The organism is Thiobacillus sp., from assembly GCF_030696885.1.
In the GTDB taxonomy this organism is placed as follows: Bacteria; Pseudomonadota; Gammaproteobacteria; order Burkholderiales; family Thiobacillaceae; genus Thiobacillus.
In genome coordinates this window covers 1-105818 of record NZ_JAUYRI010000012.1, presented here as the reverse complement: position 1 = coordinate 105818, position 105818 = coordinate 1, and the positions used below count along the sequence as shown (strand labels likewise).

At 64.2% G+C, this 105818-nt stretch carries 96 protein-coding genes, 1 tRNA gene and 1 pseudogene; 57 read left to right on the top strand and 41 right to left on the bottom strand.

Translation table 11 applies throughout. From position 1 onward, the window contains the following. The 3 genes from Q8R61_RS05775 to Q8R61_RS05765 form a co-directional block, all read right to left on the bottom strand. Positions 1-140, bottom strand: a 140-nt coding sequence (locus Q8R61_RS05775) for a twin-arginine translocation signal domain-containing protein (protein WP_305535150.1), incomplete at its 3' end; no start/stop codon positions are given. A gap of 41 nt (positions 141-181) precedes the next feature. Continuing rightward, on the bottom strand, positions 182-562 hold the full coding sequence (gene soxX, locus Q8R61_RS05770; protein WP_305535148.1) for a sulfur oxidation c-type cytochrome SoxX: 381 nt from the start codon (positions 560-562) through the stop codon (positions 182-184). Positions 563-764: 202 nt separating this feature from the next. Continuing rightward, positions 765-2186, bottom strand: coding sequence for a M48 family metalloprotease (locus Q8R61_RS05765; RefSeq protein ID WP_305535146.1), 1422 nt, complete (start codon positions 2184-2186; stop codon positions 765-767). Positions 2187-2279: 93 nt separating this feature from the next. On the opposite strand from Q8R61_RS05765, the gene moaC reads away from it, so the two are divergent. The 10 genes from moaC (at position 2280) to Q8R61_RS05715 (ending at position 11744) form a co-directional block, all read left to right on the top strand. Beyond that, entirely contained in the window at positions 2280-2756 is a 477-nt protein-coding gene (gene moaC / locus Q8R61_RS05760; RefSeq protein ID WP_305535144.1) for a cyclic pyranopterin monophosphate synthase MoaC, read from the top strand. A 70-nt stretch (positions 2757-2826) separates the two neighbouring features. Beyond that, a complete protein-coding gene (locus Q8R61_RS05755; RefSeq protein WP_305535142.1) occupies positions 2827-3528 on the top strand; it encodes a hypothetical protein in 702 nt (233 codons plus the stop codon). Next, the gene (locus tag Q8R61_RS05750) at positions 3525-4037 is read left to right on the top strand and encodes a TlpA disulfide reductase family protein (protein ID WP_305535140.1); all 513 of its coding nucleotides are present in this window, start codon (positions 3525-3527) and stop codon (positions 4035-4037) included. The genes Q8R61_RS05755 and Q8R61_RS05750 overlap by 4 nt, the downstream gene beginning before the upstream one ends. Before the next feature lie 259 nt (positions 4038-4296). After that, positions 4297-7170: a molybdopterin oxidoreductase family protein gene (locus Q8R61_RS05745; RefSeq protein WP_305535138.1), complete on the top strand. Its 2874-nt coding sequence runs from the start codon at positions 4297-4299 to the stop codon at positions 7168-7170. Positions 7171-7206: 36 nt separating this feature from the next. After that, positions 7207-7902: a 4Fe-4S dicluster domain-containing protein gene (locus Q8R61_RS05740; RefSeq protein WP_305535136.1), complete on the top strand. Its 696-nt coding sequence runs from the start codon at positions 7207-7209 to the stop codon at positions 7900-7902. Positions 7903-7929: 27 nt separating this feature from the next. After that, positions 7930-8868: a DmsC/YnfH family molybdoenzyme membrane anchor subunit gene (locus tag Q8R61_RS05735; RefSeq protein WP_305535134.1), complete on the top strand. Its 939-nt coding sequence runs from the start codon at positions 7930-7932 to the stop codon at positions 8866-8868. Positions 8869-8945: 77 nt separating this feature from the next. Further along, positions 8946-9275, top strand: coding sequence for a rhodanese-like domain-containing protein (locus Q8R61_RS05730; RefSeq protein ID WP_305535131.1), 330 nt, complete (start codon positions 8946-8948; stop codon positions 9273-9275). A gap of 144 nt (positions 9276-9419) precedes the next feature. Next, positions 9420-9647 (top strand): sulfurtransferase TusA family protein, encoded by a 228-nt coding sequence (locus Q8R61_RS05725; RefSeq protein ID WP_011311086.1) that lies wholly within the window; start codon positions 9420-9422, stop codon positions 9645-9647. Between the two features lie 92 nt (positions 9648-9739). Next, the gene (locus tag Q8R61_RS05720; protein ID WP_305535121.1) at positions 9740-10249 is read left to right on the top strand and encodes a DsrE/DsrF/DrsH-like family protein; all 510 of its coding nucleotides are present in this window, start codon (positions 9740-9742) and stop codon (positions 10247-10249) included. Between the two features lie 211 nt (positions 10250-10460). Further along, on the top strand, positions 10461-11744 hold the full coding sequence (locus tag Q8R61_RS05715) for an OmpP1/FadL family transporter (RefSeq protein WP_305535119.1): 1284 nt from the start codon (positions 10461-10463) through the stop codon (positions 11742-11744). A gap of 138 nt (positions 11745-11882) precedes the next feature. Here the strand turns inward: Q8R61_RS05715 and Q8R61_RS05710 are convergent, their stop codons facing one another. The 4 genes from Q8R61_RS05710 to Q8R61_RS05695 form a co-directional block, all read right to left on the bottom strand. Continuing rightward, complete coding sequence (locus Q8R61_RS05710; RefSeq protein ID WP_305535117.1) at positions 11883-14621, bottom strand: valine--tRNA ligase; 2739 nt, start codon at positions 14619-14621, stop codon at positions 11883-11885. Between the two features lie 94 nt (positions 14622-14715). After that, positions 14716-15222 (bottom strand): hypothetical protein, encoded by a 507-nt coding sequence (locus Q8R61_RS05705; RefSeq protein ID WP_305535115.1) that lies wholly within the window; start codon positions 15220-15222, stop codon positions 14716-14718. A gap of 9 nt (positions 15223-15231) precedes the next feature. Further along, a complete protein-coding gene (locus Q8R61_RS05700) occupies positions 15232-15660 on the bottom strand; it encodes a DNA polymerase III subunit chi (protein WP_305535113.1) in 429 nt (142 codons plus the stop codon). A gap of 10 nt (positions 15661-15670) precedes the next feature. Continuing rightward, positions 15671-17182 (bottom strand): leucyl aminopeptidase, encoded by a 1512-nt coding sequence (locus Q8R61_RS05695; RefSeq protein WP_305535111.1) that lies wholly within the window; start codon positions 17180-17182, stop codon positions 15671-15673. 129 nt (positions 17183-17311) lie between these two features. Between Q8R61_RS05695 and lptF the strand changes: the two genes are divergently transcribed. From lptF to Q8R61_RS05680, 3 genes are read left to right on the top strand one after another with little or no spacing between them, the layout of a single operon-like run. Beyond that, positions 17312-18391, top strand: a complete 1080-nt coding sequence (gene lptF / locus Q8R61_RS05690; protein ID WP_305535109.1) for an LPS export ABC transporter permease LptF — start codon at positions 17312-17314, stop codon at positions 18389-18391. Then, positions 18388-19464, top strand: a complete 1077-nt coding sequence (lptG, locus tag Q8R61_RS05685; RefSeq protein WP_305535107.1) for an LPS export ABC transporter permease LptG — start codon at positions 18388-18390, stop codon at positions 19462-19464. Before lptF ends, lptG begins: the two co-directional genes overlap by 4 nt. Continuing rightward, complete coding sequence (locus Q8R61_RS05680) at positions 19446-20255, top strand: ferritin-like domain-containing protein (protein WP_305535105.1); 810 nt, start codon at positions 19446-19448, stop codon at positions 20253-20255. The genes lptG and Q8R61_RS05680 overlap by 19 nt, the downstream gene beginning before the upstream one ends. A gap of 30 nt (positions 20256-20285) precedes the next feature. Here Q8R61_RS05680 and Q8R61_RS05675 read toward each other — a convergent pair whose 3' ends face one another. Together Q8R61_RS05675 and Q8R61_RS05670 are read right to left on the bottom strand one after the other, a co-directional pair. After that, the gene (locus Q8R61_RS05675; RefSeq protein ID WP_305535103.1) at positions 20286-20756 is read right to left on the bottom strand and encodes a hypothetical protein; all 471 of its coding nucleotides are present in this window, start codon (positions 20754-20756) and stop codon (positions 20286-20288) included. Continuing rightward, on the bottom strand, positions 20753-21871 hold the full coding sequence (locus Q8R61_RS05670) for a cupin domain-containing protein (RefSeq protein ID WP_305535101.1): 1119 nt from the start codon (positions 21869-21871) through the stop codon (positions 20753-20755). The genes Q8R61_RS05675 and Q8R61_RS05670 overlap by 4 nt, the downstream gene beginning before the upstream one ends. Before the next feature lie 69 nt (positions 21872-21940). Here Q8R61_RS05670 and Q8R61_RS05665 point away from each other — a divergent pair, with 69 nt between their 5' ends. From Q8R61_RS05665 to der, 13 genes are all read left to right on the top strand, one after another. After that, positions 21941-22420, top strand: coding sequence for a peroxiredoxin (locus tag Q8R61_RS05665; RefSeq protein ID WP_305535099.1), 480 nt, complete (start codon positions 21941-21943; stop codon positions 22418-22420). Next, the gene (locus Q8R61_RS05660) at positions 22417-22899 is read left to right on the top strand and encodes a peptidylprolyl isomerase (RefSeq protein WP_305535097.1); all 483 of its coding nucleotides are present in this window, start codon (positions 22417-22419) and stop codon (positions 22897-22899) included. The genes Q8R61_RS05665 and Q8R61_RS05660 overlap by 4 nt, the downstream gene beginning before the upstream one ends. Positions 22900-22965: 66 nt before the next feature. Next, positions 22966-23934, top strand: coding sequence for an acetyl-CoA carboxylase carboxyltransferase subunit alpha (locus tag Q8R61_RS05655; RefSeq protein WP_305535095.1), 969 nt, complete (start codon positions 22966-22968; stop codon positions 23932-23934). Beyond that, the gene (gene tilS, locus Q8R61_RS05650) at positions 23903-25246 is read left to right on the top strand and encodes a tRNA lysidine(34) synthetase TilS (protein WP_305535093.1); all 1344 of its coding nucleotides are present in this window, start codon (positions 23903-23905) and stop codon (positions 25244-25246) included. The genes Q8R61_RS05655 and tilS overlap by 32 nt, the downstream gene beginning before the upstream one ends. A gap of 97 nt (positions 25247-25343) precedes the next feature. Beyond that, positions 25344-25772 carry a nucleoside-diphosphate kinase gene (gene ndk / locus Q8R61_RS05645; protein ID WP_305535091.1) on the top strand — a complete coding sequence of 143 codons (429 nt, stop codon included), beginning with the start codon at positions 25344-25346 and terminating at the stop codon, positions 25770-25772. Positions 25773-25781: 9 nt separating this feature from the next. Next, a complete protein-coding gene (gene rlmN / locus Q8R61_RS05640; RefSeq protein WP_305535089.1) occupies positions 25782-26885 on the top strand; it encodes a 23S rRNA (adenine(2503)-C(2))-methyltransferase RlmN in 1104 nt (367 codons plus the stop codon). Continuing rightward, positions 26882-27649, top strand: coding sequence for a type IV pilus biogenesis/stability protein PilW (gene pilW / locus Q8R61_RS05635; protein WP_305535087.1), 768 nt, complete (start codon positions 26882-26884; stop codon positions 27647-27649). Before rlmN ends, pilW begins: the two co-directional genes overlap by 4 nt. Next, positions 27646-28506 (top strand): helix-turn-helix domain-containing protein, encoded by an 861-nt coding sequence (locus tag Q8R61_RS05630; protein WP_305535085.1) that lies wholly within the window; start codon positions 27646-27648, stop codon positions 28504-28506. The genes pilW and Q8R61_RS05630 overlap by 4 nt, the downstream gene beginning before the upstream one ends. 20 nt (positions 28507-28526) lie before the next feature. Continuing rightward, positions 28527-29750: a flavodoxin-dependent (E)-4-hydroxy-3-methylbut-2-enyl-diphosphate synthase gene (gene ispG, locus Q8R61_RS05625; protein WP_305535083.1), complete on the top strand. Its 1224-nt coding sequence runs from the start codon at positions 28527-28529 to the stop codon at positions 29748-29750. 23 nt (positions 29751-29773) lie between these two features. Further along, positions 29774-31039, top strand: coding sequence for a histidine--tRNA ligase (hisS, locus tag Q8R61_RS05620; protein ID WP_305535081.1), 1266 nt, complete (start codon positions 29774-29776; stop codon positions 31037-31039). A 16-nt stretch (positions 31040-31055) separates the two neighbouring features. Then, positions 31056-31697 (top strand): tetratricopeptide repeat protein, encoded by a 642-nt coding sequence (locus tag Q8R61_RS05615; RefSeq protein WP_305535079.1) that lies wholly within the window; start codon positions 31056-31058, stop codon positions 31695-31697. Continuing rightward, positions 31694-32854, top strand: coding sequence for an outer membrane protein assembly factor BamB (gene bamB / locus Q8R61_RS05610; protein ID WP_305535077.1), 1161 nt, complete (start codon positions 31694-31696; stop codon positions 32852-32854). The genes Q8R61_RS05615 and bamB overlap by 4 nt, the downstream gene beginning before the upstream one ends. A 38-nt stretch (positions 32855-32892) precedes the next feature. Further along, the gene (gene der, locus Q8R61_RS05605; protein WP_305535075.1) at positions 32893-34302 is read left to right on the top strand and encodes a ribosome biogenesis GTPase Der; all 1410 of its coding nucleotides are present in this window, start codon (positions 32893-32895) and stop codon (positions 34300-34302) included. 90 nt (positions 34303-34392) lie between these two features. Here the strand turns inward: der and Q8R61_RS05600 are convergent, their stop codons facing one another. Together Q8R61_RS05600 and Q8R61_RS05595 are read right to left on the bottom strand one after the other, a co-directional pair. Next, positions 34393-34647, bottom strand: a complete 255-nt coding sequence (locus Q8R61_RS05600) for a hypothetical protein (RefSeq protein ID WP_305535073.1) — start codon at positions 34645-34647, stop codon at positions 34393-34395. A gap of 1 nt (position 34648) precedes the next feature. Further along, entirely contained in the window at positions 34649-34930 is a 282-nt protein-coding gene (locus Q8R61_RS05595) for a hypothetical protein (protein ID WP_305535070.1), read from the bottom strand. A gap of 167 nt (positions 34931-35097) precedes the next feature. Here Q8R61_RS05595 and Q8R61_RS05590 point away from each other — a divergent pair, with 167 nt between their 5' ends. The 8 genes from Q8R61_RS05590 (at position 35098) to Q8R61_RS05555 (ending at position 43899) form a co-directional block, all read left to right on the top strand. Beyond that, complete coding sequence (locus Q8R61_RS05590; protein WP_305535068.1) at positions 35098-36198, top strand: galactose-1-phosphate uridylyltransferase; 1101 nt, start codon at positions 35098-35100, stop codon at positions 36196-36198. 41 nt (positions 36199-36239) lie between these two features. After that, the gene (locus tag Q8R61_RS05585; protein WP_305535066.1) at positions 36240-38048 is read left to right on the top strand and encodes a bifunctional diguanylate cyclase/phosphodiesterase; all 1809 of its coding nucleotides are present in this window, start codon (positions 36240-36242) and stop codon (positions 38046-38048) included. 152 nt (positions 38049-38200) lie between these two features. Continuing rightward, a complete protein-coding gene (hflX, locus tag Q8R61_RS05580) occupies positions 38201-39355 on the top strand; it encodes a GTPase HflX (protein ID WP_305535064.1) in 1155 nt (384 codons plus the stop codon). A gap of 4 nt (positions 39356-39359) precedes the next feature. Then, positions 39360-40556: an FtsH protease activity modulator HflK gene (gene hflK, locus Q8R61_RS05575; protein ID WP_305535062.1), complete on the top strand. Its 1197-nt coding sequence runs from the start codon at positions 39360-39362 to the stop codon at positions 40554-40556. Further along, on the top strand, positions 40553-41431 hold the full coding sequence (hflC, locus tag Q8R61_RS05570) for a protease modulator HflC (RefSeq protein WP_305535060.1): 879 nt from the start codon (positions 40553-40555) through the stop codon (positions 41429-41431). Before hflK ends, hflC begins: the two co-directional genes overlap by 4 nt. Continuing rightward, positions 41428-41616 (top strand): DUF2065 domain-containing protein, encoded by a 189-nt coding sequence (locus Q8R61_RS05565; RefSeq protein WP_305535058.1) that lies wholly within the window; start codon positions 41428-41430, stop codon positions 41614-41616. The genes hflC and Q8R61_RS05565 overlap by 4 nt, the downstream gene beginning before the upstream one ends. A gap of 1 nt (position 41617) precedes the next feature. Further along, positions 41618-42583 (top strand): ATP phosphoribosyltransferase regulatory subunit, encoded by a 966-nt coding sequence (locus Q8R61_RS05560; RefSeq protein WP_305535056.1) that lies wholly within the window; start codon positions 41618-41620, stop codon positions 42581-42583. A 17-nt stretch (positions 42584-42600) separates the two neighbouring features. Further along, positions 42601-43899 (top strand): adenylosuccinate synthase, encoded by a 1299-nt coding sequence (locus tag Q8R61_RS05555; protein ID WP_305535054.1) that lies wholly within the window; start codon positions 42601-42603, stop codon positions 43897-43899. Between the two features lie 64 nt (positions 43900-43963). Here Q8R61_RS05555 and Q8R61_RS05550 read toward each other — a convergent pair. Further along, positions 43964-44048 (bottom strand) — tRNA-Leu (locus tag Q8R61_RS05550). Between the two features lie 34 nt (positions 44049-44082). On the opposite strand from Q8R61_RS05550, the gene rnr reads away from it, so the two are divergent. The 5 genes from rnr to Q8R61_RS05525 all read left to right on the top strand — a co-directional run bounded on the left by rnr (position 44083) and on the right by Q8R61_RS05525 (position 48161). Continuing rightward, entirely contained in the window at positions 44083-46368 is a 2286-nt protein-coding gene (gene rnr / locus Q8R61_RS05545) for a ribonuclease R (protein ID WP_305535052.1), read from the top strand. Then, entirely contained in the window at positions 46365-47129 is a 765-nt protein-coding gene (gene rlmB, locus Q8R61_RS05540) for a 23S rRNA (guanosine(2251)-2'-O)-methyltransferase RlmB (RefSeq protein ID WP_305535050.1), read from the top strand. The genes rnr and rlmB overlap by 4 nt, the downstream gene beginning before the upstream one ends. Before the next feature lie 84 nt (positions 47130-47213). Next, positions 47214-47423: a hypothetical protein gene (locus Q8R61_RS05535; protein ID WP_305535048.1), complete on the top strand. Its 210-nt coding sequence runs from the start codon at positions 47214-47216 to the stop codon at positions 47421-47423. Continuing rightward, entirely contained in the window at positions 47396-47728 is a 333-nt protein-coding gene (locus Q8R61_RS05530; RefSeq protein ID WP_305535046.1) for a type II toxin-antitoxin system PemK/MazF family toxin, read from the top strand. The genes Q8R61_RS05535 and Q8R61_RS05530 overlap by 28 nt, the downstream gene beginning before the upstream one ends. A gap of 124 nt (positions 47729-47852) precedes the next feature. Then, a complete protein-coding gene (locus tag Q8R61_RS05525) occupies positions 47853-48161 on the top strand; it encodes a hypothetical protein (RefSeq protein WP_305535045.1) in 309 nt (102 codons plus the stop codon). Between the two features lie 78 nt (positions 48162-48239). Here Q8R61_RS05525 and Q8R61_RS05520 read toward each other — a convergent pair whose 3' ends face one another. The 3 genes from Q8R61_RS05520 to senB form a co-directional block, all read right to left on the bottom strand. Beyond that, on the bottom strand, positions 48240-49088 hold the full coding sequence (locus Q8R61_RS05520; RefSeq protein WP_305535044.1) for a PA4780 family RIO1-like protein kinase: 849 nt from the start codon (positions 49086-49088) through the stop codon (positions 48240-48242). 24 nt (positions 49089-49112) lie between these two features. Next, complete coding sequence (gene ycaO, locus Q8R61_RS05515; protein ID WP_305535043.1) at positions 49113-50828, bottom strand: 30S ribosomal protein S12 methylthiotransferase accessory factor YcaO; 1716 nt, start codon at positions 50826-50828, stop codon at positions 49113-49115. Positions 50829-50902: 74 nt separating this feature from the next. Beyond that, a complete protein-coding gene (gene senB / locus Q8R61_RS05510; protein WP_305535041.1) occupies positions 50903-51862 on the bottom strand; it encodes a selenoneine biosynthesis selenosugar synthase SenB in 960 nt (319 codons plus the stop codon). A gap of 45 nt (positions 51863-51907) precedes the next feature. Here senB and Q8R61_RS05505 point away from each other — a divergent pair, with 45 nt between their 5' ends. Then, positions 51908-52687 (top strand): RNA methyltransferase, encoded by a 780-nt coding sequence (locus tag Q8R61_RS05505; protein WP_305535040.1) that lies wholly within the window; start codon positions 51908-51910, stop codon positions 52685-52687. A gap of 24 nt (positions 52688-52711) precedes the next feature. On the opposite strand, the gene Q8R61_RS05500 is transcribed toward Q8R61_RS05505, so the two are convergent. From Q8R61_RS05500 to ppsR, 3 genes are all read right to left on the bottom strand, one after another. Next, positions 52712-53008, bottom strand: a complete 297-nt coding sequence (locus Q8R61_RS05500; protein ID WP_305535039.1) for a DUF3579 domain-containing protein — start codon at positions 53006-53008, stop codon at positions 52712-52714. Between the two features lie 129 nt (positions 53009-53137). Further along, positions 53138-55189, bottom strand: coding sequence for a bifunctional diguanylate cyclase/phosphodiesterase (locus Q8R61_RS05495; RefSeq protein ID WP_305535037.1), 2052 nt, complete (start codon positions 55187-55189; stop codon positions 53138-53140). A 184-nt stretch (positions 55190-55373) separates the two neighbouring features. Then, on the bottom strand, positions 55374-56153 hold the full coding sequence (gene ppsR, locus Q8R61_RS05490) for a pyruvate, phosphate dikinase/phosphoenolpyruvate synthase regulator (RefSeq protein WP_305535036.1): 780 nt from the start codon (positions 56151-56153) through the stop codon (positions 55374-55376). On the opposite strand from ppsR, the gene ppsA reads away from it, so the two are divergent. The 8 genes from ppsA to galU all read left to right on the top strand — a co-directional run bounded on the left by ppsA (position 56152) and on the right by galU (position 66835). Next, positions 56152-58506, top strand: coding sequence for a phosphoenolpyruvate synthase (gene ppsA / locus Q8R61_RS05485; protein ID WP_305535034.1), 2355 nt, complete (start codon positions 56152-56154; stop codon positions 58504-58506). The two genes, ppsR and ppsA, sit on opposite strands and share 2 nt — an antisense overlap. A gap of 68 nt (positions 58507-58574) precedes the next feature. Then, the gene (locus Q8R61_RS05480; protein WP_305535033.1) at positions 58575-60215 is read left to right on the top strand and encodes a CTP synthase; all 1641 of its coding nucleotides are present in this window, start codon (positions 58575-58577) and stop codon (positions 60213-60215) included. Further along, positions 60212-61054, top strand: a complete 843-nt coding sequence (gene kdsA / locus Q8R61_RS05475) for a 3-deoxy-8-phosphooctulonate synthase (RefSeq protein ID WP_305535032.1) — start codon at positions 60212-60214, stop codon at positions 61052-61054. Before Q8R61_RS05480 ends, kdsA begins: the two co-directional genes overlap by 4 nt. Positions 61055-61089: 35 nt before the next feature. Next, the gene (gene eno / locus Q8R61_RS05470; protein ID WP_305535030.1) at positions 61090-62373 is read left to right on the top strand and encodes a phosphopyruvate hydratase; all 1284 of its coding nucleotides are present in this window, start codon (positions 61090-61092) and stop codon (positions 62371-62373) included. After that, a complete protein-coding gene (gene ftsB / locus Q8R61_RS05465) occupies positions 62351-62695 on the top strand; it encodes a cell division protein FtsB (protein ID WP_305535028.1) in 345 nt (114 codons plus the stop codon). Before eno ends, ftsB begins: the two co-directional genes overlap by 23 nt. Further along, the gene (locus Q8R61_RS05460) at positions 62688-63863 is read left to right on the top strand and encodes a cell division protein ZipA C-terminal FtsZ-binding domain-containing protein (RefSeq protein ID WP_305535026.1); all 1176 of its coding nucleotides are present in this window, start codon (positions 62688-62690) and stop codon (positions 63861-63863) included. The genes ftsB and Q8R61_RS05460 overlap by 8 nt, the downstream gene beginning before the upstream one ends. Next, on the top strand, positions 63863-65941 hold the full coding sequence (gene ligA, locus Q8R61_RS05455) for an NAD-dependent DNA ligase LigA (RefSeq protein WP_305535024.1): 2079 nt from the start codon (positions 63863-63865) through the stop codon (positions 65939-65941). Before Q8R61_RS05460 ends, ligA begins: the two co-directional genes overlap by 1 nt. A 24-nt stretch (positions 65942-65965) precedes the next feature. Then, a complete protein-coding gene (gene galU, locus Q8R61_RS05450) occupies positions 65966-66835 on the top strand; it encodes a UTP--glucose-1-phosphate uridylyltransferase GalU (RefSeq protein ID WP_305535022.1) in 870 nt (289 codons plus the stop codon). A gap of 13 nt (positions 66836-66848) precedes the next feature. On the opposite strand, the gene Q8R61_RS05445 is transcribed toward galU, so the two are convergent. Both Q8R61_RS05445 and Q8R61_RS05440 read right to left on the bottom strand, forming a co-directional pair. Beyond that, positions 66849-68840 carry a bifunctional diguanylate cyclase/phosphodiesterase gene (locus Q8R61_RS05445; RefSeq protein ID WP_305535020.1) on the bottom strand — a complete coding sequence of 664 codons (1992 nt, stop codon included), beginning with the start codon at positions 68838-68840 and terminating at the stop codon, positions 66849-66851. An 80-nt stretch (positions 68841-68920) separates the two neighbouring features. Beyond that, entirely contained in the window at positions 68921-70387 is a 1467-nt protein-coding gene (locus Q8R61_RS05440; protein ID WP_305535018.1) for an NAD(P)H-hydrate dehydratase, read from the bottom strand. Between the two features lie 183 nt (positions 70388-70570). Here Q8R61_RS05440 and Q8R61_RS05435 point away from each other — a divergent pair, with 183 nt between their 5' ends. From Q8R61_RS05435 to Q8R61_RS05415, 5 genes are all read left to right on the top strand, one after another. Continuing rightward, on the top strand, positions 70571-71368 hold the full coding sequence (locus Q8R61_RS05435; protein ID WP_305535016.1) for a PhnD/SsuA/transferrin family substrate-binding protein: 798 nt from the start codon (positions 70571-70573) through the stop codon (positions 71366-71368). A gap of 77 nt (positions 71369-71445) precedes the next feature. Beyond that, complete coding sequence (locus tag Q8R61_RS05430) at positions 71446-71655, top strand: DUF3330 domain-containing protein (RefSeq protein WP_305535014.1); 210 nt, start codon at positions 71446-71448, stop codon at positions 71653-71655. A 60-nt stretch (positions 71656-71715) separates the two neighbouring features. Further along, positions 71716-75669, top strand: coding sequence for a phosphoribosylformylglycinamidine synthase (gene purL / locus Q8R61_RS05425; RefSeq protein ID WP_305535012.1), 3954 nt, complete (start codon positions 71716-71718; stop codon positions 75667-75669). A gap of 125 nt (positions 75670-75794) precedes the next feature. Continuing rightward, entirely contained in the window at positions 75795-78617 is a 2823-nt protein-coding gene (gene ppc / locus Q8R61_RS05420; protein ID WP_305535010.1) for a phosphoenolpyruvate carboxylase, read from the top strand. A gap of 25 nt (positions 78618-78642) precedes the next feature. Next, positions 78643-79203 carry a hypothetical protein gene (locus tag Q8R61_RS05415; protein WP_305535008.1) on the top strand — a complete coding sequence of 187 codons (561 nt, stop codon included), beginning with the start codon at positions 78643-78645 and terminating at the stop codon, positions 79201-79203. A gap of 83 nt (positions 79204-79286) precedes the next feature. Here the strand turns inward: Q8R61_RS05415 and Q8R61_RS05410 are convergent, their stop codons facing one another. Genes Q8R61_RS05410 through Q8R61_RS05400 form a run of 3 tightly spaced genes read right to left on the bottom strand, consistent with a single transcriptional unit; the run spans position 79287 to position 83852 of the window. Next, on the bottom strand, positions 79287-81581 hold the full coding sequence (locus tag Q8R61_RS05410; RefSeq protein ID WP_305535006.1) for an RND family transporter: 2295 nt from the start codon (positions 81579-81581) through the stop codon (positions 79287-79289). A gap of 13 nt (positions 81582-81594) precedes the next feature. Continuing rightward, a complete protein-coding gene (locus Q8R61_RS05405) occupies positions 81595-83046 on the bottom strand; it encodes a DUF1302 family protein (RefSeq protein ID WP_305535005.1) in 1452 nt (483 codons plus the stop codon). Beyond that, positions 83043-83852, bottom strand: coding sequence for an outer membrane lipoprotein-sorting protein (locus Q8R61_RS05400; RefSeq protein WP_305535003.1), 810 nt, complete (start codon positions 83850-83852; stop codon positions 83043-83045). The genes Q8R61_RS05405 and Q8R61_RS05400 overlap by 4 nt, the downstream gene beginning before the upstream one ends. A gap of 149 nt (positions 83853-84001) precedes the next feature. Here Q8R61_RS05400 and hemN point away from each other — a divergent pair, with 149 nt between their 5' ends. Next, on the top strand, positions 84002-85372 hold the full coding sequence (hemN, locus tag Q8R61_RS05395) for an oxygen-independent coproporphyrinogen III oxidase (protein WP_305535001.1): 1371 nt from the start codon (positions 84002-84004) through the stop codon (positions 85370-85372). 169 nt (positions 85373-85541) lie between these two features. On the opposite strand, the gene Q8R61_RS05390 is transcribed toward hemN, so the two are convergent. The 8 genes from Q8R61_RS05390 to ccoN form a co-directional block, all read right to left on the bottom strand. Then, positions 85542-85841, bottom strand: a complete 300-nt coding sequence (locus Q8R61_RS05390; protein ID WP_305534999.1) for a hypothetical protein — start codon at positions 85839-85841, stop codon at positions 85542-85544. Between the two features lie 22 nt (positions 85842-85863). Then, positions 85864-86001, bottom strand: a complete 138-nt coding sequence (locus Q8R61_RS05385) for a DUF3149 domain-containing protein (protein ID WP_305534997.1) — start codon at positions 85999-86001, stop codon at positions 85864-85866. Position 86002: 1 nt separating this feature from the next. Further along, on the bottom strand, positions 86003-86536 hold the full coding sequence (locus Q8R61_RS05380; RefSeq protein ID WP_305534995.1) for a FixH family protein: 534 nt from the start codon (positions 86534-86536) through the stop codon (positions 86003-86005). A 20-nt stretch (positions 86537-86556) separates the two neighbouring features. Then, positions 86557-87972: a cytochrome c oxidase accessory protein CcoG gene (gene ccoG / locus Q8R61_RS05375; protein ID WP_305534992.1), complete on the bottom strand. Its 1416-nt coding sequence runs from the start codon at positions 87970-87972 to the stop codon at positions 86557-86559. A 93-nt stretch (positions 87973-88065) separates the two neighbouring features. Further along, positions 88066-88989 carry a cytochrome-c oxidase, cbb3-type subunit III gene (gene ccoP / locus Q8R61_RS05370; RefSeq protein ID WP_305534990.1) on the bottom strand — a complete coding sequence of 308 codons (924 nt, stop codon included), beginning with the start codon at positions 88987-88989 and terminating at the stop codon, positions 88066-88068. After that, positions 88986-89153 (bottom strand): cbb3-type cytochrome c oxidase subunit 3, encoded by a 168-nt coding sequence (locus Q8R61_RS05365; RefSeq protein WP_305534988.1) that lies wholly within the window; start codon positions 89151-89153, stop codon positions 88986-88988. Before Q8R61_RS05365 ends, ccoP begins: the two co-directional genes overlap by 4 nt. A gap of 7 nt (positions 89154-89160) precedes the next feature. Then, entirely contained in the window at positions 89161-89763 is a 603-nt protein-coding gene (gene ccoO / locus Q8R61_RS05360) for a cytochrome-c oxidase, cbb3-type subunit II (protein ID WP_371133560.1), read from the bottom strand. Between the two features lie 14 nt (positions 89764-89777). Continuing rightward, positions 89778-91199: a cytochrome-c oxidase, cbb3-type subunit I gene (gene ccoN / locus Q8R61_RS05355; protein WP_305534983.1), complete on the bottom strand. Its 1422-nt coding sequence runs from the start codon at positions 91197-91199 to the stop codon at positions 89778-89780. 219 nt (positions 91200-91418) lie between these two features. Between ccoN and Q8R61_RS05350 the strand changes: the two genes are divergently transcribed. Continuing rightward, positions 91419-92072, top strand: coding sequence for a histidine phosphatase family protein (locus Q8R61_RS05350; RefSeq protein ID WP_305534981.1), 654 nt, complete (start codon positions 91419-91421; stop codon positions 92070-92072). Further along, positions 92069-92797, top strand: a complete 729-nt coding sequence (locus Q8R61_RS05345) for a 2,3-diphosphoglycerate-dependent phosphoglycerate mutase (protein WP_305534979.1) — start codon at positions 92069-92071, stop codon at positions 92795-92797. Before Q8R61_RS05350 ends, Q8R61_RS05345 begins: the two co-directional genes overlap by 4 nt. A 1-nt stretch (position 92798) precedes the next feature. Here Q8R61_RS05345 and ald read toward each other — a convergent pair whose 3' ends face one another. The 4 genes from ald to Q8R61_RS05325 form a co-directional block, all read right to left on the bottom strand. Further along, entirely contained in the window at positions 92799-93881 is a 1083-nt protein-coding gene (ald, locus tag Q8R61_RS05340; protein WP_305534978.1) for an alanine dehydrogenase, read from the bottom strand. 66 nt (positions 93882-93947) lie between these two features. Beyond that, positions 93948-95204 carry a TIGR03790 family protein gene (locus tag Q8R61_RS05335; RefSeq protein ID WP_305534976.1) on the bottom strand — a complete coding sequence of 419 codons (1257 nt, stop codon included), beginning with the start codon at positions 95202-95204 and terminating at the stop codon, positions 93948-93950. Beyond that, positions 95204-96214 (bottom strand): quinone-dependent dihydroorotate dehydrogenase, encoded by a 1011-nt coding sequence (locus tag Q8R61_RS05330; RefSeq protein ID WP_305534974.1) that lies wholly within the window; start codon positions 96212-96214, stop codon positions 95204-95206. Before Q8R61_RS05330 ends, Q8R61_RS05335 begins: the two co-directional genes overlap by 1 nt. A 3-nt stretch (positions 96215-96217) precedes the next feature. Continuing rightward, positions 96218-97528 (bottom strand): dicarboxylate/amino acid:cation symporter, encoded by a 1311-nt coding sequence (locus Q8R61_RS05325; protein WP_305534972.1) that lies wholly within the window; start codon positions 97526-97528, stop codon positions 96218-96220. Between the two features lie 134 nt (positions 97529-97662). On the opposite strand from Q8R61_RS05325, the gene Q8R61_RS05320 reads away from it, so the two are divergent. Continuing rightward, positions 97663-98817 carry a D-alanyl-D-alanine carboxypeptidase family protein gene (locus Q8R61_RS05320; protein WP_305534970.1) on the top strand — a complete coding sequence of 385 codons (1155 nt, stop codon included), beginning with the start codon at positions 97663-97665 and terminating at the stop codon, positions 98815-98817. Here Q8R61_RS05320 and Q8R61_RS05315 read toward each other — a convergent pair. The 6 genes and pseudogenes from Q8R61_RS05315 to Q8R61_RS05290 form a co-directional block, all read right to left on the bottom strand. Beyond that, positions 98814-100742 carry a DUF3488 and transglutaminase-like domain-containing protein gene (locus tag Q8R61_RS05315; protein ID WP_305534968.1) on the bottom strand — a complete coding sequence of 643 codons (1929 nt, stop codon included), beginning with the start codon at positions 100740-100742 and terminating at the stop codon, positions 98814-98816. The two genes, Q8R61_RS05320 and Q8R61_RS05315, sit on opposite strands and share 4 nt — an antisense overlap. Beyond that, positions 100739-101593 carry a DUF58 domain-containing protein gene (locus Q8R61_RS05310; RefSeq protein ID WP_305534966.1) on the bottom strand — a complete coding sequence of 285 codons (855 nt, stop codon included), beginning with the start codon at positions 101591-101593 and terminating at the stop codon, positions 100739-100741. The genes Q8R61_RS05315 and Q8R61_RS05310 overlap by 4 nt, the downstream gene beginning before the upstream one ends. A gap of 151 nt (positions 101594-101744) precedes the next feature. Continuing rightward, positions 101745-102662, bottom strand: a pseudogene (locus Q8R61_RS05305) (AAA family ATPase); the annotation flags it as partial. 301 nt (positions 102663-102963) lie between these two features. Then, positions 102964-104445, bottom strand: coding sequence for a P-loop NTPase fold protein (locus Q8R61_RS05300; RefSeq protein ID WP_305534964.1), 1482 nt, complete (start codon positions 104443-104445; stop codon positions 102964-102966). Positions 104446-104789: 344 nt separating this feature from the next. Continuing rightward, positions 104790-105086, bottom strand: coding sequence for a hypothetical protein (locus Q8R61_RS05295; RefSeq protein ID WP_305534962.1), 297 nt, complete (start codon positions 105084-105086; stop codon positions 104790-104792). A 237-nt stretch (positions 105087-105323) separates the two neighbouring features. Further along, on the bottom strand, positions 105324-105818 hold a 495-nt coding region (locus Q8R61_RS05290; protein WP_305534960.1), incomplete at its 5' end, for a DUF6268 family outer membrane beta-barrel protein.

Below are 105818 nucleotides of genomic sequence, written 5' to 3'. Positions count from 1 at the left end.
CCAACGTTCTTGGCCTCGAAGGCACTCTTGTTCCAGGCAGCCATCGCCTGGGTCGGCTTCAGCAGACCGGCGGCCACGGCCACGGCCACGGCGCCTGCACCGGCAGCGCCTTTCAGTACGTTTCTACGAAGTGCATTCATTCACTATCTCCTGATAAAAAATGCGATGGATTACTTATTGATTAGAGGCCGTAAACGAAGTCGGTCACTTTGTCGATTTCCGCTTCCGACAGCACGCCATGCTTGCCGTAGGGGATCATGGAACTGGCCGGGTTGGCCTTGGTGGCGTCCCAGATCTGGGCGCGCAGTTTGGCCTTGTCTGGGAAGCGTGCGCTCATGGCGATCAGGGGCGGACCATACATGCCAGGCGACTCGGCGTCAGGCAGGGTGGGCATGGCATGGCAGGCCAGGCAGTTGCCCTTGGAACGGTTGAACGCGATGTCCTTACCGGTCTCTTCTTTCTTGGGGGCAGTGGCTCCAGCCGGCGCCTGTGCCAGCACGGTGCCTGACAGCATGATGGCGCTGATCGCACAGGCTGCTGCTACTTGATGCAACTTTCGCATAGTCATCCTCCTAATTTTTAACGTGGTGGTGAAGCGCTTGCCACTTGGGCGGGCCCTGCAGTGAGCGCGCTATCCAGTGTATGGATGACACGAAGCATAGTGGAATAGGTTTTTGCGGCGCAAGGCCGGACACGATTTTTTACTGGAAAACCGCGGGGTAAATTCCTACCAGCAGCCCGTAATATGGAGGATTTCGGGCTGTTTACGGGTTTTTGCGGAGGGCTTTTTCAGCGGCCTGCCACTCGCGTTGTCGCGCTTCGGCCGCAGAAAGTTCCTGAAAATTGCCATCGCCCGCTTTGAGACCGAGGCCGATTTGCTCGATTGCGGCGATCAGATTGCCGCTCAGCGCGGCGGCTTCGGCCTGGGCGCGATGGCTCAGCAGCCGGTGGCCCAGTTGGGCGTGGGTCTGGGCGGCCAGCCGCCACAGGCGGCGGTCGAGCGGGTAGAGCGCCAGTTGCCGATCGACGCGGGCGAGCGCGTCATGAGAGCGTCCGGCCGCCAGCAGGGCGCTGATATAGCCGTATTGCAGCGGCTGATAGCCCGGATGGACTGTGCTGCCCGACTGATAGCGCTGCAGGGCGAGCGCAGGGTTGCCGGCGGCGAGCGCGCTGCGGGCAGCCAGCTGCTGGATCATCGGGTGGGGCGTCTGGCCGGCCAGCAGTTTTTTCACCTCGGTTTCGGCCTCGGCAAACTGGCGCGCGCGGACCAACGCGGTCACCAGCCCGTAGCGGGCGGCGATTTCGTTGCTGTAGCGCTTGTCCTTCAGTGCGGCGCGGGCGGCCTGCACGGCGTCCTGGGGACTGTCTGCCTGAGCGCGCAGGCGCGCACGCACCAGCTGGAAGTCGAGGCTGTCAGCCACCTGCTGGTAGGGTGTGTCCTCGCTGCGCGCCGCCATGTCGGCGATGCGGTCGGTGGTGAGCGGGTGGGTGCGCAGGTAGGCGGGCGCGCTGCTGTCGTAAAAGCGGTTGGCGCGCTCCAGGCGATTGAAAAACCCGCTCATGCCGCGCGGATCGAAACCGCCCCGGGTCAGCATGTCGTACCCCAGGCGGTCGGCTTCGCGCTCGTAGTCGCGGCTGAAATTGAGCTGGTTCTGGATCGAGTAGGCCTGGGTGGTGGCGATGGCGGCGCCCGCCACATTGGGATTGGAGCGCGCTGCCAGCAGCGCAAGCGCCAGTGCGGCCATGGTCGGCCAGTAGCTCTGGTTTTGCGAGGCGACCATGCGCGCGATATGGTCCTGGGTGACGTGGGCGATTTCGTGCGCCACCACGCTCGCCAGCTCGGACTCGTTTTGCGCGGCCAGCAGCAGTCCGGTGTGGATGCCGATGTTGCCGCCCGGCATCGCAAAGGCGTTGATGCTGGGGTCGTCGACGACGAAGAAGATGAATTCGCGCTGGTTGCGCGTGCTGACCGACACCAGCTTGTAGCCGAGCTGATTGAGATAGGTTTCGATTTCGGGATCGTCCAGATAGCGCGGATCGGCGTAGACGTCGCGCATGATGATGCGTCCCAGTGCCTGTTCCTCCTGGTCGGAAAAGTATTGCCGCGACACTTCGCCCAGATCGGGCAGGTCGGCCGCCGCAACCGACTGGAGGGCCAGACTCAGAGCAAGCAGGGTGCGCAGCATGGGACGAGCGGGAGGAAGAGACGTGTCATTTCGTTTACGATGCGCGGACTGCCGACAAGGTTCCTCCGTTTATTCATTGAGATCGAGCCCAATATGAGCGAATTCACCCATTTTGACGCGGGCGGCCGCGCAGTCATGGTCGATGTGGCCGACAAGGATGACACCCGGCGCGTCGCCGTGGCGAGCGGACGGATCCGCATGTTACCCGATACCCTGGCGCGGATTGTGGGCGGGCAGGCCGACAAGGGCGACGTGCTCGGCATCGCCCGCATCGCCGCCATCCAGGCCACCAAGCGCACCGCCGAACTGATCCCGCTGTGCCACCCGATTGCGCTGACCCGGGTGGGCGTTGAATTCAGCCCGGACGAGGGCGAATCCTCGATGAGCTGCACCGTGACCGCCGAAACCGTCGGCAAGACCGGTGTTGAAATGGAGGCGCTGACCGGCGTCAGCGTCGCGTTGCTGACCATCTACGACATGTGCAAGGCGGTCGACCGTGGCATGACGCTGAGCGACATCCGGCTGCTGGAAAAAGAGGGCGGTCGATCCGGGAACTGGCGTGCCCAGTAACAGTAATAAGTACCTCTTGCCGTACGTCTGCGCCATGGCAGGATGGCGGGTTTTCGGAGTCGGGATACGCATGCGTTTTTTGCGATGGCTGATGCTGGGCTTGGTAGTGTGTGCGTCCGCCGCGCAGGCCGACCTGCCGGATTACCAGGCCTTTCCGGCGGACGGCGAGCGGTTGCTGTTGTGGGCTGCACCCGAGCGCGGGCGCGCCGAGCCGGAATTGCAGGCGGCGCGTTTGCTGGCCGGGCGCGGGGTCTCGGTGTGGTCGCTCGATGCCGTGAGCGCCTACTTTCTGCCGCAGTTGCCGAGCAGCATGGATGCGCTGCCAGCGCAGGACATGGCGGACTGGCTGCGCGCGGCACTGGGCAGCGGAAAGCAGGTCGCCGTGTATGCGGTGTCGCGCGCCGCGGTGCCGGTGCTGCGCGGGGCCGCTCTGTTGCAACCGGCCGAGCGGCAGCGGCTGTGCATGCTGTTGATGTATCCGAATCTCTACACCGTGGCGGAAGCCTTGTCCGAGCCCGATTATCTGAACGTGGGCGACCTGTCGGGCTTGCGGGTGCGGGTGCTGCAGCCGCGCCGGTCGGCCGCCACGCCCTGGCTGCCCGGGCAGCTCGACCATCTGGCACGGCTGGGGGCGACCCCAAGCCACGTGATCCTGGAAAACCTGCGCGAAGGCTACTGGGTGCGCGAAACGCCGACCGAATTCGAAATTGCCGAAAGCCGCCGCATGGACACCATGCTGCTGCGGGAACTGGAAGCCTGGGGATGTCAATGAAACGATTGCTGATGCTGTGTGCGATGGGACTGGGGCTGGCGGGCGCCGTGCAGGCGGCCGGATTCGAGACCCGGGCGGCGACCCCGGCGCCGGCGCTGAAGGCGCTGGACCTGAAGGGCGCGACGCGCACGCTGGCCGACTATCGCGGCAAGGTGGTGGTGCTCAATTTCTGGGCGTCGTGGTGCCCGCCCTGCCTGCGCGAAATGCCGTCAATGGAACGGCTGCGGGTGAAAATGGCCAGGCGGCCGCTGGCCGTCGTTGCGCTCGACAGCGCCGAAACCCGGGAAGAGGTGGATGCCTTCCTGTCCAGAATGACGCTTGGTTTCCCGATTCTGCTTGATCCGGACGGCAGCAACACCAAACGCTGGAAAGTGTTCGCGCTGCCCACCACCTTTTTGCTGGATGCCGAGGGGCGCGTGCGCCATGTGCTGACGGGGCCGACCGAATGGGACGAGGGCGAGGCCCTGGTCCTCATCGAGTCCCTGCTGGCCGAAGTGAGCACGCGGTAAATCCAGTCCTTGCGGTGTGGTTAACCCGACCAGTTATTAGGCTATCTTATAGGTGCATCAGGCTTTTTGCTTGCCATGGGGATGGCAGCAAGTGCAAAATAACAATATATTCGGAAACATTAATATATAGCCGTCCCCCGAAGCATCCAGTCGATGCGCTGGCACTGCTTGCAGCTTGACCCAGTATGGAATATCCAGGCAGGACTATTGCGCGGTTTCACCCGAAACCGCCGGGGGCAATTTTGAACCTAGAGGCCGTATGAACGCCAAGATCAAACTCGAAAATCACGACGCACAGGAAATCAAGTACACCACCTGTTACATGTGCGCCTGCCGTTGCGGCATCAAAGTGACGATGGAGGGCAACAAGGTCCGCTTCATCCAGGGCAACCGCAACCACCCGACCAACCAGGGCGTGCTGTGCGCCAAGGGCTCGGCCGGGATCATGAAGCAGTATTCCACCGCCAAGCTGACCCAGCCCTTGATGAGGAAGCCCGGCACCGAGCGCGGCGAAGGTATTTACGAACCGATTTCCTGGGACCAGGCGCTCGACGTGCTGACCGACCGCCTGGAAGAGATCCGCGCGACCGACCCGTCGAAACTGGCCTACTTCACCGGCCGCGACCAGATGCAGGCACTGACCGGCTTGTGGGCGCAGCAGTTCGGCACCCCCAACTGGGCGGCGCACGGCGGTTTCTGTTCGGTCAACATGGCGGCAGCCGGCCTGTATTCGATCGGCTTCTCGTTCTGGGAATTTGGCGCGCCCGATTGGGATTACGCCAAGTACTTCATCATGTGGGGCGTGGCGGAAGACCACTCGTCCAACCCGATCAAGATCGGCCTTGAAAAGCTCAAGCGCAAGGGCGGCAAGTTCGTCACCGTGAACCCGGTGCGCACCGGCTATTCGGCGATTGCCGACGAATGGCTGCCGGTCAAGCCGGGCATGGACGGCCTGCTGGCGATGTCGATGGTGCACGTGCTGTTGAAGCACGAAAAGTTCGACTACGAATTCCTGGTGCGCTACACCAACGCCTCCTGGCTGGTGGTCCAAAGCCCGGGGCAGAAGGGCGATGGCCTGTTCCTGCGTGATGAAAACGACCACCCGCTGATCTGGGACATCGAAAAGGAAGCCTTCAAGAACGGCATCGACGGTGACATCGCGCCGGCGCTGTTCGGCGAATTCGTGGCGCCCGACGGCCGCCGCGTCAAGACCGTGATGTCGCTGATGGTCGAGCGCTATCTCGACCCGCGCTACGCACCGGAAAACGTCGCGCTGGAATGCGGCCTGCCGGCCGAAAGCATCGAGCGCATCGCGCTGGAAATGGCGCACGTCGCGTTCAAGGAAACAGTCGAATTGCCGATCGAATGGACCGACGTGTGGGGCCGCAAACATGACAAAGTCGTCGGCCGCCCGGTGGCGATGTACGCGATGCGGGGCATCGCGGCGCACTCCAACGGTTTCCATTCTTGCCGTGCGATCCACATGATCCAAATGCTGCTGGGCGCGCTCGACGCGCCGGGCAACTTTCGCGCCCGTGCGCCGTACCCGAAGCCGATTCCGCCGCATCAGCTGCCGGAAAACAACATCGACATCATCAATGCGCCGAACACACCGCTGTCGCGTCCGCCGCTCGGCTTCCCGACGCGTCCGGAAGACCTGGTGATCGACGAGTTCGGCAACCCGTTGCGCATCGACAAGGCCTTCTCGTGGGAGATTCCGCTGTCCTCGCACGGCATGATGCACATGGTCATCACCAATGCGGTCAACCACGACCCCTACGCGATCGACACGCTGATCCTGTTCATGGCCAACATGGCGTGGAACTCGACCATGAACACGGCCAACGTGCAGGACATGCTGCGCGCCAAGGACCCTGACGAGCCGGGCCTGTACAAGATCCCGTTCCTGGTCGTGATCGACGCGTTCCATTCGGAAATGACCAACTTTGCCGACCTTATCCTGCCGGACACGACTTACCTGGAGCGCTACGACACCATCTCGCTGCTCGATCGTCCGATTTCCGAGCCGGATGCGGCGGCTGACGCGATCCGTCATCCGCTGGTCACCCCCGACCGCGATGTGCGGCCGTGGCAGGAGGTGATGGTCGAACTGGCTTCGCGCCTGAAATTCCCCGCCTTCACCAAGCCGGACGGCACGCGTAAGTTCAGCGGCTACAAAGACTTCATCGTCAACTTCGAGCGTTCGCCCGGCATCGGTTTCCTCGCCGGCTGGCGCGGCAAGGACGGCACCAAGTCGCTGAAGGGCGAGCCGAATCCGAACCAGTGGGAAAAGTACATCGAGAACGAGAGCTTCTTTGCCCATCACTGGCCCGACAACCAGAAGTACATGCGCTACGCCAACAAGGATTACCTCGAAGTGGCGGCGGACGTCGGTTTCGTCGGCAAGGTCGAGCCCATCATCATGCAGTTCTATTCCGAGCCGCTGCAGAAATTCCGCCTCGCGGGGCAGGGCCTGTACGACGGTCCGCAGCCGAACAACCAGGTCGACCGCGAGCGGCTGGTGAAGTACTTCGATCCGCTGCCGATGTGGTACGAGCCGCTCGAGCAGCAGCGCGTCGACGCGGACGAATATCCATTTTTCGCGCTGACCCAGCGGCCGATGTTCATGTACCACTCGTGGGATTCGCAGAACGTGTGGCTGCGTCAGATCATGGCGCAGAACTACATGTATATGAACGCGCGCAAGGCGGCCGAAATGGGCATCAAGGACTTCGACTGGATCTGGGTCGAGTCGCACAACGGCAAGATCCGGTGCCAGGTCAAGACCATGGAAGGCACCCAGGAAAACACCATCTGGACCTGGAACGCGATCGGCAAGCAGAAGGGCGCCTGGGGCCTGAAGGAAAATGCCTCGGAAGCGACCAAGGGCTTCCTGCTCAACCACCTGATTTCCGAGCTGCTGCCGGAAAAGGCCGGTGAGCGTCGCGTCACCAACTCCGACCCGGTGACCGGCCAGGCGGCATGGTTCGACCTGCGCGTGAAGTTGTGGAAAGCGGCGCCGGGCGAGACCGGCTCGTGGCCGCAGTTCGATGCGCTGAAGAAGCTGCCAGGCGACGAATACGATCGCCCCGACGTGCTGCGCTACGACGCGCGTACCCACGAAAAAAACTAAAAGCAGTACCAAAGCGAATTTAAGCGAGAGAGAACTATGAGACTTGGATTGGTCATCGACCTCGATGTGTGCGTGGGCTGCCATGCCTGCGCCATCGCGTGCAAGGAGTGGAACGCATCCGGCACCATCGGCCCGTTATCCGACTACCAGCCCTACGGCGCCGAGCCGTCGGGCGTGTGGTTCAACCGGATTCGCCATTACGAAATGGACGAATACCCGAACAACAAGACCATCAACTTCCCGATGTCGTGCATGCACTGCGAGGACGCCGACTGCGTCACCGTGTGCCCGACCGGCGCCTCGTACAAACGCGCCGAAGACGGCATCGTGCTGATCGACCAGGACAAGTGCATGGGCTGCAACTACTGCTCGTGGGCCTGCCCGTACGGCGCGCGCGAGCTCGACCGCTCGTCCGGCACGATGAAGAAGTGCACCCTGTGCGTCGACCGCATCTATGACCAGAACCTGCCGGTCGAGGAACGCCAGCCCTCGTGCGTGCTGACCTGTCCGGCACACGCCCGCATGTTCGGCGACTTCGACGATCCCGATTCGGCCGTGTCGCGCACCGTGCGCGAGCGCGGCGGTTACCCGCTGATGCCCGAGCTCAACTACAACCCGACCAACCAGTACCTGCCGCCGCGCCGCAAGCCGGTGATTCCGGTCGACACCCAGCCCAAGGGTGGCCTGAAGGAAAGCATCAAGCAGTTTGCCAACAAGCTGGTGCGCCGCTAAGCACCCCCATTTGCGCCAGGAGAATCCATGCATCCCGCTTTCTCAGTCATTTTCTTCACCGTGGCATCAGGCGCCGGCTTCGGCCTGATTTCGCTGCTGTTCATTGCCGACTTCTTCAAGCTCGGCGGCGGCTTCAACCAGGACCAGCTCGTTGCGGGTGGGCTGATGGCGATGGCGCTGGTCGTGTTCGGCCTGTTGTCGTCAACTTTCCACCTCGCCAACCCGAAAAATGCCTGGCGCGCGTTCAGCCGTTTCCGCACCTCGTGGCTGTCGCGCGAAGGCGTATTCGCCGTGGTATTCATGCCGCTGGCGCTGATCTATCTCGTCAGCATCATCTTCGACGCACCACAGTGGCTGCGTGTCAGCAGCGGTTTTCTGACCGCCGTGATGGCCTGGATCACCGTGTTCTCCACCGGCATGATCTACGCTTGCCTGAAGACCATCCGCCAGTGGAACACCCCGCTGGTGCCGGCCAACTACCTTGCGCTGGGCTATGCCAGCGGCAGCCTGCTGCTGTTGCTGGGCGCGGTCGTCGCCGGGCTCGACACTACGCCCTACATCGCGATGTCAGCGTTGATCATGGCGATTGCCGCGGTATTGAAGGCGATCTATTACTTCTGGATCCGCAGCCCCGGCCTGTCGCCGACCATCAACACTGCCACCGGTCTGACCCGCGCCAAGGTCAAGCTGCTCGACACCGGCCATACCCACGGCACTTTTCTCACCCAGGAATTCGGTTTTCAGATTGCGCGCCAGCAGGCCAGCCTGCTGAAGATTGTCGTCTTCGTGCTGGGCTTCATCGTGCCGGGCCTGATGCTGGTGTGGGTGTTCAACCAGGAAAGTGTCCAGACCGCCGCCATCGTGGCGGTCTTGGCCGGCATCGTCGGCGCGGCCGTCGAACGCTGGCTGTTCTTCGCCGAAGCGCGCCATGTGGTCAACCTCTATCACGGTGCCCAGCGGTGCTGAGCGCCGGACTTGGCGGGCGCCCGGGTTTGCGGTATATTAGAAAACTCTAATTAGTCCGTGACAGGAGAATGACCGCTATGTTTGGACTGTCAGGTTTCAAAGAAGTCGATCCCGGCTACGTGGCTGAAATCGCTGCCAAGGGCGCGCATCTGATCGATGTGCGCACCGAGGCCGAAGTCGCGCAGGGCGTGATCGATGGCGCCATCCATATCCCGCTGCATTTGCTGCCGCTGCGCGCGGCCGACATTCCCCAGGACACGCCTGTGGTGATCTACTGCCGCTCGGGAGCGCGCTCTGCCCAGGCGTGCGCGTTCATGGCCTCCAAAGGCTACGACAACATGCACAACCTGGCGGGCGGGATCATGGCGTGGGCACGCTCCGGCAACCTTCTCAGCCAGCCGCGCTGACGCGAGGCCTGTACGCGCCGCAACACACTTGAAATTCCCCCGTCCCGCAGCGATTTCGATTGCAATGGGGGAACTTCTGGTTTAAGGTACCGCAGCGTTTTTTACTACATACCGATTCAACTGATTTAGTGTAAGGAGAACCCAATGAATTTCGATAAAGAACTCGACGCACGTGGCCTGAACTGTCCGCTGCCCATCCTGCGTGCCAAGAAGGCCCTGGCGGAAGTCACCAGCGGCCAGGTGCTGAAGATCCTCTCCACCGACCCGGGTTCGGTCAAGGATTTCGCGGCTTTCGCCAAGCAGACCGGTAACGAACTGCTGTCCACCGCCGAAGCGGGTGGCGAATTCACTTTCTTCATGAAGAAAAAGTAAACCCCACCCCCCAAAACCAGCGCCCTCGTTCCTGGAGCACTTAGCCAAGAACCTGCGGCGCTGTTTTTTTATTGCAAGAGGAGAGAGTAAGCATGGATACCAAAAAAATGGCCATCATCGCCACCAAGGGCACGCTGGACTGGGCTTACCCCCCGTTCATCCTGGCTTCCACCGCCGCCGCGCTGGGTTATGAAACACAGATTTTCTTCACCTTCTACGGCCTGCAGCTCGTCCGCAAGGACCTGTCCGTGCTCAAGGTCAGCCCTCTGGGCAACCCCGGCATGCCGATGAAAATGCCGTTTGGCCCCAAGTGGTTCAAGAGCATCAACTGGAACATGCCCAACGCCATCCAGGCCATCGTCCCCGGCTATGAAAGCGTAGCCACTGCCCTGATGAAGCAGACCATCGCCAACAACGGCGTGGCCACCATCCCCGACCTGCGCGGCCTGTGCCAGGAGGCCGAAGTCAAGTTCATCGCCTGCCAGATGACCGTCGAACTGTTCGGCTTCGAGCATTCCGACTTCATTGACGGCCTCGAATACGGCGGCGCCGCCACCTTCTTCGAATTCGCCGGCGAGACCGACATCTGCCTGTTCATTTAAGCGACAGCCAGCGGCGCATGACCGCACCATGAAAAACGGGCCGAATGATTTCGGCCCGTTTTTCATCTGTGTCATTTGTACCACACCCGTGCGTGATTATCCGCCTAGCAGCATGCCCCTGCTTGTCTCTGTGCCCGTCGGCGCGTAGGCTTCGGACAAGCTGACCAACAAGCTTAACAACGTGGTTATTTTGCCCCTCAGGAGGATATCAATGAAATTCACCCGTGTATTCGCATTCATGGCACTGGCCGGTCTGGCTGGCAGCGCCTTCGCCACCAACGGTTATTTTTCGCACGGCTATGGCATGAAGGCCAAGGGCATGGGCGGTGCAGCCACTGCTAGCCATGACGATGCCTTCTTTGGCGCCAATAACCCGGCAGCGGCAGCCTTCGCAGGCAACCGTATTGATCTGGGTATGGATCTGTTCAGCCCGCGTCGTGAGGCATCGCGTACAGGTCTGGGCGGTTTGGACATGAGTGTGGATAGCGACAGCAATTATTTCCTGATCCCCGAATTCGGCTACAACCGCATGCTCAACAATAATCTTGCGCTGGGCGTGACCGTGTACGGCAATGGCGGCATGAACTCTGATTACCCGGGCGGGCAGATTGCAGCAGGTAATTGTGGCGTCGGTGCGCCCGCCAGCAATATGCTTTGCGGCCAGGGAAGCCTGGGGGTGGATTTGATGCAATTGATCATTGCGCCGACCGCCGCATACAAAATCAACGCTAATCATTCCATCGGCATTTCGCCGCTGATCGGTTACCAGCGCTTCAAGGCCGAAGGGCTCCATGCTTTCACTGGTACAGGGATATCGACCGCTCCGGGCAGCATTACCAACCAAGGCTACGATGATGCCTTCGGCTATGGCGTGCGGCTGGGCTATATGGGCAAGATTGCGCCGAACGTAACTATTGGCCTTGCGTATGCCAGCAAAATGAATTTCGAGGAGTTCGACAAGTACAGGGGCCTGTTTGCTGAGCAGGGCGACTTTGATATTCCCGAAAACTACAACATTGGTGTGGCGTGGCAGGCGACCCCCGCCGTCAAGCTGGCGCTGGATTATCAGCGTATCAATTACAGTGGGGTTGCTTCGATCAATAACCCCAGCACCAATCAGGCACAACTGGGCGCAGACAATGGACCGGGCTTTGGCTGGCAAGATATCGATGTGTGGAAACTGGGTGTCGAATACAAGCACAGCAAGCAGCTGACCCTGCGTGCAGGCTATAATCACGGCGACAATCCGATCACGTCGCGTGACGTGACTTTCAACATCCTTGCCCCCGGTGTTATCGAGAACCATGCAACGCTTGGTTTCACCTACACGCTGGCATCGGGTAATGAACTGACCATGAGCTACATGCATGCCTTCAAGAATGATGTGAACGGTGCTTCCATCCTGCCGGTATTTAGTGGCGGTTCAGCAGCGGGTAATGAAAAAATCGAGATGTATCAGAACGCGGTTGGCATTCAGTACAGCTGGAAGATGTAAGATTCAACTGCATTAGGCTGACAAAAGCCGGGGCGATTGCCCCGGCTTTTTCATGCGCGACGGTAACGTCATCGCCAGCCTGTGCCCAACAAAAAGCGCGACCGAGGGCCGCGCTTTTTGTTGGGCAGAGTGAGTACGCTAATCAAGCCGGGCGTGCTGCGTCTCCAGCTTCTGCAGCATGATGCCGAAGTCGGCGAGCCGGGACTTTTCCTGCTCGACTACGGCGGCAGGCGCACGGTCGACGAAGCTGGAATTGGCGAGCTTGGCTTCGGCCTTCTGGATTTCATTCCGGACGCGGGCGATTTCCTTGGCAAGACGTGCGCGTTCGGCGTCCTTGTCGATTTCCACCACCAGCATCATCCGCAGGTCGCCGACCAGGGCGACCGGGGCGTCGGCTTCCGGCAACGCGGGCGCGGTGCTGACTTCGCTGAGTTTGCCGAGCGCGGCGATGTAGGGTGCCAGCGAGTTGATCACGCCAGCGTCGCCTTCGATTACCAGCGGCACGCGCTGGGCGGGCGACAGGCTCATCTCGCCGCGCAGGGTGCGGCAGGCGTTGACCAGTTCCTTCAGCAGTTGAATGCGGGCGACGCTGTCGGGGTGGTGTTGCGCTGCGTCGACCTGCGGGTAGGCGGCGAGCATGATGCTGTCGCCCGTCACGCTGGCGAGTGGCGCGACCTTCTGCCACAGCTCCTCGGTGATGAATGGGATGATGGGATGGGCGAGGCGCAGCGTGGCCTCGAGCACGGTGGCCAGCGCGCGGCGGGTGGCACGCTGCTGTTCCGGCGTGCCGGTGTTCAGCTGCACCTTGGCGAGTTCCAGGTACCAGTCGCAGTATTCGTCCCACACGAATTCATAGATGGCGCGCGCGGCTTGGTCGAAGCGGTAGGCGGCGAAGGCTTCGTGCACTTCGCCGACGGCCTGCTGCAGGCGCGCGGCGATCCAGCGGTCGGCGTCCGAGAAATCCATGGCCTGGCTGGCATCCTGCCCGCAGTCGTGGCCTTCCAGGTTCATCAGCGCGAAGCGGGTGGCGTTCCACAATTTATTACAAAAGTTGCGGTAGCCTTCGGCACGCTGGAGATCAAATTTGATGTCGCGGCCGTGGGTGGCCAAACTCGCGAAGGTGAACCTTAAAGCATCCGTTCCGAACGCGGCGATGCCGTCCGGGAATTCGCGGCGGGTACGTTTCTCGATGCTCGGTGCTTTCCTGGGGTCCATCAGTCCGGTGGTGCGCTTGGCGACCAGGTCGTCGACCGCGATGCCATCGATCAGATCGATCGGGTCAAGCACGTTGCCTTTGGACTTGCTCATCTTCTGACCTTCGGAGTCGCGCACGAGGCCGGTGACGTACACCTCGCGGAATGGCACCTTGCCGGTTAAGTGCAGCGACATCATCACCATGCGCGCGACCCAGAAGAAGATGATGTCGAAGCCGGTGACCAGCACCGAGGTCGGTAGGTAGCGTTCGAGCTCGGACGTCTGCTCGGGCCAGCCCAGCGTGGAGAAGGGCCACAGCGCGCTCGAGAACCAGGTGTCGAGCACGTCGTTGTCCTGCGTTAACTCGCGACCGCCGGCCTGCTTCTTCGCTTCTTCTTCCGTGTAGGCAACGTAGAAATTGCCGTCGGCGTCATACCACGCCGGGATGCGGTGGCCCCACCACAATTGTCGGGACACGCACCAGTCCTGGATGTTTTCCAGCCACTGGCGATAGGTCGTGGTCCAGTTCTCCGGAACGAATTTCAGTTCACCCGAATCGACCGCGGCGAGGCCCTGCTGGGCGAGGCCTTCCATGCTCATGAACCACTGGTCGGTGAGCATCGGCTCGATCACCGCGTGCGTGCGGTCGCCGCGCGGGATCATCAGCTTGTGCGGCTTGGCCGAAACCAGCAAGCCTTTCGCCTGCAACTCGTCGAGCAGTTTCTGCCGCGCGTCGTAGCGGTCCAGCCCCTGGTATTCGGCCGGGCACAGCTCGTTCATCTTGGCGTCGAGGGTCAGCACGCTGATCGCCACCAGCTTGTGGCGCTGGCCGACCTGCCAGTCGTTGAAGTCGTGCGCCGGGGTGATCTTGACCACGCCGGTGCCGAACTCGCGGTCGACATAGTCGTCGGCGATGATGGGGATGCTGCGCTCGGCGACCGGCAATCGGACGTGCTTGCCGATCAGGTGCTTGTAGCGCTCATCCTCGGGATGCACGGCGACGGCGCTGTCGCCGAGCAGGGTTTCCGGGCGGGTGGTGGCAACGGTCAAAAAGCCTGAGCCGTCTTCAAGCGGATAGTTGATCTCCCACATGAAGCCGTCTTCCTCGGCGCTGACGACTTCGAGGTCGGATACTGCCGTGCCGAGGACCGGGTCCCAGTTCACCAGGCGCTTGCCGCGGTAGATCAGCCCTTCGCGGTAGAGCCGCACGAACACCTCGGTGACAGCTTTCGACAGACCCTCATCCATGGTGAAGCGCTCGCGGCTCCAGTCGGGGCTGGTGCCGAGCCGGCGCATCTGGCGGGTGATGGTGGAGCCGGAGTGTTCCTTCCAGTCCCAGACTTTTTCGAGGAATTTCTCGCGGCCGAGGTCGTGGCGCGAGACGCCCTGCGCGTCGAGCTGGCGCTCCACCACGATCTGGGTGGCGATGCCGGCGTGATCGGTGCCCGGCTGCCACAGCGTGTTGTCGCCCGCCATGCGGTGATAGCGGGTTAGCGCGTCCATCAGGGTGTGCTGGAAGGCGTGCCCCATGTGCAGCGTGCCGGTGACGTTGGGCGGCGGCAGCATGATGCAGTAGGCGGGAGCGTCGGACTTGTTGCCGGCCTTGAAGTAGCCGGCGCTTTCCCACTGGGCGTACCAGCGGTTTTCGATATCAGCCGGTTCGAAGGATTTGGCGAGTTCCATGGCGTGCGCGCAAAGGGTGCATTATCCCAAAAAAGCCGGGAGCACGACCCAAAGAATCCAGGACGCGGCTCAAAAAACGCCGCCGCATGCGGTTTCAGGTCGATGGATTGCGCGGTTGCTTGAGCTTCTCTGCGACGGCGTCGCGGACGATTTCCCGCACGTTGACGTCGAGCTGGCTGAGCAGGGTGGCGACGGTCTGGTCGAGATTCTTGCGCAGTTCGGCGGCGACCTGCTTTTCCATCACTTCGGACAAGCGCGGCGCCAGCTCGCTCATCAACTGCTCGGCCAGGGTGTCGTTGACGAGGGCCGCAGCGGGATCCGTCACCGGCGCGGGCGCTGCCGTTGGTGTTGGAACGGGTTCGACGACGGGCACTGCCGCGGCCGCGGCGGTCACATGGGCGGCGCTTGCCCGGACGGGCGGCGTACCACGCTCGATCACATCCGTCAGCACCGGCAGCCAGGCGCCGGCCGGAGGCGTGGATGAATGCGTCGGCCCGGACGCGGCGGTTGTATCGGCACGCGCAGCCGGGTCGGCCTCGCTGCCGCCGCGGTGTTTTTTCAGCAGCGCATCCATCTTGCTCATCAGGGGACTGTCGCTCATCGGTGCCTCCTAGCCGGCGTGCTGCCGCAAGTCGTGCGTTTGCAGGGCGTAGCCGCGCGTCTTGTAAAAACGATAGCGCTCGCGTCCCGCCTCGACCCGGGCATCATCCAGGCCAATGATTTCGACCAGTCGCTCGAAGCGGGCAAAGGCGGGCGGCTGCTCGGTGTGCAGGTTGATCATGACGTCGGCGCTGCGCAGGGCGTCGGCATCGGTGCCGATCAGCACCGGCGTTTCGCCTGCCAGCGCATCGCTGTCGCGGCAATGCGGGACGAAGCCCAGCGCGGGCGTCGTCCACAGCAGACGGTCGATGGCGTCGGCCACTGCCGCATCCGGCGCGTAAATCATCACCTGCCGGCCCTGTCCATGCGCCTTGGCGACGACGCGGCGCGCGACATCAAGCGGGTTGTCGGCAAAGGTATAGAAGAGAATCTCGGTCACTGTGGCAAGTCTACTTCTCGGCGCGATTCAGCAGGAAGTGCACCAGCAGTGAAACCGGACGACCGGTCGACCCTTTTTCGCGGCCGCCTTTCCAGGCCGTGCCGGCGATGTCAAGGTGCGCCCAGTGATATTTCTTGGTGAAGCGCGACAGGAAGCAGGCCGCGGTGATCGAGCCGCCCGGCCGCCCACCGATGTTGGCCATGTCGGCGAGGCTGCTTTTGAGCTGATCCTGATAGTCGTCCCACAGCGGCATGCGCCAGACACGGTCCCAGGCGTGGTCGGCGGCGTGCTCGATCTCGCGCGCCAGCGGGTCATGGTTGCTGAACAGCGCGCTGGGGTGGGCGCCGAGCGCGATCACGCAGGCGCCAGTCAGCGTCGCCAGGTCGACCACGGCGTCGGGCTCGAAGCGTTCGGCATAGGTCAGCGCATCACACAGGATCAGGCGGCCTTCAGCATCGGTGTTGAGAATTTCGATGGTCTGGCCGGACATCGAGGTGACGATGTCGCCTGGCTTGTTGGCACTGGCGTCCGGCATGTTCTCGCAGGCAGGGATCAGGCCGACGACGTTGAGCTTGAGGCCCAGTTCGCCGATGGCGCGGAAGGTGGAGATGACCGCGCCGCCGCCGCTCATGTCGTAGTTCATCTCGTCCATTTCACCGGCCGGCTTCAGCGAAATGCCGCCGGCGTCGAAGGTGACCGCCTTGCCGACCAGCACCACCGGCTTGTCGCCTTTTTTGCCGCCCATGTGCTTCAGCACGATGAAGCGCGGCGGCTTGTCGCTGCCCTTGCCGACCGACAGGAAGGAGCCCATGCCGAGTTTTTCGCAGGCGGCGTAGTCCAGTACTTCGCAGCCAAAGCCGTACGCCTTCGCGACTTTCTTCGCTTCGCCCGCCAGGTATTCCGGCGTGCAGATGTTGGAGGGCGTGTTGCCCAGATCCTTGGCGAGCTGGATGCCGTGGGCGATGGCCAGGCCGCGTGCGAGGCCGACTTCGCCGAACTTGAGTTCCCCACGCCGTGTCACCGCAAAGGTGACGCGCTTGAGCGGTCGGCGTGCTTCGCTCGGTTTGCTCTTCATGCGGTCGAATCGATACAGCGCATCGTGTGCGCTGATCACCGCCTGCTCGATGTTCCAGGTGGTATCGCGCTTCTTCAACGGAATTTCGCTGAGCGTGATGGTGGCTTCCATCGAGCCGGTGTCGCGCAGCGTCTTGACCGCACAGGCGATGGCGTCGCGATAGGCTTTTTCGTGGAAGTCGCGCTCCTTGCCGAGACCGACCAGCAGCACCCGGTCTGCCAGGATGTTCGGCACCCGGTGCAGCAGCAGCGTGCTGCCGGCCTTGCCGTCCATGTCGCCGCCGCGCAGAATCTCGGACAGGTAGCCGTCGCTGGCGCGATCGATGTCCGTGGCAGGCTCCGACAGCTTGCGGCTTTCAAACACGCCGACTACCACGCAGGCGGTGCGCTGCTTTTCGGGGGCCCCGCTTTTTATGCTAAATTCAAGTTCGATTTCCTTGTTTTCCATGTCTGTGCTCAAAAAAATGCAATTTGCCGTTACGGGGAGGTTCGATGTTGCCGCCCCGACGATTATTGGCGCAGGCGTGACGGAATGTCAAAACACCGTTTTGTTCGCAATCGGTACCCGGATTGTCCCATGCTCTATCGCCGCGCGCTGACCCGCGAGATGGCCCTCACCACCGGTGCCGTGCTGACGGTGCTGGTGGCGATCGCGCTGGTGGTGCTGTTCATCCGCCTGCTCGGCGACGTGGCGCGCGGTGAGCTCGCCAACGAGGCGGTCTTCGTTTTCCTCGGCTTTTCCCTGCTGCACTTTTTGCCGGTATTGATGACGATCGCGCTGTTCGTGGGGGTCCTGCTGCCCTTGTCACGTATGTGGCGAGACAGCGAGATGGTCATCTGGTTCAATGCCGGCCTCTCGCTGCAGCAATGGCTGCGCCCGGTGCTGGCCTTTGCGGTGCCGTTTGCGCTGGTGATCCTGCTGTTGACGCTGGTGATCACCCCGTGGATGCAGGGCAAGAAAAACGAGTATCGCCAGGATCTGCACAGCCGCAGTGAAAGCACGCTGATCGCAGCCGGGCTGTTCGCCGAATCGGGCGCCAACCAGCGGGTCTACTATGTCGAATCGCTCAACCCGCTGACTGGTATCGTGCGCAACGTCTTCATGCAGTCGCGCATCGACGGCCAGCTGGGTCTGGTGGTCGCGCGCGAGGGCAGCCATACCCAGATGCCCGACGGTTCGCGCTATCTGGTGTTCAAGGACGGGCGGCGCTATGAAGGTACGCCCGGCCAGCTCGATTACCGCATCGTGCAGTTCGAACGCTACTGGATGCGTCTCGACCCGGTCGCCGTGGCGGCCGGCGATGCCGGCGTGCGTGCGGCGGACGCGGGGACCTTGCTGGCCGACCCCTCGCCGCAGGCGCGCGCCGAACTGCTGTGGCGGCTGGGCGTGCCGGTTTCCGCGCTGATTCTTGCGGTCATGGCGGTTCCGCTGAGCTACGTCAACACGCGCGCGCGCCGTTCCTACGGCTTGCTGGTCGCGCTGCTGCTGTATTTCGTCTACAACAACCTGCTGTCGCTGTCGCAGGCCTGGGTGTCGCAGGCCAAGCTCAATCCCTGGGCAGGCATGGTGTCGTCCCACTTGGTGATGCTGCTTGCGGTGGGCGTGCTGTTCTACCTGCGTGCGCATCAAAACGCGCCGCGCGGGAGATCCGCATGAGCCTGCTGGCGCGATACCTGGCCAGTCAGGTGCTGGTGGCGTCCGGGTTCATCCTGCTGGCGCTGATGGTGCTGTTCGCCTTCTTTGACGTGATGCAGGAGCTCGGCAGCCTGGGCCGCAACGATTACGGTCTGGGGCAGGCCATCGTGGTGGTGTTGCTGAACATGCCGGGGCACCTCTACGAAATCCTGCCGGTGGCGGCGCTGATCGGCACACTGTTCGCGCTGTCGCGCCTGGTGGGCAATTCGGAGTATGCAGTGATGCGCGTGTCGGGCCTGTCCAACTGGCGCGTGGCGGGCTACTTTGCAATGATCGGCGCGGTGCTGTCGATGCTGCTGCTACTACTCGGGGAATTCGTCGCGCCCTGGTCGGAGCAGGCGGCGCAACGCTACAAACTGCTGGCCACCCGCGCAGTGGTGGCGCAGCAGTTCCGTTCCGGCTTGTGGGTCAAGGATGGCAGCGCCTTCATCAATGTGCGCGAGGTGATGGCGGACAACACGCTGCGCGGCGTCGAGATCTACGGCTTCGAGGCCGACGGCCAGCTGGGCTCGATCCGGGCCGCCGAGCAGGCCGACTGGCGCGGCGGCCAGACCTGGGATCTGCAGCAGGTGATGGAAACGCATTTCGATGCGGACGGCGGCATTCGCGCGGTCCGCAGCGAACGCCAGGACTGGGAATCGGTGCTGACGCCCGACATACTCAGCGTGCTGCTGATTGCGCCAGAGAAAATGTCGGCGCGGACCCTGTGGCGCTATGTGACGCACCTGAAGGAAAACAACCAGAAGGCCACCCGCTACGAGATCGCACTGTGGTCGAAATTCATCAATCCCTTCGTCATCCCGATCATGATGTTGATTGTCATGCCGTTCGCGATCCAGGGCCCGCGCGCCGGTGGCACCAGCGCCAAGATATTCATCGGCATCCTGACCGGCCTGAGTTTCCACCTGCTGAGCCGGCTGTTCGGCCATCTGGGCCTGCTCAACGACTGGCCGGCGGCGGCGGTGGTCAGCCTGCCGCTGTTGATATTCCTTGCCATCGCGCTGGTCGGCATCCGGTGGGTGGACCGGCGCTAGCTTCGCTGCCCGGGCGGCTGGCCGATTGCCTGCGGGCGAGCGAACCCGCGGCCAAAATCGCCTGCGTGCATGGCTTGCAGGCCGACTGGCTGGCCGGCAGGGTCGAACTCGCGGCTGACATGCCGCGCGTGCCCATCGACTTGCCGGGACGCCCGGCCCGACCCGAACGGGTCTCGCCGCACCAGGTGCCGCGCCGCCGCGCCGACACCGTGGCCGGGCGGGCGGCGCTCGTGCACGCGCTGGCGCACATCGAATTCAATGCCATCAACCTGGCGCTCGACGCCGCCCACCGCTTTGCCGGCATGCCGGCGGCCTATTACGCCGACTGGCTCAGGGTGGCGGACGAAGAAGCGCTGCATTTCGATTTGCTCGACACGCATCTGACGACACTGGGACACCGCTACGGGGATTTTCCTGCGCATGACGGCCTGTGGGACATGGCGCTGAAGACCGCGCACGACCCGCTGGTGCGGATGGCGCTGGTGCCGCGCGTGCTGGAGGCACGCGGACTCGATGCCGCGCCGCTCATTGTCGACAAATTGAAAGCCGCGAACGACGGGCGCATGGTCGAGATCCTCGCCGTGATCGAGCGTGACGAGATCGGCCATGTCGCCATCGGCAGCCACTGGTTTGGCTGGCTGTGCCGCGCGCGCGGGATGGAACCCGATGCGACATTTCGCCAGTTGCTGGTCGAGTATGACGCGCCGCCGTTGAAGCCGCCCTTCAATCTGGCGGCACGCCGTGCCGCGGGCTTCAGCGAATCCGAACTGGACTGGCTGAGCGGGCTTTAAGGTTTTTCGCGGAAGAACGTCTGAATCGGCCTACAGCCCCAGTGTCGTTGCCGACACGCCGGCGGGCGAGCGCTGCCACATGCCTTCAAACTGCTGATGCAGCAACACGGCATCGCGTGCATCTTCGAGGTGCAGCGTGCCATGCACCGCAGCCTTGTCGGCACGCAGCAGCACGCTGTGAGGTTCGGCCAGCGCAAAGGCCTGATCCGGGCGTGGCGCGTCGGGATCGGCCTGGCGGATTTCGAGCACATGGCCGAAATCGCGCAGCAGTTGCATCAGCCGCGGATGGCTGCGCGCCACATGGCTGATGTCGTCGAGCAGCAGTTCGATGCGACGGCCGCCGCCGGCCACGCACAGCGCGCGCAGGCTCGCGTGACGCGGCGCATCGTCAATCTCGAACAGATCCAGGTTGCGGTCGTAGACGCGCAACTGACGGTGCGTGCCGGCGAGCAGGGCATCAAATGCGCTGCGGAATTCGCTCGGGGTTTCAAAGGTGCTCATGCGGCATTGATCTCCAGCCAGCCGGCTTCATACCAGTCATAAAAGCGCTCGCGCAGCGCGGCAGGCAGGGGCGGCACGAGCTTGCGCTGATCGGCCAGCTGTTTCAGCGCAGCAGTTTCGCCGGCAGCCCCCGTGAAGGCCTCGCCGTTGATGAAAAAGCGTCCACCTGTAAACAGCAGGCGCGACTTGGGGTTGAGCGCAACGCCGTGCCTGTTCGCCTGCTTGTTGAACGCGGCGCGCGTAAGCGGGGCTTCGGGTGGATTGAAGAACACATTCGGCTTCGGTTCGGACAGATAGCGTCCGGCAAATTCGGCAATGTCGCGCTTGTCCCATTTTATTTTTGCGATCATGTCTTCGATCTGCGCCAGCATTGCCCGGCTGATTTCACCGGGGTGGGCCTGCAGACGCAGATCGGGGTCGGCGTAGCGGCCTTCCGGTTTGAGCGTGTCCTGCAAATGCATCAGGAATCCGTGCGCCAGTTCTTCGCTGGTGGGCGCGCGGAAACCGATCGAATAGGTCGTGCAGGCGTCTTCGGCAACGCCGTAATGGGCGACGTGCGGCGGCAGGTAGAGCATGTCGCCGGGGCCGAGCAGCCATTCCTCCTCTGGCTTGAAGCGACGCAGGATTTTCAGCGGAACGTCGTCCAGGATCGCCAGGTCGGTCTGCGTACTGATCTGCCAGCGGCGGTGTCCCTGGCCCTGCAGCAGAAAAACATCGTAGGAATCGAAATGCGGTCCCACGCTGCCGCCGGGCACGGCATAACTCACCATCAAGTCGTCGAGCCGGGCATGCGGGATGAAGTTGAAGCGCGCCAGCAGCGCGTCGGCTTCGGGCAGAATGTGATTGAGCGACTGCACCAGCAGGGTCCACTCGGTCTTGGGCAGACGCTTGAAGTCGTTTTTGCCGAACGGGCCGTGATCGAGCTGCCAGTGCGTGCCGCTGCCCTGGATCAGCCGCGACTCCACATCGTCGCGGCACGCCAGCTGCTGCATCTCGCCCAGCGTCAACAGGCCGGTGAAATCCGGTACGGCGTTGCGGATCAAAAGCGGGCGCTTGTGCCATACATCGCGCAGGAAACGGGTGGGGCTCAAGCCGCCGAGCAGGGTCGCAGTCATAAAATAATTATAACGATGTGGCTGGAGTTGCCCTGCTAGAATGCGCGAAATTACGTGGCGGAGCCAAGCATGCTGAAAGCGGGAGACCGCGCGCCGGATTTCTCAAATCCGGATGCGGACATGAATATCGTCGAGTTATCCCAGTTCCGCGGCAAGACGCTCGTGCTGTATTTCTATGTGCGTGACGATACGCCGGGCTGCACGACAGAAGCCATTGAATTTTCCGAACTGGAAAACGATTTTGCCAAGCTGGGTGCCGAGGTGCTAGGGGTGTCGCGCGACGACTGCATCAAGCATGGCGAATTTCGCGACAAGCACGGCATCAGCGTGCGCCTGCTGGCAGATAAGGAACAGATCACCAACAAGGCCTATGGCGTGTTGCAGGACAAGGAGGTGGACGGCGTGGTACGCAAGAGCCCGGTTCGCTCCACCTTCATCATCGACAAACAGGGCGTCATCCGTCATGCCCTGTACGGCGTTTCCAGCCGCGGTCACGCGGCGGAAGTGCTTCAACTGGTTGCTTCAATGAGCAAAGGGGAACACAAGTGAATATCGGCAAGGACACCGTCGTCACCATCACCTACATCGTCAAGGACATGGAGGGCAAGCTGCTGGAGGAAAGCGACGAACCGGTCAGCTACCTGCACGGCGGCTACGACAACATCTTTCCGCTGGTCGAGCAGGCGCTGGAAGGCAAGGCCGTGGGCGACCAGATCGACCTCAAGCTGCAGCCGGCCGATGCTTTCGGCGAATACGAGGACGATCTGGTGCGACTGGAGCCACGCGAGGCCTTCCCGGCAGACATCGAAGTGGGTATGCAGTTCGTCGGCTCACCGGTCGACGGAACCGAGGAAATGCTCTACACCGTGACCGACATCGCCGAAGAAAAAGTGGTGGTCGACGGTAACCACCCCTATGCCGGTCAGGCAGTGCATTTCCAGTGTGTGGTGGCCGAAGTGCGTGCGGCGTCGGCGGATGAGGTCGAACACCGTCACGCACACGGCGCACACGGCCACCATCATCATTAAGTCACTGCTGGAAAATGCCGCTGGGCTGCTAAAATGCCCGGCTAACCTGTTTTCTGTGATTGTTTAATGAAAACCACCTTCCTCGATTTCGAGCAGCCGATCGCCGAGCTCGAAGCCAAGATCGAAGAACTGCGCTTTGTGCAGGACGATTCCGCTCTGGATATCTCGGAAGAAATCCGCCGCCTGCAGAAAAAAAGCCAGACCCTGACCAAGGATATCTACGCCAAGCTCAACGCCTGGCAGGTGTCGCAGGTGGCGCGGCATCCGCAACGGCCCTATACGCTCGATTACGTGCAGGGGCTGTTCACCGACTTTTCCGAACTGCATGGCGATCGCGCCTATGCCGACGATCAGGCGATCGTCGGCGGCATCGCGCGCTTCAATGGCGAGCCGGTGATGGTGATCGGGCACCAGAAGGGCCGTGATACCAAGGAAAAAATTGCCCGCAATTTCGGCATGCCGCGCCCCGAGGGCTATCGCAAGGCCTTGCGCCTGATGCACCTGGCGGAAAAATTCCGGCTGCCGATTTTCACCTTCATCGATACCCCCGGCGCCTACCCCGGCATCGGGGCCGAGGAGCGCGGGCAGTCCGAGGCGATTGCGCGCAACCTGTACGTGATGGCCGAACTGCAGACGCCGATCATCTGCACCATCGTCGGCGAAGGCGGGTCGGGCGGCGCGCTGGCGATCGGCGTCGGCGACCGCACGCTGATCCTGCAGTACTCCACCTATTCGGTCATCTCGCCCGAAGGCTGCGCGTCGATTCTGTGGAAGAGCGCCGACAAGGCCTCGGTTGCCGCCGAAACCCTCGGCATCACGGCCGATCGCCTGAAGGCCAACGGCCTGGTCGACCGCATCATTGATGAACCGCTGGGTGGCGCCCAGCGCGACTGGGATGCCATGTTCCAGAACATGCGCCGCGCGCTGACCGACACGCTGTCCGAGTTGCGCAAGCCATCGCTCGACGCGCTGCTGGCCGAGCGCTACCAGCGTCTGCGGGCGTATGGCAGCTTCAAGGAAACTCCTGCCAAGTAAGGCGCTTGCCGATGTCGTGGCGGACGTGCTGGCCCGCCATGTTGCGCCGCGCACGCGGATGGCCCTGGCCCTGTCGGGCGGACTCGATTCGGTGGTCCTGCTGCATGCGCTGGTGACGCTGCGCGATCACTATCCCTTCGAACTTGGCGCCGTGCACGTCCACCACGGGCTCTCGCCGCACGCCGATGACTGGGCCGATTTCTGCGCACGCCTGTGCGCGTCGCATGCGGTCGAATTGAAGATCCATCGCGTGGAGATCGCGCGCGACGATGCGGCGGGCATTGAAGCCGCTGCGCGGTATGCGCGCCTGCGCATTTTTGCCGCGGTCGACACCGACTTTCTACTGACCGCGCATCAGCAGGACGACCAGGCCGAGACGCTGTTGCTGCAGTTGCTGCGCGGCGCCGGGCCGAAAGGCCTGGCGGCGATGCCGGAGCTGCAGCACCGTCACGGCTGGCAGGCGGCACAGTTGCGGCCGCTGCTCGGGGTGACGCGCAACGCCATCCTGGAGGCGGCCCAGCGACACGGGTTGGTCTGGGTCGAGGACGAAAGCAACCAGGACACCCGCTACCGCCGCAACGCGCTGCGCCAGCAGGTGATGCCATTGCTGGCTGCGCATTTTCCCGGCAGCCAGGTCACGCTTGCGCGTGCGGCGGCCCTGCAGGCCGAGGCGGCGGACCTGCTGGATGATCTGGCGCGGCTGGATGCGACCGCCGCCATTGCAGGGGCACGACTCGATTGCGCAGTGCTGGCGGGCCTGACGCTGCCGCGCGCGCGCAATCTGCTGCGCTATTTCATCGCGCAGCAGGGCCAGGCGCTACCCAATGCGCGGCGGCTTGACGAAGCCGTGCATCAACTGTGCAAGGCGCAGGCCGATGCGCGGGTGCGCGTCAACCTGGGATCGGCCGAGCTGTGGCGTTTTCGCGGCGGCGCGTATCTGGTGTCGCCGCCGTCGGGGGCGGCGCCCGCCGTGCGCTGGCAGGGCGAGACGCAGGTCTGGGTGCCGGCTGCGGGCGTGGGCGTGCGGATGGAGCCGGTGATCGGGGCGGGCCTCAAGCGTGGTGTACTGGAAGCCGCTACGGTCACGCTGGGGGTGCGCCAGGGCGGCGAACGCCTGCGCCTGCAGGCCGGCGGCCCGCATCGCAGCCTGAAAAACCTGCTGCAGGAACAGGCGGTCCCGCCCTGGCAGCGTGGGCGTTTGCCCCTGCTGTGGTGCGACGGGCAGCTGGCGTGGGCCGCGGGCGTCGGATTCGACGCCGACTGGTGCGCGGCGCCGGGCGAGGCGGGGATGCTGCCGCAGGTGGTCGGCTAGCCGCCGGGCGAGACAGGGCGGGCTCGGGCGTGGTATCCTAGCAGGCTGATTTTCATGGTTTTTTGAACGTTTTTCTCATTTTCTCCGGAGCATTCACATGGCAGTTCAGCGCACCTTTTCCATCATCAAGCCCGATGCCGTCAAAAAGAACGTGATCGGCAAGATCGTCAGCCGCTTCGAAAGCAACGGCCTCAAGGTGGTGGCGTCGAGGATGAAGCACCTGTCGCGCCAGGAAGCCGAAGGCTTTTATGCCGTTCACAAGGAGCGTCCCTTTTTCAAGGATCTGGTCGACTTCATGATTTCGGGCCCGGTCGTGCTGCAAGTGCTGGAAGGCGAGGATGCCATCGCCAAGAACCGCGAACTGATGGGTGCCACCGATCCGAAGAAGGCCGATGCCGGCACCATTCGCGCCGATTTCGCCGAGAGCATCGACGCCAACGCGGTACACGGTTCCGACGCGCCTGAAACCGCAGCGATCGAAATCGCCTATTTCTTTCCGGCCAGCGAAGTCTACGCGGGCCGCTAAGCTGTACGCATGACGCAAAATCTGCTCGATCTCGACCTGGCAGGACTGACCACCTGGTTCGGTGAGCGCGGCGAAAAACCGTTCCGCGCCAGGCAGGTGTTCCACTGGCTACATCAGGCCGGGGTGGCGGATTTTGCGCAGATGACCGATATCGCCAAAAGCCTGCGCGAGAAACTGCAGCAGCAGGCGGTGGTGCAGGCGCCGGCAATCAGCTATGCGCACACGTCGACTGACGGCACCCGCAAGTGGCTGTTCGACGTCGGCGTCGCCAACGGCATCGAAACCGTATTCATTCCCGAAGACGATCGCGGCACCCTGTGCGTGTCGTCGCAGGTGGGCTGCGCGCTCGAATGCACCTTCTGCTCGACCGGGCGCCAGGGCTTCAACCGCAACCTGACGGTGGCCGAGATCATCGGCCAGCTGTGGGTGGCACAGCACAGCCTGAAGACCGAGCCCAATCGCACGACTGGCGAAATCTCCGAGCGGCCGGTGACCAATGTGGTGATGATGGGCATGGGCGAACCGCTGGCGAATTTCGAGAACGTGGTGACCGCGCTCGGCATCATGCTCGACGACCATGCCTATGGTCTGTCGCGGCGACGGGTGACGGTGTCGACCTCCGGCCTGGTGCCGGCGATGGACCGACTGGCCGAGCGCTGCCCGGTGGCGCTGGCGGTGAGCCTGCACGCACCGAACGATGCGCTGCGCGACCAGATCGTGCCGATCAACAAGAAGTATCCGCTCGCAGAATTAATGGCGGCGTGCCGGCGCTATCTGGTGCACGCGCCGCGCGACTTCATCACCTTCGAGTACGTGATGCTGGCCGGCGTGAACGATCAGCCCGAGCATGCGCGCCAGCTGATCGCGCTGACGCGCGACGTACCGTGCAAGTTCAACCTGATCCCGTTCAATCCGTTCCCGGATTCCGGCTATGAAAAACCGCGTAGCGAACCCATGCGGGTGTTCCGCGAAATCCTGCAGGACGCAGGCTACGTGGTAACGACGCGCAAGACGCGCGGCGACGACATCGACGCAGCCTGCGGGCAACTGGCGGGCAAGGTGGCCGACAAGAGCGGACGCGTGATGAAAAGAATACACAAGGAGGCGGCGTGAAAAAATGGATCGTGATGGCAGCAGTTCTGCTGACCGGCTGTGCGGCTCAGCCGGCCAGCGAAAGTGGCGTGGCCAATACGCAAGTCGACAGTGAAAGCCGTCAACGGGCGCGAGCCTTCACCGATCTGGCCGGCGCCTATTTCGTCCGCGCCCAGTACAAGACCGCGCTGGACGAACTGCGCAAGGCGATTGTCGCGGATGCTCGCTACGGACCGGCCTACAACATCTATGGCCTGATCTACATGGAGCTGGCCGAAGACAAGCTGGCCGAGGAGAATTTTCGCCGCGCCATCGAACTGGATCGCAGCGATTCCGAGGCGCGCAACAATTACGGCTGGTTTCTCTGCACCCGCGGCCGCCATGACGAAGGCCTCGAACAATTCAGCACCGCCTTGCGCAACCCGTTGTATGCGCAACCCGAGCAGGCCATGGCCAATGCCGGCCTGTGCGCGGAGCGAAAAGGCGATCTGGCGCTGGCCGAAGCCAACCTGATCAAATCGCTCAAGCTGCAGCCGGACAACCCCAGCACCGTGATCAAACTGGCAGGCTTGCATTTCCGTCAGGGCAATCTTGTCGAAGCGCAGCGCTTTCTGACTCGCCATGCCGAACTCGCACCGCCGACTGCAGAAAGCCTGTGGCTGGGTGTGCGGCTGGAACGCAAGCTGGGCGACCGGGCGCAGGAGGCGGCATACGGCCTGCAATTGCGCAAGCGTTTTCCGGATTCCAATGAGGAGCGTTTGCTGCGGGCGGGGCAATTCGAATGAGCGAGAGCGCGCAGCTTTCAATCGGGCAGACTCTGCGCGCGGCGCGCGAAGCGCACGGCATGTCACTGGATGATGTCGCGGCGCATCTGCGGCTGATGCATCGCCAGATCGAGGCGATGGAGTCGGACGATTTTGCGAGCCTTGGGCAGTCGGTGTTTGCGCGTGGCTTCGTGCGCAACTATGCGCGCCTGCTTGGACTGGTGCCTGAGGATCTGCTGGCACGCATGGGCGGCGCGCCGGCCGAGGCAGCGCCGATTACCCAGGCAGAACCGCCGCCGCCGGCCGCCTGGCTGACCTCACCCTGGCTGATTCTGATTCTGCTGGGCACGCTGATCGTGGTGGCGGTGCCGGTCGCGCTGTATCTGTGGCTGAACAGTGAAGTGGACGAGGACCTGCCCAGCCGGCAGCCATCGGCCATGCAGACGGAGTCTGTGCCTGCTGTAACGCCTGCACCGGTGGAGGCGCCGGTGGAAGCGCCTGCACCGGTCGAGGCGTCACCGGCGCCCGCTGCGGAGTCGGCTGCGGAGCCGTCTCCCACGCCCGCGGCCCCGCTTCCTGCGCCTGCGTTCCAGGACCCTGCCGAAGCAGGCGCACCCACCGTTCCGCCCGCGACAAATGGCAGCGTGCTGCGCTTCGACTTCGGCGACGAGGCCTGGGTCGAAGTCAAGGATGGCAGCGGGCGCATGGTGCACCGTCAGCTCAACCCTGCGGGAAGCCGGATCGATATTCAGGGCCAGCCGCCGTTCGATCTGGTGGTGGGCAATGCGACGCAGGTGCGCGTGCACTACAACGGCCGCCCGATTGACCTCAAACCTTTCATTGCGGTGACGGTTGCCCGTTTCACCCTCGAAGAATAACCCCCGAAGAATAGAGACGCATGATGTCCCCAATTATCCGTCGTCCCACCCGTCAGGTGCTGATCGGCCATGTGCGGGTCGGTAGCGATGCACCCGTGGTGGTGCAGTCGATGACCAACACCGATACCGTCGACATCACGGGCACGGTGCGCCAGGTGCAGGCGCTGGCCGAGGCCGGTTCGGAAGTGGTGCGCATCACCGTCAACACGCTTGAAGCCGCCGCCGCGGTGCCGCGCATCCGCGAGCGTCTCGACGTGCTGGGCTGCCGCGTGCCGCTGGTCGGCGACTTCCACTTCAACGGCCACAAGCTCTTGACCCAGGTGCCCGAATGCGCCCAGGCGCTGGCCAAGCTCAGGATCAATCCCGGCAACATCGGTCGCGGCAACAAGCGCGACGAACAGTTCGCGATACTGATCGAAGTGGCCTGCCGCTACGACAAGCCGGTGCGTATCGGCGTCAACTGGGGCAGCCTCGATCAGGCGCTGGCGGCGCGCATGATGGACGACAACGCGCGCCTCAAGCAGCCGGAAGACACCGAGGTGGTGATGCGGCGCGCGATGGTTGCCTCCGCGCTGGAGTCGGCGAAGAAGGCCGAGGAACTCGGACTCGGCGGCAACAAAATCATTCTGTCGTGCAAGATGAGCCGGGTGCAGGACCTGATTGCGGTCTATCGTGATCTGGGGTCGCAGTGCGACTATCCGCTGCATCTGGGACTGACCGAAGCCGGCATGGGCAGCAAGGGCATCGTCGCTTCCACCGCTGCCCTGGCGGTGCTGCTGCAGGAAGGCATCGGCGACACCATCCGCATTTCCCTGACGCCCGAACCCGGCGGCGACCGCACTCAGGAAGTCCGTGTCGGCCAGGAAATCCTGCAAGCGCTCGGCCTGCGCGCCTTCACCCCGCAGGTCACCGCCTGCCCCGGCTGCGGCCGCACCACCTCGACCGTGTTCCAGGAACTGGCGCAGGACATCGAAAGCTACCTGCGCAACCAGATGCCGGTGTGGCGCAGCCAGTATCCCGGCGTCGAATCCATGCAGGTGGCGGTGATGGGCTGCGTGGTCAACGGCCCCGGCGAATCCAAGCACGCCAACATCGGCATCTCGCTGCCCGGCACGGGCGAAGTACCGGTCGCGCCGGTCTACGTCGACGGCGAGAAGACCGTGACGCTGAAGGGCGACCGCATCGCCGCAGATTTCCAGGCGATCGTCGAGGACTATGTGCGCAGCCACTACGCGGCTGCGTGACCTGCATTTCAGTTGATTAATTTATGAGCAACAACATTCAATCCGTGCGCGGCATGAACGACCTGCTGCCCGATGCCACCGACACCTGGCAGGGCTTCGAGGCGATTGTGCGCGACTGGCTGCGGCGCTATGGCTACCGCGAGATGCGCACGCCGATCCTCGAACACACCAGCCTGTTCAAGCGCGCCATCGGCGAGGTGACCGACATCGTCGAGAAGGAGATGTACACCTTCGTCGATGAACTCAACGGCGAATCGCTGGCGCTGCGCCCCGAAGGGACGGCCTCGTCGGTGCGCGCGGTGATCCAGCACAATCTGCTGTACGACGGCGGCAAGCGCCTGTGGTACACCGGGCCGATGTTTCGCCACGAGCGCCCGCAGAAGGGCCGCTACCGGCAGTTTCACCAGGTCGGCGTCGAGGCGCTTGGCTTTTCCGGCCCGGACGTCGACGCCGAGCTGATCGTGATGTGCGCCGACCTCTGGCGCCAACTCGGCATCGCACCCACGCTGCAGATCAACACGCTGGGCGACCTCGAATCGCGGCATCGCCATCGGGCCAAGCTGATTGCCTATTTTGAAGCGCACCAGGATGCGCTCGATGAGGACTCGACGCGGCGCCTGCACAGCAACCCGCTGCGCATCCTCGACAGCAAGAATCCGGCGATGCAGGCGCTGAACGACGCGGCGCCCAAACTGATAGACGAGCTCGACGAGGCGGCGTTGGCGCACTTCGATGCGTTGCAGGCCCTGCTGCGCGCCAATGGAATCGCGTATGAAATCAATCCGCGGCTGGTGCGCGGGCTCGACTATTACAATCGCACCGTGTTCGAGTGGGTGACCGACCAGCTGGGCGCGCAGGGCACCGTGTGCGCGGGCGGGCGCTATGACGGCCTGATCGAGCAACTGGGCGGCAAGCCGGCGCCGGCCGCCGGCTTCGCCATGGGTATCGAGCGCCTGCTGTCGCTGATGGAAGTGGCCGGCACGCCGCTGGCGACAGCGATGCCGGATGCGTATATCGTGCACGCTGGCGAGGCGGCGCAGGCGTTTGCGTGGCAGGCGGCAGCGGCGTTGCGCAGCGCAGGACTGGCCAGCGTGCTGCATTGCGGCGGCGGCAGTTTCAAGTCGCAGATGAAAAAGGCCGATGCCAGCCGCGCACGCTATGCGGTGATCATCGGCGACGACGAAGCCGCGGCACAGCAGGTGACGCTGAAATCCCTGCGTGGCACCGGCGAACAGACCCGCGTTGAACTGGCGCGGGCCACCGACATTCTGAAACAGGCATCAATTTAAAAAAAGGCATTACGCAATGGCAACCTACGATCTCGACGAACAGGAACGGCTGGACGAACTCAAGGCCTGGTGGAAACGCTGGGGCAGCGTGGCGCTGTTCGGGCTGGCGGTGGTGATCGCGGCTGTGGCCGGCTGGCGCTACTGGCAGAACCACACCGTGACGCAAAGCCTGGAAGCCGCCACGGTGTATGAAAAACTGACCCAGTCGCTGGCAGCCAACGACCTCAAGTCCGCGCGCGAGTCGGGCGGTCTGCTGATCGAGCAATACAAGGGCACGGCCTATGCGCCGCGTGCTGCGCTGCTGCTGGCCAAGCTGCACGTCGCCACCAAGGATATGAAAAGTGCACAGACCCAGCTGGAATGGGCAGTGGCCAACGGCAAGGAACCCGCGATCCGGGATCTGGCGCGGCTGCGTCTCGCCGCGGTGCAGCTCGACCAGAAAGCCTACGACGCGGCGTTGAAAACGCTCTCCGCCACGCACAGCGACGCCTTCGCCCCGCGCTTCGTCGACCTGCGCGGCGACGTGCTGCTGGCCCAGGGCAAGACGGCCGAGGCGCGCGTCGCGTATCAGACCGCGTTCGGCAAGATGGGCGAGGACAACCCCTACCGCAACATCGTCGAACTGAAACTCGACGCGCTGGGGGGAGACGCCAAGTGAAGACGCACGTGATCGTTGCCAGCCTGGCGCTGGCACTCTCCGGATGCAGTGCGGTCGGTTCGATGACCAGCACCGTGGGTGGCTGGTTCGGCTCCGGCCCGGCCAAGGCCAAGCCGGCTGAACTGGTCGAATTCAAGCCGCGTGCCAGCCTGGTCGAAGCCTGGAAAGCCGAGACTGGCGATGCCGGCGGCTATTTGCTGCGTCCGCAGGCCGAGGGTGAGGATGTGCTGGCCGCCGGCGGCAGCCGCGTGGTGCGCGTCGCCGTCGCCAATGGCAACACGGTCTGGCGTACCGATACCGGCGTCAAGCTGTCGGCTGGCGCGGGGGCGGGGCAGGGCCTCGCCCTGGCGGGCGGCGGCAAGGGCGAACTGCTGGCGCTCGACCTCGCCACCGGCCAGCAGCGCTGGAAAGTGACGCTGTCGAGCGAGGTGAGCGGGCAGCTGCTGACCGTGGCCGACACCGTGATCGCCCGCACCGGCGACGGTCGCATCCATGGCCTGGCGGCGGCCGACGGCAGCCGCAAGTGGCTGTATACCCGCACCTTGCCGGCGCTGAACCTGCGCGGATCGGGTGGCATGGTAGTGCTGGACGACGTGCTCTACGCCGGCTTTCCCGGCGGCAAGCTGGTCGCACTCAACGCCCTCAACGGCGCCCAGTTATGGGAAGCCACGGTGGCGCTGCCGCGCGGCGCCACCGAGCTCGAGCGGGTGGCCGACGTAATGGGCAATCCGGTGGTGGACGCGCAGCAGGTGTGCGCCGTCGCCTACCAGGGCCGGGTGGCCTGCTTCGACCGCCGCACCGGCGCCGCGTTGTGGGCGCGCGACACCTCCAGCAACAGCGGACTGGCGATGGACGAACGCACCCTTTACGTCACCGACGACAAGGATGCCGTGACCGCCTACGACAAGGCCAGCGGCCGCGCCGGCTGGCGCCAGGATGCGCTGGCGCGCCGTCAGGTCACCGCACCGCTGGCGCTGGGCGCCTGGGTGGTGGTGGCCGACGGCGAAGGCTATGTGCATGTGCTGTCGGCCGACGACGGCAGTTTCGTTGCACGCGCCAAGGTCGACAGCGGCGTGCGCACGGCGCCGGTCGACATCGGGCCGGGCTTTGCCGTGCAGACGACCAAAGGCAGTGTCGTCGCTTTCAGACTCAAATAAATCGCGCGCCGGCCTGCCGGCGCGCAGCTAGGATAAACATGCTTCCCACTCTGGTACTTGTCGGGCGTCCCAACGTCGGCAAGTCCACTCTATTCAACCGCCTCACCGGCACGCGTGACGCCCTGGTGCACGACATGCCGGGGATGACGCGCGACCGTCATTACGGGCGCGGCCGCATCGGTGATAAACCGTATCTGGTGGTCGACACCGGCGGTCTCGAACCGGTGGCCAAGGAAGGCATCATGGCCGAAATGGCCCGCCAGACCCTGCAGGCCATCGACGAGGCCGACGCGGTCATTTTCATGGTCGATGCGCGCAGCGGCGTCACGCCGCAGGACAAGGTGATCGCCGACCGCCTGCGTCGCGCGACCTGCCCGGTACTGCTGGCGGTCAACAAGGCCGAAGGCATGAACCGCGCGGTGGTGACCGCCGAATTCCACGAGCTGGGTCTAGGCGAGCCGCTGGCGATTTCCGGCGCGCATGGCGACGGCATCGCCGATCTGGTGGACATGGCGCTGGCACCGTTTCCCGAAGAGGAAGAACAGACCGACGATTTCGGCATCCCGAAAATTGCGCTGGTGGGCCGTCCCAACGTCGGCAAGTCGACCCTGGTCAACGCGCTGGTCGGCGAGGAGCGCGTGATCGCGTTCGACCAGCCGGGTACCACGCGCGACTCGATCTATGTCGAGTTCGAACGCGACAACAAACCCTACATCCTGATCGACACCGCCGGCGTGCGTCGCCGCGGCAAGGTGTTCGAAACCTTCGAAAAATTTTCCGTCATCAAGACGCTGCAGGCGATCGAAGACGCCAACGTGGTGGTGCTGGTGCTCGACGCGCGCGAAAACATCTCCGAACAGGACGCGCACCTCGCCGGCTTCGTGCTGGAAACCGGCCGCGCGCTGGTGGTCGCGATCAACAAGTGGGACGGGCTCAGTGCCGAGCAGCGCGAAGACATCAAGCGCGATATCGGACGCAAGCTGGCCTTCCTCGACTTCGCCCGCTTCAACTACATCTCAGCGTTGAAGAGCAAGGGCCTCGACGTCCTGCTGAAGGATGTGGAAGCGGCGCACGCCGCTGCCTTCATCAAGATGACGACGCCCAAGCTCACGCGGGTGCTGGAAATGGCGGTGGAGCAGCACGCGCCGCCGAAGAATGGCCTGTTCCGCCCGAAGCCGCGTTACGCCCACCAGGGCGGCAAGAACCCGCCGGTCATCATCCTGCACGGCAATGCGCTGGAAGGCCTGCGCGACGACTACAAGCGCTATCTGGAAGCCAGCTTCCGCAAGGCGTTCAAGCTGCAAGGCACACCGCTACGGATCCAAGTCAAGGAAGATACGGGCAAGAACCCGTTCGAAGGCAAGAAGCGCGCACCGCTCACCGAGAGCGAGGCGACGCGGATGCGGCGCAAGAAGCGGGTGCGGCGCAAGGTCCACGGCGCCGACTGAACATCCACCCGCAAGGGGGAGGCCATGTCTGTAAGTTGCTAAAGCAGCAACAGCCATGCACTAAAGCCGCTGAAGCGGCAACAACCACGCTCAATCCAGCCAGCGCACCAGATAAAACATCTTGAAACCTTCGGAAGAGCGCGACGGGCCGCTGGCGATGGCGGCGTGCCGGCTCTTTTCCGGGTCGGCGTGCGCGCGCGCCTCGTCCTCGCTGGCGTAGACCTCGACCACGCCCTCGGGGAAACGCGTGCGGCTCGCCTTGCCTGAAGGCGAATAGATCACCACCGCCGAGGTGCCGACGACATTCGATTCGACATCGGTGAACAGGCTGGTGGCTTGCGGCATCTCAGTGGGTTTTTTTCGGAATGCTGCTGATCTTGACGGCGTGACTAGTGGGCGTCTCGTCGCTGTAATGCGGACGCTCGTCGAGCGTGCGGCCGGTCAGCCGGGCGAGCTCGGTCTCGCGGCTGGAAATCACCACCAGGCAATCCTTGATGCCGAGGATGGTGCCCTCGGTCAGCGGGCTGGGGTTGCCGTCACGTGGCGCGGTGTCGCGCACGATGGAAGTGAGGGTCTTGCGCATCATGCGCATCAGGCGCTGCTCGTCGTGCAGGGCTTTTTCGTCCATGGGGGTACTCCGGAAACAGCAGGGAAACGCCATTGTCGACGCCGGCCGCGGCCACGTCAACGGAAGCCCTGATCCGGACGGGGATAAAAAACCTCAGTGCGGGCATAAGCAGATTGAACTGCGGCCGCCGCGCGGCTGCACTATGCTTGCCGGCTGAGGAGACCCCCATGTCAGACAGCCCCAACGATTCGAAGGACGTCCGCGAAATCCGTATCAACCCCATCGTGCCGAGCGAATCGGTGCTGGTGGCCACCGCGCGCAGCATGCGCCCGAAAAAGGCCGAGGAACTGGCGCCGCGCGACACCCGCAAGCACGTCGAAACCTGTCCCTTCTGCCGTGGCAACGAGCACAAGACCCCGCCGGTGATTCTGAGCTGGCCGGAAAGCGGCGACTGGCAGATCCGCATGGTGGAAAACCTCTATCCGGTGCTGGGCGACGACCGCGAGCAGACCGGCTTCAACTTCGGCCTGCAGCAGACCATCGACGGCTACGGCCGCCACGAAGTCATCATCGACCATTACGAGCACGGCATCGCCGTCCACGAAATGGCCGAATCGCACCTGGCGGCACTGTTCGGCGTCTACCAGACGCGCATGCGCCAGTTGTTCGAGTCGGACGATCGGCTGAAATACGTGCTGATTTTCAAGAATTTCGGCCCCGCCGCCGGCGCCTCGATCCCGCATACCCACAGCCAGGTGATCGCGATGCCGGTGGTGCCGGAAAACGTCGACGCCGAGGTGAAGAACAGCGCCGCGCACTACGCCAAGCACCATCACTGCATCTTCTGCGCATTGATCGACGAAGCGCTGACTTTCGAGGCGACGATTTATGATCGCACCTCGGGCGCGGTGCGGCGCAAGATCAACGTCGGCCAGTACGTGGTCGAGCGCGGCGAGAAGTTCATCGCCATCAAGCCCTTCGCCAGTCGCTACGAGTGGGAAGTGCACATCCTGCCCTTGACCCACCAGGCCGATTTCCTTGATGTGCGCGAGGAGGATTTCGCCGACCTGGCGCGGGTGATGAAGCGCACCATGGCGCGGCTCGATGCCGTCATCGGCGGGGCGCAGTACAACTTTTTCCTCCATGCCGTGCCGCACGATGCCCAGCAGCAGGCTCACGCCGCGAGTTACCACTGGCACCTGGAAATCTGCCCGCGCACCTCGATCCCCACCGGCTTCGAGCTGGGGTCGGGGCTGTTCGTCAACACCATCAACCCGGAACAGGCGGCTGAGCGTCTGCGCACGGTGGAGTTGCAAGACGTGCCTTGAGATTACAATGGCGTCACTGTCAGTGTGACCAGGCGAGGACCATGCAGCCAGCCGCCCCATCCGATTCATGCGTGGCCGAAACCGGCCAGGGCGACCCGCATGTCGATCGTTTGAACACCTTGTGGAAGCTGTCGGTACAGCGGGGGCTCTCCGACGCCGAGCGCATCCGCGCCATGCTGGAGATGGCGGCTGACGTGCTGGATATGGATCTGGTGGTGCTGGGCGAATTCGGCGAACGCTACACCGCGCACTATGTCAGCGACCGGCTGGGAGTGTTTCCCGAAGGCACGGTGAAGATGGTTGAGACGGTGTTGTGCCATGGCGTGCAGCTCAGCCGCGAACCCAGCCATATTGCCGACCTGCGTGCGCATCCGCTGTATGCCGACCATCCCGTGGTGAACACGCTGGGGCTGCGAACCTACTCCGGCCTCCCGGTGGCGGTGGGCGACGATGACCGCTGGGTGCTGGCTTTTCTGCGTCGGCGCTGCGAATCGCCGCCCGACGCGGTCGACATCGCCTACATGGAATTGATCGCCGACTGGCTCGGCAACGCGCTGCATCAATCCGCACAGAAGGATCTGCTGCAGCGCATTGCGCTGACCGACCCGCTGACCAGCCTGCCCAACCGGCGAGCCGCAGAAGAGCGCCTGCAGAAGGAAGAGGCGCGTACCCCACGCGACGGGCACGGTTTTGCGCTCGCCCTGGTCGACCTCGACCATTTCAAGATGGTGAACGATCGCTACGGCCATGCCGTGGGCGACGAAGTGTTGAAAACGATGGCCAGCCGCTTCCAATCCGGGTTGCGCGAAGGCGACTGGGTGGCGCGCTGGGGTGGGGAAGAATTCCTGTTCGTGCTGCACGGCAGCACCCTGGAACAGGCGGCCGACATCATGCAGCGGCTCGCCGACCAGGCCCGCGCGGCGCCCGTCCAGACCAGCGTCGGCGCCATTTCGGTGAGTTTCTCCGCCGGCGTGGCCGCCTTCGGCATGAACGACAGCGGCGTCCAGCCCATGCTGGAACAGATCGACCACGCCATGTATCGGGCCAAAGCGGACGGCCGCGATCAGGTCAAGACGGTGGCGCAGCCAAGCGTGCCATGGAACAGCGCGCTCCTGCGGCAGGCACTGGCTGAAAATCGCGTCAGGCAGGCTTCCCAGCCCATCGTCGACCTGCAGAGCGGTCAGATCATCGCCGACGAGGCGCTCGCCCGCATCGGGAATGCATCCGGCGAGATCGTCGAGGCCAAGGATTTCGTCGACATGGCCGAAGGCCTGGGCCTGATGGCCGAAATCGACCGCCAGGTGATCCGTGGCGTGATGCAACGCTGCGTCGTCCGCATTGACCAGGGTGGCGCGCCGGATTTTGCCCATTTCGTGAACGTCTCGCCGCAATTCCTGGCGCGCCACGACCTGGTCGAGGAAATGCTCGAGAATGCCATGAGCTACTGCCAGACCTGCAGTGTGATGCTGGGGCCGGTCAAGCCCATCGTGCTGGAACTGACCGAGCGCCAGCGCATCGTCAGCCTGGACAAACTGCGTGCCGACCTGCAGCCCTTCATCGATTTCGGCTTTCGCCTGGCACTGGACGATTTCGGCAGCGGCTATTCGTCCTACCTCTATCTGGCGCACCTGCCAGTCAGCTTCCTGAAGATCGAGGGCTGGCTGGTGTCGCATATGCGGCAGGACCGCAAGATCGCGGGCATCGTCGAAAGCCTGGCGAACTTTGCGCGCAAGGAAGGCATGCGCACCGTGGCCGAGCACGTCGAAGATGCAGAAACCGCGCGCATCCTGGCCGACATGGGGGTGGACTACGGGCAGGGCTGGCATTTCGGGCGCCCGCAGCTGGTGTGATAAGGGCTAGAATGAAATGTTCCTGCCACGCTGGCCGGGGTGCCGCATGCTTGCTCGTTCCCTGTCCCATTCTGAATCCCTGCCTGTGAAACCCACCCTACATCGCCTTGCCGCAACAACGACCGCCGTGTGTCTCGACCGGGAGTCCGCCCGTGTTTGAGCGGCACGCCGGCGGTGAACGCGTCATCCTGGTGGCGCTCGATTTCGGTGACCCGGATTTTGCCGAGAGCGTGGCCGAGTTGCGCCTGCTGGCGTCCGGCGCCGGGCTGGACGTCCAGGGCGAGGTGACGGGCAAGCGCAGCCGCCCGGACGCCGCGCTGTTCGTGGGCAGCGGCAAGGCCGACGAGATCGCCGCGCTGGTGCTGGCGACCGAAGCTGACGTCGTCATCTTCAACCACGAGTTGTCGCCCGCGCAGGAGCGCAACCTGGAGCGCCGCCTGCATTGCCGGGTGATCGACCGCACCAGCCTGATCCTGGACATCTTTGCCCGCCGCGCGCAAAGCGCCGAGGGCAAGCTGCAAGTCGAACTGGCCCAGCTACAGCATCTGTCGACCCGCCTGGTGCGCGGCTGGACCCACCTCGAACGCCAGCGTGGTGGCGTCGGCATGCGCGGCCCGGGCGAGAAGCAGTTGGAAACCGACCGCCGGCTGCTCGGCGTGCGGGTCAAGGCACTGCGCGAACGACTCGCCAGGCTGGGCAAGCAGCGGCGCACCCAGCGGCGCTCGCGCTCGCGCCAGCAGGTGCTGTCGGTGGCACTGGTGGGCTACACCAACGCCGGAAAATCCACCCTGTTCAATGCCCTGACGCATGCCGGCGCCTACGCCGCCGACCAATTGTTCGCCACCCTCGACACCACCACGCGCAAGATCTATCTTCCGGCGGTGGGCGAAGTGGTGCTATCCGACACCGTCGGTTTCATCAACCGCCTGCCGCACGACCTGGTGGCCGCCTTCCGTGCCACGCTGGAAGCCACCACCGAAGCCGACTTGCTGCTGCACGTGATCGATGTCTCCAGCCCCGCACGCGAGCGCCAGATCGAGGCGGTCGACAAGGTGTTGCGCGAAATCGGCGCCGATGCGGTGCCGCAGCTGCGCGTCTACAACAAGCTTGATTTGACGGGCGTTGCGCCGGGAGTCGGGCGCGACGAATATGGTAAACTGCACGGCGTGTATGTCTCCGCGCAAACCGGCGCGGGACTTGAACTATTACGCGAGGCGCTGTCAGAAATCCTGCTCGCCGGCCAGTCTCACCTTGAAGTGGGCGCGCCGGACGAAGTCTCCCTCCAACCTTCAGTCTTCTCCACATAACGCTATGGCATGGAACGACCCGCAATGGGGCAACAAAGGCAACCGCAATCCTGACGGCGGCCCCCCCGACCTCGACGAACTCTGGCGGCGCGTCAATCAGCGTCTTAACGGCCTGTTCGGCAAAAAGGACACCGGCGGCGGCAGTGGCGGCGGTGACGGCTTCTCCCCCGAGGGCTTCCCTGGCGGCGGCAATCTGGTCGGCCTGCTCGCCGGCGTGCTGGCGCTGGTGTGGGTGGCCAGCGGCTTCTACATCGTCGACACCGGCCAGCGCGGTGTGGTGCTGCGTTTTGGTCAGTATGTCGAAACCACCGAGCCGGGCCCGCGCTGGCATTTCCCGTGGCCGATCGAGTCGCGCGAAATCGTCAACGTCGACCAGGTACGTACCGTCGAAATCGGCTACCGCAACAACGTCAAGAGCAAGGTGCTGAAAGAGTCGCTGATGCTGACCGACGACGAGAACATCATCGACCTGCAGTTTGCCGTGCAGTACATCCTGAAGGACCCGGTCGAATTCCTGTTCATCAACCGCGCGCCGGAAGACAGCGCGTTGCAGATCGCCGAAACTGCGATGCGGGAAATCGTCGGCAAGAACAAGATGGACTTCGTGCTGTACGAAGGCCGTGCCGAAATCGCTGCGCGCGCCAAGCAGCTGATGCAGGACATCCATGACCGCCACAAGACCGGCATCAGCATCAGCCAGGTGACGCTGCAGAACATCCAGCCGCCGGAGCAGGTCCAGGCCGCGTTCGACGACGCGGTGAAGGCGGGCCAGGACCGCGAGCGCCTGAAGAACGAGGCCGAGGCCTATTTCAATGACGTGGTGCCGCGTGCTCGTGGTCTGGCTTCGCGCCTGCAGGCAGAAGCCGAAGGCTACAAGCTGTCGGTGATCGCCAACGCCGAAGGTGAGGCCAGCCGCTTTACGCAGATTTTGACCGAATACCAGAAGGCGCCGCAGGTCACGCGCCAGCGACTCTATCTCGACACCATGCAAACCGTGATGAACAACACCAGCAAGATCCTGGTGGATCAGAAGGGCGGCAACAGCCTCCTGTATCTGCCGCTCGACAAACTGCAGCAGATCGTCAGCCAGCCCTACGCCAGCGCGCCGGACGTACTGGCGCAGCCGGCGCCGGCCTCGGTCCCGGGCGATACACGTTCGCGTGACGCCTTACGCAACCGCGATCGGGAGGCACGGCCATGAACAAGCTCAGCGTATTCCTGATCGGTCTGCTGGTTGTGCTGGTGATTCTCAGCGCGAGCATGTTCACGGTGGACCAGCGGCAGAACGCCCTGGTGTTCCAGCTGGGTGAAGTGGTGTCGGTGAAAACCAAGCCTGGCCTGTATTTCAAGCTGCCGCTGGTGCAGAACGTGCGCTTTTTCGATACCCGCATCCTGACCCTGGATTCGGCCGACCCCGAGCGTTTCATCACCTCGGAAAAGAAGAACGTGCTGGTGGATTCGTTCATCAAGTGGCGCGTGATCGATGCGCGGCAGTTCTATGTGTCAGTCGGCGGCGACGAGACGCGCGCGCAGATCCGCCTCAACCAGACGGTCAACGACGGTCTGCGCGCCGAGTTCGGCAAGCGCACCATCAACGAGGTGGTGTCGGGACGTCGCGAGGAAATCATGAACATCATCCGCACCAAGGCCGACAGCGACGCGCGCAAGATCGGCGTGCAGGTGGTCGATGTCCGGATCAAGCGGGTCGATCTGCCGGAGACCGTGTCGGAAAACGTCTATCGCCGGATGGAAGCCGAGCGCAAACAGGTGGCCAACGAGCTGCGTTCGACCGGTGCGGCCGAGGCCGAAAAGATCAAGGCCGACGCCGACAAGCAGAAGGACGTGATCGTTGCCGAAGCCTACCGCGATGCCCAGGGCGTCAAGGGTGAAGGCGATGCCAAGGCATCGACCCTGTATGCCTCAGCCTACGGCAAGAACGCCGAGTTCTACGCGTTCTACCGGTCGATGCAGGCCTATCGCGAAAGCTTCCGCAGCAAGAGCGACGTGATGGTGCTTGATCCCAGCGCCGACTTCTTCAAGTACATGAAGAATCCGCGTGCCGCCGGTGGTCAATGACCGGTTTTGACTTGTTGACAGCGATCGGCCTGTTGCTGGTGATTGAGGGTATCCTGCCATTTGCCGCACCTGCCGTCTGGCGGGACGGCTTCCGCCGGATGCTGGAACTCAGCGACGGCCAATTGCGTTCCATAGGCGCTGCCTCGATGTTGGGCGGCGTTTTTTTGTTGCTGATGCTGAACTGACATGACTGCCTGGTTATTGCCCGAAAACGTCGAGGATGTGCTGCCGCCGCAGGCCTGGCGCATGGAAGACATGCGGCGTGCGCTGCTCGACCTGTTCCGCAGCCGCGGCTACCAGCTGGTGGTGCCGCCACTGATGGAATACGTCGATTCGCTGCTGACCGGCGTCGGCGCCGACCTCGACCTCAAGACCTTCAAGCTGGTCGATCAGCTGACCGGCCGGCTGATGGGCGTGCGCGCCGACATTACGCCGCAGGTGGCGCGCATCGACGCCCACCTGCTGGCCGCCAATCCGGTCAACCGCCTGTGCTACGCGGGCAGTGTGCTGCACACCCAGTCCGACGGCTTCCACCGCTCGCGCGAGCCGATCCAGATCGGCGCCGAGCTGTATGGCGAAGCCGGGGCCGATGCCGACCTCGAAATCCTCACCCTGATGCTGCAGGGCCTGGCCGTGTGCGGCGTTAAAACGTTGCAGCTCGATATCGGCCACGTCGGCGTCTACCGCGCGCTGGCGCAGGAAGCAGGCCTGTCGGGCGAGGTCGAACACCAGCTGTTCGGCGCGCTGCAGGCCAAGGACAGCAGCGCCGTGGCGGTGCTGACTGCAGGCCTGTCTGTCGGCCTGCGCGAGGCCTTCGCCGCGCTACCGCAGCTGTACGGCGACCGCAGCGTGCTGGCCGAGGCGCGCGCACGGCTGCCGCAATTGCCGGCGGTGGTCGCCGCGCTGGATACGCTGGAGACGCTCGACCAGGGGCTGGCCCACGTCGAGGCCGCCTACGATCTGGCCGAGCTGCGCGGCTACGGCTACCACAGCGGGGTCGTGTTCGCCGCTTATACCGGCGGACGCAGCCATGCGATCGCGCAGGGCGGGCGCTACGACGAAGTGGGGCGGGTATTCGGCCGGGCGCGCCCGGCCACCGGTTTTAGTCTGGATTTGCGCGAGCTGGTTCTTGCCGGCTCGGACACACAATAAGTTAGGGAGACTTCACCATGGCAGCAAAAAACGTCGTCGTCATCGGCACCCAGTGGGGCGATGAAGGCAAGGGCAAGATCGTCGACTGGCTGACCGACCGCGCGCAGGGCGTGGTGCGCTTCCAGGGCGGCCACAATGCCGGTCATACGCTGGTGGTGGCGGGCAAGAAAACGGTGCTGCACCTGATTCCGTCGGGCATTCTGCGTGACAACGTCACTTGCTACATCGGCAATGGCGTCGTGCTGTCGCCCGACGCGCTGCTGGAAGAAATGGACATGTTGATCGCCGCCGGCGTTGACGTCGCCAGCCGCCTCAAGCTCAGCGAGGCCTGCCCGCTGATCATGCCGCACCATATTGCGCTCGACCAGGCGCGCGAAATCGCCAAGGGTGCCGGCAAGATCGGCACCACCGGGCGCGGCATCGGCCCCGCCTATGAAGACAAGGTGGCGCGCCGCGCGCTGCGCCTGCAGGACATGTTCCACCGCGAGCGCTTCGCCGCCAAGCTGGGCGAAGTGCTCGACCACCACAACTTCATGCTGAAGCACTATTACAAGACCGATGTGGTCGATTTCAACCAGACCCTCGACAGCATGATGGCGATGGCCGAACGCCTGAAGCCGATGGTGGCCGACGTGCCGCGCAGCCTGTATGAAGTCAATAAGGCCGGCGGCAACCTGTTGTTCGAGGGCGCGCAGGGCACGCTGCTCGACATCGACCACGGCACCTATCCGTTCGTCACCTCGTCCAACTGCACCGCCGGCGGCGCCTCCACCGGCTCCGGCGTCGGGCCGTCCGCGATGCATTATGTGCTTGGCATCACCAAGGCCTACACCACGCGCGTCGGCTCCGGCCCGTTCCCCACCGAGCTGTTCGACAACATCGGCCAGTACCTCGGCGAGAAGGGCCACGAATTCGGCGCCACCACCGGCCGTGCGCGCCGCTGCGGCTGGTTTGACGCCGCCGCGCTCAAGCGTTCGATCCAGATCAATGGCGTGTCGGGCCTGTGCGTGACCAAGCTGGACGTGCTGGACGGGCTGGAAACCGTGCGGGTGTGCGTGGGCTACAAGATCGACGGCGAGGCCTGCGACATCCTGCCGGTGGGCGCCGAATCGATTGCCCAGGTCGAACCCATATACGAAGACCTGCCGGGCTGGAGCGATACCACGGTGGGGGTGCAGGAGTTCGACAAGCTGCCGCAGAAGGCGCAAACCTACCTGAAGCGGATGGAAGCCCTGTGCGAAGTGCCGGTGGACGTGGTGTCGACCGGCCCGGACCGGGTGGAGACGATCGTACGTCGTCACCCTTACGAGGCTTAATGTCTACAATAAGCCTTACCCAAGCAAAAAGCCGACACGAGGTCGGCTTTTTGCTTGCAACATTTGGTGCCCGGAAGAGGACTCGAACCTCCACACCTTGCGGCACACGGACCTGAACCGTGCGCGTCTACCAATTCCGCCATCCGGGCAATAAGGCGCGCATTCTAGAGAGCAGAGAATAAATTGTCAACGAACAAATCACGCAGTCGCGTAAGCAAGCACAAAATTCCGGCGATCCGCCTGGCCGATCCGTTTTACGAGCGTGAAATCGAACGCTACGAATCGCCGCTGCCCAGCCGCGAATACATTCTCCAATTGCTGACTGAAGCCGGCTGTCCGGTCGACGCCGAAGCCTTTGCCGAACAGCTGCAGATCACCGAGGACGAGTTCGAGCTGTTCCAGCGACGCCTCGGCGCGATGCAGCGCGACGGCCAGCTGATGATCAACCGCAAGCGCCAGTTGTGCCTGCCGGACAAGCTCGACCTGATCAAGGGCCGCGTCGAAGGCCACCCGGACGGCTTCGGCTTCGTGGTGCCGGAAGAGGGTGGCGACGATCTCTACATGTCGCCCAAGGAAATGCACCGCGTGCTGCACGGCGACAAGGTGCTGGTGCGGGTGGCGGGCCTCGACCGGCGCGGCCGCCGCGAAGCCAAGATCGTCGAGGTGCTGGAGCACGTCAACACGCACATCGTCGGCCGCTACTACCTCGAGGGCGGCGTCGGCTTCCTGATCCCGGAAAACCGCCGCATCAACCAGGACATTCTCGTCCCGACCGAGAACGCAGGCACGGCGAAGTCCGGCCAGGTGGTGACGGTGGAAATCGTCACCCAACCGGGCGCGCACAACGAAGCAGTCGGCCGCGTGGCTGAGGTGCTCGGCAGCTACACCGGCCCCGGCATGGAAATCGAAATTGCGTTGCGCAAGCACGATCTGCCGCATGTGTTTCCGCCCGAGGTCGAGGCGCAGGCGGCCAAGCTGCCGGCCACCGTGCAGAAAAAGGACATGGCCGGGCGCGAGGACATCCGCCACCTGCCGCTCGTCACCATCGACGGCGAAACCGCGCGCGACTTCGACGACGCGGTGTACTGCGAACCGCAGGGGCGCAGCGGCTTCCGGCTGATCGTCGCAATCGCCGACGTCAGCCATTACGTGCGGCCGCGCGACGCGCTCGACACCGAAGGCTACAACCGCGGCAACTCGGTCTATTTCCCGCGCCGCGTGATCCCGATGCTGCCCGAGGCGCTGTCCAACGGCCTGTGCTCGCTCAATCCCGAAGTCGATCGCCTGTCGATGGTGTGCGACATGCAGATTTCCAGCACCGGCAGCATCAAGGAATACCGCTTCTACCCGGCAGTGATCTTCTCGCACGCGCGCCTGACCTACAACCAGGTGTGGGACTGGCTCTCCGGCGCCGCCCAGCCCGACGCCAAGCAGGCCGCACTGATGCCGCATCTGCAAGCGCTCGACAAGCTGTTCCGTGTGCTGTTGAAGGCCCGCGCCAAGCGCGGCGCGATCGACTTCGGCTCGACCGAAACGCAGATCATTTTCGACGACCAGGGCAAGATCAAGGCCATCGTGCCGGTGATCCGCAACGATGCGCACCGCATCATCGAGGAATGCATGCTGGCGGCCAACGTCTGCGCCTCGGATTACCTGCACGCAAACGAGCAGCCCGCGCTGTTCCGCGTCCACGAAGGCCCGACGCCGGAGAAGCTCGCCGCGCTGCGTGGTTTTCTCGCCGAATTCGGCCTCGATCTCGGCGGCGGCGAGAAGCCACACGCCAAGGATTACGCCGCGCTGCTGGAGAAGATCAAGGACCGCCCCGACCACGGCCTGTTGCAGACGGTGATGCTGCGCTCGCTCAGGCAAGCGGTCTACAGCCCCGACAACAAGGGCCACTTCGGTCTCGCCTACGAGGCCTACACCCACTTCACCTCCCCGATCCGCCGCTACCCGGACCTGCTGGTGCACCGCGGCATCAAGGCCGTGTTGAACGGCGAGAAGCTGCCCGCCAAGGGCTTGGCCGAAGTCGGCGTCCACTGCTCACTGACCGAGCGCCGCGCCGACGACGCCACCCGCGACGTCGACGCCTGGCTGAAAACCTACTTCATGCAGGACCGCATTGGCGACGAATACAACGGCACGGTCAGCGCGGTCACCAGCTTCGGCATGTTCGTCGCGATCGACGACATCTTCATCGAAGGCCTGGTCCACGTGTCCGAACTTGGCCAGGATTACTTCCACTACGACCAGGCCAAGCACATGATGCTCGGCGAGCGCACCGGCAAGCGGTATCGTCTGGGCGACCGTGTGCGCATCAAGGTGATGCGCGCCGACATCGAAACCAGCAAGATCGACTTCAGCCTGGTCGAGCAGGAAGGCTCCGCGCTCGACATGCAGCGCGCATTCGAGAAGCGTGAGCCCGAAAAGAAATCCGCCAAGTCGAGATCGGGCGGCAAGAAGAAATGAGCGAGAAGTCCGCCGACCGGCACCCCGCGGAAAAACTGATCTACGGCTTTCACCCCGTCCTCGCCCGTCTGCGCCAGGACCCCGCGGGCATTTTCGAAATCTACCTCGACCTGACCCGGCGCGACGCGCGTGCGCGCGACCTGGTGCATCAGGCGAAGGACAACGGCGTCAAGCTCGCGCAGGTCGAGGCCGATCGTTTGACGCGATTGGTCGGCAAGGCCGCCAAGCACCAGGGCGTCGTCGCCCGCGTCAAGCCGGTCGCCCTGACCCATTCGCTCGACGAAGTGCTGGAAAACATTCAGGGCCCGCCGCTCCTGGTCATCCTCGACGGCGTCACCGACCCGCACAACCTCGGCGCCATCATGCGTTCGGCCGACGCCTTCGGCGTCCACGCCGTCATCGCGCCGAAGGACAACGCCGTCGGCATCAACGCCACCGTGGAAAAAGTCGCCTCGGGCGCCGCGGAAACCGTGCCCTACATCATGGTCACCAACCTCGCGCGCACCATCGAGGACCTGAAGGAACACAACATCTGGGTCATCGCCGCCGACATGGACGGCGAGCAACCCCTGTCCGGCATCGACGCCAAGACCGGCATCGCCTGGGTGCTCGGCGCCGAAGGCGCGGGCATCCGCCGCCTGGTCAAGCAGAGCTGCGACCAGGTCGCGCGCATCCCCATCGGCGGCACGGTGGAAAGCCTCAACGTCTCAGTGTCGGCGGCGCTGTGTTTGTATGAAACGGTGCGGCAGCGGGGTGTCTGACCGATTCGAAGCTGCTTTGGCCTCGTGCATCGACCAGGATGACCCGCAGGCATAGAATAGGCGCATTGCCCGAAGGAGGCCGCCATGCTGCAGACCATCGAAGTTGAAATTGACGCATCGGGACACATCCATCCGCTGGAGCCCGTGCAGACGATTCCCGCTGGGCGTGCGTTGCTCACGCTCCTGAAGCCGTCAGTTGATGAAGCGCTGCAACTGGCAGAAGCCGCGCTTGCAGAAGACTGGCTGAAACCCGAGGAAGAGGAAGCATGGGCGCATTTGCAGCCGGCCAAGTAGTTCTTCTGCCGTTCCCGTTTTCCGATCTCACACGCAGCAAGCTGCGGCCCGCCCTGCTCCTGGCCGATGCCGGACGCGACGACTGGATCGCCTGCCAGATCACCAGCAACCCCTACGCCGACCCGCGCGCCATTCTGCTTGCGTCCGAGGATTTCACGTCGGGCGGCTTGCAGCGGGCAAGCTATGCACGTCCAGGCAAACTGTTCACGGCGAATACTTCCCTATTTGCGGCGGCGGCAGGCCTGATCTCGCAAGTCCGGTTGGATGAAGTGCGCAACGCATTGATTGGCATCATTCAGGGGTGAGGGGAGAAACCGTGGCCTGTCCCTTGTTCTTCATTTTTTGTTCTTCAGTCTTTTAAGAGACATGGCAAACCGTGGCCTGTCCTCTACGGTCGCTCTCGGCAGGTCAACGGGCCTAGGTGCCGCCATGTTGCTGGTGGTACTGTTGTCTGGATGCCGAACGGTGAGTTCACCGCATGAATTTGCATCTGGCTGGGTTGGGTCGCATTTCGAACGTATGCTCGATGCAGTTGACCGTAGCCATGATGGTGATCCAAAAAACACGCCTTCTCGTGAGGATGTGATGAAGACGCGCTATTCGCTTGCCAATGACAATACTGTCTACCCTATTCCAATTGTATTTGGTCGTTGCAAGGTTCACTGGGAGGTCAATTCAGCGGGGATTATTGTTGGTTATCGCTACGAGGAAGTCATCAAGAACGGGTGCAATTGGTAGTCATCCTTACCAACCAAAAATCGCCTAGAGTGGATGTATAAAAATAGACGCGATATCGCGCATTTTTCTAGCAGCGATTCACGCCAATTCCTGCAAACGCAACAGCCGCGCCGCCTCTTCCTCCCGCGCGTCATCAATCTCCCGCATCACCCCCTCCAGATCGACCGGCGGCTTGTCACATTCGAACCGGCCCGTGAGTTCGACTTCTGGATTCAGCTTGCCGTGTTCGTACAGTGACCAGATTTCCTCGGCGTACTGCGTTTCCAACAGCGCCGGCGCGTGTTGGCCAAAATACGTTCTCAGATTATTCACGTCGCGCGTCAGCATCGCCTGGGCGTGGTTGTTGCCGGCTGCGTCGACCGCTTGCGGCAGATCGATGATCACCGGGCCGTCTGCACTGACGAGGATGTTGAACTCGGACAGGTCGCCGTGGATGACGCCGGCGCACAGCATGCGCACGACTTCGCCGATCAGGGTGCGGTGGTGGGCGAGGGCTTCGTCTTCGGTGAACGACACGTCGTTGAGCCGGGGCGCGGCATTGCCGTCGGCGTCGGCCACCAGTTCCATCAGCAGCACGCCTTCGTGGAAATTGTACGGCGTGGGCACGCGCACGCCGGCGGCAGCGAGCCGATACAGCGCATCGACCTCGGCGCTTTGCCAGGCGGCTTCCTGCATTTCGCGCCCGTATTTGCTGCCCTTGGCCATGGCGCGCGCCTGGCGGCTGTTCTTGGTCTTGCGATTTTCGGTGTAGTCGACGGCCTGGCGAAAGCTGCGCTTGTTGGCCTCCTTGTAGACCTTGGCGCAGCGGATGTCGTCGCCGCAGCGGACGACGAAGACCATGGCTTCCTTGCCGCTCATCAACTGGCGCACGACGCCGTCGATCAGGCCGTCTTCGAGCAGGGGTTCAAGTCGTTTGGGGATTTTCATCGATGGTCGTAAAGAGTCGAGAGGCTAGCCGCGCACCTTGCGGTACGCCTCCAGCAGGCGCTGGTGGATCGCGCTGCCCTCGAAGTCGCTGCCGAGTTTGGTCAATCCAAAAAACCGTTCGTCCTGGTTGAACAGCGCGAACGCCTGTTCCAGCGTCTCGCGGCCGTACATCAGCGCCAGTGCGGGTTCGAAGGGGCTGGGGTCGTCGAGTTGGGCGAGGTCGGCGATGCAGCGGTAGACCTTGAGGCGCGCGTCGCTGCGCTGGCCGTATTGGGCGATCCAGGTGCAGCCTTCGAGGATCGCGTCGTCGTCGCCGAGCGCGAGCGCGAGCAGCAGCTTGATCTCGCCGACGCGGATGTCGGTCCACGGCGAATCGGCATCCGGCGCGAGGCCGATCAGCACCGTGACCAGGCGGTCGTCGGCCAGTTCCAACTCGACGATCAGGTCGAGCAGCTCCGCGCATTCGTCGTCGGAGAGTTCGGGCAGGCGCGCGAGCGCCGGGCGGATCAGGTTGCCGACGCTGTTGTTCTCGAATTCGAGTTCTTCAAAAGGATAAATTTCTGACACGCCCGGCACCAGGATGCGGCAGGCGTAGACGCCGAGGTGGGTGAAGTCGGCGATATAGAGTTCGTGGCCTTCGGCGTGCAGCGCATCGACCGACCAGTGGTAATCCTCGTCGGTGGTGGTGCCGAAGTTCCAGTCGACGAAATCGAAGTCGGGCGTATCGCGCAGGAACTGCCAGGAAATCACGCCGCTGGAATCGACGAAGTGGATTTCCAGGTTCTGCGGGTCGGCGATTTCGGTCTGGTCGAAGCCGGGGGCGGGGAAGCCGGCCAGCGAATCGAGCGCGCGACCCTGCAGCAACTCGGTCAGCGCGCGCTCCAGCGCGACTTCGAAGCGCGGGTGCGCGCCGAAGCTGGCGAAGCAGCCCTGGTCCTGTGGGTGCAGCAGGGTGACGTTCATCACCGGATACTGGCCGCCGAGCGAGGCGTCCTTCACCAGGATGCCGAAGCCGGCTTCGCGCAGGCCGCGGATGCCGGCGGCGATGTGCGGGTAGCGGTTGATCACATCCTCGGGCACGTCGGGCAGGCACAGGCCTTCTTCGATGATGCGGAACTTGATGTGGCGCTCGAAGATTTCGGCCAGCGCCTGGGCGCGCGCTTCCTTCAGCGTGTTGCCGGCCGACATGCCGTTGCTGACGTAGAGGTTGCCGATTAGGTTGACCGGGAAATACACGGTCTGGCCATCGGAGAGGCGCTGGTAGGGAATCGCGCAGATGCCGCGTTCGGCATTGCCGGAGTTGAGGTCGATCAGCTGGTCGGCGCGCACGCCTTGATCCGGGTTGTACAGATCCTGCAGCTCGGGAGTCAGCAGGCCTTCCGGCCAGGCGTCGTCATCGCCCAGTTCGAACCAGCGCTCGTCGGGATGGTGGACGTAGGCGCGGTTGGCGATCGTCTCGCCGAGGTAGAAGTGGGTCCAGAAATAATTGGTCGACAGCCGCTCGAAGTATTCGCCCAGCGCACTCGCCCGCGCGGCCAGCTCCGATGCGCCCTTGCCGTTGGTGAACAAGAGCGGGCAGTCGCGGTCGCGGATGTGCACCGACCACACGCCTTCCACCGGGTTGAGCCAGGAGCGCTCATCGGTGTGGAAGCCGATGGCTTCGAGCTTGGACTGCAGGGTGGCGATCGACGCTTCGAGCGACGCGTCCTTGCCGGGGATGAAATGTTCGGGGGCGTGCATGGGGGAAAACCTCAGGGGAAGACCCGACAGCATACGCGACGCGTCAAGTGGGGCCGGCTGCAAGGGGCGTGCGCTCAGCTGGTGAGGGCTTCGAACTCGGCCACGGCCTGCCGCAGGCGGCTGGCTTCCTGCTCCGGCCGCATCAGGACGCGCCGTCGGCGGGCATGGTCGCGCAGCCGGACGTAGAAGTCGGGGTCGCTCTCGGCCTGCGCCATCAGCCGGGCCAGCTGGCGCTCGTCGCCCACCGGAAAATAGCCGGGATAGTCCTCGCCCAGCATGCCAATGTTGCCCGGGATGTGCGAGGCCAGCACCGGCACATCGGTCGCCAGCGCTTCGCAGATGACGTTGGCGCCGCCTTCCATGACCGAGCTGATGACCATCAGCTGTGCGCGCGCCAGACGCTTCAATACAGTCTTGTGCGGCACGTCGCCGGCCCAGTGCCAGCGCGGCAGCTTGATCTGGGCCAGTTCCGCGGTGTCGGCCATGTCCTTGTCGAGCGCACGCCCGAGATGCGTGACCTGGATCAGCGAATGCTCGGACAGGTAGGCGGTGGCCAGCGCGGCGCGGAAAGGGTCTTTTTCGGCGCGCAGGTGGCCGATCACCAGCACCTCGAAGCTGCGCGGCGACGCACGCAGCCGGGCCACGTCGGGCGACGACTGGTAGACCACGCGCGTCCGCGCAACCAGGTGCGCCGGCAATTCGTCGGCGCCGCGGTCCTGCAGCACGATCAGCAGATGCGCGAGTTCCAGCGCCTGCTGGGCGTCGCGGTTTTCGTGAATGTCGCGATAGAGGTCGGTGCCAGTCAGCGCCAGCAGCAGTGGCCGGCTCGGATAGCGCTCGGCAAACGCGCGGATCGAGGCGAAGCTGCGCCGGGCATGCAGCGCCAGCATCAGGTCGGCACTGCGGCCGTCCCATTCCACCTGCGCCCGCACCGAGTGGCCGGCTTCGCGCAGAAAGCGCGCCCAGCGCGCGGCCGTGTGCCAGTTGCCGTTGCGATGCTCGCGGCCGTAGGGGGTGATCAGGACGATGCGCATAGACTGAAGTGTAGTCTCGATGGCGAATCGCGGATAATCGGGCGCATGACCGAAACCGCCATCACTTCGCGCGACAACCCGATTTTCAAGCGGCTGAAAAAGCTCGCCGAATCGGCGCGCGCGCGCCGCGAGGCGCAGATGACGCTGCTTGATGGCGAGCATCTGCTGGCTGCGTATCTCGATGCGGGCGGGCAGCCGCATACGCTGGTGCGAGCGGATTCGTTTGATGCCGGCCGATTCAAGAACTGGGCTGCGCGCTGCCCGGATGCCAAGGCGATCGCCCTGCCGGATGCATTGTTCAATGAAATCACGCCTGTTTCCACCCCCACCGGCCTGCTCGCCGAGTCGGCCTGGCTGTCGCCCAGTGCACGTGAAGACATCCCGCTGATCATCGTGCTGGAAGACATTCAGGACCCCGGCAACCTCGGTTCGATGTTGCGCACCGGTGCGGCGGCGGGCGCGACCCTGGCGCTGCTGTCGACGGGCTGCCACGATCCGTGGTCGCCCAAGGCCTTGCGCGGCGGGCAGGGCGCGCAGTTTGTGTTGCCGATAGAGTGCGGCGTGGATGTGCCGGCCTGGTGCGCGCAATTCCAAGGACAAAGCCTTGCGCTTGCGCTGGCAGAAGACCGCAGTGTGTTTTCAAGTGAGCTGACCGGCCCGCTCGCCTTCATTGTGGGCAACGAAGGCGCCGGGCTGTCGGACGCTGTACGTGCCGCGGCAACGGCAACGGTTCAGATTCCCATGCCGGGAAAAATGGAATCGCTGAATGCCTCGGCGGCACTGGCGATTGCCGTGTTCGAGGCCGTGCGGCAGCGCCTGGCCTGATCCGCAGGTTTCAGCGCGTATACATCAAGCCGGTTTTTGCATGGCCCGCTCACCTGTGCGGCGGTCCAGCTTGGTTCTCAACTGGTTGGATTTGGCAAATTCCATGACGTGGTCATAGGCGGCGCGATCGCTGGATTCCAGCCAGGTGGCCACCACCAGGCAAATCTCGCCGTCGACAACGTTGGGCTGGACGCCATGTGAATACCGTAAGCGCGGGTCAGCCAGGAAACTGGCCAGGATGGAGACTACGCTTTCAATCCAGACCGTTGGCTCGAAGTTTTCGCCACTTTCCATCATGCGGGTAAGATTTTCTTCGGACATCAAGCATGTTCCTTTTGCGGGGTGGCACTTATTGTTGTTTCGGCAGATTCAGACAAATCTGAAGCCCTGACGCGTAATGGCTTCCGGGGTGCATCGCCCAGCGGGCACAGTGAAAATACTGGATGCGTGTTAGATGGCAGTGCGATTGGGTTGCACGTGCTCTGCGGGGCCTAAAGCCTGCAGCCAGTTTTTGCCCAAGAGCGCGTGGATGGCGTCCGCGGGAACCGGCCGGCTGATGAAATAGCCCTGCACGACCTGGCAGCCGAGTTTGCGCAGCGATTCGAGCTGCTCGCGGTTCTCGATCCCTTCGGCGACGATGCCGAGGTTGAGCCCCCTGCAGAGCGCGAGGATCGAGCTGACCAGGGCTTCGCTGGCCGGCGCGTGATGGACGTCCTTGACGAAATAACGGTCGATCTTGAGCACGTCGAGCGGGAAGCGCTTCAGATGGGCCAGCGACGAATAGCCGGTGCCGAAGTCGTCGACCGCAACCGAAATGCCCAGCGCCTTCAGCGCCTGAACCTTGCCTTCCGCCGCCTCGACGTCATCCATGAAAATGCCTTCGGTCAGCTCGATCTGCAGCGCCGACGGCGGCAAGCCGGATTGCGTCAGGGCATTGCGGATGCTGTCGATCAGGCCGCTGTGCCAGAACTCCTTGCCGGAGACGTTGACGGCGACGCCGAGGTCGGTGAATCCGGCCGCATGCCAGATCGCGGTCTGGCGGCAGGCGACCAGCAGCAGCGTGCGGCCGACGCTGACGATGTCGCCGGTTTCGTCCAGCATGTCGAGGAAGTTGGCCGGCGACAGCAGCCCCTTCTTTGGATGCTGCCAGCGGATCAGCGCCTCGACGGCGTGAATGCGCCCGGTTTTCAGATTGAGCTGCGGCTGGTAATGAAAGACGAATTCATTGCGTTCCAGCGCGTAGTGCAGCTCGGTTTCAAGCTGCAGCCGCTCCTCCGCCATCGCGTTCATCGCCGCGTCGTAAAGCTGGAAACGGTTTCTGCCGCTGTTCTTGGCGTGATACATCGCGGTGTCGGCATTCTTCAGCAGGTTGCTGGCGCTGGTGCCGTCATGCGGATAGATGCTGATGCCAATGCTGCAGCTGCAGAAGATCTCGCGTCCATCGAGCTGGTAGGGCACGGTCACGGTCGCGAGCATTTTTTCAACCACCTGCAGGATGGAGCTGAGCGTGACCACGTCGCTGATGGCCACGACAAACTCGTCGCCACCCAGTCGCGCCACAATGTCGTCGGCGCGCACCGTGTCGCGCAGCCGCCGCGCCACTTCGCGGATCAGCTGGTCGCCGCTGGCATGGCCCAGGGTGTCGTTGACGCGCTTGAAACGGTCGAGGTCGATGAACATCAAGCCGATCTGCGTGTTGTAGCGTTTGGCGCGGATCAGCGACTGGTTCAACCGGTCCATGAACAGCATGCGGTTGGGCAGGCCGGTCAGGGTGTCGAGGCTGACCAGCTGTTCGCGCTCGCGGCTGATGCGGGCGGCGAAATAGAACACCACCGCGGCCACCAGTAGGCCCACCAGCAGCGCGGCGCCGGACAGCAAATACATCCAGAAGCGCGCCGCCGCATGCTCCTTGCGCGCTTTTTCGCTGGCGGCTGTGGAAATCGCCTGGGTTTCGGCCTCGAGCTGCGACAGCGTCGACATCACCTCGTTCTGCATCGGGATGGCCTGATTGAGAACCAGGTTGGTGGCCTCATCAATGAAATCGGCATTGATCAGGTCGATGACCCGCAACTGGACGGGCTGGGCCGCGCCGGTCACCTGGCCCTGGCGGGAGATCAGCGCCGCTTCCGTGTCGCTCAGCGGCATGCCCAGCAGGGCTAGGCGTGCGGCGACAAAGTCTGCGCCCTGTTCATTGAACTTCATCAGCATGGCGTCCCGCTCGAACGGATCCCGGATCTGGGGCAGGATCAGCAGAATCACCGTGCGTTCGCGCGCGGCGACCACCATCCGCTTGATGTAGTTTTGCTTGCGCATGTGCACGTCGACCACCTGCTGGAGATTGCGTGTGGTCACCTCCAGCTGCTGTAGGCCGATGGCCGTGACGAACACGATCAGCATCAACTGCGTGACAAAACCCGCCAGTAGGGCCAGTTTCCAGGCCGTGGGGCGCGCGATGCGGCGCGCAGCCTGCATTCGCATCAGGGTGGCGGCTTCAGTGGGCATGCGCAAAAGCCGGGTCGGGCCGGGTGGTGGCCTGCAGTGCCTGGGCCGCATCACGCTGTGCTGGGTCGGCGGGGTTCATCGATGGAGGCAGCGTGTTTGTGTCGCGTTTGTATGGATTCCAGAAAGGTTTACGGACAAAAACCCGAAAAATGAAGCCGCCGCCGGGTGGCTGCCAGGCAGCGGCTTACGGGCGGCTACGCAGGCGCGCCGCGATTTCCTCCACCGACATGCGGGTGGCGTCAAGCACCGGCACCGCATGCTGCTGGAACAGCCGTGCGGCGGCGACGAGTTCCTCGCGGCATTGCGCCAGGCTGGCGTAGCGGCTGTCCGGGTAGCGTACCTGGCGGATGGCGGCGAGCCGTTCGCCCGACAGGGTCAGGGCGCGCAGACGCGGCAGGTGGGTGAGCAGGACATCGGGCAAGCTGCCGCGTTCGAGGTCGTCCGGCGTCAACGGATAGTTGGCGACGCGCAGGCCGTATTGCAGCGCGAGATAGAGCGCGGTGGGCGTCTTGCCGACACGCGAGACGCCGATCAGGATGAGGTCGGCCTGGTCGAGCCGCTGCGGCTGCAGGCCGTCGTCCAGCGCCAGGCTGAAATTGACCGCGTCCATGCGCGATTCGTAATCGCCGGTCATGCCGTGGGTATGCCCGCCGCTGGGCGTGGCGGGTTGGCCCAGTGCCGCTTCCACGGCGGGAACGACGAGGTCGAAGACGTCGAACGGGAGGACGCCGCCTTCGCGCAGCGCGGCGCGCAGCGCCGGGTCGGTCAGGGTGGAAAACGCCAGCGCGCCCGGCGTGGCGGCAATGCGCGCCGCCGCCTCGCGCGCCTTTTCCGGGCTGTCGATGAAAGGCAGCGCAATCAGGCTACACTCAAGCGCAGGAAACTGCGCCAGCACGCTCTTGGTCACCGCTTCGACGGTGACCCCGGTGTGGTCGGATACGCAGTATGCGATGCGTTTTGTCATGGAGTGGATTATGCCGGTCTCGGATGACTATATCGTTCCGCTGGACAGCCTGTCGATGGCCGATGTGCCGCGCGTCGGCGGCAAGAATGCCTCGCTCGGCGAAATGATCGCCAATCTGTCCAGTGCAGGCGTCAAGGTGCCGGGCGGATTCGCCACCACGGCGCAGGCGTTCTGGGAGTTTCTTGATCACAACGATTTGCGTGCGCGCATCGATGCGCGGCTGACGCCGCTCGACGTCGCCGACGTGACTGCGCTGGCCGCGGCCGGGGCGGAAATCCGTGCCTGGGTCGAGGCGGCCGCCTTGCCGGCCGCACTGGAAACCGGCCTGCGCGCCGCCTATGCCGCGCTCGGCGACAACGTGTCGGTGGCGGTGCGCTCGTCGGCCACCGCCGAAGACCTGCCCGACGCCTCGTTCGCCGGCCAGCAGGAAACCTACCTGCACGTGCAGGGGGCCGATGATCTGCTGCGCTATGTGAGGAAGGTCTTCGCCTCGCTCTACAACGACCGCGCCATTGCCTACCGCGTGCATCACGGTTTTGCGCACGCCGACGTCGCGCTGTCGGCCGGCGTGCAGCGCATGGTGCGCTCCGACATCGCCTGCTCGGGCGTGCTGTTCACGCTGGATACCGAATCCGGCTTTCGCGACGTGGTGTTCATCACCGCCGCCTGGGGCCTTGGCGAAACCGTGGTGCAGGGCTCGGTCAACCCGGACGAGTTCTATGTGCACAAGCCGAAACTGGCCGAGGGCTTTCCCGCCGTGGTGCGGCGCGAGCTGGGGAGCAAGGCCATTCGCATGGTGTGGCGCGATGGCGCCACCGTGATCGAGGACACGCCGCCCGCGCTGTGCCGGCAGTTTTCGCTGACCGACGCCGAGGTGCTGGAACTGGCGCGCCAGGCGATGGCGATCGAGGCGCACTACCAACGCCCGATGGACGTCGAGTGGGCAAAGGATGGCGACACCGGCGAGCTCTTCATCGTGCAGGCGCGCCCGGAAACGGTGAAGGCGCGCGCGGGCGGCGGCGAACGCTATGTGCTGGAAGCGCCCGGCGAAGTGCGCATTGCCGGGCGCGCCATCGGCCAGAAGATCGGCGCCGGCGACGTGCGTCTGATCGCCAGCCCTGCCGAGATGAACCGGGTGCAACCGGGCGACATCCTGGTCACCGACATGACCGACCCCGACTGGGAGCCGGTGATGAAGCGCGCGGCCGCGATCGTCACCAACCGCGGCGGCCGCACCTGCCATGCCGCCATCGTCGCGCGCGAACTGGGCATCCCCGCCGTAGTGGGCACCGGCGAGGCGACCACAGTGCTGAAAGACGGCGAGACGGTGACGGTGTCGTGCGCCGAGGGCGACACCGGCTTTGTCTACGCGGGCGCGCTGCGGTTCTCGGTGGAAACGCTGTCCAGCGAAACCCTGGCCGCACCGCCGGTGAAGCTGATGATGAACGTCGGCAATCCCGAGCGCGCCTTCGAGTTCGCACAGATTCCCAATCACGGCGTCGGCCTCGCACGGCTCGAATTCATCATCGCGCGCATGATCGGCGTGCACCCGCTGGCGCTGCTCGACTATGCCGGCCAATCCCCCGAGGTGCGCGCCGAGATCGATGCGCGCACTGCCGGTTATGCCGATCCAGTGACCTTCTATGTCGACAAGCTGGCCGAGGGCATGGCCACGCTGGCCGCCGCGTTCTGGCCGCAGCCGGTGATCGTGCGACTCTCCGACTTCAAGTCCAACGAATACGCCAACCTGGTGGGCGGCGAGCGCTACGAGCCGAAGGAGGAAAACCCGATGCTGGGCCTGCGCGGCGCCGCGCGCTATGTGTCGACGCTGTTCCGCCCGGCGTTCGAGCTGGAATGCCGGGCGCTGAAGCAGGTGCGCGAGACGCTGGGGTTTTCCAATGTCGAGGTGATGATGCCTTTCGTGCGCACCGTGGAGGAATGCGCGGCGGTGGTGAAGCTGCTGGAAGTCAACGGCCTCACGCGCGGCGAAAACGGGCTGCGGCTGATCATGATGTGCGAGATCCCCTCCAATGTGCTGCTGGCCGACGATTTTTTGCAGCACGTCGACGGCTTTTCGATCGGCAGCAACGACCTGACGCAGCTGACCCTGGGCATCGACCGCGATTCCGGCCTGGTGGCCGAAAGCTTCGACGAGCGCAACCCGGCGGTGAAAAAGCTGCTGGCCGAAGCGATCGCCGCCTGCAACCGGCACGGCAAGTACATCGGCATCTGCGGGCAGGGGCCGAGCGACCACCCCGATCTGGCGGAATGGCTGGTGGAACAGGGGATCGGCTCGATTTCGCTGAATCCGGACACGGTGGTGGCGACCTGGCGACGGCTGCTGCGTCCTTGAGCCGGCCTGTCATTGAGCCCTCATCGGCAATGGAGTAGAATCCGTCATCACCCGCCCCCGCTTATAAAATGCCGAAGTATGTGTTTGTCACTGGTGGGGTGGTTTCTTCCCTCGGGAAAGGGATCGCCTCGGCCTCTCTTGCTGCGCTGCTCGAATCGCGCGGTATCCGTGTCACCCTGTTAAAGCTCGATCCGTACATCAACGTCGACCCCGGCACGATGAGCCCGTTCCAGCACGGCGAGGTGTTCGTCACCGACGACGGCGCGGAAACCGACCTCGATCTGGGCCATTACGAGCGCTTTTCACGCGCACGGATGAGCAAGCGCAACAACTTCACTACCGGCCAGATCTACAAATCGGTGATCGACAAGGAACGGCGCGGCGACTACCTCGGCGGCACGGTGCAGGTCATTCCGCACATCACCGACGAGATCAAGCGCCATATCCGCGACGGCGCGGGCGACGCCGATGTGGCGCTGGTGGAGATCGGCGGCACGGTGGGCGACATCGAGTCGCTGCCTTTCCTCGAAGCCATCCGCCAGATGGGCTTCGAGGACGGCCCCACCAACACCTGCTTCATTCATCTCACGCTGCTGCCCTACATCGCCACCGCCGGCGAGCTGAAAACCAAGCCGACCCAGCACTCGGTCAAGGAACTGCGTGAAATCGGCATCCAGCCCGACATCCTGCTGTGCCGCGCCGACCGCGAGATTCCGCTGGACGAACGGCGCAAGATCGCGCTGTTCACCAATGTGCGTCCCGAGGCGGTGATCGAGATGCTGGACGCCGATTCGATCTACAAGATCCCGGCGATGCTGCACGACCAGATGCTCGACGAGATCGTCTGCCACAAGCTCAATATCCTGGCGCGCGCTGCGGATTTGAGCGTGTGGAAGAACCTGGTGCATGCGCTGGAGCATCCGCAGCACACGGTCAACGTCGCCTTCGTCGGCAAGTACGTCGACCTCACCGAATCCTATAAATCGCTGACCGAAGCGATGATCCATGCCGGCATGCACACCCAGAGCCGGGTCAAGGTCCATTACATCGATTCCGAGCAGATCGAGAAGTCCGGTCCCGGCGCCCTCAAGGACATGGATGCGATCCTGGTGCCCGGCGGCTTCGGCAAGCGCGGAGTCGAGGGCAAGATCGCCGCTATTCGCTACGCGCGCGAGAACAAAGTGCCCTACCTGGGCATCTGCCTCGGCATGCAGCTTGCCGTGGTCGAGTTCGCGCGTGATGTCGCCGGCATGGCCGATGCGCATTCCACCGAATTCGAGCCGGCCACCACCCATCCGGTGATCGGCCTCATCACCGAATGGCTGGACCGTGGCGGCCAGGTGGAAAAGCGCAGCGAGCAGTCCGATCTCGGCGGCACCATGCGTCTCGGTGGCCAGCCGTGCACGCTCAAGGACGGCACGCTGGCGCGCGAGGTGTATGGCGAGGCCAGCATTGTCGAACGTCATCGTCACCGCTACGAAGTCAACAATACCCTGCTGGCCGAACTCGAAGCCAGGGGCCTGGTGGTGGCCGGCCGTGCGCCCGGCACCGAGCTGTGCGAAATGGTCGAGCTGCCGACTGAGGTGCATCCCTGGTTCGTCGGCTGCCAGTTCCATCCGGAATTCACCAGCAACCCGCGCAACGGCCATCCGTTGTTCATTTCGTTCGTGAAAGCCGCGTTGGCGCAGCAACAGGAGCACGCCCAATGAAACTCTGTCATTTTGAGGCAGGCCTCGACCAGCCGCTGTTCCTGATTTCCGGCCCCTGCGTGATCGAATCCGAGCAGCTGGCGATGGATACCGCCGGCCAGCTGAAGGAGTTGTGCGCCGGGCTGGGCATCCCCTTCATCTACAAGTCCTCGTTCGACAAGGCCAACCGCTCGTCGACCACGTCTTTCCGTGGACTCGGGCTCGAAGAGGGCCTGCGCATCCTGTCCGACGTGAAGGCGAAGATCGGCGTGCCGGTGCTGACCGACGTGCACGAGGACACGCCGCTCGACGAAGTGGCGGCGGTGGTCGACGTGCTGCAGACGCCGGCCTTCCTGTGCCGGCAGACCAACTTCATCCAGAACGTCGCGCGCACCGGACGTCCGGTCAACATCAAAAAGGGCCAATTCCTGGCGCCGTGGGACATGCAGAACGTCGTCGACAAGGCGCGCGCGGTCGGCAACGACCAGATCATGGTGTGCGAACGCGGCGTCAGCTTCGGCTACAACACGCTGGTGTCCGACATGCGCGGGCTGGCGATCATGCGCGCCACGCAGTGCCCGGTCGTGTTCGACGCCACCCACTCGGTGCAACAACCGGGCGGGCAGGGCGCGACCAGCGGCGGCCAGCGCGAGTTCGTGCCGGTGCTGGCACGTGCGGCGGTGGCGGCCGGCGTGGCCGGCGTGTTCGCAGAGACGCACCCCAACCCGGAGGTTGCGCTCTCGGACGGTCCCAATGCATGGCCGCTCGGCATGATGAAGGAGCTTCTGGAAACGCTGAAGGAAATCGACGCGCTGGTGAAACAGCGCGGTTTTATTGAACACAGATTGATGAAAACCTGATCCGCGAAGCGGACAAACGAATTAAGGAAAAGCAAGTGAGCGCCATTATTGATGTCATCGCCCGGGAAATTCTGGACTCCCGCGGCAATCCTACTGTTGAAGCCGACGTGCTGCTGGAATCCGGCGTGATGGGGCGTGCCGCGGTGCCGTCCGGTGCCTCCACCGGCAGCCGTGAGGCGATCGAGCTGCGCGACGGCGACAAGTCGCGCTATCTGGGCAAGGGCGTGCTGAAGGCCGTCGAACACGTCAACACCGAAATCTGCGAAGCCATCATCGGGCTGGATGTCGAAGACCAGGCTTTTATCGACAAGACCATGATCGATCTCGACGGCACCGAGAACAAGTCGCGCCTCGGCGCCAATGCGCTGCTGGCCGTGTCGATGGCGTGCGCGCGCGCTGCGGCCGAGCAGGCCGGGCTGCCACTCTATCGTTATCTCGGTGGTGCCGCGCCGATGGCCTTGCCGGTGCCGATGATGAACATCATCAACGGCGGCGCGCATGCCAACAACAACATCGACATGCAGGAATTCATGATCATTCCGGTCGGCGCGCCGAGCTTCCGCGAAGCGCTGCGTTACGGTGCCGAAGTGTTCCACGCGCTGAAGAAGTTGCTGGACGACGCCGGCATGGCGACCACCGTCGGCGACGAGGGCGGCTTTGCCCCCAACCTGGAATCGCACGAGGCGGCACTGAAGCTGATCGTGCAGGCGATTGAAAAGGCCGGTCTGCAGCCCGGCATCGACGTCGCCATCGGCGTCGACTGTGCCAGCTCCGAGTTCTACAAGGACGGCAAATACCATCTTGAGTCCGAAGGTCTGAAGCTGAGCGCCGCCGCGCTGACCGATTATCTGGCGGCCTGGTGCGACAAGTACCCCATCATCAGCATCGAGGACGGCATGGCCGAAGGCGACTGGGAAGGCTGGAAGATCCTCACCGAGAAGCTCGGTCGCCGCATCCAGCTGGTGGGCGACGATCTGTTCGTGACCAACGCGAAGATCCTCAAGGAAGGCATCGACAAGGACATCGCCAATTCCATTCTCATTAAAGTCAACCAGATCGGCACCCTGTCGGAAACCTTCCAGGCGATCGAGATGGCCAAGCAGGCCGGTTATACCGCGGTGATTTCGCATCGTTCGGGCGAAACCGAGGACACCACGATCGCCGATCTGGCGGTGGCGACCAATGCCCGCCAGATCAAAACCGGCTCGCTGTCGCGTTCGGACCGCATGGCCAAGTACAACCAGTTGCTGCGCATCGAGGAAGAACTCGGCGACGCGGCGAGCTATCCCGGTCGCGATGCTTTCCGCCAGCGCGGCTGAGCGGATCGGACGCTTTCGCCGCCAGGGTTTGACCTGGGTGCTGGCCGCTTCGCTCGTTCTGTTGCAGTATCCGCTGTGGCTGGGCGAGGGGGGGTGGTTGAAAGTGCGTGAATATGCGCACAAAATCGATACTCAGCAGGTGCTGAACCAGCGCCTGCAAACCCGCAATGCAGGGGTGCTGGCCGAGGTCAGCGATCTCAAGCAGGGACGCGACGCGATCGAAGAGCGCGCGCGCAATGAACTGGGCATGATCGCGCCGGACGAATGGTTCGTCCGGGTGGTGTCGGCCCGCTCCGTTCAGTCGGGAAAAACGAATGAGTGATTTGCAAATCAGCTTGTTGGTGATCGGTGTGGCCATCGTGGCAGGCGTGGTGGCGTTCAACTGGGTGCAGGAGCGTCGCTTCCGCAAGCAGGCGGACGCGGCTTTCCAGTCGCCCATGGACGACGCGCTGATGCAGCGGTCCGGCAGCGCGCTGCGCGAAACCGCCGAGCGGGTCGAGCCCGCATTGCATGAGCCGGTGTTCGAGGCCGCCCTGTCGGATGCGGTCGGCGAAGCGGAACCACATCTGGAAAGCGCGCCCGAACCTCGGGTCGCGGTGGCGCCTACGCCGCCGCCCGCTCCGGTACCGGAGACGCCGCCGAATGTTGCGCCACGCCCGGCCGGGCCGAAGACCGTACCCTATGACGAACTGATCGAATACCGCATCCGCCTCGGTGGCGAGAATGTGCCGGCCAGCGTGTTTTCCGAGGCGCTCAGCCATGCGCGCACCCTGGGCAAGCCGGTGCGCTGGCTGGGGCTGCCGGTGGGCGCGACGGAATGGGAAGATATCCTGCCCTGGCGTGACGCGCGTTACCAGCAGATGGTCATCACCATGCAATTGTCGGACCGCAATGGCGCAGTGCAGGAAGAGCAACTCTCGGCGCTGTGCGAACTGCTGCAGAGTCTGGCGCAGGCGAACGGCCTGCGCATCGCCTGCGACGATGTCGTCGATGCGCTGGAGCGCGCGCAGGCGGTGGATCGATTCTGCGTCGATGTCGACGTGCTGATCGGCCTCAACGTGGTCGCGCGCGGCGAAGGCGCGGTGAACCTGACGCGCATCGTGCACGAGGCCGAAAGCAGCGGCATGGTGCTGGGCGTGGATGGCGTGTATCAATTGCTCGACAGCCGCGGCGAGCCACTCTATGCCCTGTGCAACCACGATGCCGAGCCGTTCAGCGCCGAAGTGGTCGAGGGCCAGGCCACCCAGGGCGTGACCCTGCAGTTCGATGTGCCGCGCGTGCCGGACGGCCTCAAGGTATTCGACGGCATGGTGGCGTTCGGTCGCAAGATCGCCAATGAAATCGGCGGCATCCTGGTGGACGACAACCTGCGCCCGCTGACCGATGCCGGCATCGAAAAAATCCGCACCCAGCTCATGCAGATCTACGAGCGCATGGAAGCGCGCGGCGTACCATCCGGTTCCCGGCGGGCACTGCGTCTGTTCTCCTGATGGCGTCGCCCGGGGTGCGGGCGCGTATCACCGCGCTGCGCCAGGAAATCGTGCGCCATGACCACGCCTACTACGTCCTCGATGCGCCCACCGTCCCGGACGCCGAGTATGACCGGCTGTTTCGCGAACTGCAGACGCTCGAAACCGAGCACCCCGAACTCGTCACGCCCGATTCGCCGACCCGGCGCGTCGGCGGCACGCCGCTCGATGCGTTTCCCAAGGTGCGCCATGCGGTGCCGATGCTGTCGATCCGCACCGAGACCGATACCGAGGCCACCGGTGCGCAGGCGTTCGACGCGCGGGTGCGCAAGGAACTGGGACTGGCCGAGACCGACCCGCCGGTCGAGTATGCCGCCGAGCTGAAATTCGACGGGCTGGCGATCAACCTGCGCTACGAGCACGGCGTGCTGGTGCAGGCGGCGACGCGCGGCGATGGCGAAACCGGCGAAGACGTCACCCAGAACATCCGCACCGTGCATGCGATTCCCCTGCGGCTCAACATCGCCCCGCCGCCCGCGGTGCTCGAAGTGCGCGGCGAGGTGTTCATGCGGCGCGACGATTTCGAGCGCTACAACGCGAGGCAGCGTGACGCCGGCAAGCCCACCCTGGTCAATCCGCGCAATGGCGCGGCGGGCAGCATTCGCCAGCTCGATCCTAAACTGGCAGCGCAACGCCCGCTGTCGTTTTTTGCCTACGGGCTGGGCGAGGTGCAGGGCTGGCAGCCGGTGCCGGCCACCCACAGCGCCACGCTCGATGCGCTGGCCGCGCTCGGCGTGCCGGTATGCGCCGAGCGCATCACCGGGCTGGGCGCGGCGGCGCTGGTTGCGTTTCACGATGACATCGCCGCGCGCCGCGATCAACTGCCGTTCGACATCGACGGCGTGGTCTACAAGGTCAACCGCGTCGACCTGCAGCGCGAACTCGGCTTCGTCTCGCGCGAACCGCGCTGGGCGGTGGCGCACAAGTATCCGGCGCAAGAGCAGCTGACCACCGTGCTCGGCATCGAGGTGCAGGTGGGCCGCACCGGCGCGCTGACGCCGGTGGCGCGCCTCGCGCCGGTATTCGTCGGCGGCGTCACGGTGACCAACGCCACCCTGCACAATCAGGACGAAATCGACCGCAAGGACGTGCGCGTCGGCGACACCGTGATCGTGCGGCGCGCCGGCGACGTTATTCCCGAAGTGGTCGCCGTGGTGACCGACCGCCGCCCCCAGCCCGAACCGCCGCGTTTCGATCTGTTGCAGCGCTATCCGGTGTGTCCCGAGTGCGGCTCGCACGTGGTGCGGCTCGAGGGTGAAGCGGCAGCACGCTGCACCGGCGGCCTGGTGTGCCCGGCACAGCGCAAGCAGGCACTGCTGCATTTTGCGTCGCGCCGCGCGATGGATATCGAGGGACTGGGCGACAAGCTGGGCGAGCAGCTGGTGGATCGCGGCCTTGTGCATACGCCCGCGGATGTGTACGGTCTTGAACTCGACACGCTTGCCGGGCTGGAGCGCATGGCCGAGAAATCGGCAGCCAACCTGCTTGCCGCGATCGAAACCAGCAAGGCCACCACGCTGGCGCGTTTCATCTTCGCGCTGGGCATCCGCAATGTCGGTGAAACCACCGCCAAGGATCTGGCGAAGCATTTCGGCGGATTGGACCGGCTGATCGCCGCGACCGAGGCCGAGCTGCTCGCGGTGCGCGATGTCGGGCCGATCGTGGCGCAGTCGATCCTGCAGTTTTTTGCCGAGCCGCATAATCTGGACGTGGTCAGAAAACTGCGCGCCGCCGGGGTGCACTGGACTGAATCCACTGGCATGCAACAATTGGCAGGTATCCTGGCGGGCAAGACGCTGGTGCTGACCGGCACGCTGCCGACGCTGGCACGCGATGCCGCGAAGGACATGATCGAGGCCGCCGGCGGCAAGGTGGCCGGATCGGTGTCGAAGAAAACCGACTATGTGGTGGCTGGCCTTGAGGCCGGCAGCAAGCTGGTGAAGGCGCAGGAACTCGGCGTGACCCTCCTTGATGAGGCCGGGCTGCTGAGCTTGCTGGCGTCGGATAACAAGAGTGGGCAGCACGCTTTGGATTTTTGAAACAAGGACTGATAGGGAAGACTCATGCAAAAAGTAAGAAAAGCCGTATTCCCGGTTGCCGGCCTTGGCACCCGCTTTCTGCCGGCCACCAAGGCCAGCCCCAAGGAAATGCTGCCCATCGTCGACAAGCCGCTGATCCAGTACGCGGTTGAAGAGGCGATGGAAGCCGGCATCACCGACATGATCTTCATCAGCAGCCGCACCAAGCGCACCGTCGAGGACCACTTCGACAAGGCGTACGAACTGGAAACCGAACTGGCCGCGCGCGGCAAGGATCGCGATCTGGAACTGGTGCAGTCGATCCGCCCGGCCGGCGTCAATTTCATTTACATCCGCCAGGCCGAAGCACTGGGGCTCGGCCACGCCGTGCTGTGCGCGCAGCCGGTGATCGGCAACGAACCCTTCGCCGTCATCCTCGCCGACGACCTGATCGACGGCAGTCCGGCAGCGATGAAGCAGATGGTCGATCAATACGACTATTACCAGTGTTCGGTGCTCGGGGTGCAGCAGGTGGCGCCTTCGGAAACCGCGTCCTACGGCATTGTCGACGCCAGCCCGATGGCGGAACGCGTCTCGCGCGTGAACGCCATCGTCGAAAAACCCAAGCCCGAAGACGCGCCGTCCAACCTCGGCGTGGTCGGTCGCTACATCCTGACGCCGCGCATCTTCCACCACATCCAGCATTTGAAACCCGGTGCCGGCGGCGAACTGCAGCTCACCGACGCGATCGCGGCGTTGCTGAAGGAACAGCAGGTGCTGGCGTATGACTTTGACGGTATTCGTTACGACTGCGGCAGCAAGCTGGGCTACCTGCAGGCCACGGTGGAATATGCCCTGAAGCACAGCGAAGTCAGCGAGGATTTTGCGGCCTACTTGAAAGGCCACGTCTGCTGAACGCGGCGCGCGCTCAAAGCGCGTAGATCGCGCCTGCCAGAATCGGTGACAGCGTCGAGTCGCGCAGCCAGGTTTGCAGCTTGTCCACCGGCATCGGCCGGCCCATGAAGAAACCCTGCGACGTGTCGCAGCCCAGGATGCTGAGCGTATCCCAGGCGTCCCGGCTTTCCACGCCTTCGGCGACGACTTTCAGACCCAGGTTGTGCGCGAGATCAATGGTGGAACGCACGATCACGGCGTCGTTGTCGTTCGCCTCCATGTCCATCACAAAGGATTTGTCAATTTTCAGTTCGTCCACCGGCAGCCGCTTCAGATAGGCGAGCGAGGAATAGCCGGTGCCGAAATCGTCGATCGAGAGCGTCACGCCCATGCGGTCGAGCGCGGTGAGGATGGTCAGGCCGTCGCTCGGGTTCGACATCACTGCGCTTTCGGTGATCTCGAGCGTCAGGTGCTCGGGGGGGACGCCGCATTCGGCGAGCAGGGCTTCGACGCTGCCCGGCAGGCTCATGTCGTGCAGGTTGCGGGCGGACAGGTTGACTGCCATGGTCAGCGCATGGCCTTCGCGGCGCAGCACGGCCAACTGTTTCAGGGCTGTCTTCAGCACCCACTGGGTGAGTGGACCGATGAGGCCGGCTTCTTCGGCCAGCGGGATGAAGCTGTCCGGCCCGAGGAAACCGCGCTGCGGATGATGCCAGCGTATCAAGGCCTCGAGCCCGACCACGCGCTGGCTGCGATGATTGATCTGCGGCTGGTAATAGAGACAGAGCTGGTTTGACAGGATGGCTTCGCGCAGCTCGCTTTTCAGCGACAGGTCGCTGCGGTTGGTATGCACCTGATCCGGGGCGTACACCGCGTAGCCCTTGCCGCTGCGCTTGGCCACATACATGGCGATGTCGGCGCAGCGGATCAGACCGCTGGCATCGGCGCACTGCGAAGGGTAGAGGGAGATGCCAAGGCTCGCCCCGAGGTCGATGCTCTGGTTCTGCCAATGGAAAGGGTCGTCCAGCGCGGCCAGCACTTTTTCCGCGATGACCGGCACGCCCTCGGGTTCGAGGCCGTGGATCACGACGACGTATTCGTCGCCGCCCAGCCGCGCCACGGTGTCCTCGGCCCGGATCGTGTGCTTCAGGCGACGTCCCACTTCACGCAGCAATTCGTCGCCCACATTGTGGCCCAGGGTGTCGTTCACTTCCTTGAAGCGGTCGAGGTCCATCAGCGCCACCCCGAAAGACACGCCGCTGCGCCGGGAGCGCTCGATTTCGCGTTCGATGCGGTCGTGCAGCAGCGAGCGGTTGGCCAGCCCGGTGAGCGGGTCGTACATGGCCTGGTTGGCCAGCTGCAGGGCCTGCCCCGCTACCCGGCGGCTGACATAGCCGGCGATCGCGATGCCGATCAGCAGCGCCGACGAGCCCAGTCCCAGCATCAGGTTGCGCACGCCCACATACGAGTTTTCCGCAGCGCGCACCGCGGCGGCGGTCTGCTGCCGCTGCAGGTCGAGCAGCGCGCTGACCTGATCGGCAATCGCGCGCTGCCTTGGCATCGCCACGCTGCGGATGAGTTCGAAAATTTTGGCCTGATCATCGGTGAACATGGACATTTCCACCACCTTCTGCACCTTGGGGTGGGCTTCCACCGTCAGTTCGCGGATGTACTTCAGGATCCGCGCTTCTTCAGGGCTGAGCGGCATGCGGCCGAGGCGCTCGCGCGCCTCGATGTAGACGATGCCCTGCGAATTGAAATGCTGGATTTCAAGGTCCTTCTCGAATGCATCGCCGAGGATCGGTAGGGTGTGCATGGACAGCGCGCGCTCGCGCAATGCGCTATGCATTTGCGTGGCAAGCTCGGTCTTGACGTTGTTGTTCTGGGCGATATTTTTAAGGCGCTCGTTGGCCTCGGCCACGTAACGCAGACCGGTCGCGCCGAGCGCCACCATCAGGATCAGCACCAGGATGAAACCGATGCCGATGCGCGCCCCCATGCCCAGATGCTGTGAGCCTTGATTCATGCTGCCTGTCGTTCTCCGCTTGTTGAGTTGTTGCCAGGCACTGCCATAAAATCTTTTTATCGGTAAATCAGCTTCGTTCTTTAATCCATACAGTTTCCGGCGGCGCTGCCATGCAACCAGCAGGCGGCTTCGAGGGCGTCGCCGGCCGCCATGCCCTGTCCCTGCAGGGCGGCGACCATGCCGGTGAGGCGGTCGCCGGCGCCGGCCTGGGCGAGCCAGGGCCCGCCGCGGGTGTTAATCGCGTAGCGGCCGTCGGGGTGGGCAATCACGGTGCCGGCACCCTTGAGCGCGACGTGCGCGCGGTAACGTGCGCTCAGGTGCTGCGCCGCCTCGATGCGGCCCCGCTGAACGTCGCCGGGCAGAATGCCGAGCAGGCGTGCGGCCTCGCCGGGATGCGGCGTCAGAACGGTAGGGGCGCTGCGCTGGGCCGTACGCTCGGCCAGTGCCGGATCGCTCGCCAACAGGGTCAGCGCGTCGGCATCCAGCAGCAGCGGGCAGGGTGCGGCGAGCGCGGTGTCCAAGAGCGCATGCGCGCGCGCGTCCAACCCCAGCCCAGGGCCGATGGCCAGCACATCCAGCCTCGCATCGACCAGTGCCTCGGGGGTGGCGAACATCAGGCGCGGCTCGCCATAGTCGACCGCAATGCGCGCGTCCAGCACGCCCAGAGTGACGCTGCCCGCGCCCTGCTGCAGGGCGGCGCGGCCGGCAATCAGGCAGGCACCGACCAGGCCGGGTGCGCCGCCGATGATGCCGAGATGGCCATACAGGCCCTTGTGGCTGTTGCGTACGCGCGGCGGCAGGCGGTGGCGCGATTCCAGGTGCGTCAGCGCGATGCCGGGGGTGGCGGGCAGGCTGGACGGATCGATGCCGAGGGTGTCGAGCCGGAGTTCGCCCACGCAGTCGGGACCGTCGGCGGTGAGGAGGCCGGGCTTCAGGCCGAGGAAGCTGAGCGTGTAATCGGCGCGCAGCGCGCGGCCGCGTATCCGCCCGCTGTCGGCGTCGAGCCCGCTCGGCACGTCGAGTGCCAGCTTCGGGCAATCCATCGAGTTGACCTGGTCGATCCAGCGCGCGGGCGCCTCGCTGAGGTCGCGCTGCAGGCCCACGCCGAAAAGGCCGTCGATGACGAGGCTGTAGCGCTGCGCCGGCGGCAGGTCGGGGTGCACGATGCCGCCCCGCGCGTGCCATTCATGCCAGGCACGCGCGGCATCCGCCGGCAGGCGGGCGGGGTCGGCCTCGCTGACGACGATGACGCGGCTGCCGCGTTGCGCCAGCCGGCAGGCGGCCAGGAGTGCATCCCCGCCGTTGTTGCCCGGGCCAGCCAGAACCAGCACCGGTTCGCCCGTGTCGCGGGCCAGCGCGCCGGCCCAGGCGGCCGTGGCGGCAGCGGCCCGCGCCATCAGCGCCGTTTCGGGATGGGCTGCCTGCCAGTATGCCTCGATGACCCTAATGTCGGCCGCCCGAAACAGCGGCGGCGAAACGAGTTCGGCCAGCGGCACCGGATTCGGCACGTAAGGGTCGGGGCGCGGCGGGTGTTCGGGTGCTGCCATCGGGGAAGCCTTTCAGCGCGGGCGTGGCCGGGGACAGCGTCATCTTAATCCGCAGATTGCCGCAATGGGGCGGTCTGGCGCCGCGCTGGTTTGAATTGACCAGTACGTCCGGGTATTCAGAATGCCGACCCCGCGACCGTTATCGAACGGCTGGCTTCATAAATGGATAATCTGGAGGATGACATGCAGAGAAGGCGTTTTCTGGCGGGGCTGATGGCATTGCCCGCACTGCCGCTGGTGGCCCACGCGGCACCGCGCGATTTGAGCATTGGGATCTACCCCGGCACCGGCAAGGCCGATATCGTGATGGGTGATTTTCGCGCCTATGCGATGCCATTTGGCCAGGCGCTGGCCACGTCCCTGGGCGGCAAGCCCAAGCTCACGCTTTTCCGCAGTATCCGCAGTGTCATGGGCTCGCTGAAAAGCGGGCGCTTGGATCTGTATTTCGTGCCGCCGTCGGTGGCGGTTGCCGTACTCGACCACGATTATTCACCCATCGCGCGCGTGCGTGACCAGGCGACCGGCGTGCTGGTCCGCCGCAAGGGCGCGACCGTGACCGCCGTGGCCCTGACCGAGAAGGAATCCTGGCTCGACGTGATGGCGCGCCATACGCTCACGCGCAACAAGATCGACAAGGTGAAACTCTACAACTTCAAGACGCAGGAGGATGTGGTCCTGTCGATGCAGCGCGACTATGCACAGGCCGGTAGCCTGCGCAGCAAGGCTGCCGACGAACTGGTGGCAAAGGGTGATTATGAAATCTGGCACCCGTTGCCGACCACGCCCGACTTCACGCTGATGGCAAGCAACCGCCTGAGCGAGGCCGAGCGCGGCCGGCTGGGTGCGGCCGCCGTGGCCCTCAGCCCTGCCGCCATTCAGCAGTTGCAGCAGACCATCCACAGCAAGGTCACCGGCTTCGTGATCGACAAGGCGGCGGATTACCAGACCATCAAGCAGGCGATGACCGAAGCCGGCTACTGAGGCGCGTCGTCCCGGCCGGTTTGCGCCGCCGGCCGTGCGGTCTACACTGAAACACTTCGTATCATGAGGTGACCCCGATGGATACCTCGCATCGCAATCCGGCGGGCGCGAAAGTGGCCCAGTGTGCCGACGAGGACGCGTGCACCGTGGTCAGCTGTGCCGTCTGTCTGAAGGAAATCCCCGCCGACGCCGTCCGGCTCAGCGACACGCAGGATTATGTCCACCATTTCTGCGGTCTCGACTGCCTGGAAGCCTGGCGCAAACAGGCTGCAAGACGCACCCGATAGCCCGGCTGGCGCCGCCCCGATCGGCTAAAATAGCGCCTTTGCCCGTTCGCAAAGACGCACATGTCTGCCATTGTTTCCCTTCCCGGCGCCGCCGCGCTGTCGCCCTTCCGACTCGATAAAATCCGCCGCGAGGCCGCGCAGCAGGGCTTGAGTCTGAGTACGCTGGCGGCGCGCCACTGGCATTTTCTGGAAGTCGACGGTGCGCTCGACGCCGCGCAGATGCGGCTGGTCGAACAGGCGCTCGATTACGGAACGCCGGCCGAGGCGCCGACCGCGGACGATCCGCTGATCCTGGTCACGCCGCGTCCCGGCACCCTCTCGCCGTGGTCGTCGAAAGCCACCGACATTCTGAAAAACTGCGGGCTCACCGGCTTTCATCGAATCGAGCGCGGCGTGGCCTTCCATGTGCTGGATGCCGCCGGCCAGGCCCTGTCGGCCGAGGCGCAGGCGCGCCTGCTGCCGCTGCTGCATGACCGCATGACCGAGGCGGTGATGACGCTGGCCGACGTCGAGCAGCTGTTCCGCCACGTGCCGCCGCGCGAGTTGGCATCGGTCGACGTGCTGGGCGGCGGCCGCACTGCGCTGGAGGCCGCCAACAAGAGCCTGGGCCTGGCGCTGTCGGACGACGAGGTCGAGTATCTGGTCGACAACTTCACCCGCATCGGCCGCAATCCCACCGACGTCGAGCTGATGATGTTTGCGCAGGCCAACTCCGAGCACTGTCGCCACAAGATCTTCAACGCCAGCTGGGTGATCGACGGCGCGGCGCAGGCGAAGTCGCTGTTCGGCATGATCCGCGACACCCACGCCGCGCATCCCGCAGGCACCGTGGTGGCGTATTCGGACAACTCCTCGGTGATCGAGGGCGCGACCATCGACCGCTTCTACCCGCGCGCCGACGGCAGTTACGGCTATCACAATGAACTGACTCACGTGCTGATGAAGGTGGAGACGCACAACCACCCGACGGCGATCTCGCCCTTCCCCGGCGCTGCCACCGGCAGCGGCGGCGAAATCCGCGACGAGGGCGCAACCGGCATCGGCTCCAAGCCCAAGGCCGGCCTCGCCGGCTTCTCGGTGTCCAACCTCAATATCCCCGGCTTCGAGCAGCCGTGGGAAACCGCTGCCTACGGCAAGCCCGAGCGCATCGTCACTCCGCTCGCGATCATGCTCGAAGGTCCGATCGGCGCTGCCGCGTTCAACAACGAATTTGGCCGTCCCAACCTGGCGGGCTATTTCCGCACCTTTGAAGAGACCGTCGCCGGGCAGCGCCGCGGCTACCACAAGCCGATCATGCTGGCGGGCGGCGTCGGCAGCATTCGCGCCGATCACGTCGACAAGAAAATGCTGCCCACCGGCACGCTGCTGATCCAGCTCGGCGGCCCCGGCATGCTGATCGGGCTAGGCGGCGGCGCCGCATCGTCGATGGATACCGGCGCCAACGCGGCCGACCTCGATTTCGATTCGGTGCAGCGCGGCAACCCGGAAATGGAGCGACGCGCGCAGGAAGTCATCGACCGCTGCTGGCAACTCGGCGACAACAACCCGATTCTTTCGATCCACGACGTCGGCGCCGGTGGCCTGTCCAACGCGCTGCCCGAGCTGGTCCACGGTGGCGGCAAAGGCGGGCGCTTCGAGCTGCGCGCCGCGCCGTCGGAAGAGTCCGGCATGTCGCCGCGCGAAATCTGGTGCAACGAGGCGCAGGAGCGCTACGTGCTGGCGATTCCGCCGGGTCGCCTCGACGAATTCCGTGCGATCTGCGAACGCGAGCGCTGCCCGTTCGCGGTGCTGGGCGAGGCCACCGAAGAAAACCACCTGCTGGTGACCGACAGCCATTTCCAGAATGCGCCGGTCGACGTTAGTCTCGACGTCATCCTCGGCAAACCGCCCAAGATGACGCGCGACGTCGTGCATCAGCAGAACCTGCCGGCGCCGCTGATTCTCGACGGCATCGAGCTCAGGGACGCGGTCTATCGCGTGCTGGCGATGCCCGGCGTGGCGTCGAAGATGTTCTTGATTTCCATCGGCGATCGCTCGGTCGGCGGTTTGACCGCGCGCGACCAGTGCGTGGGGCCGTGGCAGGTGCCGGTGGCCGATTGCGCGATCACGCTGGCCAGCTACCAGACCACCGAAGGCGAGGTATTTTCCATTGGCGAGAAAGCGCCGCTGGCGCTGATCAATGCGCCAGCCTCGGGCCGCATGGCGATCGTCGAGGCTGTCACCAACCTCGCCGCCGCGCGCGTGGACGGCCTGGGCCAGGTCAAGCTGTCGGCCAACTGGATGGCGCCGGCCGGCCACCCGGGCGAGGACGCCGCGCTGTTCGATACCGTCGCGGCGGTCTCGAACTACTGTCAGGCGCTGGGCATCTCGATCCCGGTCGGCAAGGATTCGATGAGCATGAAGACCGTGTGGCAGGACGGCGGCGAGAAGAAGGCGGTGACCTCGCCGATCTCGCTGGTGATTTCGGCCTTTGCCACCACCCCGGACGCAGCGCGGCACCTGACGCCACAACTGCGCACCGACGCCGGCGACACCGACCTCATCCTGATCGACCTCGGACGCGGCAAGAACCGCCTTGGCGCATCGAGCTTTGCGCAGGCCTTCAAGCAGGTGGGCGACCAGTGCCCGGACGCACCGCTGGCCGACGCGCTCAAGGCCTTCTTCGACACAGTGCAGGCGCTCAATGCGGCGGGCACGCTCCTGGCCTATCACGACCGCTCCGACGGCGGCCTGTTCGCCGCCCTGTGCGAAATGGCCTTCGCCGGCCATTGCGGGGTGGAGATCGACGTCGACGAACTGTGCTCGGAGAAAATCCGCCTTGATGCCGAGGACGAAGGCCTGCCCGAACCGGACATGCGCGATCCGCGCGGCTATTCGGAGCGTATCTTCAATGTGCTGTTCAGCGAGGAGGCCGGCGCGCTGCTGCAGGTCCGCCGTGCCGATACCCAGGCCGTGATGCACGCCTTCTTCGACGCCGGCCTGCGCGGCGAATTCTTCATCGTCGGCCAGCCGCTGGCGAGCGATCGCGTGCGCGTGCTGCGCCGCGAACGGCTGATTCTCGACGAGGCACGCACCGAGCTGCAAGGCGCGTGGGCACGCACCAGCTACGAAATGACAAAGCTGCGCGACAACCCGGTGTGCGCCGAACAGGAATACGCAACCCACGCCGATGCCGGTGATCCCGGCCTGCGCTATGCGCTCGGCTTCGATGCCAACGACGACATCGCCGCGCCCTTCATCGCGACCGGCAAGCGTCCGCGCGTCGCGGTGCTGCGCGAACAGGGCGTCAACGGCCAGGTCGAGATGGCCGCCGCGTTCGACGCGGCAGGATTCGCGGCGGTCGACGTGCACATGAGCGACATCCTGTCAGGCCGGGTCAGCCTGGCCGACTTCGCCGGACTCGCCGCATGCGGCGGCTTCAGCTATGGCGACGTGCTGGGCGCGGGCGGCGGCTGGGCCAAGTCGATCCTGTTCAACCCGCGCGCGCGGGATGCATTTTTTGCCTTCTTCCAGCGTGCCGACACGTTCGCGCTGGGTGTCTGCAACGGCTGCCAGATGATGAGCCAGTTGCACGACCTGATCCCGGGTGCCGCGGCGTGGCCGCGCTTCGAGCGCAACCTGTCGGAGCAGTTCGAGGCGCGTTTCGCCCAGGTCGAGGTGCTTGAGTCGCCGTCGTTGTTCTTCGCCGGCATGGCGGGTTCGGTGATGCCGGTCGTGGTGTCGCACGGCGAGGGCCGGGTGGAATTCCGCGAGCCGACGCACGCCGGGCAGGCGCTGGCCACCTTGCGTTACCTCGACCATCGCGGCGCGCCAGCCGAAACCTATCCGATGAACCCCAACGGCTCGCCCGGCGGGCTGACTGGCTTTACCACGGCAGATGGCCGCTTCAGCATCCTGATGCCGCACCCTGAACGCGTGTTTCGCACCGCCCAACTGTCGTGGCGGCCGGACGGCATGACGGGTGCGGCGCCGTGGCTGCGGATGTTCCGCAACGCGCGGCGCGCGGTCGGCTAGCCACGCTGCCTGAGCGCCCTGCGACACGGTTGCCGGGGGCGTTGGGTGATCAGGGTCGTCTATGCGAAAATAGCCCGCTTTGCCGCATTGAACCCCGCTGTGTCGGGCGCCCTTTTTTGTTTGCCATGAATGCACCCGAAACCAAGCTTCTGACCGACGATCATCTGCGCGCGCAGGTCAAGCTGCTGGGCACCCTGCTGGGCCAGGTGCTGCTGCAGTTTGCCGGCGAGGACGTGTTCGAGGCGGTGGAAACCCTGCGGCGCGGCTTTGCCGACCTGCAGCAGCAGGAAGACCAGCAGCGTCGCATCGAACTGATGGCGATGATCGACGCCATGCCCGCCGCCAAGGTGGAACTGGTGGTGCGGGCCTTCTCCAGCTATTTCATGCTGGTCAACGTGGCGGAGGAAAGCTTTGCCCACCGCAACCGCCGCCGCATGCTGTCGCACGGCATGCCCTTGTGGGAAGGTTCGTTCGACCGCACGCTGGGCGAGCTCAAGGCGCAGGGTGTGACGCAGGGCGCCCTGCAGGGCATGCTCAATCGCCTGCATTACGCACCGGTGTTCACCGCGCACCCGACCGAAGCGCGCCGCCGCGCGGTGATGGAGGGCATGCGCCGGATTTTCCTGATCTGCGACCAGCTCTACAGCCCGACCCTCGGCGTCAGCGACCAGCGCGAACTGGAAGCGGAGCTGGCCGCCGAAATCCAGGTGATGTGGCGCACCGACGAATTACGCAGCGCCAAACTGGAAGTGCGCGACGAGGTGCGCAACGGCCTCTATTACGTGCGGGAAAGCCTGTTCGAGGCAGTGCCCAAGGCCTATCAGTATTTCGAGCGCGCGATCCGCAAGCATTACGGCGCCAATGCGGACGGCATCGGCGTGATCGAGGTGCCGAGTTTCATCCGCTTCGGCTCCTGGATCGGCGGCGACCGTGATGGCAACCCGTTCGTGACGGCGGACGTCACCGAGTGGACTGTGCACACGCAAATGCAGGCGGCGCTCGACGAGTACCGTTCGCGCGTGCTGGACCTGCGCCGCACGCTCACCCACAGCAGCGGCTGGTGCACGCCGTCCGCGGCCTTTCTCGAGCGACTCGGCCAATACGAGGACGAATTCGGCGAGCAGGTGTTCCGCGGCACCGCGGTGCAGATCTACAGCCGCGAGCCGTACCGCCGCATGGCGGCCATGATGCTGGCGCGGCTGGAGGCGAACCTGTCCTATGTCCACCAGTGCCTGGCCGACGTGCCGAGCTTCGTGCCCTACCTGGCCTACGAGAATGCCGCCGCATTCCTCGATGACCTCTATCTGCTGCGCGATTCGTTGATCAGCCATGGCGACCGCATCGTCGCCCGGCAGGACCTGCAGGCGCTGATCCGTCTGGTCGAGAGCTTCGGCTTCCATCTGCTGCAGCTCGACATCCGCCAGGAATCGACCGTGCACACGCGCACGGTGACGGCGCTGCTGCAGCAGCTTGATCCCGATTTCGACTATCCGGCAGCAAGCGAACCCGATCGGCTGCAGCGGCTGGCCGCCTGGATCGGCCACATCGATCCGATCGGCGTCGACGACACCCGGCTCGACGACGAGGCGCGCGAGGCGCTCGCGGTATTCCGCCGCATGGCCAAGCTGCAGGCCGAGGTCGGCGATGAAGTCTTCGGCGCCTATGTGATCTCGATGACGCACAGCGCCTCGCACGTGATGGAAGTCATGCTGCTGGCGCGCCTGGTCGGCCTGTGCGGCCATAACGGACGCGACTGGTTCTGCCGCATTCAGGTGGCGCCGCTGTTCGAGACGGTGGAGGACCTGCAACGCAGCCAGGCGATCCTCGATCAGCTGCTGTCAAACAAGGTCTACCGCGCACTGGTGGCGGCCGACGGCAACCGCCAGGAAGTCATGCTCGGCTATTCCGACTCGTGCAAGGACGGCGGCATCCTGGCGTCGAACTGGAATCTCTATCAGGCCCAGCTTTCGATCATCGCGCTGACGCAGAAGTACGGTGTCGAATGCCGCCTGTTCCATGGCCGCGGCGGCACCGTCGGGCGCGGCGGCGGTCCCACCCACGAGGCGATCCTGTCGCAGCCCCCCGGCACCGTGAACGGCGAGATCAAATTCACCGAGCAGGGCGAGATGCTGTACTACAAGTACAGCAACCCCGAGACCGCCAACTACGAAATCGGCATGGGTGCCACCGGCCTTTTGAAGGCCAGCGCCACTGTGCTGGCAAACTGCGGAATCAACTACCCGCAGGTCTACCTCGACTGGATGCGCGACATTGCCGCAGCCGGCGAAACGGCCTATCGTGCGCTGATCGGCGCGCCGGGCTTCGTCGATTATTTCTACGAAAGCACGCCGGTCACCGAGATCGGTTTGCTCAACATTGGCAGCCGGCCGTCGCACCGCAAGAAGGCCGACCGTTCGCTGGGCTCGATCCGCGCGATCCCGTGGGTGTTCGGCTGGGCGCAGTCGCGCCATACGCTGCCGGCCTGGTATGGCATCGGCAGTGCGCTGAAGGGCTTCATCGACGGCCAGCCGGATGGTCTCGCGCAGCTGCAGGCGATGTATCGCGAGTGGCCGTTCTTCCGCGGCCTGCTGTCCAACGTGCAGATGGCGCTGACCAAGGCCGACATGGAAATTGCCGAGGAATATGCGCGGCTGTGCGACCATCCCAACACCATGACCATCTATCGGGCGATCGCCGAGGAATACGCGCTCACCGTGTCCGGGGTCAAGCAGGTCGCGCAGATCGAAAACCTGCTGGAAGACAACCAGGCCCTTGCACTGTCGATTTCACGCCGGCGTCCCTACATCGATCCGATCAACCATATCCAGGTGCGGATGCTGAAGCGTTACCGCACGGACAGCGTGTGGGAAGCCGAGCAGGACTCCTGGCTGACCCCGCTGAAGCGTTCGATCAACGCGATTGCCGCTGGGATGCGCAATACGGGGTAAACAGGGAATGAACATGGAAAGCGTCATGACCGCGACTTCTTCTGCATCGCCGAAGCGACGTGGACTGATTGTTTCCATCGGCGTCAGTGCCGTGCTGGCGGTCGTGGTATGCGGCCTGGCGCTGTATGCCTTCATGCTCAATGTCGACCTGGGCGACATGAAGCGGCGGCTGTCCAAGGAGATCGACGTTCGCCTGCAGGCCGAGCGCTATCTGATCGAGACGCGCAACCAGCTGACCGGGAGCCTGCGTGAGATCGAACAGCTGAAGGCACAGCTGGCGTACAAGGAAACGGATTTCGAGGCCATGGTGACGGCCAAACCTGCGCTGCCGGTGGTGGTGGAGTTTCGTTCGTCGATGCTGGGCATGGGCATGGTCGCGGTCATCGAAAACACCAGCGACCGCTACCTCACCGTGGTGCTTGCCGTGCGCAATCCCACGCTGTCGACCGTCAAGCGCTTCACGCTGCAACTCGATCCGCGGTCCAGAATCGACTTCGGACACATCGAAGGCTGGCAGTTTTCCTCCGGCGACGAGGTCGGGCTGTACAACGACGAGTTTGGCACGCTCAGGCTGACGGTGCCGTAATTCCATTTCCAGATTGAAAATCTCTTTGTCGGTTTCGCCTTGCCGTGCTACAGCACTGTCTGCGGCTCACCTTCGCGATCTTTTCAATCTGGAAATGGAAGGGGTTTTGTCTGTGGTCCGGTTTTGCGCAGGCCGAGCAGCGCGGGCATCAGCAGCAGCTCGAACAGTTGGCCGGCGAACAGGCCGACTGCGCACAGCATGCCGAAATGCGCCGTGGGGCGGAAGTCGGACAGTCCCAGCAGGCTGAACTGCGCAATCAGCACCACCGAAATGGCGATCACCGCGCGGCCCGAGGCCTCGACGCTGCGGATGATCGCGAACACCGGGCTGACGCCGCGCTGGATGCGGTGCAGATAGCCGTGATAGAGGTGGATGGTGTCGTCCACCGTGATGCCGAGAATCACGCCCGCGATCAATACCGTCGCCACATCGAGCGCGATGCCGGTGGTGCCCATCATCACGAAAATGAAAAACAGCGGCGCAAGGTTGGGCACCAGGCAGATCAGCGCGCCGCGGAACGAGCGGAACAGCAGCGCCAACAACAGCAGGATCTGCAGGAAGGCCGAGCTGAAGCTCTTGATCTGGCCCTCGACGATGCGGTCTTCCTGATCGGAAAACAGCCGTCCCCAGCCGGCCATCTCGACATGCATGCCCTCGATCGGATGGGCTTGCAGGCGTGCCTCGATCCGTGCAATCACCTTGCCGATTTCATTGGCGCCATGGACGTTGAGGTTGAGCGCGATGCGGCCGCGCTGGAAGTCGCGGTTGACCAGTTCGTACAGATCCTCGCCGTCGTAGATCAGCAGCAGTTGTTCGACCAGCTTGCGGCTGCTTGGCAGGGCGTCGTCGCCGAGGTCCTCCCCGCTGAAGGCGCGGTTCATTTCCTCGATCACCTCGACCAGTGAAAAGCTGCGGTCGACTTCCGGCTGCAGTTCGAGCCAGGTCTGCAGGGCCTTGATCTGTGCCAGCGTGGCGGGGTTCTTCAGGCCGTCGCGGTCGGGCGCCGTGAGCACGACTTCCATTGTCGTCACGCCGGACAGGTGGGATTCCACCCGGTCCGTGCTGCGGCTGATGCTGTGCTCCGGCGCAAAGAACTTGATCAGGTTGGACTCCACCTTCACCTGCAGGGCGAGCGGAATGGCGGCCAGCACCAGCAGCACCGCACCGATCAGCACGGCACGCGAGTTGCGCAGGCTGAACACCGCCACGGCGGCGGCGATGCGGCGCGCGTGCGCCATGCCGGAACGGCGGCGTGGCCAGCGCGGCGTGTCCCATTTCAGCAGGATCGGCGGCACCAGGATGAACACCACCAGGAACACCATCAGCGTGCCGATCGCACCGGACAGGCCGAAGGTCTGCACCGGCGGAATGTCGACCCACAACAGGCTCAGCAGGCCGGCGCCGGTCGTCAGCACATTGAACAGCCCGGGCTTGAAGGTTTCCGACAAGGCACGCTTGATGCGTTGGGGACGCGACAGCAGCGCAATGCGGCCGCGCTGGATCGCCGCATACAGATGCAGCAGCGTTGCCGTGGTGTAGGCCGCCATCAGGGTGGGGATCATCGCGGTGATCGGCGTGTATGGCTGGCCCGAGGCGACGATGCCGGCCACGCTGACCATCACCACCGTGCCCATCGCGAGACCGCCGACGATCATCGGCCGCACCCGCCCGACCACCCACCTCAGCAAGACCAGGCCGATGATCACGGTGAGCGGAATGAAAATCGCGCTGTCGCGCCACAGCGAGCGCAATTCCTCGACCGTTTGCGCCACGGTGCCGGCAGTCGCGGTCTGGAGGGTGTCGAGTTTCTCGGCGCGGATGGCGGCGTCAAGCGCGATCGCGATGTCGCGGCGGGCGAGACTTTCCTTCAGCACCTTCGGCCGCACCACCAGCGCGACCGCCTTGCCGTCAGTCGATACCAGCGTGTTGGGCGCGAACTCGTCGTCGAGCACACGCGCCTTCCATTCGTTGGGCGTGCGCGACGTGAGGTCTTCCGGGTCAACCAGCAGGGCCACCTCGAAGCCGTCGTCGGTCGCATCGATGTGTTCGGTCGTGGTGAGCGTGAGCACGCGGTCCACCGAGGGATGCGCGTCCATCTTCTTCGCCACGCGATCGAGCGCGCCGAGAAAAGCCGGGTTGAACAGGTCGTCGCCCTCGAACAGGGCGATCAATGCCTCGTCGCTGGGAAATTCGCGGAACAGCGATTCGCGCAGCTGGATGATGGGGGCGTCGGCAGGCGAGTAGATGTCGCCCGCGTTGTTGAAATGGATGTTGAGCAGGAAGGGCAGCGACGCCGCCTGTAGGCCGAGCAGGATGGCGAGCGCCAGCCATGGGGGCAGCATGCGGCTGCCATTCACCCAGGCTTTCAGCATGCGCATGCGCCGGGCTCGTTCAGAACTTGGTGCGCAGTCCCAGCGTGATCAGCGAATGGTCCTGATGGAAGCCGCCCAGCGTGCGTTTCTCGCCGTCGTAATAATGCCCGGCAATATAGAGCTCGTGCGGCTCCCAGCCGACGTAGCTGAGTTTCGGGCCGAGGTAGACGTCGCGCACGTTGAAGCCGGTGGCAAAACGCAGGGCCGCTTTCCAGCGCCCCTGGCCGAAGGTGGTTTCGATTTCGCCATTGGCGCCGTAATACTCCTTCAGCTCGAGGATGCTGCGGTCGGTCTGCAGCGCATGCGCGACCAGTTGCAGGTTGACACGGGTGTCGCCGCCGCCGGGAAAGAATTCCAGCGCGCCGATCCAGTCGAGCGACTGGGTCTTGTCCATTGCCGAGGTGGTGGCCAGCGTCACCGGCACGTCGTCGGTGTAGCCGACTTCCATGCGCCAGGTCAGACCGCCGCTGACCAGTTCCATGTCGGCGCCGACGAAGGTGTTGTATGGATGCACGGCGGTCAGCGAGAGCGTCGGCAGGTCGACCTGGTAATACGGCAGCGACTGCCGGGTGCGCGCCAGCGTCAGGCCGAAATCGAAGGGCGCGCCGGTCTTGGTCAGCCGGATGGCGCCTCCGCCGCTGCCATGCTCGTCTTCGTCGATACGTGCGCCGCTGACCCAGCCGGTCAGCGCCGGATCGATGCCGATGATCTGGCCGGTGCTGCGATTGATCGGACTCCACACGCTGGCCACGTCCGGCAACTGCGCGCCGCGGAACAGCGGCAGCCACACCGCGTCGAGCTTGTAGTCGCCCATGGTTTGCTCCCAGCGCGCGGCCAGTTGCGCGCGGCGGCGATCAGCCAGATCGTCGAGATTGAAGCGGGTGAGATCGACGCGGCTGACGCGGTCGGCCAGCGGGATTTCGTCGGCCCGGCCCCAGATGATGGTTTGCGCGCCGAGTGTCAGGCGGGTGTTGCCCTCGCGATAGCGCACATAGGTGTCGCCGTAGTCGGCCAGCATCTCATCGTGGTCCATGCTGCCGCCTGCCTGTGCCATGCCGTCGAGCCGCGCGCCGGCGCGGAATTCCCAGTTGCGGCTGGGCTGCCACAACACATAGGCGCTGGCGCGCAGCGTTGAGTAGCTGTCGGCCTCGGGGGCGTCGGGCAATGCGCCCGCTTCCAGCAGCAGATCGTCGACGCCGAACTTGAGCGTGGGCTGGAAGCCGCGTGTCACGGGCCTGCGGCTGACAGGCGGCGGCAGGTCGTCCGCCGTGCCTGCCTGCGATGTGACAGCGGTGGGCGCGGCGGCCGGGGCGGCCTCCGGCTGTGTTGCACGCGGGGTGCGCGTCGGGGTGCGCGGCGGCGGCAGGTCATCCGGCGTGGTCTGGGCGCCCTCGCGCGGCGGCGGCAGCTGGGCCAGCGCAAAGCCGGGCAGGGCGAGTGAGAGGCTCAGGGTCAGCAACAGCTTTTTCATGGGCGATACTCCGATTCCAGGCTTTCGTCGGCCAGGGCTTGTGAGGTGAACAGTTTGGCGGGCAGGCGCTGGTCGTACAGCGCCACGTCGACGACCATGCGGGTTTCGTGGCCACTCGACAGGTCGATGATGCGGCTGTCGGTCAGCGTCCAGTAGCCCTGGTTGCGTTTCTTGCCGCGCAACAGCCAGCGTTTTCCGGGCGTGTCGGCATTCTTCTCGAAATAATCCACGCGTTGTGGAATCGCGGTGGCCGGGTCGATCCAGCTGATGCGTTTGCTATAGGCCGAATTCTTGGGGTCGACCGGCACGCTTTCGATCACGTCACAGAGGATGCCGTTTTCGGTCTGTTTGCCGAGCAGGCGATGGTGGTCCTTGGACGGCTTGCGCTCCTGCAGGTCTTCGAAATACAGGTCGGAGCCGACAAAGCGGCCGCCCTTGCGGTCGCTGGAAATGCGCCGCACCCGGTCGAGCGCGGGCAGATACAGCCACTGGTCGGCGTCGCCGTCGGCCTTGTCGATGCTCAACAGGCCGGTACCGGCGATGTCTTCCGGGTAGACGAAGCGGATCAGGTTGGCGGTTTCGCCGCCGGACAGGTCGAGGCGGTAGGTGACGATCTCACGGATCCGCGGGGCGCGCCCTTTCTCGGTCAGCACCATACGCCCCTGCGTGGTGAGGTCGCGGCCGTTGGGCCGATCGTAGACTTTTTGTGCCAATTCTGCCGCGCTGTCGGCGTGGACCGGGCTGACGGCGAGCAGCAGCGCGAACAGCAAAAAACGGACGAAATTTGACACGGGGCAAGGGGGCATGTGGGTTCCGGACGGTGGGGCGCACACTGACTAACGGTTTGTCAGGTTTTAACTTTACCGCAAAACCGGCGCACTGCCTGCGTGCGCGCTGGATTCCGGGACTTGAATATGATAAAAAGACAATGTTATCTATTGACGGGTGGGCAATCATGGCATCGATCTCCCTCGATTTGCTGCAGAAATACAGCGTGCCCGGTCCGCGCTATACCTCGTATCCGACCGCGCCGTATTTTCATACCGGCTTCGGTGAGGCGGACTGGCGCCGTGCGCTGGCCGAAGCCGCGCCGGACCGCGGGCTGTCTTTATATGCCCACATCCCGTTCTGCGATTCGCTCTGCTACTACTGCGGGTGCAACATGGTGGCCACCCGCGACTACGGCAAGACCGTGCCCTACCTGGCCGCGCTCGACCGCGAAATGGCGACCGCAGCGGCGCAGATCGATCCGGCGCGCGTGGTGCGTCAGCTGCACTGGGGCGGCGGTACGCCCACCTATCTCAATCCCGACGACATCCGTCGCCTGATGGCGATGATGCGCACGCATTTCATGCTGGCAGACGATGCCGAGATTAGCTGTGAAGTGGATCCACGCGAGCTGACGTTTGAACATCTCGCGGCCCTGCGCGAAACCGGCTTCAATCGCGTGTCCTTCGGCGTGCAGGACATGGACCCGGACGTGCAGCAGGCGGTCAACCGCATCCAGTCGGAATTTCTGATCCGGCAGGTGCTCGACTGGTCGCGCGAGCTCGGTTTTTCCAGCATCAACCTGGACCTGATCGTCGGTCTGCCGAAACAGACCGTCGACAGCTTCCGCCGCACCCTCGAGCGGGTGTCGGTCTGGGCGCCCGATCGCCTGGCGGTGTTCGCCTATGCCCACGTGCCGTGGATGAAGAAGCACCAGTCCCTGATCAACGAAGCCGACCTGCCGGATCCGGCAACGCGGCTGGCCCTGCAGCAGTCGGTCAACGACATGCTGGGCGCGGCGGGCTACGTCAACATCGGCCTCGACCACTTCGCCCGTCCCGAGGACGAACTGGTGCGCGCGCAGCAGAACAAGACCCTGTGGCGCAATTTTCAGGGCTACACCACGCACAAGGATTGCGACATCCTCGCCTTCGGCGCATCCAGCATCAGCCAGACCGCCGACGTCTACATGCAGAACGACAAGAAGCTCAAGTCGTATCAGGCACGTGTCGCCGCCACCGGTTTTGCCGTCGAGCGCGGGCTGCGGTTGACGCAGGACGACCGCATTCGCCGCGACGCGATCACCCGCGTGATGTGCGACCTCGAGCTCGACTTTGTGGCATTCGGCCGCGAATGGGACATCACATTTGCCGATTACTTCGCCGACGCGCTGGCCGACCTGCGCCCGCTCGCTGCCGACGGCCTGGTCGAGATCGCGCCGGACCGGGTCCAGGTCACCGCCAGTGGCCGCCTGTTCCTGCGCAACATCGGCATGTGCTTCGACCGCTACCTGAAGGAAGCGGCCAGCGAACAGCCGCGCTACTCGCGTACCGCCTGAATCTGCCAGCGGGGGTGGCAGGTCTGACGAATGCAATCGACGATGGGATCGACAGCCTGTTACGGCGCGCCGACCGTGCGCTTTACCAGGCCAAGGAACAGGGCCGTAACCAGGTCTGCGTCGCAGCCGCGTCACCGATTTCCTTCAAGTCCGACAGGCTGTCAGGCCACTAACAACAGTCGCCTTCGCCCTCGCGCTTGGGGCATCCCGCCGGCCGCTTGGGCGGGGGCAGCGGGCAACGGTTGATTTCATTGGCGCCGCGCTGGAAATAGCAGGTCAGCATGCTGGACGAGATGCACAGCAGCCAGAACACGAAAAAGCCGATGGTGTAGGCGGCGATGCGATGCTCGATCAGCGGTTCGCCGCGATAGACGATCTCCAGCGGATCGAACAGGGTGGTGAAGAGAATGTCGGCCACTCCGGCAACCACGAAGGACGGCCACAGAATATGGATCAGGCGCTGCATCATGGCGTGCTCCTCGACGGGGTGATCAGTCTTCTTCCGGGTTGTTCATCTTGCGCTTGAACCACGCCGACAGGAAGAACCCCATGCCGATGATGAACAGGATGGTGAACAGGCTCAACAGGCCGATCGGGCTGGTGAACAGCAGATCAAGTACGACGTCCATTTCAGTCTCCTTCTGAAAGCACGGTGGATGCGGCGCCCGTCGTCAACGCGACGGTTTCGCCAAGCGGGGTGTGCAGCACGCCGGCCAGGCGCCAGGTCGCGGCGGCGTCCGACAGCAGCGCATGCCATTTGCCGTCGGCGAGCGTGGGAAAACGCGCCTGGTAGCGTCCGCCGCCGGTGTGTTCGAGCGCCAGGGTCTGGTCCTGGCCCTGGCGGGTCGGGTGGGCCAGCACCAGCGCAAGCTGCGCCGGATAGGCCGGCAGCCGGCCGTCCAGCGTCAGTGCCAGCATGCCGTCCTCGACCCGTAGCGCGGCATGCAGCGCCAGGTCGCGCGCGACGTCGTCGCGCGCCAGGGTCTGGTTGATCGCAAGTCCCGCCTTGTAGTAATCCCCCACCACCAGGCCGTCTGCGCTCTTTACGGCAATCCACACCGTGGTCAGGCCGGCGATGACTGCGGTGGCCGGCAGGCTGATCAGAAACCACGGCCAGGGTTCGCGATACCAGGGCTTGCTTGCGGTGGGGGTGAGCGGGTTCATGGCGCCATGCCTCGAGGAAACTAGCGGTTGAAGAATTTGGTGGCGACTTCGTCGCGGATGCGCGCGTCGTCGGTGGCCTGGATCGTGAACGTCACTTCGATCGAACGGCTCTTCAGTTCGACCGGATCGGCAATCAGGCTCACCGGAATGTCGACGGTCTGCAGCGGCGCGGCGGCGACCTCGGGCGCGGCGGTCACTACCTGCAGGCCTTCGATGCCGTGCGCCGTAATCGTGTAGCGGTGCGGCTGGCTGTCTTTGTTGATGAGTTGCAAGCGGTAGACGTTCTCGATCATGCCTTCGTCGGTTTCCTTCGACAGCGCCACGCGATCGCGCACCACGTCGACGCGCAGCGGCACGCGGGTGGCCAGGCTCCAGACGAAGGCGCCGCCGATCAGCGCCAGCAGCACGGTGTAGATGATCGTGCGCGGGCGCAGCACGTGCTTGAGGATGCTGCTGTCGGGGTATTTTCCCTTCACCACGTTTTCCGTGGTGTAGCGGATCAGTCCGCGCGGGTAGCCCATCTTGTCCATGATCTGGTCGCAGCCGTCGATACAGGCGGCGCAGCCGATGCACTCGTATTGCAGGCCGTTGCGGATGTCGATACCAGTGGGGCAGACCTGCACGCAGACATTGCAGTCGACGCAGGTGCCCAGCCCCGCGGCCTTGTAATCGGTCTTCTTGCTGCGCGGTCCGCGGGGCTCGCCGATCGAGTTGTCGTAGGTGACGGTCAGCGTGTCGGAATCGAACATCACGCTCTGGAAGCGTGCGTAGGGACACATGTAGGTGCACACCTGCTCGCGCATGAAGCCGGCATTGCCCCAGGTGGCAAAGGCATAGAACAGGATCCAGAAGCTTTCCCACGGGCCGAGGTTGAATTGCATGACCTCGGCGACCAGCGTCTGGATCGGGGTGAAGTAGCCGACGAAGGTGAAGCCGGTCCACAGCGCGATCACGAACCACACCAGATGCTTGGCACCGCGCTTGCGCAACTTGGTGGCGTTCCAGGGTGTTTTGTCGAGCCGCTTGCGGGCGACGTGGTCGCCTTCCAGCCAGCTTTCCACCCACATGAAGATTTCGGTATACACCGTCTGCGGACAGGCATAGCCGCACCACAATCGTCCGGCGACCGCGGTGAACAGGAACAGCGCCAGTGCGGAGAGAATCAGGATGCCAGTGAGGTAGACGAAATCCTGCGGCCAGAACACCAGGCCAAAGATGTAGAACTTGCGCGCGGCCAGATCGAACAGCACCGCCTGGCGGTCGTCCCACTTGATCCAGGGCAAGCCGTAGTACAGCAGCTGGGTGAGCAGCACCAGCGCGATGCGCCAGTTGGCAAACACTCCGTGCACTGCGCGCGGCTGGATTTTTTGCCGGATCGCATAGAGCTGCTGTTCGATCGGGGCGTCGGCGGAGTCGGGCTGCGTTTTGTCGGTCACTGAGTGGGTCCGTGTGGGGCTGAGCCGCTTGAGTGCACTGTGTCAATGCACTCAAGCGGCCCGCCGGAAGAGGTCCGGCGGGCGCGTACGGGTTTACTTCGTCTGCTGCGACAGGCTGTATACGTAGGCCGTCAGCAGATGCAGCTTGGCCTCCTTGTTGGACGTGGTGCCGAGCGTCTGGGCGATGCCGGGCATCACGCCGTTGCGGCCCTTGGCGATGCTCTCGATGATCGCACCTTCCGATCCGCCGTATAACCACACCTTGTCGGTGAGGTTGGGCGCGCCCATCGCCTGCATGCCGGTGCCGTCGGGCATGTGGCAGGCGGCGCAGTTCTCGGCGAACTTCGGCCGGCCCGCGTCAGCGAGCGCGGCGTCGTGCGTACGGCCCGACAGTGACATCACATAATGCGTCACTTCCTTCGTGCCCTGCGCGCCGAGCGCTTCGCCCATTGCCGGCATGATGCCCGAGCGTCCGTCGGTCAGCGTGGCGCGAATCGCGTCGGGATCACCGCCATAGAGCCAGTCGCCGTCAGTCAGATTGGGGTAGCCGGTGGCACCTTCCGCGTTCGAACCGTGGCACTGCGAACAGTAGGTCAGGAACAGGTTCCTGCCGATGGCGCGCGCATCGGGGCTGGCGGCAACGGTGGGTATGTCCTGCTGCATAAAGGCGGCGTACACCGGCTGGAATTTTGCTTCGGCCGCTTGCACCTCGGCCTCGTACTCGCCGAGCTGTGTCCATTTCAGCAGGCCGGGGAAATTGCCCAGCCCCGGCCACAGCGCCAGATACACCAGCGCAAACACCAGGGTGCCGTAGAACAGCCCGAGCCACCAGCGCGGCAGCGGGTTGTTAAGGTCACGCAGATCGCCGTCCCAGGTGTGTTCCATCAGCTCGGGCTTTTCGCCGGGGGCGAGTTTGCGGGTGGTCTGCGACTTGAGAAAGATCCAGGTGCCGACGATGCTCAACACAGTGAGCACGCTGATGAAGATCGACCAGAAGCCGTGGGTGAAATCGCTCATTTCTTGTCTCCTTTTTGGGCGGGTGCGTCGTCTTCATCGAAAGGCAGTTTGCCGGCGTCTTCGAAACGCTGCTTGTTGCGCTTGCTGAAGGCCCACCAGACGATGCCGATGAACACCACGATGAAGATGACGGTGACGATGCCGCTGAGGGTGCCGCTGTCCATGGCGCGCTCAGTTCTTCGGGGCGTGGATGCCCAGCGACTGCAGGTAGGCGACGACCGCATCCATCTCGGTCTTGCCTTCCAGCTCGGCCGGCGCCGCGGCGATTTCCGCCTCGCTGTAGCCGTGGCCCACCAGATTCAGTCGGCGCATCTTGGTTTGGATCGCCGCATCCTTGAGCGGGCGGTCAAGCCAGGGGTAGGCCGGCATGTTGGACTCGGGCACCACGTCGCGCGGGTTCATCAGGTGCGCCACGTGCCAGGCGTCGGAGTAGCGCCCGCCGACGCGATGCAGGTCAGGCCCGGTGCGCTTGGAACCCCACAGAAAGGGACGGTCGTAGATGAACTCGCCGGCGACCGAATAGTGGCCGTAGCGCTCGGTTTCGGCGCGGAACGGACGCACCATCTGCGAATGGCAGCCAACGCAGCCTTCGCGGATGTAGATGTCGCGCCCCGACAGTTGTAGCGCGGTGTAGGGTTTGAGACCCGCCACCGCGGTGGTGGTCGAGGTCTGGAAGAACAGCGGCACGATCTGCACCAGGCCGCCGACGCTGACGATCAGGATGGTCAGCACGATCAGCAGGCCGAGGTTCTTTTCGATGGTTGCATGCGAAATCATGGTCGGTCTCCTCAGGCGTGAACGGCTTGCGGGATCGCGGCGTCATTCACCACGCGTCCCTGGCGGGTGGTCTGCCAGACGTTGTACGCCATGATCAGCATGCCGCTGAAGAACATTGCGCCGCCCAGCAGCCGGATGCCGTAGAACGGATACATGGTGTTGAGCACCTGCGCGAAGCTGTAGGTCAGCGTGCCGTCGGCGTTGGCCGCGCGCCACATCAGGCCCTGCGCCACCCCGGCGATCCACATCGAGGCGATGTACAGCACCACGCCGATGGTCGAGAGCCAGAAATGCCACTCGATGAGCCGGGTGCTGAACATCGATTCGCGACCGAACAGACGCGGGATCAGGTAATACATCGAGCCGATGGTGATCATCGCCACCCAGCCCAGCGCGCCCGAGTGCACGTGGCCGACGGTCCATTCGGTGTAGTGCGACAGGGCGTTGACCGTCTTGATCGACATCATCGGCCCCTCGAAGGTCGACATGCCGTAGAACGACAGCGCGGTCACCATGAACTTGAGGATGGGGTCGGTGCGCAGCTTATGCCACGCGCCCGACAGCGTCATGATGCCGTTCATCATGCCGCCCCACGAAGGTGCCAGCAGCATCAGCGAAAACACCATGCCGAGCGATTGCGCCCAGTCGGGTAGCGCGGTGTACTGCAAATGGTGCGGTCCCGCCCACATGTAGATGAAGTTGAGCGACCAGAAGTGGACGATCGACAGCCGGTAGGAGTAGATCGGGCGGCCGGCCTGCTTGGGGATGAAGTAATACATCATGCCGAGGAAGGCGGTGGTGAGGAAAAAGCCCACCGCATTGTGGCCGTACCACCACTGGATCATCGCATCCTGCACCCCGGCGTAGGCCGAGTAGGACTTGGTCATCGTCACCGGCAGTTCGGCGCTGTTGACGATATGCAGAATCGCGATCACCAGGATGTAGGCGCCGAAGAACCAGTTGGACACGTAAATATGCTTGGTCTTGCGCTTGACGATGGTGCCGAAGAACACCAGCGCGTACGCCACCCACACCACGGTGATCAGGATGTCGATCGGCCATTCCAGCTCGGCGTATTCCTTGGACGTGGTCATGCCCAGCGGCAGCGTGATGGCGGCCAGCACGATTACCAGCGTCCAGCCCCAGAAGGTGAAGGCCGCCAGCTTCTCGGCCCACAGTCGCACCTGGCAGGTGCGCTGCACGATGTAGTAGGAGACCGCGAACATCGCCGAGCCGCCGAAGGCGAAGATCACCGCGTTGGTATGCAGGGGTCGTAGCCGGCCGTAGGACAACCATTCGATGCCGAAGGTCAGGTCTGGCCAGATCAGCTGCGCGGCCAGGATCACCCCGACCAGCATGCCGACGATTCCCCATACCACCGTCATGATGGCGAACTGGCGGACGACCTTGTAGTTGTAGGTTGTCGCTTCCATACACGTCTCCCGTGATTGATGACTGATTTTTTGCGTGCGCCGGCAGCCGGCTTTCACATATGCGGATAAATATATCTATTTATGCTGGAGTGTGTCAAGTTGTCGCACACTGCCGGGGCGGGCGATGGGTGCGCGGTGTGGTTTTCGGGAGAATTGGGCGCCATCCCTATTTTTATGTCAGATTTGGATTTGGTATAGAACAAATTCAGCACAATGGATATGCACCACACGCCCAAACCGCTTGCCACCCGGCTCTGCATCATTCGCCATGGCGAAACCGACTGGAATGCCGTAGGCCGCATCCAGGGGCACACCGATGTGCCGCTGAATGCCACCGGCCGCGCGCAGGCGCTGGCGATGGCATTCAATGCAGCGCACCACCGCTTCAACGCGATTTACAGCAGCGACCTGCTGCGGGCGAGCGAGACGGCGCAGATGCTGGCGCAGCGCGAAGACCACACGGTGAAGCTGCTGCCGCAACTGCGCGAACGGCATTTCGGCATTTTCCAGGGGCTGACCGCCGCGCAGGGCGCCGAACGTCACCCTGAGGCGTATACGCACTACGTCGCGCGCGACCCGGACTACGATTTCGAGAACGGGGAATCGCTGCATGCCTTCGCCGAACGCGTTACCGCAGGCATCACGTGGCTGGCCCGCCACCACGGAGGACAGACGCTTGCCGTGGTCAGCCACAGCGGCGTGCTCGACGTCGTGTATCGCCGAGCCACCGGCAGGTCCCTCAGCGCCCCGCGCGATTTCAAAATTCCCAACTGCGGCCTGAACTGGTTCCACATCGACGGCCAGGGCTGGCATCTCGAATCCTGGGCCGACCGCCACCACCTGAATGAAGTTCTGACGGAACCACCCGAATGAGCGCTGCCGACCACATCGTGCTGCTGCGCCATGGCCACAGCGAATGGAATCTGTCCGACCGCTTCACCGGCTGGACCGATATTCCGCTGACCGGCGTCGGCCTCGCCGAGGCGGCCGCGGCGGGACGACGGCTTGCGCAGGCGGGCTATGACTTCGACGAGGTGCACGGCTCGGTGCTGCAGCGCACGCGCCAGACGGCCGACGCGCTGCTGGCTGCGATGGGCACGCCCGCAGTGCCGCTGTTCACCGACTGGCGGCTGAATGAACGGCATTACGGCGCGCTGCAAGGTCTGAACAAGCGCGAGATTTTTTCCACCTGGGGCGAAGCGGCCGCGCGCCGCTGGTGGCGCGGCTACACTGAGCCGCCACCGCCGCTGGACTGGGACGATCCGCGTCATCCGCGCTTCGATTCCTTGTATGCGAACCTGGTGCCTGCGGAGTTGCCGGCCAGCGAAAGCCTGCGCGACTGCCAGCAGCGCATGATGCCCTACTGGAAGGCGGTGCTGGTGCCGCGGATCGAGGCGGGGCGGCGTATCTTGGTGATCAGCCACGGCAACACGCTGCGTGGGCTGGTGATGCATCTGGATGGCCTGTCGGCCGAGGCGATGGAGCAGGTGGAAATCCCCTCCGGCGTGCCGCTGGTCTACCGTTTCGGCCCCGATCTGTCAGTGCAAGGGCACGTCTGGCTGGACAGCCCGGACGCCACGCCCACGCCCGCGGCCTGAGTCAGCCCACGCCCAGATCCTGCGCCAGCCCGGCATGGGTGATGGCGCCGGCATGCACGTGCAGGCCGGCCTTCAGTCCGACATCCGTTTCCAGCGCGCCCAGCCCGCGCTGCGCCAGCGCCAACACATGCGGCAGCGTGGCGTGGGTCAGCGCCTGGGTGGCGGTGTGCGCCACCGCGCCGGGCATGTTGGTGACGCAATAGTGGACGATGCCTTCGGCGACGAAGAAGGGGTCGCTGTGGGTGGTGGGGCGCGAGGTCTCGGCGATGCCGCCCTGGTCGATCGCCACATCGACCAGCACCGACCCTGCCGGCATCCGCTGCAGGGCGGTGCGGCTGATCAGGCGGGGTGCGTGGCGGCCCGGAATCTGCGCTGCGCCGATCACGATGTCGGCCTCGGCAAGCGCGTCGGTGATCGCCTCCGGCGACGAAAAGCGGGTTTCCACCCGCGCGCCGAACTGCGCTTCGGCGCGCGCGAGCGCATCCCGCATGCGGTCGATCAGCGTCACCCGCGCCCCGAGCCCGACCGCCATGCGGGCCGCACTCATGCCCACCACGCCGGCGCCGAGAACCAGCACATGCGCCGGCGGCACGCCGGGCATGCCGCTGATCAGCTTGCCGTTGCCACCGTTTGATTTGTGCAGGCCGAGCGCACCCATCTGCGGCGCCAGCCGACCGGCAATGTCCGACATCGGCTGCAACAGCGGCAGGCCGCCGCCGGGGCCGCTCACGGTTTCGTAGGCAATCGCGGTCACGCCGTGCGCCATCAGCGCACGGGCGAGTTCGGGTGCGGCCGCCAGGTGCAGGTAGCAGAACAGCAGCTGGCCGTTGCACAGCCAGGCCACTTCATCCGGCTGCGGCTCCTTCACCTTGACCACCAGATCGGCGGCCCAGACCTGGTCCGGCGTCACCGCCACCGTCGCGCCTGCAACGCGGTAGGCTGCATCGGAAAACCCCGCTTCGGCGCCAGCGCCGGTTTCGACGCTGACCCGGTGACCGGCGTCGGTCAAGACGCGTGCGCCTTCCGGGGTGAGGGCCACCCGGTATTCGTGGTTCTTGATTTCCCTGGGGATGCCGATGTGCATGACGGTCTCGCGCGTTGGGATGGCCGCAGCATAACCAAAGTGGCCGCGTGCCTGAAGTGTAGCCGGCTAGCGGACGGGCGCAGGATCGGCGCGGCGAACGAAGCGGTAGTAGGCCGGCGGGACACGCTCGAGCCGGATCTCGCGCATGCCCCAGTTGACCGGAATGCGGCCGACGCTGCGGTAGGGCCCCAGCATCGACGGCGCGGCCTGAACGTCATAAAGCCCGGGCGTGAGCAGCCGCGCCGACACGCTCAGGCCGCCCTCGCGGGCCAGGTGTGCGATGCCGGCAAACGGTCGTGCCAGCGGCTCGCCGATGAACAGCCCCTGTCCGGGCATCAGCACGCTTTTCCAGTAGGCCTCGATCAGGGTCTCGCCCTGTAGATAGCGCGCCATGACGATGTCCGGCAGCGGAAACTTGCCAGGAAAATTGCACGGCTCGACCACGGCGCCGTAGCTGCCGGTGGCGCCGGCCCGGAGCCAGGCGAGACTGCTCATCTGGCTGCCGCCGAACAGCACGCCGCCGGCCGAGGTGAGGTGATCGCCGATCGCGCCGGGCAGGAAGGTGTTGCGGCCGAGCCCCGGTACCTGCGTGCTGCCGGTGAAATAGAACATCACATCGGATTTGTTTTCGAGCGCGTCGGCTTCGACGATGTCGACCGGAAAGATGCGCTGCATGCGGGCCCGCAGCGCGCCGTAGCCGCCGGCGCGCACGTTGCGGGCACGGTCGCGGGTGCTGACGAGGTAGGCGGTGCCCGCCGGGTTGCTGCCGTCGGCGGCCACGCCGCGGTCGATCAGCTGTTTCGCGTCGGCCACGCTGGCGGCGGCCAGGCTCATCGTCGGGCGGATCTGGTGCGCCGTGTGGGGATGGGTTGCCGAACTGTTGAAATAGGGGCTGGTCTGCGTCGGCCGGCAATCGCTGGCGCAATAGGCAGCGTCGAAGCCGAACGCGAAGGCCGCGGTGATCGACATGCAGTCGACCCGCCAGGGTTGCGCCCAGGTGAGCGCATAGGCCTGGATGTGCGCGGGTGTGGCGCGGTCGACCTGCTGCTTCAACGCGGCGAATTCCGCGCGGCTGAGCGTGCTGTGTCCCGGCCGGAAGCGAACGTGGATCAGATTGGCCGCCGGGATGCCGCGTTTCTCGCGGTAATAGCGGGCAATTTCAATGCTGTCGGGATCGTCTTCGTTGACGATGACACCCAGTTGCTCCGGCGTCAGCGCGGGCTGGGGAAAGTGGGTGACGACCGCGTGCTCGGGCGGCGCGGCCTGGACGGCCGCGTGCACCAGCAGGGCGAGCAGGACGGCACTCAGCCGTCGTCCGCACATCAAGTCAGGCGCTCCACGCATTCCTTGACCAGTTCGGGGCCGCGATAGATCAGGCCGGTGTAGAGCTGCACCAGCGTGGCGCCGGCGGCGATTTTCTCCGCGGCGTCGGCGCCCGAGAGGATGCCGCCGACGCCGATGATCGGCACTTCGTTCTGCAGATGGCGTGCCAGTTCGCGAATCACGCGGGTCGACGCTGCGCGCACCGGTGCGCCGGACAGGCCGCCGGCCTCGCCGGCGTTCGGCAGGCCAGCGACCGCGTCGCGCGCGAGTGTGGTGTTGGTGGCGATCACCGCGTCGATGCGATGCATCATCAAGAGCGCGGCGATCGCGGCGATCTGCGCGTCGTCAAGGTCGGGCGCGATCTTCAGCGCAATCGGCACGTATTTTCCATGCTGCTGCGCGAGATCGGACTGCCGGTGCTTGATCGCCGAGAGCAGCGCGTCGAGCGCCTCGTCCTTCTGCAACTCGCGCAGGTTCGCGGTGTTGGGCGAGGAAATGTTCACCGTTACATAGCGGGCGTGCGCATACACCTTGTCGAGGCAGGCCAGGTAGTCGTCGACCGCCTGGTCGTTCGGCGTATCCTTGTTCTTGCCGATGTTGATGCCCAGCACGCCGCCAAAGCCGCTGGCCGCAACGTTCCGCACCAGGTTGTCGACGCCGAGGTTGTTGAAGCCCATGCGGTTGATGATGGCCTCGGCAGCAGGCAGGCGGAACATGCGCGGTTTCGGGTTGCCGGATTGCGGGCGCGGCGTCACCGTGCCGATCTCGATGAAGCCGAATCCCAGCGCCGCCAGCGCGTGGATATGCGCGCCGTCCTTGTCGAGCCCGGCGGCCAGGCCGACGGCGTTGGGGAAATCGATGCCCATCACCTGCACCGGCGTGCCGGACGCGCGCGGCAGCAGATTCAGCAGGCGGGTGCGCTGGGCGAGGTCGAGGCTGAAAAGCGTGAAGCCGTGTGCGTCTTCGGGGTCGAGCGAGAACAGGGCGGGGCGGAGCAGCGAATAGAGCATGGTTCAGGCAGTTGAGTGGGAAGGGGGGCGCTGCGTGGCGGCTTCGACCGAACCCGCTTCAGGGTCGTCGAATACGGCCTGGTCGAAGGCGTTTTCGCTCTTGGCGACGATGCAACTGATGGCCGCGTCACCGGTGACGTTGGTCACGGTGCGCATCATGTCGAGCAGGCGATCGACGCCGATGATGAGCGCGATGCCCTCGACCGGCAGGCCGACCTGGCCCAGCACCATGGTCAGCGTGACGAGGCCCACCGCGGGAATTGCCGCGGTGCCAACCGACGCGAGCGTGGCGGTGAGCACCACCAGCAGGTAGTCGGTGAGTGAAAGATCGACACCGTAGACGTTGGCGATGAAGACCGTGGCCACGCCCTGCATCATCGCGGTGCCGTCCATGTTGATGGTGGCGCCGAGCGGCACGCTGAATGAGGCGACGCTGTTCTTCACGCCCATTTTCTTTTCCACCGTGTGCAGCGTCACCGGAATGGTGGCGCCGGAGCTCGCGGTGGAAAACGCGAAGGCCGCCGGGTCGCGCATCTTCTTCAGGAAGGTGAGCGGATTGAGCCCGGCCAGGGTGCGCAGCAGCAGCGGATAGACGCCGAACACCTGGATCGCCAGCGCGGCGGTCAGGGTGAGGAAATAGGCCGCCAGCGGCAGCAGCAGGTCGAGCCCCTGGGTGGCGAAGGTGCGGGTGATCAGCGCGAACACGCCGTAGGGCGCGAGCCGCATGATCCACTCGACCATGTGCATGATCACCGTGTTGAGATCGCCGAACAGGTTCAGCACGTGCGTGCCGCGCGTCCCCGACATCGTGATTGCAATGCCGAACAGCAGCGCGAACACGATGATCTGCAGCATGTTGCCCTCGGCCATCGCCGCCACCGGGTTGGTCGGCACCAGGTCGATCAGCACCTGGGTCAGCGGCGGGGCGTCATTGCCGGAAAAGCTGGCCGGCGTCTCGCCGGCGTCGAAACCTTCGCCGGGGCCGACGATGCCGGCCAGCGACAGTGCAAGGGTCACCGCGATCGCAGTGGTCGCCAGATACAGCACCAGCGCCTTGACACCGATGCGTCCCAGTGCTGACAGGTCGGACAGCGCGGTGACGCCGGCGACCAGCGACACGAACACCAGCGGCACCACCATCATTTTAAGCGCGGAGACAAACACCGTACCGACCACATGCAGCAGGCCGTCGATCACGAACAGCTGGACCCAGCCTGCCGTGTCCACCCGATTCAGCGCCACCCCCAGCACGATGCCGGCAACCATCGCGATCACGATCTGGCGGGTGAGATGGTGGGTTCGACGTGCGGTCATGGGCGGCCCGTGCGGTTGCTTTGCAGGCTGCGAGTTTAACAGGCGGCTGACGCAGCGCGGGCGGTGGTGTTATCCTGAACCTGCACGCACATGTGCGTGTCTGTCCATTCCGTTTACCCACGCTTGAGCCTCCCATGACGACCCCGTATTTCCTGCAGCGACTCGTATTGATTTTCAGCGTATTGATGGCGCCGGCCGCGCTGGCCGCCAACGTTCCGCCGCCCCCGCAACTGACCGCCAAATCGTGGGTGCTGATGGATGTCGCCAGCGGCACCATCCTGGTAGACCATCTGGGCGCGGTGCGCCTGCCCCCTGCCAGCCTCACCAAGCTGATGACCGCACACGTCGCCGCCCTCGAGCTCCAGCGCGGCAAGGTCAAGGAGGGCGATCTCGTCACCATCAGCGAAAAAGCCTGGCGCATGGGCGGCTCCAAGATGTTTGTCCACGTCGGCGACCAGGTCGCGGTCAGCGATCTGCTGCGCGGCATCATCGTGCAGTCGGGCAACGATGCCAGCATTGCGCTGGCCGAACATCTCGCCGGCAGCGAGGACACCTTCGCCGCGATGATGAACCAGGAAGCGAAGCGGCTGGGCCTGGCCGACACCCAGTTCGTCAACGCCACCGGCTGGCCGGCCGAAGGCCACTATTCGAGCGCGCTCGACATGGCTAAGCTGGCGCGGGCCATCGTGATCGAGGACCCCGAGCACTACGCGATGTATGCCGAAAAGGAATTCGTCTGGAGCGGCATCAAGCAGCCCAACCGCAACCTGCTGTTGTGGCGCGACCCCAGCGTCGACGGCCTGAAGACCGGCCACACCGAGGAAGCCGGCTACTGTCTGGTGGCGTCGGCCAAGCGTGACGGCATGCGCCTGGTTGCCTCCGTCTTCGGCACCGAAAGCGAAGCCGCGCGCGCCACCGAAACCGCGACGCTGCTGGGCTACGGCTTCCGCTTCTTCGAGAACAAGACCTTCCACGAACAGGGCGAAGTGGTGACCCAGGTGCCGCTGTGGAAGGGCGCCGCGCGCATGGTCAAGGCCGGCGTCAGAACCGACCTCGCCGTCACCGTTGCCCGCGGCACCGCCGACACCCTGAGCACGCGGGTGGTGCTGGAGCCGAAACTGATCGCACCGGTACAGCAGGGTCAGGTCATCGGCAAGATCGAAGTGCTGCAGGGCGAAAAGGTGCTGAACCAGGCCGACGTGGTCGCGATGGAAACCATCGAGGAAGGCGGTTTCTTCCGCCGCGTGTGGGACAGCATCCGGCTGTTCTTCAAGGGCATCTTCGGCTAGGGCCGGAAACGCCGCACCGCCTGTCGCAGCGCGCGCACGGCGTCGTGTTGACGGCCATAACGCAGCCCGATGTAGCACTGCGTGATGTGGCCGATTTGCGCAGCCAGGTCGGGACGCAGCTGCGCGGCGCGCAGTGCGAAATCGGCCGGTCCTTCGTGCAGCGCGCGTGAAATGCCGCGCCGCGCCAGGCGGATGCAGAACGTCCGATAGGCGGCCTGCACCGGGTCAGTGCCGCGGCGCGGCGCGTGCCACAGCATCCACAGTGCGATTCCCAGCAACAGCACCGCAAGCCCCGTCCCCATCGCGATCGCCATCCCCTGCCACGAGGCGAGCGATGCGTGAAAGCGCGACAGGAAACTGCGCTGCTGTTCCTGCCCGTAACCCAGCACCCATTGATTCCAGTTGTTGTTGAGCATGTCCCAGCTCATGCGTGCGCGCTGCAGCCAGTCAAGGTTCAACTGTGTCATCGCAAACGGCAGCTCGGCCTCGGGCAGGGCGGCGGCAATGCCGGACTCGATTCGGTCGGGCGAGACGGCAGCGGTCGGGTCGATGCGCACCCAGCCCTGTCCCGCCAGCCAGACTTCGGCCCAGGCGTGGGCATCGGACTGGCGCACGATCAGGTAATCGCCGAGCGGATTCATGGCGCCACCCTGATAGCCCGTCACCACGCGGGCCGGCACGCCGGCGGCGCGCATCAGGAACACGAAGGCGCCGGCGTAGTGCTCGCAGAAGCCGCGCCGTGTGCCGAACAGAAAATCGTCCACGGCCTGCTGCCCTAGGAGCGGCGGGCTCAAAGTATAAAAAAACAGCTGGTTGCGGAACATGCCGAGCGCTTCGTCGACGATGGCGCTCGGATTGGCGTGTGCGCTGCGCCAGCGCGCGGCCAGGGCCTGCGCGCGCGGGTTGGCCTGTGCCGGCAGACGCAGCGCACGTTGCTGTTCGCTTGCACCCGGCTCGGCGCCCAGCCGGTAGCGGGTATGCGATGCGAGGCTGTAGCGCACCCGCTGCCGCACTGGCGCCTGCGCAAGAATCTGCATGTCCGTACCGGCGCGGCTGCCGGGCGGCAGCGCCGCCGGCAGTTCGAGCGCGAACAGCCAGCGCTGGTTGTGCGGCTCCAGCGTGAGCGTGTAGCGCAAGGCCTCGCCCAGCAGCTCGACTTGCGGTGCGCCGCCTTCGGTCGGCGTGCGCGTCGACCAGCTACGGCCGTCGTAATCCCACAGCACCGGGCCGCGCCAGTAGCGTGCAGTCGGTTGCGGCGGCGCGCCGTCGAAGCGGACCCGAAACGCAATCGCATCGGAGCGGATCAGTTCGCTGATCGTGCCCGGCGACATGCTGTCCGACAGCCCCGTCATGCCGGCATGCGCATCCTTGGGCAGCCCCCACAGCTGCGGCACGCGCGGAAACAGCACGAACAGCACCAGCATCAGCGGCACCGCCTGCACCAGCAGCGTCCCGGCCAGGCGCAGGCGCAGGCGGGGGCGCACGGCGAGCCCGTATTTGACGTCGTTGTAGCCGATCATCGTGGTCGTGGTGACCCACACCACCAGCAGCAGGTAGAGCGCCATCGGGATCGACTGCGAATACAGAAAGCCGGCGATGACCAGAAAGTAGCCAAGAAAAATCAGCACCATGGTGTCGCGCGGCGATTTCATTTCCAGCAGCTTGAGCGCGATCATTGCGACCAGCAGCGTGACCCCCGCATCGCGGCCGAGCAGAGTGTGGAAATGGCCGAGGATGGCGGCCGTGATCGCGGCGGTGAGCCCGAACAGCAGCCATTTTTTCGGCAGCTTCGTCTTGCCATGCTCGACGGCCAGCCGCCACAGCCCCAGCGCCAGGCACAAGGGCCCGGTCCACAGCGGCACATGCCCGAGGTGCGGCGCGATGGCCAGCGCGAGCGAGGCCAGCAGCCAGGCGAGATTGCTCATAGGCCGAAGCGCGCCAGCGCTTCCAGACACTGGCGGCGGTGTTCATCGCCCATGCCGGGGGCAAGGCTGCAGCCCGGCAAACGCAGGCCATAGCGTTGCGTGGCGGCGTCGGCATCCAGCACCCAGCGCGTTAGCCGCGACAGGCGCGCTTCGGTGTCCGGGCCGGCGAGCGTATCCCAGTCCAGCCAGACCTCCTGCTGCGCTTCGCCCGCGAACTGTTTGGTGAGCATGCCCTGTTCGCGCGCGACCGCCTTCCACGCCACCTGCCGCAGCGAGTCGCCGCTGTGCCAGGTGCGCAGGCCACTGAAGTCCTCTTGCCCTTCGCCGTGGCTGCGCCCCGATCCGGCCTCGGCACGCGCCAGCGGCAGCGGCAGTGCCTCCGGTGCCGGGCGCGGATACACCAGGCAGCGCATGTCCAGGTCGAGGTGGGTCCAGGCGCGAAAAAGGCCGAGCGGAAACGTCGTGAAAAGCGTGAAGCTGGGCGCCTGCAGCAGGCCGCGCTTTTCGGCGCGCCGTGTGAACGTCAGGCAGGCGGCCTGATGCGGCGGCACGTCCGCGAACTCGCCGCTCGCGTCCCCCGCGCGCAGGCCGATGGCATGGCGCGCAATGCCGCCCGGATTGTTGAGGCAGACCTCGAAGCGCGCGTCCTGACCGGCGAACACCGGCGTGCTTTTGCCGGCGCTGACCGTGAGCCGTGCCAGATTGCGCCAGGTGTGGAGGATGGACACCACCGCCAGGCTGCCGAGCAGAAAGGTCAGCACGAAGCCCATGCTATTGGCGTAGTTGATCGAGCCCAGCAGCATCACCGCCAGCATCAGCGCGAAGATCAGCCCGGACCGCGTGGGCAGCACGTAGATGCGGCGCTGGGTGAGCGTGACCGGCGCGGCGTCCGGTGCGGGCCGCAAGAGTTGCCGCAGAAACGACGTGGCGCGCGACGGCCGTTTTGCCAGTCCGCTTGCCAGACGCTGCGCCAAGCCTGACATCTCCGGGCCCGCCATCTCCGGGAATGGGCACCGCCGCGCGCAGATGCGCGATCAGCGCAGGGCCGGCATCGCCGCTGAATTCGCCGCTGCCGTGCAGGCGATGCCCGGCCACCGCCGGCAGCACCGCCTGTACGTCTTCCGGCAGCACCGCATCGCGCCCTTCGATCAATGCCCACGCCTGCGCCGCATGCAGCAAGGCCAGCGCGGCGCGCGGAGAGAGGCCGCTCAGATAACGCGGCGTATGGCGGGTATAGGCGAGCAGCGCCTGGATGTAGTCGAGCAGCGCATCGGACACGAACACCGCGCTGGCCGCCTGCTGCAGCGCTTCGAGTTGCTGCGGCGAGAGCGCGGGCTGCAGGCCGGCCAGCAGTTCGCGCCGGTCCTTGCCCTGCAGCAGCGCGCGCTCCGCCTGGGTATCCGGGTAGCCGAGCTCGATACGCATCAGAAACCGGTCGAGCTGCGATTCGGGCAGCGGAAACGTGCCGACCTGATGCGCCGGATTCTGCGTCGCGATCACGAAGAAGGGTTCGGGCAGCAGACGCGTCTCGCCCTCCACCGTCACCTGGTGTTCCTCCATCGCCTCGAGCAGCGCGCTTTGCGCCTTGGGCGTGGCGCGGTTGATCTCGTCGGCGAGAATCATTCGGGTGAACACCGGACCGGGATGGAACTTGAAGCTCGCGCTGTCGCGGTCATATACCGACACGCCGAGAATGTCCGCCGGCAGCAAATCGCTGGTGAACTGGATGCGCTGGAAATCAAGTCCCAGCGTCTTCGCCAGCACATGCGCCAGCGTCGTCTTGCCCACGCCCGGCAAGTCCTCGATCAGCAGATGCCCGCGCGCCAGCAGGCAGGCGAGCGCCAGGCGGATCTGCCGGTCCTTGCCGAGGATGACCTGCGAGACCTGGTCGATGGCGGGCTGGATGCGGGGGTGGGTCATGGGAGGTGCCTGCGGGTGAGGATGGGGTGATGGGTATGTTTACGGCAGCAGTGCCGCAGGCATTAGCCACGCGGCGACATGGATTTAAATGAACGGCGTTGAAAGCGTTCCAGGATGGGAGAGATTCGGCGAATGATCACCTTTATTATTGGGCCGGCTACCTTCGAGGATGTGATGCTCGATATCCTGACCCCTCTAGCATGGAAGGTTGAGAACCCTTGATCGTTTCCATATCTGTGTGTGCTACGAATCGGGGTATGAAGATCATTTTACTTACGACCCAGAGACCACAGACCGTGTCTTAAGTCAGTTGCCCGACCTGATTGACTAGGTTTGGATACTCAGCAAAGGAAAACAACTCAACCCTCGAACTGGTGCTTTTGGCTTCTCTCAAGAATGCGAGTTCAGTCCTGAAGTTTTCATCATTGTCACCGCGAGATGCACTGATGTAAGCCCATTTAGTCTTAGAAATCTTCTGGAGGTATTTGTCAACAAGATCGACTATAGAGTGTTCTGACTCACGCATGACCCCATTCCATTGCGACACCAGAGGGACTTTCATGGGAATGTGCAGATTGAATATTTTGGATAAGTCCTCTTTGAACTTGTTTGAGTCAAATCTTGTTTGGGAGGAAATCTGATTAAGTAGGGGTTCTGACTTTTTTTTCAGCATAAGGAGAAAGACTAGATAGTCGAAATAAACTATCTCACTCGTGCAAACGGAGAGTATAGCCTTTAATCGATGTGCAGTTTGCCCCTGGTCCCGGAGTGATAGCTTGAAGGCATCTGAGAAGGCTGCGAATGTGGCTTGCAAGTGTGGGAAGTGTTTCTCATCGAGGTGCAAGGGGGTGATGAATCTATCCTCATCCTTGATCTGGTATTTATCAAATAGGAATTTTGCGTACTGTCTATTGTTCGGTTCGGGAAGTGTGTATTCCTGATCGAAAAACCTACCCAAGTAGGTCGCCGCATCAAATCCGCTGCCGTAGACAGCACCAATGGAATGGCAAAGCTGTTCTTTGTTGGTGGCAACAATGAAGAACACACCCTTAACCCCGAACAGGTGTTTGATGTTCTCCAATAATTCGATTGCGTAAGTCGGACGGCACCGATCTAGCTCATCTACAAAGATGTAAAGGGGGAGCCTTTTCCCTTTGTTGTTTCCTTCAATAGCCTTGATAAGTGTTTCAAGATGCTTCCTGAAATCGGAGATAGCCTTTTTGGTTTCCCGATGTTCCTTAAGTGCGCGATCCGCTAGTTTTCCCGCACTATCTGCGACCTTGCTTGCAACAGCATCTGTTGTGGAATCGCTTGCACCTAATGCACCAGTGAGGGCATTCAAACTCACTTCGGTTAGGGCTGCTGCCGCACCACCCGCGAAAAGCCCTACGCTTGCGCTAATTACCTTGGAGGCTGATTTCTTCACGTTCCGCATTGCGGCTTTAGCTGGTGCTATATCTTTCAACCAAGGGTCAAGCGCTGCATATAGTTCAGACAAGAAACCGAGTAGCGGGTCTTTAGAGAAATCGTTTGCCCAGGCGTCAAACTTTACGACTGGATAATTTGCATTTCTCAGGTCTTCTACCCACTTTTCAATCAGGAAGCTTTTCCCATGCCCCCAACTGGCGTTCAAATTGAGTACGAAGTGGCCAGCATAAGCGTCCTTATTCTCTTCGTGATAAATGCCATTGAGGTAGGTAGTTAGAAACCGTGCGGATGATGCCCGGTCAAGATGGTCTCCATCCCATTTCTCTTGAATCGGTGATTCTGCGGCCTGCGCCATTTAGCTTGCTCCCTGATTCGTCTGGTGTGACTTTATCAGGTATGGCAATCATGCCAACCGGGGTACATTAAAGCCGTAACATATCGGCCCAGCAGCCCGATCAGGTGCTTCAGGTGACCCAGCAGGCACTGCCACGTATGAAACAACGAGGGCCGCAATCGCGGCCCTCGTTATTGGTGCTACCGAACGCTTACTTCTTCGCCGTTCGCCGCAGCCGGTTCAACAACCGCCGCGCCAGCTCGCCGAACAGTTCGGTCTGCGTGGGGTGCGGGAAGATTGCGAACAAATGGGGTCAGATACCATTGATTCCTGTGCCGGCATCGCATGGCCCGGCATGACGCGCTTCAAATGAGCGTCACGGCGGCCAGCCACACGGCGGCGATGGTGCCAGTGACAACATCCCGATGAGGCGATCGCCATACCGCGGCGAACAGGAAAACGTTGTAGGGCAGGGGTGCGAAGTGCAGCGCAACGGCCACCGCAGGATGGGCGCCCTGGACCATGACGGCAAGGGCGAGGACGGTGGCGACGATATTGATCAGGGTGCCGACGCCGAGCATGTCGCGCCAGAGCAGGGCGGCCAGGGGAACCTGGCCTTGCCAGCGGCGCGCGAAGAAATTACCGAATGCCGTCGACTTCATTGCAAAAAATGGCAAAAAATGGGATTAGACACCATTAATTGGGGGCCTGCGTCTTATCCGTGGGTTAAAGGGGCCAGGGTCAGACTTCCACAACGGTTGCACTGGCCGACCAGCAGCCGTCCAACTATCCGACGCAAACGACAAGGGCCGCAACCGCGTCCCTTGTCGTTTGTACTTATGGGGGCATTGCCGTCCGTCTCGAAAAATATGGGGCGTAGCGTCCCCCAATCCTGCGGCTCAGAATCGCGCGGAGAACGTGGCGCCGAAGAACGGTGCCGTGTCGGCGTCGACCTGGGTCAGCTTGTTGCCGGACGAATCCTCGACCCGCAGTTGGCCGGCAGTGATGACACCCGCGTACAGGCTCAGTGACATCTGTTCACCATAAGCGTGCGTCGCGCGGAGAAACACGGGTACGCCACGTTCCTCGCCGATACCGTTGGGCACTGGGCCGTCATTGCTCAGGCGAAAGCGCGCGTTGCGCCACGCGGCTCCGAGCCCGACGTTCCAGCCGCTGTCGAAGCGGTACTCAAGCTCCAGGCCGGCTGGCCCGGTGGGTCCCGCGGGAAGCGGGTTCACCAGACGCCAACGATCGCTGATCCGCCAGTCGACCAGTAGGAACGGGAATACGCTCGTTTCCTCGATGCGGTCGAATACGCCCATGCCAAAGCCGAGACGGTTGCCATTGTCGAAACGTTTGGTCGCCGAGACGATGCCCCCCCAGCTGAATGCGTC

What these genes read in the sequence shown, in the direction of transcription:
- soxX (WP_305535148.1), bottom strand. Translation starts at nt 562, where the DNA reads ATGCGAAAGTTGCATCAAGTAGCAGCAGCCTGTGCGATCAGCGCCATC.
- Q8R61_RS05765 (WP_305535146.1), bottom strand. Translation starts at nt 2,186, where the DNA reads ATGCTGCGCACCCTGCTTGCTCTGAGTCTGGCCCTCCAGTCGGTTGCG.
- moaC (WP_305535144.1), top strand. Translation starts at nt 2,280, where the DNA reads ATGAGCGAATTCACCCATTTTGACGCGGGCGGCCGCGCAGTCATGGTC.
- Q8R61_RS05755 (WP_305535142.1), top strand. Translation starts at nt 2,827, where the DNA reads ATGCGTTTTTTGCGATGGCTGATGCTGGGCTTGGTAGTGTGTGCGTCC.
- Q8R61_RS05750 (WP_305535140.1), top strand. Translation starts at nt 3,525, where the DNA reads ATGAAACGATTGCTGATGCTGTGTGCGATGGGACTGGGGCTGGCGGGC.
- Q8R61_RS05745 (WP_305535138.1), top strand. Translation starts at nt 4,297, where the DNA reads ATGAACGCCAAGATCAAACTCGAAAATCACGACGCACAGGAAATCAAG.
- Q8R61_RS05740 (WP_305535136.1), top strand. Translation starts at nt 7,207, where the DNA reads ATGAGACTTGGATTGGTCATCGACCTCGATGTGTGCGTGGGCTGCCAT.
- Q8R61_RS05735 (WP_305535134.1), top strand. Translation starts at nt 7,930, where the DNA reads ATGCATCCCGCTTTCTCAGTCATTTTCTTCACCGTGGCATCAGGCGCC.
- Q8R61_RS05730 (WP_305535131.1), top strand. Translation starts at nt 8,946, where the DNA reads ATGTTTGGACTGTCAGGTTTCAAAGAAGTCGATCCCGGCTACGTGGCT.
- Q8R61_RS05725 (WP_011311086.1), top strand. Translation starts at nt 9,420, where the DNA reads ATGAATTTCGATAAAGAACTCGACGCACGTGGCCTGAACTGTCCGCTG.
- Q8R61_RS05720 (WP_305535121.1), top strand. Translation starts at nt 9,740, where the DNA reads ATGGATACCAAAAAAATGGCCATCATCGCCACCAAGGGCACGCTGGAC.
- Q8R61_RS05715 (WP_305535119.1), top strand. Translation starts at nt 10,461, where the DNA reads ATGAAATTCACCCGTGTATTCGCATTCATGGCACTGGCCGGTCTGGCT.
- Q8R61_RS05710 (WP_305535117.1), bottom strand. Translation starts at nt 14,621, where the DNA reads ATGGAACTCGCCAAATCCTTCGAACCGGCTGATATCGAAAACCGCTGG.
- Q8R61_RS05705 (WP_305535115.1), bottom strand. Translation starts at nt 15,222, where the DNA reads ATGAGCGACAGTCCCCTGATGAGCAAGATGGATGCGCTGCTGAAAAAA.
- Q8R61_RS05695 (WP_305535111.1), bottom strand. Translation starts at nt 17,182, where the DNA reads ATGGAAAACAAGGAAATCGAACTTGAATTTAGCATAAAAAGCGGGGCC.
- lptF (WP_305535109.1), top strand. Translation starts at nt 17,312, where the DNA reads ATGCTCTATCGCCGCGCGCTGACCCGCGAGATGGCCCTCACCACCGGT.
- lptG (WP_305535107.1), top strand. Translation starts at nt 18,388, where the DNA reads ATGAGCCTGCTGGCGCGATACCTGGCCAGTCAGGTGCTGGTGGCGTCC.
- Q8R61_RS05675 (WP_305535103.1), bottom strand. Translation starts at nt 20,756, where the DNA reads ATGAGCACCTTTGAAACCCCGAGCGAATTCCGCAGCGCATTTGATGCC.
- Q8R61_RS05670 (WP_305535101.1), bottom strand. Translation starts at nt 21,871, where the DNA reads ATGACTGCGACCCTGCTCGGCGGCTTGAGCCCCACCCGTTTCCTGCGC.
- Q8R61_RS05665 (WP_305535099.1), top strand. Translation starts at nt 21,941, where the DNA reads ATGCTGAAAGCGGGAGACCGCGCGCCGGATTTCTCAAATCCGGATGCG.
- Q8R61_RS05655 (WP_305535095.1), top strand. Translation starts at nt 22,966, where the DNA reads ATGAAAACCACCTTCCTCGATTTCGAGCAGCCGATCGCCGAGCTCGAA.
- tilS (WP_305535093.1), top strand. Translation starts at nt 23,903, where the DNA reads ATGGCAGCTTCAAGGAAACTCCTGCCAAGTAAGGCGCTTGCCGATGTC.
- ndk (WP_305535091.1), top strand. Translation starts at nt 25,344, where the DNA reads ATGGCAGTTCAGCGCACCTTTTCCATCATCAAGCCCGATGCCGTCAAA.
- rlmN (WP_305535089.1), top strand. Translation starts at nt 25,782, where the DNA reads ATGACGCAAAATCTGCTCGATCTCGACCTGGCAGGACTGACCACCTGG.
- Q8R61_RS05630 (WP_305535085.1), top strand. Translation starts at nt 27,646, where the DNA reads ATGAGCGAGAGCGCGCAGCTTTCAATCGGGCAGACTCTGCGCGCGGCG.
- ispG (WP_305535083.1), top strand. Translation starts at nt 28,527, where the DNA reads ATGATGTCCCCAATTATCCGTCGTCCCACCCGTCAGGTGCTGATCGGC.
- hisS (WP_305535081.1), top strand. Translation starts at nt 29,774, where the DNA reads ATGAGCAACAACATTCAATCCGTGCGCGGCATGAACGACCTGCTGCCC.
- Q8R61_RS05615 (WP_305535079.1), top strand. Translation starts at nt 31,056, where the DNA reads ATGGCAACCTACGATCTCGACGAACAGGAACGGCTGGACGAACTCAAG.
- der (WP_305535075.1), top strand. Translation starts at nt 32,893, where the DNA reads ATGCTTCCCACTCTGGTACTTGTCGGGCGTCCCAACGTCGGCAAGTCC.
- Q8R61_RS05600 (WP_305535073.1), bottom strand. Translation starts at nt 34,647, where the DNA reads ATGCCGCAAGCCACCAGCCTGTTCACCGATGTCGAATCGAATGTCGTC.
- Q8R61_RS05595 (WP_305535070.1), bottom strand. Translation starts at nt 34,930, where the DNA reads ATGGACGAAAAAGCCCTGCACGACGAGCAGCGCCTGATGCGCATGATG.
- Q8R61_RS05590 (WP_305535068.1), top strand. Translation starts at nt 35,098, where the DNA reads ATGTCAGACAGCCCCAACGATTCGAAGGACGTCCGCGAAATCCGTATC.
- Q8R61_RS05585 (WP_305535066.1), top strand. Translation starts at nt 36,240, where the DNA reads ATGCAGCCAGCCGCCCCATCCGATTCATGCGTGGCCGAAACCGGCCAG.
- hflK (WP_305535062.1), top strand. Translation starts at nt 39,360, where the DNA reads ATGGCATGGAACGACCCGCAATGGGGCAACAAAGGCAACCGCAATCCT.
- hflC (WP_305535060.1), top strand. Translation starts at nt 40,553, where the DNA reads ATGAACAAGCTCAGCGTATTCCTGATCGGTCTGCTGGTTGTGCTGGTG.
- Q8R61_RS05565 (WP_305535058.1), top strand. Translation starts at nt 41,428, where the DNA reads ATGACCGGTTTTGACTTGTTGACAGCGATCGGCCTGTTGCTGGTGATT.
- Q8R61_RS05560 (WP_305535056.1), top strand. Translation starts at nt 41,618, where the DNA reads ATGACTGCCTGGTTATTGCCCGAAAACGTCGAGGATGTGCTGCCGCCG.
- Q8R61_RS05555 (WP_305535054.1), top strand. Translation starts at nt 42,601, where the DNA reads ATGGCAGCAAAAAACGTCGTCGTCATCGGCACCCAGTGGGGCGATGAA.
- rlmB (WP_305535050.1), top strand. Translation starts at nt 46,365, where the DNA reads ATGAGCGAGAAGTCCGCCGACCGGCACCCCGCGGAAAAACTGATCTAC.
- Q8R61_RS05535 (WP_305535048.1), top strand. Translation starts at nt 47,214, where the DNA reads ATGCTGCAGACCATCGAAGTTGAAATTGACGCATCGGGACACATCCAT.
- Q8R61_RS05530 (WP_305535046.1), top strand. Translation starts at nt 47,396, where the DNA reads ATGGGCGCATTTGCAGCCGGCCAAGTAGTTCTTCTGCCGTTCCCGTTT.
- Q8R61_RS05525 (WP_305535045.1), top strand. Translation starts at nt 47,853, where the DNA reads ATGTTGCTGGTGGTACTGTTGTCTGGATGCCGAACGGTGAGTTCACCG.
- Q8R61_RS05520 (WP_305535044.1), bottom strand. Translation starts at nt 49,088, where the DNA reads ATGAAAATCCCCAAACGACTTGAACCCCTGCTCGAAGACGGCCTGATC.
- ycaO (WP_305535043.1), bottom strand. Translation starts at nt 50,828, where the DNA reads ATGCACGCCCCCGAACATTTCATCCCCGGCAAGGACGCGTCGCTCGAA.
- senB (WP_305535041.1), bottom strand. Translation starts at nt 51,862, where the DNA reads ATGCGCATCGTCCTGATCACCCCCTACGGCCGCGAGCATCGCAACGGC.
- Q8R61_RS05505 (WP_305535040.1), top strand. Translation starts at nt 51,908, where the DNA reads ATGACCGAAACCGCCATCACTTCGCGCGACAACCCGATTTTCAAGCGG.
- Q8R61_RS05500 (WP_305535039.1), bottom strand. Translation starts at nt 53,008, where the DNA reads ATGTCCGAAGAAAATCTTACCCGCATGATGGAAAGTGGCGAAAACTTC.
- Q8R61_RS05495 (WP_305535037.1), bottom strand. Translation starts at nt 55,189, where the DNA reads ATGCCCACTGAAGCCGCCACCCTGATGCGAATGCAGGCTGCGCGCCGC.
- ppsA (WP_305535034.1), top strand. Translation starts at nt 56,152, where the DNA reads ATGGAGTGGATTATGCCGGTCTCGGATGACTATATCGTTCCGCTGGAC.
- ppsR (WP_305535036.1), bottom strand. Translation starts at nt 56,153, where the DNA reads ATGACAAAACGCATCGCATACTGCGTATCCGACCACACCGGGGTCACC.
- Q8R61_RS05480 (WP_305535033.1), top strand. Translation starts at nt 58,575, where the DNA reads ATGCCGAAGTATGTGTTTGTCACTGGTGGGGTGGTTTCTTCCCTCGGG.
- kdsA (WP_305535032.1), top strand. Translation starts at nt 60,212, where the DNA reads ATGAAACTCTGTCATTTTGAGGCAGGCCTCGACCAGCCGCTGTTCCTG.
- ftsB (WP_305535028.1), top strand. Translation starts at nt 62,351, where the DNA reads ATGCTTTCCGCCAGCGCGGCTGAGCGGATCGGACGCTTTCGCCGCCAG.
- Q8R61_RS05460 (WP_305535026.1), top strand. Translation starts at nt 62,688, where the DNA reads ATGAGTGATTTGCAAATCAGCTTGTTGGTGATCGGTGTGGCCATCGTG.
- ligA (WP_305535024.1), top strand. Translation starts at nt 63,863, where the DNA reads ATGGCGTCGCCCGGGGTGCGGGCGCGTATCACCGCGCTGCGCCAGGAA.
- galU (WP_305535022.1), top strand. Translation starts at nt 65,966, where the DNA reads ATGCAAAAAGTAAGAAAAGCCGTATTCCCGGTTGCCGGCCTTGGCACC.
- Q8R61_RS05445 (WP_305535020.1), bottom strand. Translation starts at nt 68,840, where the DNA reads ATGAATCAAGGCTCACAGCATCTGGGCATGGGGGCGCGCATCGGCATC.
- Q8R61_RS05440 (WP_305535018.1), bottom strand. Translation starts at nt 70,387, where the DNA reads ATGGCAGCACCCGAACACCCGCCGCGCCCCGACCCTTACGTGCCGAAT.
- Q8R61_RS05435 (WP_305535016.1), top strand. Translation starts at nt 70,571, where the DNA reads ATGCAGAGAAGGCGTTTTCTGGCGGGGCTGATGGCATTGCCCGCACTG.
- Q8R61_RS05430 (WP_305535014.1), top strand. Translation starts at nt 71,446, where the DNA reads ATGGATACCTCGCATCGCAATCCGGCGGGCGCGAAAGTGGCCCAGTGT.
- purL (WP_305535012.1), top strand. Translation starts at nt 71,716, where the DNA reads ATGTCTGCCATTGTTTCCCTTCCCGGCGCCGCCGCGCTGTCGCCCTTC.
- ppc (WP_305535010.1), top strand. Translation starts at nt 75,795, where the DNA reads ATGAATGCACCCGAAACCAAGCTTCTGACCGACGATCATCTGCGCGCG.
- Q8R61_RS05415 (WP_305535008.1), top strand. Translation starts at nt 78,643, where the DNA reads ATGACCGCGACTTCTTCTGCATCGCCGAAGCGACGTGGACTGATTGTT.
- Q8R61_RS05410 (WP_305535006.1), bottom strand. Translation starts at nt 81,581, where the DNA reads ATGCGCATGCTGAAAGCCTGGGTGAATGGCAGCCGCATGCTGCCCCCA.
- Q8R61_RS05405 (WP_305535005.1), bottom strand. Translation starts at nt 83,046, where the DNA reads ATGAAAAAGCTGTTGCTGACCCTGAGCCTCTCACTCGCCCTGCCCGGC.
- Q8R61_RS05400 (WP_305535003.1), bottom strand. Translation starts at nt 83,852, where the DNA reads ATGCCCCCTTGCCCCGTGTCAAATTTCGTCCGTTTTTTGCTGTTCGCG.
- hemN (WP_305535001.1), top strand. Translation starts at nt 84,002, where the DNA reads ATGGCATCGATCTCCCTCGATTTGCTGCAGAAATACAGCGTGCCCGGT.
- Q8R61_RS05390 (WP_305534999.1), bottom strand. Translation starts at nt 85,841, where the DNA reads ATGATGCAGCGCCTGATCCATATTCTGTGGCCGTCCTTCGTGGTTGCC.
- Q8R61_RS05385 (WP_305534997.1), bottom strand. Translation starts at nt 86,001, where the DNA reads ATGGACGTCGTACTTGATCTGCTGTTCACCAGCCCGATCGGCCTGTTG.
- Q8R61_RS05380 (WP_305534995.1), bottom strand. Translation starts at nt 86,536, where the DNA reads ATGAACCCGCTCACCCCCACCGCAAGCAAGCCCTGGTATCGCGAACCC.
- ccoP (WP_305534990.1), bottom strand. Translation starts at nt 88,989, where the DNA reads ATGAGCGATTTCACCCACGGCTTCTGGTCGATCTTCATCAGCGTGCTC.
- Q8R61_RS05365 (WP_305534988.1), bottom strand. Translation starts at nt 89,153, where the DNA reads ATGGACAGCGGCACCCTCAGCGGCATCGTCACCGTCATCTTCATCGTG.
- ccoN (WP_305534983.1), bottom strand. Translation starts at nt 91,199, where the DNA reads ATGGAAGCGACAACCTACAACTACAAGGTCGTCCGCCAGTTCGCCATC.
- Q8R61_RS05350 (WP_305534981.1), top strand. Translation starts at nt 91,419, where the DNA reads ATGCACCACACGCCCAAACCGCTTGCCACCCGGCTCTGCATCATTCGC.
- Q8R61_RS05345 (WP_305534979.1), top strand. Translation starts at nt 92,069, where the DNA reads ATGAGCGCTGCCGACCACATCGTGCTGCTGCGCCATGGCCACAGCGAA.
- ald (WP_305534978.1), bottom strand. Translation starts at nt 93,881, where the DNA reads ATGCACATCGGCATCCCCAGGGAAATCAAGAACCACGAATACCGGGTG.
- Q8R61_RS05335 (WP_305534976.1), bottom strand. Translation starts at nt 95,204, where the DNA reads ATGTGCGGACGACGGCTGAGTGCCGTCCTGCTCGCCCTGCTGGTGCAC.
- Q8R61_RS05330 (WP_305534974.1), bottom strand. Translation starts at nt 96,214, where the DNA reads ATGCTCTATTCGCTGCTCCGCCCCGCCCTGTTCTCGCTCGACCCCGAA.
- Q8R61_RS05325 (WP_305534972.1), bottom strand. Translation starts at nt 97,528, where the DNA reads ATGACCGCACGTCGAACCCACCATCTCACCCGCCAGATCGTGATCGCG.
- Q8R61_RS05320 (WP_305534970.1), top strand. Translation starts at nt 97,663, where the DNA reads ATGACGACCCCGTATTTCCTGCAGCGACTCGTATTGATTTTCAGCGTA.
- Q8R61_RS05315 (WP_305534968.1), bottom strand. Translation starts at nt 100,742, where the DNA reads ATGAGCAATCTCGCCTGGCTGCTGGCCTCGCTCGCGCTGGCCATCGCG.
- Q8R61_RS05300 (WP_305534964.1), bottom strand. Translation starts at nt 104,445, where the DNA reads ATGGCGCAGGCCGCAGAATCACCGATTCAAGAGAAATGGGATGGAGAC.
- Q8R61_RS05295 (WP_305534962.1), bottom strand. Translation starts at nt 105,086, where the DNA reads ATGAAGTCGACGGCATTCGGTAATTTCTTCGCGCGCCGCTGGCAAGGC.